Source organism: Bacillus sp. T2.9-1, assembly GCF_950097965.1.
GTDB classification, from domain to species: Bacteria; Bacillota; Bacilli; order Bacillales; family Cytobacillaceae; genus Niallia; species Niallia hominis.
The window spans coordinates 1-97,089 of sequence record NZ_CATNHG010000013.1; the positions used below are offsets into that span (position 1 = coordinate 1).

The following is a 97,089-nucleotide window of genomic DNA, read 5'->3' on the forward strand; positions in this document are numbered from 1 at the left end:
TCTAGGAAAGGGCTAGCCCTTTCCTAGACACCCAAATCAACACTTCGAACAAATCTATTTGAATACGAAGGTGATCATCTACCTTGAGAAGTTGAAAAGTCATTTACACAAAAATATTGACAGTACCATAAGGTACAACATAGATAATTTTTATTTAATCATGTAAAATAAAATACGCTAAGAAAATTGTATAATCTATATGGTTGCTTCATTATTTAGTATATAATTAATATTTATGAGTGATTTAGAGTACATATAGAGCTAGAGAAAAGAGGAATCAAAAAGCGATGCAATTAAAAAAACTTATTGAGAGTTTACAGCCATACACTCCTTATATTGGAGAAGATGTGGAAATAAAATCAATAGAGAATGATAATCGCAAAGTAACAGAAGGCAGTCTTTTTATTTGTATAAAAGGATATACAGTCGATGGACATGATTTTGCCCAGAATGCATATGAATCTGGCGCAGTCGCTGTCATTGCTGAAAGAAAACTGCCCTTGCCTATTCCAGTTATCGTAGTAAAAGATACCAAAAGGGCTAGTAGTGTGCTTGCAGATGTGTTTTATCAAAAGCCAACACAAAAGCTCAAGCTTATTGGGATAACAGGAACAAATGGAAAGACGACAACGAGCCATTTAATAGATGCTATTTTAAAAGAGGCGCATAAAAAAACAGGAATCATCGGTACCATGTATACAAAAATCGATGAGGAAATTCAAGAAACAAAAAATACTACTCCAGAAGCCGTGACACTTCAGAAGGTGTTCCATCAAATGGTGGAACAAAAAGTGGATACAGCTGTAATGGAAGTATCTTCACATGCCCTTGTAGAAGGCAGAGTATTTGGCTGTGATTATGATATTGCTGTATTTACAAATCTAAGTCAGGATCATTTAGATTATCATGGTACGATGGAGGAATATAAAAAAGCAAAAGGGCTGTTGTTTACAAGATTAGGAAATGCCTTTCAAGGGGAAAAGCCGAAGTTTGCTATCCTAAATAAAGATGATGCAGCAGCGAACGAGTATGAAACCATTACAGCTGCTTATATACTTACATATGGAATTGATAAAGATGCGGATATTATGGCGAAAAATATAAAAATAACAGCTGCTGGTACATCGTTTGATTTACATACTCCGCTTGGAACGCAATATGTCCAACTGAAAATGGTTGGCAAATTCAATGTGTATAATTCGTTAGCAAGCATTGGTGCAGCGATTGCAAGCAATATTCCATTAGAAGTAACAATTAAAGCGTTAGAAAAGGTAGAAGGAGTTGCAGGAAGATTTGAAACGGTGAATGCTGGGCAAGACTTTTCAGTGATTGTTGATTATTCCCATACACCTGATAGTTTACAAAATGCCCTGCAGACGGTGAAGGAATTTGCCGAGAATAAAGTTTATGTCATTGTAGGCTGTGGGGGAGACAGAGACAAAACAAAACGCCCTTTAATGGCAAAAATTGCTTGTCAGGAAGCGAGCTATGCTATTCTTACTTCTGATAATCCTAGGAGTGAAGATCCAATTGCCATATTAAAAGATATGGAAGCAGGAGTGGAGGAAGAACAAAATTATACGATAATTCCTGATCGAAAAGAGGCTATTACTTTAGCGGTAAATCAAGCACAGCATGGCGATGTTATCTTAATTGCAGGAAAGGGACATGAAACATATCAAATTATTGGTTCTGATGTGTTAGATTTTGATGACCGTTTAGTTGCAAAAGAAGCGATAGGAGAGAGAAAAAATGACACTGTCCTATAATGTAATCCTTCAGGCAATACCGAAAGCAAAAGGGTTTGTGAAGGAAGATTTACTTTTTCAAACCGTGACATTTATAGCAGACACGAAGCAGTCGAAAGGGCTATTTATTCCTTTTTATGAGGAGAATTCTGGTGATTTGAGCATTGCAATAGCGAATGGAGCAATAGGAGCGATTTGGGAAGAAGGGGTGGATCTCCCATCTTATACACCTAATCATTTCCCTATTTTTTATACAAAAGATTTAAAGGAAGGCATATTAAAAATGATTGAAATTTATGAGAAACAATTGCAAACACAAGAAAGTACAACAAAATTTATTTTTTTGAAAGAAAACAGTCTGCATTCCATGATGGAATCATATGATATACCGGTAATTAGAGAGCATGTATTAAAAACGAGCACGCAAATGAAAGGAGGGAACTAAAATGCAGGAGAAAGTAATCTTTTTTACGATTCTTTTAGGCTTTTTAATAACCGTATTGATTTCTCCCTTTTTTATTCCCTTCTTGCGAAGATTGAAATTCGGACAAAGCATTAGGGAAGAAGGACCGAAATCCCATCAGAAAAAAACGGGAACACCAACAATGGGTGGGTTAATGATTATCTTTTCTATTGTTGTAACAACTTTAGTAATGATTAATAAATTCTCAGAGCCAACAATTAAGACATATTTATTATTATTAGTTTTAGTTGGTTTTGGTTTATTAGGGTTTTTAGATGACTTTATAAAAGTAGTGATGAAGCGTAACTTAGGATTGACATCTCGACAAAAGCTGCTAGGTCAGATTATCATTTCCCTTATTTTTTACTTTGTATTACGTGAAAATGAATTCTCGACCGCTATTTCGATTCCATTTGTTGATAAACCATTGGAATTAGGCTGGTTTTATGCATTGTTTATTATTTTCTGGTTAGTTGGATTTTCAAATGCTGTTAATTTAACAGATGGCTTGGACGGTTTAGTTTCCGGTACATCTGCTGTTGCTTTTGGTGCATTTGCTGTTCTTGCTTGGAGCCAATCTCAGTTTGAAATTAGTATTTTTTCTGTAGCGATTGTTGGAGCAGTATTAGGATTCTTAGTTTTTAATGCCCATCCAGCTAAAGTATTTATGGGAGATACAGGTTCTCTTGCACTAGGTGGCGCGATTGCTGCCATTGCAATTTTGACAAAACTAGAGATTCTACTGATACTAATTGGTGGAGTATTTGTTATCGAAACGCTTTCCGTTATTCTTCAAGTTATTTCCTTTAAATCAACAGGAAGAAGAATTTTCCGAATGAGTCCACTGCATCATCATTATGAATTGGTTGGATGGTCAGAATGGAGAGTAGTTGTCACATTTTGGACGGTTGGATTATTATTTGCCGCTTTAGGAATTTATATTGAGGTGTGGTTATAATGAAACAGATTAACGATTATCATCATAAAAAAATACTTGTATTAGGTCTTGCCAAAAGTGGAGTAAGCGCAGCTCAATTACTACATAATTTAGGTGCCTTCGTAACAGTAAATGATAGTAAACCTTTAGATGAGAATCCGGAGGCGCAAGGATTATTGGAGCAAGGGATAACAGTAATATGCGGTAGCCACCCCATTGAATTATTAGAAGAAGGATTCCAGCTTATTGTAAAAAATCCAGGGATTCCTTATTTTAATCCAATGATTAAAGGGGCAATAGAACGCGATATTCCCGTTATTACAGAGGTAGAGCTTGCATACAGAGTTTCTGAAGCTCCGTTTTTTGCCATCACTGGATCAAATGGGAAAACGACAACAACGACATTATTATTTGATATGTTAGAAGCAGATAAGAAAAAGCCACTCATTGCCGGAAATATTGGTACAGTTGCTTCGAATGTGGCTCAAGTTGCAGAGGAAGATAATAAAATTGTTATCGAATTATCATCTTTTCAATTAATGGGTATTGAGAAATTCAAGCCACATATTGCAATCATTACGAATATTTATGAGGCGCATTTGGATTATCATGGAACAAAAGACGAATATGCAAAGGCAAAAGGGAATATCACGAAGAATCAGGATGCAAATGACTATTTAATTGCAAATGTGGAGCAAGAGGTAGTAATGAATATCGCGAAAAACAGTAATGCGACAATTATTCCTTTTTCTGCAAAACGGGAATTAGAGTTTGGTGCATATGTGAAAGATAATGTCATCTATTTTAATGAGGAAAAAATAATGAAACTTTCTGATATTACATACTTAAGTGCCTTAAATTTAGAAAATATCCTTTCGTCCGTTGCTGCGGCTAAGCTTTCTGGAGTGTCAAATGAAAGTATTTTTGAAGTACTAAGTACATTTAAAGGGGTTAAACATCGTCTGCAATTTATTAAAGAATTACATGGGCGAAAATTTTATAATGACTCGAAAGCAACCAATATTTTAGCAACACAAAATGCCCTTGCAGCCTTTAATGAGCCAGTTATTTTACTGGCAGGTGGCTTGGATCGAGGAAATGAATTTGATGAACTAATTCCATCGCTTAAAAATGTGAAGGCCATGATTACTTTTGGACAAACTGCTGAAAAAGTGGAGAAGGCAGGTAGACTTGCAGGAATAAAAACAATTAAACGCGTCGATAATGTGGACAAAGCAGTACCTGTTGCTTATGACTTATCAGAAAGTGGAGATGTAATTCTCCTTTCCCCAGCATGTGCAAGCTGGGATCAATACAAAACTTTTGAGGTCAGAGGAGACATTTTTATTAATGCGGTGCATATGCTTAAATAAGGGCTTGTCTGTAAGTAGGCGTTGAAAGAAAAAATTTGATTTGTATGAACAAACACATCAATGATCTAACAGGATAAAACGTTCTTACCTGAAGTAAGCTCTGTAAATGATAACAAGGGTAGTAGAGAAAAGGAGAAAGTTTATTTTATGCCATGCGGGAATGAAATGACTTTTGAACTTTTTGCTACTTCTCAACCGTTAATTTACAGAGCTTTCTTTTTTTGAATCGATTTCGAGAACACATGAAATTTGGATACCACGCGCTTTTCTTTTCTTCAAGCCCAAATCTTGCAATTCGAGGTGTTAATGGTGCCATCAAAAAAAACGACTCCAGATATAATTCTAATGATTCTCACATTTACGTTACTGGCAATAGGGTTAATCATGGTGTATAGTGCTAGCGCGGTAATGGCCGAACGAAATTTAGGTGATTCTTTCTTCTTTGCCAAAAGACAGATGCTTTTTGCGGGCGTCGGAATTGCAGCAATGCTATTTATAATGAATCTTGATTACTGGATATGGCGTTCTTGGGCTAAACAGATTATTATTGTTTGTTTTGTATTGCTTATAGTCGTTTTAATTCCTGGCGTTGGTTTAGTTCGGAATGGTTCACAAAGCTGGATTGGAGTCGGTGCATTTTCTATTCAGCCCTCTGAATTTATGAAAATAGCAATGATTATTTTCCTGGGGAAGTTTCTGTCAGAAAATCAAAAGCATATTACTTCATTTAAAAAAGGCTTGCTCCCTTCATTAGGGCTAGTATTCCTGGCGTTTGGAATGATAATGCTTCAGCCAGATTTAGGTACTGGTACGGTTATGGTTGGTACAAGTATTGTCATGATTTTTATTGCTGGTGCTAGAATTCGTCACTTTGTGATATTAGGTCTTATTGGTGTTGCAGGGTTTGTAGGATTGGTTGCGAGTGCTCCTTACCGGATTAAAAGGATTACTTCCTTCCTTGATCCTTGGTCTGATCCATTAGGAAGCGGGTTTCAAATCATTCAGTCCTTGTATGCAATTGGTCCAGGTGGATTATTTGGTTTAGGTCTTGGGGAGAGTCGGCAAAAGTTTTTCTACCTGCCGGAGCCACAAACAGACTTCATTTTTGCGATTCTATCAGAAGAATTAGGATTTATTGGTGGCTCGCTGATTTTATTATTATTCGCCCTCTTGCTTTGGAGAGGAATAAGAATCGCTCTAGGCGCACAAGATTTGTTTGGTAGTTTTGTAGCGGTTGGAATTATTTCTATGGTTGCGATTCAAGTTATGATTAACATCGGAGTTGTAACAGGACTAATGCCTGTAACAGGGATTACCCTTCCATTTCTAAGCTATGGAGGATCTTCTTTAACCCTCATGTTAATCGCGATTGGTATTCTTTTAAATGTCAGCAGATTTTCAAGGTATTAAACGTTATTTAAAATTTTGAAACCTAGTGTAGGGTGCTTATTCCCATCACTAGGTTCTTTTTATTGCCTTTTTAAAAAGGAAGAACTTGCAGGTAATTCCATTCTCTTCCCTTGGGGCACACATAAGCCATAAGGGATTAATATAAATACTTACCATAGCTAATAAATAGCTTGTTTACCTGAAAAACATCATTAAAAAAGCTGAGAATATCAAAAATTTATTTTTTTCGCACATATGATAAACTTTTTGCAATCATGACAAAAATGGTGCTGAAAAGGGGAATGTGTTACATTTCATTATCAATTTCAAGATATTCATAAAGGGTGTTTAAAATATAGTACAATAAGGTATCTATTAGTTGGGGGTTGACCGGAAAGTAAAAAAATTCTTAGAAAATAGCAGAAGATTATTTCTGTTTTTCATTAATTGAAGCTATAATGTAAAAAGAAAAGAAAAATAACATATTTTTCAAAGTAGAGAAGAGAAGTATTTTGAGGTGGAAAGAATGAAGATAGTTGTAAGTGGTGGAGGAACAGGGGGACATATATACCCTGCATTAGCATTGATTCGCGAAATAAAAAAAGAAGTGAAAGATGCTGAGTTTCTTTATGTTGGAACAGAGCAAGGACTAGAAAATAAATTAGTCAGAAGGGAAAATATTCCCTTTAAAACAATACATATTACAGGCTTTAAACGGAAACTGTCTCCAGAAAATTTAAAAACAGTTTGGAGATTTATTGCTGGTGTACAAAAAAGTAAGGCGATATTAAAAGAGTTTAAGGCAGATGTGGTAATAGGAACAGGCGGATATGTTTGTGGTCCGGTTGTTTATGCAGCTGCTAAGCTTGGGATACCAACCATCATTCATGAACAAAATAGTGTTCCAGGATTAACGAATAAATTTTTAAGCAAATATGTTGATAAAGTAGCTACTTGCTTTGAAGAAGCGGATTCTTATTTTCCAGAAGAAAAAGTTGTGATGACAGGGAATCCTAGAGCTTCAGAAGTGTTAAATCAGGATGGCATTAAAGGAAGATTATCGGTTGGCTTACAATTGAAAACCCCAGCTGTTCTTATTGTTGGTGGAAGCAGAGGTGCTAGACCGATAAACGATGCTGTTATTACAGCGTTACCCCAATTAGGGGATAAACCATATCAAGTACTTTATGTAACCGGAGAAGTGCATTATGAAGCGGTAAAAAAAGAAGTAGAGTTAGTAGGAAATCCTAAAAATGTAATTATCAAGCCATTTGTTCATAATATGCCAGAAGTATTAACAAGCATTGACCTGACTGTTGCGAGAGCAGGCGCAACAACGCTAAGCGAGCTAACCTCGCTCGGCATTCCAAGTATTCTTGTGCCGAGTCCCTATGTGACGAACAATCATCAGGAAAAAAATGCGACTGCACTAACAAGCAATGGAGCAGCAAAAATGCTTCTAGAAAAGGATATGAATGGACAAAAATTAGTGGAAGAAATGGATGCCATTATGCTGAATCCTAATGTGTTAAAAGGTATGAAGGAGGCATCCAAAAAACTAGGGATTCCTGATGCGGCAATGAGGTTATATAATGTAATGAAGGAAGTTATCGATAACAAGAAAAAGTAGGAAATTGCAAATCGGAAATTTGATTAGAAAGCAAATTTTCGGTTTGCGAATAAAAAGGTGGACAACCTTTGAATGGTTTTTTACTATTTCCTTATTTAAAAATACCGGGGTGATTTTTTGGAAAATGGGAAGGTTGTTTCTTTAGAAGATCGAATTCCAAAATTAAAAGAACAGAGACGAAAAAAGGCGAATCGTCGACTTATTTTCCTTCTCCTTCTATTCTTCCTTATCATCGTTTGCGTTATCTATTTCCAATCACCTTTAAGTCATGTAAAAAAAATCGAAATTACTGGGAATCATTTATATACTTATGAAGACTTAGAGAAAATGAGTGGAATTACAACCGAAACAAATATTTGGACAATCAAAAAAGATCAGTTAGCATCAAAACTGAAAGATGCTGGTGGAATGAAGTCTGCAAAAGTTTCCATCTCTATTCCAAATACTGTTCAAATTGACGTAAAAGAATATAGGAAGATTGCTTACTTTGAAGTGGAGAATGAATTTATTCCGCTTCTAGAAAATGGTGATATGCTACATGATAGAGCGATGACAAACAGTCCCTACGATGCTCCTATTATCAAAGATATAAAGAGCGAAAATGACACTGTCATAACGAAAATAGGGGAGGAATTAAGTAAACTTCCAGCAAGTGTGTATAATGCGATTTCTGAAATAAGGTATACTCCTAAAGATACCGATAAGTGGCATGTTACCGTTTATATGAATGACGGAAATCAAGTATTAGCTTCTTTAGCTTCTTTTTCGGATAAAATGGAGCATTATCCATCCATTATTGCACAGCTAAATACAGACAAAAAGGGAGTAATTGATTTAGAAGTAGGTTCTTATTTCAAAGCTTTCGATTCGGAAGGGGAAAAGAAGAGTGAAGACTAATAAAAGAAGAAGAAATGTTATCTTCTCCTTGGTTTTTCTCGTACTTGGATTTATGATTTCCTTTTCGTATCAAAATACAAAAAAGGACGAAAAGCAAGAAATTAGTGAGAGCCAATTTGAAAGAGATTTGGAATTGCGGAACGAATTAATAGAGCAGGAAGAAAAAAATAACGATCTTTATAAGGAATTAAAGGAATCCCAAAAGAAACTTGTTCAATTAGAGAAGAATCTTTCGAATGAAGCAGAAACATATTCTAACTTAGCAGAAGATGCCCAAAAGTATCGTATCTATTTAGGAAAAGTTGCTGTAAAAGGAGAAGGGGTGCAAATTACCTTAGAAGATGGAGAATATAATCCAAAGGAAGATAGTGTGAATAATTACTTGGTCCATGAACATCATGTGTTTAAAGTGATTAATGAGCTATATGTTTCAGGTGCACAAGCAATTAGTATCAACGGGCAAAGACTATCACATAATTCATATATTCTCTGTAATGGACCGGTAATTGAAGTGGATGGTTACCAACACCCTGCACCATTTGTTATTACGGCAATCGGTGATAGCGATGTATTAGAAGGTGCAATCAATATTAATGGTGGTGTAAAAGATTTGTTAGTAAATGATAATGTTAGATTTAGCCTGGAAAAAAAACGGTCGATTCAAATGGAACCTTTGAAAGTAAATTAACAGTAAGTATGATGAGTAGAAAGTATGATGCGCTTTGAATAAGAATTTTATAACAATGACTGGAATAACGCTTATTGTCGGATTTATGATTGCAGTACAATTTCAGACAATAAAAGAACCGGTAGTACGGGATACAAGAGATACATGGGAACTAAGAGAAGATTTAATAAATGAAAAAAAATTAGAATTGCAGCTTATTAATGAAATTCGATCGATAAACGCAAAATTAGATGAGTATGAAAATGAAACCTCTGAAAGTAAAGCAGAGGTATTGAAAGATACGCTAAAAGAATTAAAGCAGGAAGCTGGTTTAACAGAAGTAACAGGAAATGGAATCATCTTAAAAATTGCATCTGTTAATACAGAAATTCTATTAGGGGAAGAACCTGGAGAAGTGACATCTGAATTATTACAGCGATTGGTAAATGAGTTGAATTTATATGGGGCAGAGGAGATAGCGATCAATGATAATCGCTATGTGAATACAACTGTTATCCGTGAAATAAATAATGTGTTGAAAATGGATGGAAATCCCCTTAATCAGCTGCCGATTGAAATAAAGGTAATAGCGAAAGATGCTAGTACTGCAGAAAAATTGTTTAACTACATGAAGGTTTCTAAATCAGCAGATGAATTTTTTGTTTCCAATCTTTTATTAAATGTAGAAAAGCCAGAGAAGGCAATCACGATTCCAGCATACAGTAAGGCTGTTACTATCCATAATATGGAGCCTGCAAATACAAATGAAGGAGGCGATTCATAATGTGGCTTCCTATATTTGGGTTGATTGTTGGGCTTGTCTTTGGACTATTAACCGATATAAAAGTACCAGAAGAATATGCGAATTATTTATCGATTGCAGTTTTAGCAGCATTGGACACCTTATTCGGTGGGATTCGAGCACATCTGCAAAATATTTTTGATGAAAAGGTGTTTGTAACAGGCTTCTTTTTTAATATTGTCCTTGCAGCAAGTTTAGCTTTTCTAGGTGTTCATCTTGGTGTAGACTTATACTTAGCGGCGATTTTTGCATTTGGTGTGAGACTATTTCAAAACATTGCTGTAATTAGAAGTATTATTTTAAAGAAATCAAATACTAATTCTCCCGAAAAAATTGAAAAAAGTTGACAGAGAAAAAAGGGAATATATTAGTTTTGGCGAATAATTTAAATATTAATAGAAATGTCAAAGTGAATGATGAAATTCCTTTAATGAATAAGTAATTAGTCCTATTTATAGTAAAAAAGTCTAAAATCTTATTGACACTAAGTGAAAACTTAGTGAAAATATGGTGTTGCCTGGTATACAATAGAATAGTTAAAGATGAAATTTATCTTATATCTTATGTATATCAAAAAACGATGAAAATAGAAGACGTTACTTCTTAATAAAAATGTTAAAATTTTATTTTTCTACTGTATGACATAATTTGTTGTTCACTTTATTTAAAATGCAAAAGGAGGTGCCCGAGAATGAACAGCAATGAACTTTATGTAAGTCTAGACATCGGTACATCCAGCATAAAAGTTATCATTGGCGAGATGATTAACGAATCTTTAAATATTATTGGTGTAGGCATCGTTCCATCAGAAGGTTTAAAAAAAGGTTCAATTGTGGATATAGATGAAACCGTTCATTCTATTCGACAGGCAATAGAGCAAGCCGAAAGAATGGTTGGGATGGAAATAAAACAAGTAATTGTTGGCGTTTCGGGAAATCATGTAAATCTGCAAACTTCACGTGGGGTAGTTGCAGTTTCTAGTGAAAATCGCGAAATTACAATTGAGGATGTAATTAGGGTAAAGGATGCAGCACAAGTAGTCTCCATTCCCCCAGAAAAAGAAATTATTGATATTATTCCTAAGCAATTTATTGTTGATGGATTAGACGAAATTACCGATCCAAGAGGAATGATAGGTGTACGACTGGAAATGGAAGGTACCATAATAACAGGGAGTAAAACCATACTACATAACACCTTAAGATGTGTGGAAAGAGCCGGACTTGAAATTCAGGATATTTCCTTGCAGCCACTTGCTTCAGGCTCCTTCGCACTTTCAAAAGATGAAAAAAACTTAGGGGTTGCTTTAATAGATATTGGCGGTGGTTCCACCACAATTGCTGTATTTGAAAATGGTTTTCTTAAAGCAACTAGTGTAATTCCTATAGGAGGAGACCACATCACAAAAGATTTATCGATTGGTCTTCGTACTACGACAGAAGATGCAGAAAAAATCAAGATAAAGTATGGATATGCCTTTTATGATCATGCTTCTGAAGAGGAGGTATTTAGTGTTCCTATTATAGGAAGCGATCAGCATCAACAATTTAATCAATTAGAGATTTCTGATATCATAGAAGCTAGATTAGAAGAAATCTTTGAACTGGTTGGTCACGAACTAGTGAGACACAGTGTATACGATCTTCCAGGAGGATTCGTATTAACTGGTGGGGTTGCTAGTACAAAAGGAATTTTAGAATTGGCACAAGATGTTTTCCAAAGCCGTGTTAGAATTGCTATTCCTGATTATATTGGAGTAAGAGAGCCACAATATACTACTGCTGTTGGGTTAATTAAATTCTCCTATAAAAATAGTAAACTTCAAGGTGGAAATATCCATAATCCTGTCACCGTTCCTGCTGAAAATAGGGAAAAAGTTCAAAAACAAGCAACCCAAAAACCAGCATATGAGAAAAAACAAGTTGAGAAGGAACCTTCAAAGTTTAAGAAATTTATGGGTTATTTCTTCGATTAATGAATGGCTTTAATAGGATGGACATGTTTTAATAAAAAGAACTTCGAGAAGGCTGAGAGTCGTTTAGGGTCAGTCTAGGTATATTTTTAAATGGTATGTTACTCCATATCACCAAGACTTGAGATGCGGACAGTTCGATACTGCTGAATATCGACGAATTAGGAGGATTTGTCATGTTGGAATTTGATACAAATATAGATTCACTAGCTGTAATAAAGGTAATAGGAGTAGGTGGCGGTGGTAATAACGCTGTTAACCGAATGATTGAACATGGTGTTCAAGGGGTAGAGTTTATTGCTGTGAATACAGATGCACAAGCATTAAATTTATCGAAAGCAGAAATAAAAATGCAAATTGGCGGCAAGTTGACGAGAGGCCTTGGTGCAGGTGCCAATCCTGAAGTAGGAAAGAAGGCTGCTGAGGAAAGCAAAGAACAAATTGAAGAGGCTTTAAAGGGAGCAGATATGGTCTTTGTAACGGCTGGAATGGGTGGAGGAACTGGTACAGGTGCTGCACCAGTTATCGCTCAAATCGCTCATGACTTAGGTGCTTTAACAGTCGGAGTGGTAACAAGACCATTCACTTTTGAAGGAAGAAAAAGATCTACCCACGCTGCAAGTGGTATTACGTCACTAAAAGACGCAGTGGATACGTTAATTGTAATTCCAAATGACCGCTTACTTGAAATTGTAGATAAATCAACTCCAATGCTTGAAGCGTTTAGAGAAGCAGATAATGTATTGCGTCAAGGTGTACAAGGTATTTCTGACTTAATTGCAACACCAGGTCTAATTAACTTAGACTTCGCTGATGTAAAAACTATTATGGTAAACAAAGGTTCAGCTCTTATGGGTATAGGGGTTGCTTCTGGAGAAAATCGTGCAGCTGAAGCAGCGAAAAAAGCAATTTCTTCTCCACTTCTTGAGACTTCTATTGACGGAGCACAAGGGGTATTAATGAATATCACTGGCGGATCGAATTTAAGCTTGTATGAAGTACAAGAGGCAGCAGATATTGTTGCATCAGCTTCAGATCAAGATGTAAATATGATTTTTGGTTCTGTTATCAATGATAATTTAAAAGATGAAATAGTTGTTACTGTAATTGCTACAGGCTTCAACCAAGACTTATCTCAACCACAGCAAGGCAGACCTGGATTTGGAGGGTTAAAGCCAAATGCCAATAATGCAAGCCAAAACAGCAATCAAGCTAATACTAGAGAACCTAAAAGAGAAGAACCAAATGTTCAAAAAGAACAACCGAGAAGTACAAACGTACAACAAACAGAGGATACTTTAGATATCCCAACCTTCTTAAGAAATAGAAACCGCAGAAGATAATTACTTCTGTAGCAAAAACCTTTCTGTTATTTTTACAATAATGGAGAGGTTTTTTATTTTGCAGGCTAGATTTTTTAAGCTAGCTATAAAAATCCCCTTTTTAATTGCATTCATCCATTATCCCTTTTTCTCATTTTCCATTTAATATTGCTTAGAATTATTAAAAAAACTGATAATATTTCGCTAGAACTAAAAAATATTCAGTTAGGAGATATAGTGACAAAAACCGTTAGAAATAGAGGAAATTTCTGATTTTTTGATTACAGAAAGTGACAGAATTTCAAGAACAAGTACGTTATACTTTTTCGTAACAGATTAATAGAGAGAAGATTTACTTCTTTTGTGGCTTTGGCGATGATCCCTTTTTCATTTGCAAGAACTGTGAGGATCTTGATTGCTTTCTAGTTATAATGCAGATGAATAAGGATAAGGTCAGTCATTTACAAAGCTTCGATGAAGGAGAGGAGGAGTTACATGTTTGGCCATTTATCTAGATGTAATATGGCTATTAAATTTTCTATTTGACAGTTTATTACTATATTTAACTGGAATTCTTTTAAAGAAAAAAATCATTCATTGGAGAATTTTGCTTGGAGGATTCATTGGTTCCCTAATTATTTTGTTATCCATCACATCGCTTAGTCCCTATACAAGTCATCCTGTATCAAAGCTACTATTTTCGATCATCATGGTAGCAACTGCTTTTGGATATAAGCGATTTCGCACCTATCTTCAAGCGTTGATGATTTTTTACTTAGCTACCTTTTTAATTGGAGGAACATTGATAGGCGCCCATTATTTTATACAGTTTGATTTTCAACTGTCTTCTTCCGTCCTTCTTGCAAGTGTAAAAGGATTTGGTGATCCTATTAGTTGGCTATTTGTCCTTCTTGGCTTTCCTGTTGCCTGGTACTTTTCACGCAGAAATGTGGAAGGGATTGAAGTTACAAAGATTCAATATGAGCAAATAATTGATGTGATTTTTCAAATTGGTGGAAAAGAGTTTTCGGTAAAGGGATTGGTGGATAGCGGAAATCAAGTATATGATCCAATCTCTCGTCTTCCGGTTATGTTTGTTTCCTTGAAGAATATCGGAAATGATATGCCGGCAGAATTAATTCGTTTATCAGAGCAGCCAGAACAGGTTATTTATGGAAGTGAGCCAATTGCTCCAGAGTGGGAAAGTAAGATGCGCATTATTCCATATAAAGTAGTCGGCAAGGATCACCAACTAATTATAGCAGTGAAACCAGATGTTTTGCTGTTGAAAAAAGAGCAGGAAGTAACTATTGTTGAAAAAGGATTGATTTCGTTTACAAACCAAGTTCTCTCTGCTGAGGATGCATTTGATTGTATTGTTCATCCGAAAATGCTATTAGGGAAAAAATCAGTGGAGGAAAAGGTTAGTTAATATACTATACTCACGAAAAACATCGTTTAGAAGGAGGAAATGCACATGAAGAAATGGAAGCTTCGCTTATCTTATTATTGGTACAAATTTTTAATTAAAATTGGATTGAAAACAGACGAAGTATTTTATATTGGTGGAAGTGAAGCACTGCCTCCTCCGTTAACGAAAGAAGAAGAAGAAATGCTTTTGGAAAAACTTCCAAAAGGGGATCAAGCAGCTCGCTCGATGCTTATTGAGAGAAATTTGCGTCTTGTTGTTTATATTGCGAGGAAGTTCGAAAACACGGGTATTAATATTGAAGACCTAATTAGTATTGGCACCATTGGATTAATTAAGGCGGTTAATACATTTAATCCAGAGAAAAAAATTAAACTTGCCACATATGCCTCCAGATGTATTGAAAACGAAATATTGATGTATTTGCGGAGAAATAATAAAATTCGCTCAGAAGTTTCATTTGATGAGCCGTTGAATATTGATTGGGATGGAAATGAACTACTTCTATCAGATGTGATGGGAACAGAAGATGATATTATTACGAAGGATTTAGATGCAAGTGTGGATAAAAAGCTCTTGGTAAAAGCATTACATCAACTTTCTAAAAGAGAAAAACAAATCATGGAATTACGGTTTGGTTTAGGAACAGGAGAAGAAAAAACCCAAAAAGATGTAGCAGACATGCTAGGCATTTCTCAATCGTATATTTCCAGATTAGAAAAGAGAATTATTAAGAGACTTCAAAAAGAATTTAATAAAATGGTTTAAAATTTTTCCGTTTAGAAATCCTTGTCCCACATAATTTCAACTGAAATTAGCGTAAATTGGAAATTTAACAAAAATTCTTCTCATGCATATTTTTCCTTCTCGGGGAGATACTGTTTTTTGTACAGCAGCTCCTGTGAGGAGGGAAATAGATTGACTCGAAATAAAGTAGAAATTTGCGGTGTTGATACATCAAAGCTTCCAGTGTTAAAAAACGAAGAAATGAGATTGCTCTTCAAGCAAATGCATGAGGGAGATATATCCGCAAGAGAAAGTCTCGTAAATGGAAATCTCCGCCTCGTATTAAGTGTGATTCAACGATTTAATAATCGAGGAGAATTCGTGGATGACTTATTTCAAGTGGGTTGTATTGGTCTAATGAAATCTATCGATAATTTTGATTTAAGTCAAAACGTAAAGTTTTCCACCTATGCTGTCCCGATGATTATTGGTGAAATTCGCAGGTATCTCCGCGATAATAATCCAATTAGGGTTTCCAGATCTCTGAGAGACATTGCTTATAAGGCACTACAGGTCAGAGAAAGGTTGATGAATAAAACATCAAAAGAACCGACAGCTGAGGAAATTGCCAAAGAGTTAGACATTCCCCATGAGGATATTGTTTTTGCGTTAGATGCTATTCAAGATCCAGTGTCTCTTTTTGAACCAATATATAATGATGGTGGAGATCCAATTTATGTAATGGACCAATTAAGTGACGAAAAAAATAAGGACATACAATGGGTGGAAGAATTGGCATTAAAAGAAGGAATGCGCCGATTAAATGATCGAGAAAAAATGATTTTGCGAAAGCGATTTTTCCAAGGGAAAACACAAATGGAAGTTGCAGATGAAATCGGCATCTCACAAGCACAAGTCTCAAGATTGGAAAAGGCTGCTATTAAACAAATGAATAAAAATATTCAAAGCTAAAATAGGAATAGCGGGTTAGACTTCTTAAAGTATGATACTTTAATGATTGTCTAACCTTTTCTATTGGAAAAATGCTTTTTTTTAATAAAATACATAAATAATTATAGAAATGGATCATGCGAGTTTTGAGTGCTAGTTTAACTAATAGTGACTTTGCTATCCATTAGGTAACGAAATAAGACGCCACCAATTAGCATAGTTAATTTAGAAGATTCTCGGATTAGAAAAAATAACCCCCATTTTATAAAATGCAATCTTATTTCCAAAGAAAATCATGTTTTTCTGTGACCAATTATAGGTCCATATGGTAAACTAAAACAAAAAGATGGGGTTAGATAATGGAACCTTTTACTTTACAAAATAAACAGTTTTTCAATCTTGATTTATGGGAGCAGCAGTTCCCCAATTTATTAGCTGGTTTCACAACAAAAAATGATGGGAAAAGTAAAGGCGATTATGCTAGTTTAAATATGGCGTTTCATGTGAATGATCAGAAGGAAACGGTTATAGCTAACCGCAATGAGGTAGCGCGAAAGTTAATGTTTCCTTTGGAACGATGGGTTGGTGCAGAACAAACGCATAAAGTTCATATTGCCAAAGTGACAAGTAATCATTTAGGTATGGGTGCTAAAGATTATGAAAGTGCGTTAAAGGATACAGATGGTTTTTTTACTTTAGAAAAAAATATATTATTAACTCTATGTTTTGCAGATTGTGTTCCGTTATATTTTATTCATCCCATTACAAAGGCAATTGGGATTGCACATGCAGGCTGGCAAGGGACGGTTAAAGGCATTGCTAGGGAAATGATCAATGTATTTGCTTCACACGGTATACCTGTTGATGAGGTGCTTACTGTTATTGGTCCTTCCATTACAGATCGTCATTATATAGTGGATGACCGAGTCATCAATGAAATAGATATGGTGATACATTCTCAAGCGAAGCCATATACGACTGTTTCTCCGGGGCAATACAGACTGAATTTACAAGAAGCAAATAAGCAGATTTTACTAGAAGCAGGAGTGCTGGAAAGCAATATTCATCTAACTAATTATTGTACCTATGAAGATGACGCTTATTTTTTCTCTCATAGAAGGGATAAGGGGAAAACAGGAAGAATGATGAGTTATATTGGATGGAGAGAGGAAGAAGGAAACGAAAATGTTAGTGAAAGATAATCTTAATGTTATAAAGCAGGAAATTGCGCATGCATGTGAAAAAGTAAATCGGAATCCAGAAGAGATAACACTTATTGCTGTGACAAAGTATGTTACAATAGAGCGAGCACAAGAAGCGTTGGATGCTGGAATTGTTCATCTAGGTGAAAATCGTGAAGAAGGCTTACTGGCAAAATATGAAGTTCTTCAGGACAAGCCAATTTGGCATTTTATTGGATCATTGCAGACTAGAAAAGTAAAAGGTATTATAGATTATGTAGACTATATTCACTCTTTGGATCGACTATCTTTGGCAAAAGAAATACATAAAAGAGCGAATCGTACCATAAAGTGTTTTGTACAGGTTAATGTTTCGAAAGAAGAATCGAAGCATGGAATGGAACCGGAAGAAGTAATTGATTTTGTGAAACAATTATCCAACTATCCAAATGTTCAAGTAGTTGGATTAATGACAATGGCACCATTTACAGAAGATAAATTATTACTTCGTCAATGCTTTCAAAAATTAAAAAGCATTCAAGAAGATGTAAAAGGACTACAATTACCATATGCTCCATGCACAGAGCTTTCTATGGGTATGTCGAATGATTATTCCATTGCGATCGAAGAGGGAGCAACGATGATAAGAATTGGAACTGCTTTAGTAGGAAGCGAGAAATAGGAGGCAAGTGAAATGAGTATAAAATCGAAAATAAAAACGTTCTTTTTTTTAGAAGATGAAGATTACGAAGAAGAGCAAGCTAACTATCAAGAAGAGCCAAGCGAGCCTGCTAGAAATTATAAACAGCCTGTTCAGCAAAATTATCATAATCAGCAAAATCAGCATGTTCAACAGCCGAAAACTAATAACCAAAATGTAGTAAGCTTACAAAGTATTCAAAAATCATCAAAAGTATTTTTGGTGGAGCCACGGGTATATGCAGAAGCACAGGATATTGCCGATCAGTTGAAAAACCGTCGGGCTGTCGTTGTCAATCTACAGCGGATTGAAAAGGACCAAGGTAAACGAATAGTAGATTTCCTTAGTGGGACTGTTTATGCAATTGGTGGAGATATTCAAAAAATTGGTACAGATATATTTTTATGTACGCCAGATAATGTGGAAGTATCAGGAAATATATCGCAAATCCTGCAGGATGCAGAATACGAAAATACGAGGTGGTAACAACGAATGACACTTATTATTTTAGTTTTAGCTAGATTATTACAGTATTACTCCTATGCTTTAATTATTTACATTCTAATGTCTTGGATTCCAAGTGCACGCGAAACATCTATTGGTGTTTTTCTTGCAAAAGTCTGTGAGCCCTACTTAGAAGTTTTCCGAAGAGTTATTCCGCCAATTGGTATGCTAGATATTTCACCGATTGTTGCTATCTTTGTTTTAAACCTTGCTGGAATGGGAATTCAGCAATTAGGAATGTGGTTTATATAAGTATTTAAGAGGGCTAATATAGCCCTTTTTCTATGCAAAAAAGGAGCTAAAAACATGTCAATCTATCAACATTTTCGTCCTGAAGAAAGAGACTTTATCGATCAAGTAGAAAATTGGCGAAGCTATGTCGAGAATACCTATGCCCCGAAATTAACCGATTTTTTAGATCCAAGAGAACAAAAAGTCCTCGGTATGATTATTGGTGAGCATCATGAGGTAAAGTTTCAATTTTTTGGAGGACATGATCAGGCAGAAAGAAAACGGGCACTTCTATACCCTGAATATTACGAGGCAGACATAAAGGATTTTAACTTGACTTTATTAGAAGTGAATTATCCAAAGAAATTTGTCACTATTGAGCATCCCCATATTTTAGGTAGCTTAATGTCGCTTGGGTTAAATCGCAATAAATTCGGTGATATTTTGGTTGTAGATGAGGAAATTCAATTCATTGTTGCAGGAGAAGTCGAGGATTATGTAAGGCTTCAGCTTGAATCGATTGGGAAAGCGAAGATAAGTCTAACAGAAGTTTCATTAGATAAAATAATTTTCAAAGAAGAACATTGGACAGAAATGACGACGACTGTTTCCTCCCTTCGCCTCGACACACTAATTGCAGCAATCTATAATTTTTCAAGAGAAAAAGCAAAGACTTACATTGCACAAGGACTTGTAAAAGTGAATTTTACTTTAATAGAAAATGTTGCATTTACATGTGAAGAAGGAGATGTGTTTTCTGTTCGGGGAGAAGGACGAGCTTCCATTAAATCCATTGAAGGAAAAACGAAAAAAGATAAATGGAGGGTAGTGGTAGGTAAATTGAAATAGATAATAAGAAGGAAGATATGGTCCCATAATTTTTCCTGCAAACAAAAAACATAGTTTTTTTATTGTCTATATATGTTACAATATTTTTTAGTAGCATTATTTTTCACGTTTCTTCTTATTTTTTAAAAATAATGCAGGAAATCCGGTAATACTGTCGAAATTAGGATGATACATAAAGAAATCGAAGTTTGGGAGGTGGCTTTATGCCATTAACGCCGTTAGATATTCATAACAAGGAATTTGCCAAAGGCTTCCGTGGTTATGATGAAGATGAAGTAAATGAATTTCTTGACCAGGTAATTAAAGATTATGAAAATATTATCCGTGAGAAAAAAGAACTAGAAGAAAGATTAAATGAGTTAACGGACCGTATCGGCCACTATAATAACATTGAAGAAACGTTAAATAAATCCATTGTAGTAGCACAAGAAGCTGCCGAAGAAGTTAAGCGAAATGCACAAAAAGAGGCAAAATTAATTATTAAAGAAGCAGAAAAAAATGCTGATCGCATTGTCAATGAATCGCTATCGAAAGCTAGAAAGATTGCTCTTGAAATTGAAGAATTGAAAAAGCAATCAAAAGTATTCCGTACTCGATTCAAAATGCTAATTGAAGCACAATTAGATATGCTTAATAATGATGATTGGGATCATTTATTAGAATATGAATTAGATGCATCTGAATTAAATTCAACAAAATAATTCCCAAGTCTTGACGAATGATGGATTGATGAAATATAATTTTTCACAAATAGATATTCATGTAGCGTTGATAGGGATAGTAGATTTCCGTGAAACTTAAAGTAGCGAATCAGGGGCGGTGTAAGCCTGATATAAGTTGGAAGTTGAAAATCACCCTTGAGTCCTTTTCTGAAATAGAAGTAAGAAAAGGCGGTTCATTGCCGTTAAAAAATGTCTAAGTGGATAAGAGTTCTTTTTATCTATAAGGGTGGTACCGCGGGAACCTTTAAAAACCTTCTCGTCCCTTTCGTGGGGATGAGAAGGTTTTTTGCTGTGTATACTGATTCTAAAAAAGCAGAAATGTCTATAATAGAATACGGAATATATTGCTTGCATACATGATGAAAAAAAGATGAAAATGCTGGAGGAAGAAAATGGAATATAAAGATACGTTGCTGATGCCAAAAACAGCCTTTCCGATGAGAGGGAATTTACCAAATCGCGAGCCTGATATGCAAGCGAAATGGAAAGAAATGAATATTTACGAAAAAGTTCAAAATCGTACAAAAGGACGTCCAATGTTTGTTCTTCATGATGGCCCACCATATGCAAACGGTGATATACATATTGGACATGCGCTGAATAAAATTTTAAAAGACTTTATTGTTCGTTATAAATCCATGACAGGCTTTCAAGCACCATATGTGCCTGGTTGGGATACACATGGACTTCCAATTGAACAAGCTTTAACGAATAAAGGCGTTAAACGTAAAGAAATGACCGTTGCAGAATTCCGTAAGCTATGTGAAGAATATGCTTTAGAACAAATTGACAGTCAAAGAGAACAGTTTAAGCGCTTAGGTGTTCGTGGTGATTGGGAGAACCCATATATAACGCTAAAGCCTGCCTATGAAGCACAACAAATAAAAGTGTTTGGAGAAATGGCGAAAAAAGGCTATATCTATAAAGGCAAAAAACCAGTTTATTGGTCTCCAACAAGTGAATCAGCTCTTGCAGAAGCAGAAATTGAATATAAAGACAAAAAGTCTCCATCCATATATGTTGGATTCAAAGTGAAGGATGGCAAAGGAGTATTGGCAAGTGATGTACAAATTGTTATTTGGACAACTACACCTTGGACTATTCCTGCAAACTTAGGTATTTCTGTTCATCCTACTTTGACGTATGTAGTCGTCGAGGAAAAAGGAAGCAAGTATCTTGTTGCACAAGATTTATTAGAAAGCGTTAAAACAGAGATTGGTTGGGAAGAGGCGAATATTGTTCAAGAAGTAAAAGGTGCAGAGCTCGAGAACATTTTAGCAGCTCATCCAATTTATGGACGTGATTCTTTAGTAATGCTAGGGGAGCATGTAACAACAGATGCTGGTACTGGATGTGTTCATACAGCACCAGGACACGGGGAAGATGACTTCCTAGTTGGTCAAAAATATGGATTAGAAGTTCTTTGTCCTGTCGATGATAAAGGGGTTATGACAGAAGAGGCACCTGGATTTGAAGGGTTATTCTATGATAAAGCAAATAAGCCAATTACAGAAAAGCTTGAAGAAGTTGGCGCATTATTAAAGCTTCAATTTATCACACACTCTTATCCACATGACTGGAGAACGAAAAAACCAGTTATTTTCCGAGCGACAGCACAATGGTTTGCTTCTATTAAAGACTTTAGAAATGATCTATTAGATGCAATTAAAGAAACACAGTGGGTACCTGCATGGGGCGAAACTAGATTGTATAATATGGTTCGTGATCGCGGGGACTGGTGTATTTCTCGACAACGTGCTTGGGGTGTGCCAATTCCTGTATTCTATGCAGAAAATGGTGACAGTATTATTACTGATGAAACAATTGAGCATATCTCGAATTTATTTAGAGAAAATGGTTCCAATATTTGGTTTGAAAAGTCAGCTAAGGAATTATTGCCTGAAGGATTTACACATCCAGGCAGCCCAAATGGGGAATTTACGAAAGAAACAGATATTATGGATGTTTGGTTTGATTCTGGTTCTTCTCATCAAGCTGTATTGTTAGAAAGAGAGGATCTGCAACGTCCTGCTGATTTATATCTAGAAGGTTCTGACCAATATCGTGGTTGGTTTAACTCTTCCCTATCTACAAGTGTTGCAGTAACTGGAAAGGCGCCTTATAAGGCTGTTTTAAGCCATGGCTTCGTATTAGATGGTGAAGGACGCAAAATGAGTAAATCATTAGGGAATGTCATGATACCTGCAAAAGTAATGAACCAATTAGGTGCAGATATTTTACGCTTATGGGTAGCATCTGTAGACTTCCAAGCAGATGTACGTGTATCTGATGCTATTTTAAAACAAGTAACAGAAGGATATCGTAAAATCAGAAATACTTTCCGTTTCTTATTAGGAAACCTTGCTGATTTTAACCCAGAAACAGATGCTCTTTCTTATGAGGAATTACGTGAAGTGGATCAATTTATGATGATCAAGCTAAATAAGCTCATTAAAACGGTGACAGAATCCTATGATAAATATGAATTCTCTACTATTTATCATAATATTAATAATTTCTGTACATTGGATTTAAGTGCATTCTATCTTGATTTCTCAAAAGATGTCCTTTATATTGAAGCAACAAATAACAAAGAAAGAAGAGCTATTCAAACAGTTCTTTATGAAAGTTTAATCAGCTTAACAAAGTTAGTTGCGCCAATCTTACCACATACTGCTGACGAAGTTTGGGATCATATTTCTTCTGTAAAGGAAGAAAGTGTCCAGTTGACTGATTTCCCTGAATCTACCGTGTATGAAAATAGTGATGCAGTAGAAGAAAAGTGGAATAAATTCTTGGCTGTACGTGACGATGTGCTTAAAGCATTAGAAGAAGCACGTAACCAAAAAGTCATCGGTAAATCCCTTGCTGCGAAAGTAACACTGTATGTGAATGAAGAAGTAGATACACTACTAAATTCTATTCAAGAAAACTTACAGCAATTATTTATCGTATCGGGTTTTGAAATTGCTGGGAAATATGATAATGCACCAGAAGAGGCACTAAAGCTAGAAAATGCTGCAATAGTTGTATCAAAAGCAGACGGTGAAACATGTGAAAGATGCTGGACTGTTACAACAGACATTGGCACAGTCGAAGCTCATCCAACATTATGTGAAAGATGTGCACATGTAGTAGAAGAAAATTATTAAGAGATAAATTTTAAAAACCGATAAACTTTCAATAGTTTGTCGGTTTTTTTGTGTTTAAAAGATAATTTAAAACAAAGAAAAAATGCAAGGAAAAAAGTTTTGTAAAAGCCTTTTATTGGGAAAGGAAAAGAAGAATATATAATTACATAGTGAGAAAGTTATGTCTGTCTATTATCTTGATGCTGGTGGAGTTTTTTATACATAGGTAAGTAAGAGAAATACTTCCACCTCCGTTAATAGTTGTTATGGCTGTTAAATCTTTAATCGGTTTTTGTCTTCTTCAATGGAAATGCTAAAGATAATTAAAGAAACGGAGGTAATGGAATTGAATTCAACTATTGAAAAGCTTTATACAGAACTCCGTATAACACAAATCGAATTAGCAACGACATTAAGGGTTAAAAGAGACTCGAAAATTAATAAATATATTGAAGAGGAATTAAAAGATGTAGAAGAAACCATGCAAAAACTAGAAAATGGCAATTTCGGAATGTGCGAAATGTCAGGAGAGTTACTTCCTGTTGATTTGCTGGAAATGATTCCAACGATTCGAACGAAAGAGGATATAAATAGCATTCAAGCCTATTATAGAAAGTCCATTCATTAAGAGAATAGCTTTTATTCAAAAAGGGGTACTTTACGAAAACAGCCATTTAAAATAATGAACCAAGCTATCGTTTTCAACTGGTTTATGCTAAAATGCTAAAGGAGACTCGAGAATTGGAGGAAACTTTAGTGTTTTATTACATAATTGCAGCTATAATTATTATTCTTGATCAATGGACGAAATGGTTAGTTGTAAAAAATATGGAACTAGGAGAAAGTATCGAAGTAATAAAAGATTTTTTCTATCTGACATCCCATCGTAATAGTGGTGCAGCTTGGGGAATGCTTGAGAATCAAATGGTGTTCTTCTATATTATCACTGTTATCGTTGTAATTGGATTGATTTATTTAATTCAGACAGGTACGAAAGGGAAAATTCTTTATGGTGTTTCTCTTGGTCTTATTTTAGGGGGGGCAATCGGCAATTTTATTGACCGCGCGCGCCATCAATATGTAGTAGACTTTATCAATACGTATATCTTTAATTATGATTTCCCAATATTTAATATTGCAGACTCATCTTTAGTAATTGGCGTTATTTTATTAATCCTAGTTATGCTGAAGGAGGATAGAGACGCAAAGAAGGAGAAGAAACATGGAAAAAAAGGAACATATCATTCAAAGTGAGCAAGTAAATGAACGGATCGACAAAATCGTTTCAATGATTAACAGTGATTGGTCGAGAACACAGGTTCAAGCGTGGATAAAAGACGGTCATGTTACAGTTAATGGGCAAACGGTTAAAACAAAGTATAAAGGTGTTTTAAATGATTTAGTTACAATTGAAGTACCAGAAGCAATCGAACTAGATGTAGAAGCAGAGGAAATGGATTTAGATATTTATTATGAAGATAGTGATGTCATCGTAGTGAATAAACCAAAAGGAATGGTTGTACACCCAGCTCCTGGACATGTGACAGGTACATTAGTAAATGGCTTGATGGCTCATTGTAAAGATCTTTCCGGTATAAATGGCGTGATGAGACCAGGAATTGTTCATCGAATCGATAAAGATACATCTGGACTATTAATGGTTGCAAAAAATGATGCTGCACATGAGAGCCTTGTTAATCAATTAGTAGCAAAAACAGTAACGAGAAAATATAAAGCATTGGTACATGGTTCTATCCCCCATGATTATGGAACGGTTGAGGCCCCGATTGGCCGTGATACGAAAGATAGACAAAGTATGACGGTTATAGATAAGGGCAAGCATGCTGTTACTCATTTTCATGTGTTAGAAAGAATGGATGGATACACGTTTATCGAATGCCAATTAGAGACAGGACGCACCCATCAAATCCGCGTGCATATGAAGTATATTGGCTATCCACTTGTAGGAGATCCTAAATATGGCCCAAGAAAAACATTGGATATCGGCGGTCAGGCACTGCATGCAGGAATACTAGGATTTGAACATCCGCGCACAGGGGAATATTTAGAGTTTGAAGCACCACTTCCTAAAGACTATGAGAATCTTCTCGATACATTACGAAATAATCGTTGACACGCTTTTAATTTTATATTAAGATAACGTTAGTTGAATAAGTCCTTTAAATCAATCCCGTGAGGTTGAGAAGGAAACGGATCCTAGCTATTTTAAGCAATAGCTATATTGGTATACGTCTATCCTCTCATCCAAAAGGGTGAGAGGATATTTTTTTGAAAATAATGATTGAATCACAGCATGGATGGTGAGCGAGATGTCACAAAAGGCACTTGTACTAGACGATCAAGCAATAAGACGAGCATTAACGAGAATTGCGCATGAAATCATCGAGAAAAATAAAGGGATTGAGAATTGTATTCTTGTTGGAATAAGAACAAGAGGGATATACATCGCAAATCGCCTTGCAGAGAAAATTGCTCAAATTGAAGGAAAGCCAATTGAAGTTGGTGAATTGGATATCACTTTATACCGAGATGATTTATCAAAAAAGACGAAAAATGAGGAGCCATTAGTAAAAGGCTCAGATATCCCGAAAGATATACAAGGATTAAAGGTCATCCTTGTAGATGATGTCTTGTATACAGGAAGAACTGTTCGTGCCGGCATGGATGCTCTAATGGATATGGGAAGACCAGCATCCATACAGCTTGCGGTCCTAGTAGACAGAGGACATAGAGAACTGCCAATAAGAGCAGATTATGTCGGGAAAAACATTCCTACCTCCAGCTCAGAGAAAATTGTGGTAGAACTTACTGAAGTGGATGGATATGATGAAGTGAATATTTTTGAAAATTAAATAGAGCCCTTTTAATAGCAGTCCTGTGAGGCTGAGAAGGGGAGTTTTTTTATAAGGTTTCTTTAAGCCTGTCTAAAACCCCTTTTTTGTTGCGCAGAAAAGGGGTTTTATTGTTTTCACAATAGGGGAAACTAGTAAGCAATTATCCAAAGTCATATTTTTTTAAACAGAAAGAGGAGACAGCAATGAACGAATCAAAACCCTTATTAGGAATTAAAGATAAACCAAGTGCCCTTCAGTGGGTAACGTTAAGCTTACAGCATTTATTCGCTATGTTTGGTGCAACAGTGTTAGTACCATTCTTAATAGAAATGAGCCCTGCGGTTGCTTTAGTCTCAAGTGGTGTAGGTACACTCGCATTCTTAATCATTACGCAATTTAAGGTTCCGGCCTACTTAGGATCATCCTTCGCCTTTATCGCACCGGTAATTGCAGCAAAGACAATGCCTGGTGGAGGTATAGGGGCAGCCATGATTGGAACATTTATAGCCGGGATAGTATACGGCATCGTTTCCTTAATCATCAAAAAAGCTGGTTATCGTTGGATTATGAATATCCTACCGCCGATTGTTGTTGGACCAGTAATCATGGTTATCGGGCTAGCATTAGCTTCCACAGCAGTAGGGCAAGCAATGTATGTAAATAATGGCAGTGAGAATCAAGAATATAGTTTGCTTTATATCTCTGTTGCGCTAGTAACCTTACTAGCAACAATACTTTTCACCATCTTTGGCAAGGGAGTATTTAGCTTTATCCCAATCTTAGCAGGAATCGTTGTAGGTTACGTATATGCCTTGCTAGTAGGTGTTGTTAACTTCCAAGAAGTGCTAGATGCAAAATGGTTTGCAATGCCAGATTTTATCTTCCCGTTTGTAGATTATCCTGTAACAATTAATCTTGCGCTACTAACTATTTTTGTACCTGTCGCAATCGTTACATTAACAGAGCATATCGGTCATCAGCTAGTGTTAAGTAAAGTTGTTGGTAAAGATTATATTAAAGATCCTGGATTGCATAGAAGTATTTTGGGAGATGGAACAGCAACTATTCTTTCCGCTTTAATGGGAGGTCCTGCAAAAACAACATATGGCGAAAATATTGGAGTATTAGCAATCACAAGAGTATACAGCGTTTATGTATTAGCAGGAGCTGCAGTACTTGCAATAGGGTTTGGATTTATTGGCAAAATCGCAGCATTAATTCAATCCATCCCCACGCCGGTAATGGGGGGAGTTTCCATCCTTCTATTCGGAATTATCGCTTCCTCTGGATTAAGAATTATTGTAGAAGCAAAGATTGATTTTAATAAAAATCGCAATTTAGTGATTGCATCCGTTATCCTTGTAACAGGAATTGGAGGCTTCTCCATTCATATGGGAGAAAATTTTAAACTAGAAGGAATGGCTTTTGCCGCAATCCTAGGCATTATCTTAAATTTAGTATTGCCAGGTAGAGAAAAAGCAAAGGACGATTTATTCGAAGAACCAATCGCAGTAGACGAAACTAAATAATAACACCTTTTAAACAAGTACAGAGAGACTTATAAGGGTGTCAAAAATGATGCATAGATTGTATGTGCTAGGTTCACTTTGCCTAAATCTATGGAAAATCATGATTTTTGCCGCCCTAACGAGTTGTTAGGGTGGTTTTTTTTAGGGGATTAGAGAATTACTGAGCAGTCTAAAATACACGTAGACACCGCTCGCCCCACGGAAAGCGAAGTGTATTTTAGCCTGCGGGCTAAGTTAAAAGCAGCAAATAACGGGAGGTAGTATCATGGAAAACTTATTAACTACGACTGAGTTAACCGTTACAGAGATTAAAGAAATCTTAAGAGATGCACAAAGATTTGCTAATGGAGAAACTTGGAGACCGGCAAATCAAAGCTTTGTGGCAAACCTTTTTTTCGAAGCTAGCACAAGAACAAAATGCAGCTTTGAAGTAGCGGAGAGAAAGTTAGGACTTGAGGTAATCCCATTTGAAACGACAACCTCAAGTGTTGTTAAAGGAGAAACATTATATGATACTGTTCGAACGCTGGAATCAGTAGGAGTAAATGCTATTGTCATAAGACATGAAAAGGATCATTACTTTGATGAATTAGTAGGGAAGGTAAACATACCAGTCATTAATGCAGGAGATGGCTGTGGTCATCATCCTACACAATCTCTACTAGACCTTCTGACGATACAGCAGGAGTTCCAACGCTTCAATGGCTTAAAAGTAAGTATTATTGGTGATATCAGCCACAGCCGAGTAGCAAGATCAAATGCAGATGCCCTAACACGACTCGGGGCAGAGGTCGTTTTCTCTGGACCAAGAGAATGGTTTGATGAAACAGTCCTACAAGATGCAAATTATGAAGATATTGATACAGCGATTGAAACATCCGATGTTGTCATGCTGCTACGTGTCCAACATGAAAGACATGGAGATGAAAGAGCTGCTTTTGACAAAGAAAGCTACCACAGACTATATGGATTAACAGTAGAAAGAGAAAGAAAAATGAAGCCAGGAAGCATCATCATGCACCCTGCACCTGTAAACAGAGATGTAGAAATTGCTGATGAATTGGTTGAATGCGAACGCTCGAGAATTTTTAAGCAAATGGAAAATGGTGTGTTTATCCGCATGAGTGTGCTAAAAAGATCATTAGAAAATATCGGAGGGAGAAATGAACATGTCAATACTTATCAAAAATGGCCAGTTGCTTAATACTACAGGGGAATTAGAACAGAAGGACATCTTGATTGAAAATGGAGCAATTAAGACGATTGCAAAGGAAATAACTTCAAATGCAGATGAAGTGATTGATGCTGCTGGAAAAGTTGTGGCGCCAGGGTTTATTGACCTACATGTTCATTTAAGAGAGCCAGGCGGCGAAAAGAAAGAAACGATTGCAACAGGGACGATGGCAGCAGCACGAGGTGGATTTACAACGATTGCCAATATGCCAAACACTAGACCTGTTCCTGACACAGTTGAAAATTTACATATTTTAAATGAAAGAATTCGAAATACGGCAAATGTAAATGTCTTACCGTATGCATCCATTACAATTAGACAATTAGGGACTGAACTTACTGATTTTAAAGCACTAAAAGAATTAGGAGCATTTGCTTTTACAGATGATGGTGTAGGAATCCAAGAAGCAGGTCAAATGCTCGAGGCGATGAAGCAAGCGGCTGCATTAGATATGGCAATTGTCGCTCACTGTGAAGATAATACCCTTATCAATAAAGGCTGTGTGCACGAAGGAGAATTTTCAAAGGCGAACGGTTTAAATGGAATTCCAAGTGTTTGTGAATCAGTCCAAATAGCAAGAGACGTTCTTTTAGCAGAAGCGACAGGCTGTCATTATCATGTATGCCATATCAGTACAAAAGAATCAGTGCGTGTTGTAAGAGATGCAAAAAAAGCTGGAATTAGAGTTACAGCAGAGGTGTCGCCACATCACTTACTATTAGCAGATACAGATATTCCTTCTCTTGATACGAATTATAAAATGAATCCTCCTTTAAGAGGAACAGAGGATCGAAAAAGCTTACTTGAAGGATTGTTAGATGGAACAATTGATTTTATTGCAACAGACCATGCACCGCATACAGCAGAAGAAAAGGCGCAGTCGATGCAGCTTGCACCATTTGGAATTGTCGGTTTAGAAACAGCATTTCCTCTTCTTTATACGAACTTTGTAAAAACAGGGGTGATGACATTACAACAATTAATAGATTATCTAACAATAAAACCAGCTCAAAGCTTTAAATTGGATGCTGGAACTTTAGAAGCAGGAAAAACTGCAGATATCGTCATTCTTGATTTAGAAGATACAAATAAAATTGACCCAGAAACATTTTTATCAAAAGGAAGAAATACCCCGTTTGCTGGTTGGGAATGTCAGGGCTGGCCGGCTGCAACAATTGTTGGTGGGAAGATTGCTTGGAGAAAGGAAAGTGTACACGCATGAAAAAACAATTAATTCTAGAAGATGGCACGGTATTTATCGGAAAAGGCTTCGGTGCCGATACAGAAAAATTTGGTGAAGTAGTATTTAACACAGGAATGACAGGCTATCAGGAAATTCTATCCGATCCATCCTACTGTGGACAAATTGTCACACTTACGTATCCGTTAGTAGGAAATTATGGCATCAATCGAGATGATTTTGAATCGATAACGCCAGCCATTCATGGATTTATTGTAAAAGAAGTGTGTGATTTTCCTTCAAACTGGCGTAACGAGCTTTCATTAGACAAATATTTCAAACAAAAGAATATCCCAGGAATAGCGGGAATTGATACAAGAAAATTAACGCGCATTATCCGCCAATATGGAACTTTAAAGGGTGCGATTTGCAGCATCGAGGAAAATGCAGAGGAAGTAATTGCAAAATTAAAAGGGATTACGTTAAGTACAGATCAAGTAAAGCAAGTTTCTACAAGAAAACCTTATCCAAGTCCTGGCCGTGGAAGTCGCGTTGTGTTAGTAGACTATGGAATGAAGCATGGAATTTTACGAGAATTAAATAAACGAGATTGTGATGTAATCGTCGTTCCATATAATACAACGGCAGAAGATATTCTAAATTTAAGTCCAGATGGCGTGATGCTATCGAACGGACCTGGGGATCCAAAGGATGTGCCCGAGTCTATTGAAGCAATTAAAGGAATTATTGGGCAAGTGCCGCTGTTTGGAATCTGCTTAGGTCATCAATTGTTCGCACTTGCAAGTGGGGCAAACACAGAGAAAATGAAGTTTGGTCATAGAGGATCAAACCACCCAGTAAAGGATTTATTAACAGGGAAGGTTTCTCTGACTTCTCAAAACCATGGCTATACAGTAGAAGAAGAATCTATTAATCACACAAACTTAGAAGTTACACATATTGCTTTAAATGATGGAACAATCGAAGGCTTGCAGCATAAAGAATACCCAGCATTTACCGTGCAATACCATCCAGAAGCTTCACCAGGACCAGAGGATGCTAACTATTTATTCGATCGTTTTATGGAAATGATACAATCTCACAAACAGGAAGGTGCCGCATATGTCAAAGCTTAAAAGTATTAAAAGTATATTAGTAATCGGATCAGGACCAATCATCATTGGGCAGGCAGCAGAATTTGACTATGCAGGAGCGCAAGCATGTATCGCTTTAAAGGAAGAAGGCTATCGTGTTATTCTTGTAAATTCTAACCCTGCAACGATTATGACAGATACAGAAATGGCTGATAAAGTGTACATTGAACCATTAACACTTGAATTTGTCAGCAGAATTATTCGCAAAGAAAGACCAGATGCTATCTTGCCAACATTAGGAGGGCAAACTGGCTTAAATCTTGCAGTCGAGCTATCAGAGGCAGGCGTGTTAGAAGAATGCGGAGTAGAAGTACTTGGAACGAAGCTATCCGCGATTCAGCAAGCGGAAGATAGAGATCTTTTCCGTAACTTGATGAATGAATTAGGAGAACCTGTTCCAGATAGTGATATCATCCATAATATGGAGGAAGCAAGAGCATTTGTAGAGAGAATCGGATATCCAGTAATCGTTCGTCCTGCTTTCACACTAGGTGGAACAGGCGGCGGTATTTGCCATAATGATCAGGAGTTAGAAGAAATTGTAACAAGTGGTTTGAAAAATAGCCCAGTAACGCAATGTTTATTAGAGAAAAGTATCGCAGGCTTTAAAGAAATCGAATATGAAGTAATGCGTGATAGCAATGATAACGCGATTGTAGTATGTAACATGGAAAATATCGATCCAGTTGGGATTCATACAGGTGACAGTATCGTTGTCGCACCAAGTCAGACGTTAAGTGACCGTGAATATCAATTATTAAGAAATACATCTTTAAAAATTATCCGTGCACTAAAAATTGAAGGTGGTTGTAACGTACAGCTAGCATTAGACCCAGATAGCTTCCAATATTATATTATTGAAGTAAACCCAAGAGTGAGTCGCTCATCTGCCCTTGCAAGTAAAGCAACTGGCTATCCGATTGCAAAGCTAGCGGCAAAAATCGCAGTAGGTCTAACATTAGATGAGATGATGAATCCTGTTACAGGAAAAACTTATGCAAGCTTTGAACCAGCACTTGATTATGTAGTAAGTAAGATTCCACGCTTTCCTTTCGATAAGTTTGAATCAGCAAAACGTAACTTAGGAACACAAATGAAAGCAACGGGAGAAGTAATGGCAATTGGTCGTACTTTTGAAGAATCTTTACTAAAAGCGATTCGCTCCCTTGAAGCAAAAGTATATCATTTCTCCCTAAATGCAGCAGATGAAACAAGCGACGAATTACTCGAAAAGCGAATAAGAGTTGCCGGAGACGAAAGATTATTTTATATAGCAGAAGCACTTAATCGTGGTGTGAGTATTGAAACGATTCATGAGTGGAGCAAGATTGACCTATTCTTCCTTTTCAAACTGGAAGGCATCATAAAGTTCGAAAAAGAGTTAATCAATCATCCATTTGATGAGGAATATGTAAAAGAAGCGAAAGAAAAGGGATTTGCTGATATTCAGCTTGCAAAGCTTTGGAATACAACAGAGATTGAAGTATATAACTGGAGAAAAGAAAAAGGCATTGTGCCCGTTTATAAAATGGTTGATACTTGTGCGGCTGAGTTTGAATCTGAAACACCTTACTATTATGGAACATATGAAGAGGAAAATGAATCGATTGTAACAGAGAAGAAAAGCATTGTTGTGCTTGGATCTGGACCAATTCGCATTGGCCAAGGAATAGAGTTTGACTATGCAACCGTTCATTCTGTATGGGCGATTAAAGAAGCTGGATATGAAGCAATTATCGTTAATAACAATCCAGAGACGGTTTCAACAGACTTTAGTATTTCAGATAAACTTTACTTTGAACCACTTACGATTGAAGATGTAATGCATATCATCGATTTAGAGAAACCTGAAGGAGTAGTGGTTCAGTTTGGTGGGCAAACAGCCATTAACCTAGCTGGCCCACTAGCAGAGCGTGGGGTCAAAATTTTAGGAACATCTCTTGAAGACTTAGATCGCGCAGAGGACCGTGATAAGTTTGAACAAAGTCTGCAAGAATTAGGAATTCCACAGCCAGACGGAAAAACAGCATTAACAGTTGAAGAAGCAATTGTTGTAGCAAAATCAATTGGCTACCCAGTACTTGTAAGACCATCTTACGTACTTGGTGGAAGAGCAATGCAAATCGTTTATAAAGAAGAAGAGCTGATTCCATATATGGAAAACGCGGTTAAGGCAAGTCCAGGACAACCAATCTTAATTGACCGTTATTTAACAGGGAAAGAAATTGAAGTGGATGCAATCTGTGATGGAACTGATGTTGTCATTCCAGGAATTATGGAGCATATCGAACGTGCAGGAGTACACTCAGGCGATTCGATCGCTGTCTATCCACCACAAAGCTTGTCTGCTGAAATTAAGCAAACGTTAGTAGATTATACAACGAGACTTGCAAAAGGTTTAAAAATCGTAGGTTTACTAAATATCCAGTATGTTGTTTCCAAAGGTGAAGTATTCGTACTAGAGGTAAATCCACGCTCTAGTAGAACAGTACCTTTCTTGAGCAAAATTACGAATGTGCCAATGGCGAAAATCGCTACAAAAGTAATCTTGGGTACTTCCTTAAAAGAGCAGGGATATCAATCGGGCTTAGTAGCAGAGAAGTCTGGTGTGTATGTGAAGGTCCCAGTATTCTCTTTTGCAAAATTACGTAGAGTCGATATCACATTAGGCCCTGAGATGAAATCAACGGGAGAAGTAATGGGGAAAGACATTACTCTAGAAAAAGCACTGTATAAAGGTTTAATTGCTTCAGGAATGAAGATAAAAACATTTGGAACGGTTCTTTTGACAATTGGGGATAAAGATAAGGAAGAGGCTTTACAGCTTGCAAAAAGATTTACGAATATCGGCTATAGCTTGATGGCAACAAGTGGAACAGCAGAGTACCTTGAAAGCAATAACATTCCAGTAAAAGTAGTCGGTAAAATCGGTGGAGAAGGACATACATTAATAGATGTAATCCGCAATGGGGAAGCACAATTTGTCATTAATACTTTCTCCAAAGGAAGCCAGCCAGCAAGAGATGGATTCCGAATTAGACGTGAATCCGTTGAAAATGGCATTCCATGCTTAACTTCATTAGATACAGCAGAGGCTATCCTTCGAGTAGTAGAATCGATGACATTCTCTACAGATGCAATGGAGCCAAGCAAAACGCAACCGGAGGCAGTGTTAGTATGATCAAAAACGAAATCTGTACAGTAGTCGAACAGAAAGAAATAGCTGAAAATATTATGGAGCTCACCTTAACAGGTGAGCTTGTCTCTGAAATGAACGAGCCAGGTCAATTTGTTCATATAAAAGTAAGTGATAATGCTGCACCTTTATTAAGACGTCCCATTAGTATTTGCCGGATTGATCAGGAAAGTAAAACATTTACGATGATTTACCGCGCTGAAGGAGCGGGCACAAAGCTTCTTGCCCAAAAAACAGCTGGGGAAGCAGTTGATATTCTTGGTCCATTAGGAAATGGATTCCCAGTTGAAGAAAGCAAGCCAGGGCAAACAGCCTTATTAGTAGGCGGAGGAATTGGTGTGCCACCTTTATATGAATTAGCCAATCGACTAGTTGCAAAAGGGGTAAAGGTTGTTGCTGTATTAGGCTTTCAAACAGAATCCGTTGCATTTTATGAAGAAAAGTTTGCCTCACTTGGGGATACGTATATCGCTACAGTAGATGGTAGTCATGGTACACAAGGCTTTGTCACAGACGTTATTTTTCAAGAAAATCTGGAGTTTGACGTATTGTACTCCTGTGGACCAACGCCAATGCTTAAAAATCTAGAAAAAACATTTCCTACTAAAAAGGTGTTTATTTCTCTAGAAGAAAGAATGGGATGTGGGATTGGTGCATGCTTTGCATGTGTATGTCACACAGCAGATGATCCGACAGGATTCAGCTATAAAAAGGTATGTACAGATGGACCAGTATTTAGAACAGGGGAGGTTGTCCTATGAACCGACTTCAAGTAAAGCTTCCTGGATTTGAGCTTAAAAACCCAATCATGCCTGCTTCTGGCTGTTTTGGATTTGGACGGGAATACAGTAACTTATATGATTTAAGCAAGCTCGGTGCCATCATGATAAAAGCAACTACGGTAGAACCACGCTTTGGTAACCCAACACCAAGAGTAGCTGAGACTACTTCTGGGATGCTAAATGCCATTGGTCTTCAAAACCCCGGACTAAAAAAAGTGGTTGGCGAAGAATTACCTTGGCTTAGCCAATTCGATGTACCGATTATTGCAAATGTTGCTGGATCGGTGGAAGAGGACTATGTTGCTGTTGCAAAAGAGATATCAAAAGCATCGAATGTTAAGGCACTAGAATTAAACATTTCTTGTCCGAATGTAAAAACAGGAGGCATTGCTTTTGGAACAATTCCAGAAGTTGCTAAGGAATTAACGAAAAAGGTGAAGGAAGTGTCAGAAGTTCCTGTATATGTAAAGCTCTCACCAAATGTAACGAATATTGTCGAGATGGCAAAAGCGGTAGAAGCTGGAGGAGCAGATGGGATTACCATGATTAACACCCTTGTTGGCATGCGTCTTGATTTAAAAACAGGCAAGCCAATCCTAGCCAACAAAACGGGAGGATTATCTGGTCCTGCAGTAAAGCCTGTAGCAATCCGAATGATTTATGAAGTAAGTCAAGCAGTAAACCTACCGATTATCGGAATGGGGGGAGTATCCACTGCTGAAGATGTATTAGAGTTTTTCTATGCAGGCGCAAGTGCAGTAGCAGTTGGTACAGCAAACTTCGTAGATCCATTTATTTGCCCGAAAATAATAGATGAATTACCTGAGCTATTAGACAAATACGGATTTGAACATATTTCAGAAGTAACGGGAAGGAGCTGGGGAAAGCATGAACAATTCGCTTATCATCGCGCTTGATTTTGCAAGTAAGGACGAGGTAGATTCTTTTTTAAAAGGATTTAACGGAGAATCGTTGTTTTTAAAAGTAGGTATGGAACTATTTTATAAAGAAGGACCAAGCATCATTCAGGAATTAAAGGAACAAAATCACCAAATTTTCCTAGACTTAAAGCTACATGATATTCCAAATACAGTTGGAAGTGCGATGAAAAATATTGCTAGCTTAGGCGTTGATTTAGTGAATGTTCATGCAGCTGGTGGAATCGACATGATGGCTCGTGCAGTGGAGGGGCTCGAAGCAGGTACACCATCTGGCATGAAACGAGCGAAATGTATTGGTGTGACTCAGTTAACAAGTACTTCTGAAGCGAGCATGCAAAAAGAGCAATTAATTCAAGTTCCTTTACATGAATCGGTATTGCACTATGCAACGATAACAAAAGAGGCTGGACTGGATGGAGTCGTGTGCTCCACTTTAGAAGCTTTCGCAATTCGTGAAAGATTAGGGGATACCTTTTTAACTGTAACGCCTGGCATTCGTTTAAAAACAGATGAAGTACAGGATCAAGTTCGGGTAGCAACACCTAAGATTGCGAGAGAAAATGGGGTATCAGCAATTGTTGTTGGTCGCTCGATTACAAGAGCAGCAAATCCATATGAAAGCTATTCATTATTTAAATCCGAGTGGGAGGGCATCACGTTATGAAACATGAAATTGCCGAACAATTACTAGATATTAAAGCAGTTTTTTTACAGCCAAATGATCCGTTTACTTGGTCTTCAGGATTAAAGTCGCCAATCTATTGTGATAATCGCTTAACCTTGTCCTATCCGAAGGTGCGTAAAAATATCGCAACAGGATTAGCTAGTTTAATCAAAGATAAATTTCCAGAAACAGAAGTTGTGGCAGGGACAGCAACAGCAGGTATTCCTCATGCAGCTTGGGTAAGTGACCTTCTTGATTTGCCGATGGCCTATGTACGTTCCAAAGCAAAAGCCCACGGAAAAGGGAATCAGATTGAAGGCAAGGTAGATAAAGGGCAAAAAGTAGTAGTGGTGGAAGATCTTATCTCAACAGGGGGAAGTGTCATTACAGCAGTTAATAGTTTAAGAGAAGCAGGCTGCGATGTACTTGGGGTTGTTGCGATTTTTACATACGAATTGCCAAAGGGGAAAGAATTGCTTGCTGAGGCTGAAATTACAGCATACTCATTAACAGATTATACGAGCTTATTAGAAGTAGCACAGAAAAATGGCTATATTGAAGAAAGAGATTTAGCGAGCTTGAATGCTTGGAAGGAAAATCCAGAGAATTGGTAAGTGGATGATGTTTATAACGACATTTTAGTTAACTAAAGTATCGTTTTTTTGGGGGCTTGGATAAAAGTCTATAAATGAATCTAACTAGTTGGAAAAATGGTGTTCATAAGGTGGATGAAAACCAAAAAGAAGAGGAGGAGACACAAAACTGGTCTTCATCAAAGGCATGAGAGTCTCAAAAAGCCAACCCTTCAAGCTGAATTATCCTTATGCATAAACTAAAACCAGTGTAACCAATAAAACAAATCGCGAGAGGCAGCATTGCCTCTCGCGATTTGCTTTTTATTTCGCTTTCAACCGAATCACAGTTTCCTCATCTGGGGTTACATAAACTGTTTGCTGATTATCATAGATAACAAAACCGGGTTTTGCGCCACTTGGCTTTTTCACATGACGGACTAGGGTATAATCCACTGGAACAGAACTTGATTGGCGAGCTTTACTGAAATAAGCGGCTAATTTGGCAGCTTGTAGAATTGTTTCCTCCGAAGGCTCCTTGCTCCGGATAACGACATGGGATCCAGGGATATCCTTCGTATGCAGCCAAATCTCATCCCTGGCAGCTACACGATTGGTTAAATAATCATTTTGTTTATTGTTTTTGCCAACGATAATCTCTGTTTGATCATCAGATAAATAATAATCTAGTACTGGCTTTACATTTTGTTGTTTTTTCGTTTGTTTTTTTTGCCTTTCTCTTAAGTATCCTTCTTCTACTAGCTCTTCACGAATTTCATGAATATCCTTCGGTGAGGCAGCAAGAATTTGCTGGTATAATGTTTCAAAATACTCGTATTCTTGTTCTGCTAGTTGAATTTGTTCCTTAATAATGTCAATAGAGTTTTTCGCCTTTTGATATTTCGTAAAATATTTTTGCGCATTTTCAGAAGGAGATAGTCTTGGATTAAGGGGAATCTTAATCATTACCCCATCTTCTTCGTAGTAATTTAGAACTTCTACCTCTGACATGCCTTTTTTAACTGCATATAAATTTGCTGTTAAGAGTTCGCCAAGCAATTGATATTCCTCTGCGTTCTCTGCTTCCATTAATGAACGTTCTAGCTTTTTAATCTTTTTGCTATTTTTATCCCGTTCATTCACAATGAAACGTTCTAAATCATTGCTTTGTTGCTTTACTCGATCCCGTTCTGCTTTTCCGAAATAATATCGATCAAGCATTTTGCTTAAAGTAGGGAAAGCTTTAATTTCACCTTTCACATGCTCTATTGGCAGAAAGTAAAAATATTCTTTTTCGGGAGTATCCATAATAGAAGGAGCATAGCTGCCTTTTTTTATTGGATCCATTATAGCCAGAAAAGCCTTTGGCAGTGTATCGCGGTTCGCAAGACCAGCATGATAGAAAATTTCTTTGGCAACTAAAGGGGAGAATCCAGCGAACTGCTGTACAAGCTGCTTGTCCAACTTTCCGCTATTAAAATCAATTGCTCTTAAAACATCTTCCTCTGTAGCTGTATAAGGATCTTGTTTTTCTTGTTTTGGTGGAGCCTTATACTCATAGCCAGGTAGTATGGCTCTATGGCTATTAACAGCATAGGAAATATGTTTAATGCTATCTAAAATTGTATTTTTGTCGCGATCGATCAAAATAATATTGCTGTGTCGTCCCATTATTTCAATCATCAGTTTTTTATAGGAAGTATCGCCAATTTCATTTCTTCCTCTAATCTCAAAAACAATGATTCGTTCATTGTCTATCTGATAAATGTCTTCTATAAAGTAACCTTCTAAATGCTTGCGTAAAAGCATGCAAAACATTGGTGGCTCTTTCGGATTTTCATATGTTTCCTCGGTAATTTGAACTCGTGCATAGCTCGGATGTGCAGATAAAAGCAACTTTTGATTTTTTCCATTTGCACGAACAGATAAAATAATTTCATTTGTAAAAGGCTGCTGAACTTTATTAATTCTGCCTCCTAGTAACAGATCTTTTAATTCCAGGGACATTGCTCTTGTAAATAAACCATCAAATGACATAACTAACAACCTCATTTATAATAATTTCCCTCTTTACTCTATCTTTAATTACAAAGAAATACAAGGATTTGGTAGCCTTAATGAAGAAAAATTAGCATCTTGTGATAAGAAGAAATGGCCAAAAAATTATTTTTAATTTTAAAACGAAATAAAAATCTAACCCTGATAGCATTTTTTCGGCCAAGCCTGAATATGATTTCCATAGAGTGGTGTTGGGACAACTATGTATGTTAGTTAGAATTGCTAACCTTTGTTCAGAACTACTACGTAATTATTTCGCAAAAGTGCTATTCGCGAACGGTGAATGAAAAAGGGGGAAGTGAGATGGCCGGATGAACTATCATGAAATGAACGAAAAAGAAGTAGAACAAACATTGAATACTGATTTTTCGGCTGGATTAACGGATGAAGAGGCGGAAAAGCGACGAAAGAATTTTGGATTTAATGAATTAGAGGAAGGAGAAAAGCAATCACTATTGCTTATTTTCTTCAGTCAATTTAAGGATTTTATGGTACTTGTTCTTTTAGCTGCTACGCTTGTTTCAGGTTTATTGGGTGAATATATTGATGCGATTGCCATTATTGCAATCATCATTCTCAATAGTTTTCTTGGATTTTTTCAAGAAATTCGTGCAGAGAAATCCTTGTCTGCTTTAAAGGAGTTATCACAGCCCCATGTTCATGCCCTTCGCAACGGGGAATGGATAAATATTTTATCAAAGGAATTAGTTCCTGGAGATGTCATTAAATTTGCTAGCGGGGACCGAATCGGTGCAGATGTAAGAATAATAGAATCAAGAAGTTTAGAGGTCGAAGAATCAGCGTTAACAGGTGAATCTGTACCTGTTCCTAAAATCGTATCAGCCATTAAGAATAATAATTTAGCGCTCGGTGATATGGAGAATATGGGCTTTATGGGTACGATGGTTTCGCGTGGAAGTGGTGTTGGTGTCGTAATCGGTACGGGAATGAAGACGGCGATGGGACAAATCGCAGACTTGCTGCAAAATGCAGATTCTGTGACAACCCCACTGCAAAGAAGATTAGAGCAGTTAGGGAAGATTCTCATTGTAACGGCCTTGCTATTAACAGTATTAGTTGTAGTAATTGGTGTACTTCAAGGACATGATTTATACACAATGGTTCTAGCAGGTGTATCCTTAGCAGTTGCTGCAATACCAGAAGGGCTACCGGCGATTGTAACAATTGCTTTATCTCTTGGTGTTCAGAAAATGATCCGAAAAAATGCAATTGTCCGTAAATTGCCTGCAGTAGAAACGCTGGGATGTGCTTCTGTAATCTGTTCAGACAAAACCGGTACATTAACGCAAAATAAAATGACGGTTACAAGAACATGGATTGGTGGCAAAACGTATACAGTAGATGGAACAGGATACGAACCACAAGGAAAATACTATGCAGATGAAAAATTAGTCGATCCTGCTAAAGATAAGGCGTTACAACAGCTTTTAACATTTGGAATGCTTTGTAATCATGCAGAGATACTGCAAAAAGACGGAGAATATGTTTTAAACGGTGATCCGACAGAAGGCGCTATACTAGTTGCTGGTATGAAGGCAGGATTTTCGCGCTCTCAATTATTAAATCAATTTACGATAGTGAATGAATTTCCTTTTGATTCGACAAGAAAAATGATGAGTGTGATCGTAAAGGACCCATCTGGAAGACAGTTTGTCGTAACAAAAGGTGCACCAGATGTGTTGATTGGTCAAAGTAAATCGATTCTTTTTGAAAATCGTTCCACTGTATTAGGAAGTGAGCAGAAGAAAGTAGTGCAGGAAGCGATTAACGGATTAGCTTCCCAAGCGCTTCGTACGATTGCTATTGGATATAAGGAAATATCTCCAAATACGATTATTATGCACGAAAGAGAAGCGGAAAAGGATTTAATTTTTATCGGGCTCCAAGGCATTATTGACCCGCCAAGACCAGAAGTAAAACAAGCTGTTAAAGAATGTAAAGAAGCTGGAATTAAGACAGTTATGATTACCGGAGACCATGTTATTACGGCAAAAGCGATTGCTAAGCAGCTTGGCATTGCCAATAACCGTTCCAAGGTAATGGAAGGAAAAGAGCTAACAGATTTAAGTTTACAAGAATTAGAGGATATTGTAGAAGATGTTGCTGTATTCGCTCGCGTTTCACCAGAACATAAACTGAAGATTGTTCAAGCTTTCCAAAATAGAGGACATGTCGTAGCTATGACTGGTGATGGGGTGAATGATGCTCCAGCAATCAAGAAGGCGGACATCGGTATTGCAATGGGAGTTACAGGTACAGATGTAGCGAAGGAAGCATCCTCTTTAGTATTAATGGATGACAATTTTGCAAGCATTAAAGCAGCGATCGTAGAAGGTAGAAATATCTATGAAAATATTCGTAAATTTATCCGATATTTACTAGCTTCAAATGTTGGGGAAATACTGGTTATGCTGTTTGCGATGTTATTAGCTCTACCTTTACCACTTGTACCAATCCAAATTCTATGGGTGAATTTAGTAACAGATGGATTGCCAGCAATGGCCTTAGGCTTGGATAGACCAGAAGACAATGTCATGAAAAGAGGTCCGCGAAGTCCGAATGAAGGTGTATTTTCAAGAGGGCTCGGCTGGAAGGTAATTTCAAGAGGATTTTTAATTGGGATTTCCACGATTTTAGCGTTTATGTTTGCCTATGATAATAATCCCGAAAATCTAGAATACGCCCAAACAGTGGCATTTATCACATTAGTCCTTGCTCAGTTAATACATGTTTTTGACTGCCGCAGTGAAAAATCAATTCTTTCAAGAAACCCATTTGGCAATATGTATCTTGTATGGGCCGTTATTTCATCCCTTGTACTGGCACTAGTTGTCATTTACGTACCATTCCTACAAGAGATCTTCCATACCCTGCCAATAGCAATGAAAGATTGGCCAATGATCATCGGATTCGCCTCCGTACCAACTTTTTTACTTGCAGGATCATTTTTATTAAGTAAATCAAAATAAAATATGTTATAATCCAAAAGGTAGTAGAGACCACTCTATTACCTTTTATTTATTTAATGTAGTTTTTAATGCTGTTTTTTCTAAAATATTCGACGCTATGCAAGTATGATGAGAAATTATTAAAGAATAATAAAGCAGCCTGAATACACGGAGACACCACGGGGATTAGCGAGACAGGTGAGACCCCGGAAGAGAAGCTGAGGAGGCTCACCGCTCGCCCCACGGAAAGCGAAGTGTATTCAGGCTGCGGGTTAGTAGCGAAACTTTGCGGGAAAAGCATGAGCAACATTAATTCGCACATTTTAAGAAAACGGATGTGTTAGCATGATAAAAAGTATGACTGGATTTGGAAGAGCAACAAAACAATATCATCATTCAACACTTCACATTGAAATGAAATCGGTCAATCACAGGTTTAGCGATCAGATTATTCGGATGCCAAAGCAATTTCTATATTTGGAAGAACAAATAAAGAAAATTATTTCAAACTATATACATAGAGGTAGAGTAGAAGTATTTGTAAGCTTAGAAGATGAAGAGAAAAGGGGCCAAGAAATGATCGTCGATTGGCCATTGCTTGATCAATATTACCAATTACTTCATCAATTAAAAGACAAATATTCCATTGAAGAGCCTATCTCCCTACGAGATCTCTTAAATCAAGAAGAGTGTTTTCAGATAGTAGAACGGGAACTTGACATGGAAGAACTATCAGAAGTATTACTTACTACAGTTGAAGAAGCGGTTGTCCAGTTAAATAATATGCGAACAATAGAAGGATTAGAGTTATCCAAAGACTTAGAAAACAACCTGAAGCAAACAGAGACTTGGGTTGAACAATTACAGTCATTAGCTCCTGAAGTGATTTCACAATACCGGGAAAAGCTGAAAGCACGTCTAGAAAGCTATTTGCCGGAACCGATAGAGGAAGCAAGACTCATTACAGAAGTGGCAATTTTTGCAGATAAAGCAGATATTAATGAGGAATTAGTTAGATTACATAGTCATATTAGACAGTTTTATCAAATTATGGAAGAAGAAAGCCCGATTGGAAGAAAGCTTGATTTCTTGTTGCAGGAAATGAACAGAGAAATCAATACGATAGGTTCTAAAGCTAATTCATCAGCAATTGGAGCAATTGTTGTCGAGGTGAAAAGCTGTTTGGAAAAAATGAAAGAACAAATCCAAAACATTGAATAAATAGGGTTTAGAATAAATCTTCCTAGTTAAAACTAAAAATAATAGGATTGGAGTAGGCAAATGTCCATTAAGTTAATTAATATTGGTTTTGGAAACATAGTTTCTGCAAATAGAATTATCTCTATTGTCAGTCCAGAATCTGCCCCCATTAAACGCATTATCCAAGATGCTAGGGATAGAGGATCATTAATAGATGCTACATATGGCAGAAGAACGAGAGCGGTTATCGTAATGGATAGCGATCATGTTGTTCTTTCAGCAGTTCAGCCAGAAACGGTTGCACATCGATTAAATGATCGTGATGAGATTATAGACGAAGGGTAGGAGAAAGATTTGGTAGAAAAGGGACTTTTAATCGTTTTGTCTGGACCTTCTGGTGTAGGGAAAGGAACAGTGAGGAAGGAAATATTCTCACAACAAAATACATCTTTTGAATATTCTATTTCCATGACAACTAGAGCTCCGCGCGCTGGTGAAGTAGATGGTGTAGATTATTTCTTTAAATCGAGAGAAGAATTTGAGGGCTTAATCGAACAAGGGAAATTACTAGAATATGCAGAATTTGTAGGAAATTACTACGGTACACCAGTTGATTACGTACGAGAAACAACATTAAAAGGGAAAGACGTCTTTTTAGAAATTGAGGTAGAAGGTGCAAAGCAGGTTCGTGAGAAGTTTCCTGACGGCTTATTTATCTTTTTAAGCCCGCCAAGCCTATCAGAGTTGAAGAATCGTATTGTGACAAGAGGTACAGAGTCAGAAGAGATTATTAACAACCGTATGAATGTGGCAAGAGAAGAAATTGAAATGATGCACTTATATGATTATGTCGTAGAAAATGATACAGTAGAGAATGCTTGTGAAAAAATTAAAGCAATCATTGTTGCTGAACATTGTCGCAGAGAAAGAGTAGAACCAAAATACAAGAAAATGCTGGAGGCTAAATAATGTTATATCCATCCATTGATAAATTAATGACAAAAATCGATTCTAAATATTCATTAGTATCTGTTGCTGCAAAGAGAGCAAGAAAGCTACAAACAAATGCGAGACCACAATTAGCAAAATATGTTTCTCATAAAAATGTAGGAAAAGCATTAGAAGAGATTAATAAAGATCAGCTAACTTACCGTGTAAATACTCCAAGTGGTTCAAGCGAGGAATAATTAAATTTTTTTGAAAAATATAGTACAAACTAAAAGGCTTAGGTAAAAGGAGCAATTCCATTTACTAAGTCTTTTTTCATGGACATAATGGTTATTTAATTATATGCTTAACAATAATAGAAGTAATGAAAGACTACATAATGGTGTTCCCATAAATGTTTAAATTCTAACTAAGCAGGTTGGTTTCCGATTTAAGATTTGGCGAAGCGGCTCGGCGCTCGTCCCAGTGAATCGTGCTGTCCCCACGGAATACAAATAAAACAATATTATTTATCATAAACTCTTAGAACAGAAAGAAAGGAAGGAAGCGCATAATGTTGAATGGAAAGAAGATTCTTCTTTGTGTTACGGGAGGAATTGCAGTTTATAAGGCATGTGCTTTAACAAGTAAATTAACGCAAAAGGGCGCGGATGTGAAGGTTATCATGTCGGAAGCGGCCATGGAATTTGTGAATCCTTTAACCTTTAAAGCACTTTCTAAAAACGAAGTATATACGGACACATTTGATGAAAAAGATCCGAAAGTGATTGCCCACATTGATTTGGCAGATTGGGCTGATTTGATTTTAGTCGCACCGGCAACAGCGAATGTGATAGGAAAAATAGCAAACGGCATTGCTGATAATATGATTACAACCACCTTGCTTGCAGCGACAAGTGATGTTTGGATTGCTCCTGCCATGAATGTTCATATGTATGATCACCCCGCAGTTATTAAAAACATTAATACGCTTCATGACTATGGGTATCGATTTATTAACCCGGGTGAAGGTTATTTAGCATGCGGGTATGTGGGGAAGGGAAGATTGGAAGAACCAGAAATGATTATTCAGCATATGGAGGATTATTTCTCTGGGAAGAAAAACATCCTTAGTGGTACAACCGTTCTCGTAACTGCTGGACCGACGCGAGAAAAAATTGATCCTGTTCGTTTTATTTCCAATCATTCATCTGGAAAAATGGGATATAGTATTGCAAAAAAGGCAATTGCATATGGGGCAAATGTTATTTTAGTATCCGGACCAACAAATCTTGCCCCACCAAAGGGTGCACAGGTAATTTCTGTGGAAAGTGCTGAAGAGATGTATAATGCGGTGATAAGCTATAGCGAGAAGTCTGACATTATCATTAAAACTGCAGCAGTTAGTGATTATAAGCCAACGGTAGTATATGATCATAAAGTGAAAAAGCAAAGCGGTCCAGAAACAATCGAATTTACACGGACGAAGGATATTTTGTCAGAACTTGGGTCGCGAAAAAATCAACAAATTCTGATTGGCTTTGCAGCAGAAACGCAAAATATGGCTGCGTATGCAATGGATAAATTAAAGCGGAAAAATGCGGATATGATTGTTGCTAATAATGTAAATAGGCAGGATTCTGGCTTTGGAACAGATACAAATTTAGTAACAATGTATAAGAAAGATGGGACTTCCATCGAACTTCCCCTTCTTTCTAAAGATGAAGTAGCGGAAAAAATCTTGGAACAAGCGGTCTTGATGAAGGAAGCTGTTCAGAAATGACTGTAGCGAAAGTAATTGTCGATGTTCCGGCAAAACAAACGGACAGACCCTATGATTATCTCATTCCAGAAGAACTGGAGGAGGTTATTCAACCAGGCATGCGAGTTATTGTTCCATTCGGTCCTAGAAAGGTTCAAGGATTTGTGGAAAGCTTGGAGGAAACGTCTAGTTTTAAATCACTTAAAAAGATAATCGAGCCGATGGACTTAGTACCTGTTTTAAATAAAGAGCTTTTATCCCTTGCTGATTGGTTGTCTCATTCTACCCTTTGCTATAAAATTTCTGCTTTTCAAGCGATGCTACCGCCGGCTTTAAAGGCTAAATATGAGCGCAAGGTAAAAAGGGTAATGGGAAAAGAACAAGACATGGCAGAAGGGGTAGCTGCTCTTTTTCGCAATATGGAAGAAGTAGTGTGGGAGGAAGCTCTAAAGAATGTATCTCTTTCTGCTCTGCAAAAGGAAGTGAAAAAAGGAACAATAGAAGTTTCCTACGAGGTTCAATCAAGAGGTCAAAAGAAAAAGGTAAAGCATATTTATCCTTTGATAAAGAGAAAAGATTTAACCGATTACGAAGAATCGCTGAATAAAAACGCAAAAAAACAAAAAGAATTACTTGCGTTTTTTAGTGAGCATCCAGAACCAATTGAACAAAAACAGCTCTTAACGAAATTAAAGATTTCTACAGCTGCTATAAAAGGGCTAGTCGAAAAAGGTCTTCTCGGCGAAATAGATAAAGAAGTATATCGAGATCCTTATCAAGAGCGTGAGTTTGAAAGAACATATGCCTTGCCTTTAACAGATGATCAGGCGAAAGTTGTTGCACCGATCCATCAGGCGGTCAAAGAGGAGCGCCATGAAGTGTTTCTCTTATATGGTGTAACCGGTAGCGGGAAAACAGAAGTTTATTTGCAATCCATTGAAAAAGTATTGGCAAAGGGAGAGGAAGCGATTGTGCTTGTCCCTGAAATCGCCCTAACTCCCCAAATGGTTAACCGTTTTAAAGGGCGATTTGGTGAACTTGTTGCGGTTTTGCATAGTGGATTGTCAGTGGGAGAAAAGTATGATGAGTGGCGAAAAATTCAAAGAAACGAAGTGAAAGTTGTCGTAGGAGCTAGGTCCGCCATCTTTGCTCCATTTACGAATCTTGGCATTATCATTATTGATGAAGAGCATGAAATGACCTATAAGCAAGAGGAGAATCCACGTTACCATGCAAAGGACGTTGCCATCGAAAGAGGGAAAAAGCATGGTTGTTCGATTATTTTAGGTAGTGCAACTCCTTCTTTAGAAAGCTTTGCACGAGCCCAAAAAGGCGTATATACTTTACTATCCCTTCCTAATCGAATGAATAACCAATCCCTTCCTAATGTAGAAATTATTGATATGCGGGAAGAACTTCGAACCGGCAATCGCTCCATGTTTTCCGAAGCATTGCTAGATAAGCTGAAAGATCGCCTTGAAAAGAAAGAGCAAACAGTCTTATTTTTAAATAAGCGAGGGCATTCGTCCTTTGTCATGTGCCGTGACTGTGGGTATGTTGTTAAATGTCCGAATTGTGATATTAGCTTAACCTACCACCGTTTTCAAAATCAGATGAAGTGTCATTATTGTGGATATGAAACATATACGCCTACCACTTGTCCAGAATGTAGCAGTGAGCATATTCGGTATTTTGGAACAGGTACGCAGAAGGTAGAAGAAGAGCTGGCGAAAATCCTGCCAGAAGCTAGAGTTATTCGGATGGATGTGGACACAACAAGTCGAAAGGGTGCTCATGAAAAGCTGCTACAAAAATTCCAAGATGGAGAGGCAGATATTCTATTAGGCACACAAATGATTGCCAAAGGACTAGATTTCCCAAGAATTACGCTAGTTGGTGTACTATCAGCTGATACAATGCTTCATCTGCCAGATTTCCGCTCATCGGAGAAGACCTTTCAATTACTGACACAAGTAAGTGGAAGAGCAGGCAGACATAAATTACAGGGCGAAGTTATTTTTCAAACATATACCCCTGAGCATTATAGTATAGAGCTTGCGAGCGAACAGGATTATGACCGTTTTTATGAAACGGAGATGATGATTCGCAGACAGCATGCCTATCCGCCATACTATTTTCTTACGATGATTACGATTAGTCATGAAGAGCTGATGAAAGTAGTCGGTGTCTCGGAGAAAATCACGCAGATCGTCAGAAATAGATTATCACCGCAAACGGTTATTTTAGGACCAGTCGCTTCACCAATCGCAAGGATAAAGAATAAATATCGTTATCAATGCCTAATAAAATATAAACAAGAACCAAACTTAGAGGAAGTTCTAAAGTCAATTTTAGATCATTATCAGACTGAAATAAGCACAAATGGATTGCAGATCTCGATTGATGTTAATCCGTTTATTTTGATGTAGTGATGACTGTTACAAACGATGCTACTGTTGCTATTAACCTTCAACGTGAAAATGAAAATAAAAAGAAATGACAGAATGGAAACGGTCATTTCTTTTTATTTTGCTATATTAATTTTCCTTCTCCAAATAATATATCCCAATCTGTATATTTTGCTTATGGTTTCCAAAATGTTCCCCAAATAAAGTCATCCCACCAACTCTTTCTGAATCTTCTTTAACCGCAATTTTCAAAGTGAGAAAGGGGGAGTTCTCTAATTGTAAATCATTAATCGTGACACTAGAAAACGGCTCCCCATCAATACCTGTATCCATTTTATTTACCCTGATTGTTTTTAAAAGGCCGTACTGACTAAATTTATCATTCCACCATTTTGGCGTATAGCGACCTCTCACATCAGAAAAATTTCCAGGCACAGTGTAGGTGCCAATCTCCACGTTATTTAAGTAAAACGTTATATCACTTGGCCATACATTATTGGAAATCGGAAACTCAGATGCAAGCTCTAGACTGATTTCTACCATTTCTGGAATTTCATTTGGTCCTAGTAAATTTGGGATTTTGTACTCTACAAATCCTTTAGATAACCATAATAGCTGTGCATCTACTCTTTGGCTATCCATAAAAAATTTAGGATCATCCGCTTTCCCGATGATTTCTTTTTCTGTTGCAATTCCGCAAGTAGGCATAGCGGAAAAATCAGTATAATGACCAATTCTTAAATCTGTCTGGTGGAGTTGATATTCTTTAAATATTTTTCTTGGAAAATGAATTTCAATATTGTCTATCGCTAAATAGACTATTTTCTGCAGTCCTGATTTTCCCGGGGTTCTTTCCGATTTAACGATTCCTGCTTCTTCTAGCTTTTGAATATGACGGGTAACGATAGCGGCACTTATGCCTAATTGTTTTGCTAAATCAGATATATTCATATTGTTTTTAGCAAGGATTTCAATAATCTCAATTCTTGTTTCGCTAGCAAGTGCTTGGTAAATATGAAAATAATCCTTTGAAATTTGTATTTGCATGGGGACCTCCTTTAACTATTTAGTTAAACAATAGCTTGTTTATTTATTTTATCATTCGTAGTGTTTAACCGCAATAGAAAACACTTTAAATATTGACAAAATAGCATTGACAACGCTTTCTTGAGTTGTTAAATTAGTAATGTAAAAAGGTTTGAAAGATAAACTTTAACTTTTTAGTTAAAGAATTTAGTTGAGTAATGAGTTAAATAAAAAGGAGGAATTATTGTGGGGGCAAAGAGTAAGCTTTGGAAGTATCTTGGGGTAATTGGGCTTTCAATTGGTATTTTAGCAGGCTGTGGAGATTCGGAAGCTAGTAGCAGTTCCAAAAACGAAATTACGTTTTGGAATCCATTCACAGGGCCTGACGGGAAAAACATGCAGGCAATGGTAAATGAATATAATAAGACGAATCCTGAATACAAAATTAAAAACGTTTCATTAAAAGAAACGGACATGTATACGAAGATTCCGACAATTGTAAACTCCAAAAAGAATATTCCAGATTTAACAATCGTCCATGCAGAACGAATTAAACAGTTTAAAGATAATGGCATGTTAACTGCTTATAATGATTTGCTCGCCGATTTTCCAGAAATTAAGGCAGACAATTATGTTGCGGAGGCTTGGAAGATTGGAGAACTAGATTCAGAGCGTTATAGTATTCCATTAGATATTCATACTTTCGGACTTTATTACAATAAAGATTTAGTGGATAAGTATTTACCGACAGCATTGGATGATAATATTGTAACATTTGATGAGATTAAACAAGTTGGTGAGCAAGCGCAAAAGGATAAAATCAGAGCACTAGGGGTAACATGGCTGAAGCCTAATTTCTTGTCACTATATGCACAAAATGGCGGTGAGCTAACAGAAGACGGCATTCAACCAACTTTAGTTAACCAAGCAGCGAAAGATACTTTTAATTTGTGGAGAGATTATGTGAAGGCTGGCTATACGACAAAGGATGGAGAAGATCCTACGCAAATGTTCTTAACTGGAAAAGTTGTTTTTCTACCAGAAGGAATTTGGATGCAAAACCAAATTAAAGAGTCAAAGATAAATTGGGGATTAACAAACGCTCCGCAATTATCAGATGACTTATCTAAAGCAGTGAACTGGTCTTCCTCACACCAATTTGTCATGTTTAAAGATGATTCTCGTAGCGAAGAAAAAGCAAAAGGTGTCGTTGAGTTTCTAGATTGGGTTCGTGATAATTCAATGGAATGGGCAAAATCCGGTCAAAACCCAGCAACGCTTTCTCTATTAGAAAATGAAGAATATAAAGCAATGCCACAATCATTCTTTTTAGCAACACCAGAACAACAAGCAACATTAAAAATATTTGACTACAAATACAATGGTTATGTTTCTGAATTGCTTGATTCGAAAGCGGGCGATGTTGTATTCTCCAAAACAGAAACGGACAAAGCATTAGAGGATATGGAAAAAGAAATATCTGCAAAGGTAGAAAAAGATAATTCGAATAATTGATTTTCGAATAAAAATGAAAGTGTTTACTTTTTGAGTTGGGATTTTAGGGGTTTTTAGATAATTGAAAACATGCAGGAAAAGGAAGGATAGCCAATCTTAAGCAGACTGAATACACGAAAGGCGCAACCGGGTTAAACGAGCGAGATACGTGGAAACATGACTAGTTATGCTCGCGATGACTAAAACCTTGCCAGCAAAAAGCGAAGTGTATTCAGCTGCAGCTAATATCAACAAAACGGCCCAATCTATTTAGAATAGTCAACAGCCTACATACAGAAATCAAAGTTGCTAGTAAGAAAATAAGTGCATTTAGACTATAAGTTTTAATTGTATAGGATCTACGAATCTTACTTTAATAAAAGCAAGAGGAAAGGAAGTAGGGTGTATGGAAACTGTTTCCACTACGAAATATGTGAATCAAATGAAAATGAAAAATACTAGGAATACCTCCTTTGCCCCATGGCTATTTTTAGCACCTCATTTGATTATTTTTGGAGTGTTTTTTCTGATTCCAATCTTTTTTGGAATTTATATCTCTTTTACAGAATGGGATTTGATTAGTTCCCCAACCTTTGTTGGATTGGATAATTATAAAGAACTATTACTTCAATCTGATTCCGTCTTTTATGAACAACTTCATAGTGGTTTGAAAAACACCTTTTTATTTGTTCTATTTACCGTCCCATTTTGTATTCTTGTACCTCTCTTTCTTGCAGCGGCATTGAATACAAAACCGACTCTGTGGAAAGTTTTTCAGTCTTTATTCTATCTACCATCATTATTCGCAATTTCTGCTGTCATTATCATTTGGGGACTTATGTTTAACGTAACGTATGGTCCAATTAATAATATATTTAATCTTGAAACAGTTTGGACTGGTACACAGCCGTTTGCATGGATTGCACTAGTAGTAGTAACGGTTTGGTGGACGATTGGTGGGAATATGATCATTTACCAAGCGGCACTGAATGGCATTCCGAAAGATTACTATGAAGCAGCAGACATTGATGGCGCTTCTTCTTTCCAGAAATTTATTAACATCACCCTTCCAAGTATGAAAGGGCAAATTCTTTATACGGTTGTTATCACAACCATTGCCCAATTTAATGTCTATGGTCAGCCATTAATGTTAACTGGTGGTGGCCCAACAGACTCAACGAGAGTGTTATTAATGGATATTCAGCAAAATGCCTTTGGTTCAGGTCAATCGATTGCTGGAATCTCGTCTGCAATGGCTGTTATTCTTGGACTTTGCATAATGGTTGTTGCATCATTGCAATTCTTTTTCTTAAGAGAGAGAAAGAATTAATTAGAGGAGGAAGAGTATGAGTAGTAAAAGAACCAATCCACTACCGAAAATAATTGCTTTTGCCTTTTTGCTTGTCATGGCTGTGATTTGGATTATTCCTTTATTATGGGGAGTTGTAACCTCCTTTAAATCAGAAATAGAACTACAAACAGTGGGCTTTAAATTTTTACCGATTGAATGGGTACTTACAAATTACACAACATTATTAGTTGATAATACAAGTACACCATTGGTACGTTGGTTTACAAATTCAGTTGTTATTTCTGTATCACATACCATCTTAGTTTTAATTGTTGTTACATTATCTGCGTTCGCATTTAGCAGATTGGATTTTAGGGGTAAAAACGGTTTGTTTGCTTTTTTAATGGCAACGATGATGTTTCCAGGAGTAGTAAATCTTATTCCTCTTTATAAAATTATCGATGTCCTTGGATGGGTGAATTCACCGATTGCGATGATTGTTCCTGGAGCTGCTGGAGTATTTAATATCTTCCTAGTTAGACAGTTTATGAATAATATTCCCCTCGAATTTGATGAGGCTGCCCGTATGGATGGTGCAAATGATTTTCAAATTTTAGGAAAAGTAATATTGCCATTGGTAAAACCAGTACTTTTGGTTGTTGCCTTATTCTCCTTTACGGGATCATGGAACGACTTCTTATGGCCGTCCATTGTATTTAATGATATAGAAAAGATGCCAATTACACCAGGTCTACAATTATTGCAAGGAATGTATCAAGCACAACCGACTTTATTAATGGCAGGTGCATTGTTTGCGATTATTCCAACCTTTATTTTATATCTATTCGCACAAAAGTATTTCTTGGAATCTATGTCGTTATCTGCAGGGGTGAAAGGATAATGAATAGAAAGTTAGAAAGAAATTTAGTGAGAATTGTGGGTGTTTGGCAAATTGTTGATGGTCTCTTTACGATCTTGCTATATGGGACATTAAAAAAGGTAGAAGGTGCAAAGCTTGTAGAGGATTCTAAGTTCGCTTATATGAAAGCAATGGAATCGTATGTAGGAAGTATCTATATATTTATAGGGATGTTTGGTGCCTTGTTAATCGGTCTCGGGTTAATTAATTTAGTTTGTGCAAAAAAATATATGATAGATGATCAAGTCCATGTAAAGGTCGCAGTTTGGCTATTCGTATGTGGGGCACTATCTTATACGATCATGGATATTATAAGTCTAGTTTTATGTATGTCGGCGGGTATCTTAGTTTTAGCAAAAAATAAATCTATACGAAAAATAAATAGGACAAGAAATGAACAAGTTGGAGGTATAAATTAATGAATGAATGGCATCCAAATCCTCAATTCCACAGAGCGGAATGGGTTTCACTAGACGGAGAATGGAAATTTGCTTTTGATGATAAAAAAGTAGGGGAGAAGGAGAAGTGGTATGCATCTTTTCCAAAGAGCACAACCATAAATGTGCCGTTCACCTATGAAACGAAAGCAAGTGGGATTAATCAGCAAGAACATCACGAAACGGTTTGGTATGAAAGAACGATTACAATCGATGATATACAAAAGCATCCGATTGTCCATTTTGAAGGAGTAGATTATGAGGCGTTTATCTATGTAAATGGTCATCTCGTAACAATTCATCAAGGAGGTTACCATGGTTTTTCTGTAGATATAGCTAACTATGTGACAACTGGCGAGAATAAACTGACTGTTAAAGTCAAAGATTCAAAGGATTGTGCACAACCGAGAGGAAAACAACGCTGGCATGATGAAAATTTTGGCTGCTGGTATGTTCAAACAACGGGAATATGGAAACCGGTTTGGTTGGAGTATGTAAATGAAGCTCACTTAAACCATGCTAAAATTACACCATTATTTGATGAGCAAAAAGTAGCGATAGAAGTAGAAACAAAAGACATCCCGCTTACAGCAGAAGGATATAAAGTAGTAGCAACAATCCAATTTAATGGCAAAGTAATCAATGAATTAACGGCAAATATAGTTGATAATGTAGCAATACTTAAAGGAAGTGTTTTAGAAAGACTGGATCCATGGACAATGAAGGTGTGGAGTCCAGAAAATCCTAATCTATATGATTTGACTCTTAAATTGTACCATCAAGATGTATTACTGGATGAAGTCCAATCCTATTTTGGAATGCGTAAGATATCTATTGAAGGAAATAGAATCCTTCTGAATAATAGAGAGCTATATCAACGCTTAATTTTAGACCAAGGCTATTGGGAAGAATCGGATTTAACTCCACCAAGTGTTTCGGCTTTAGAAGAAGATATCGATAAAGTATTAGAATTGGGTTATAACGGAGTACGGAAGCACCAAAAAGTAGAGGACAGCAGATTTTTATATTTAGCGGATAAAAAAGGTCTTCTTGTCTGGTTAGAGGTTGGTTCAACGTATGGGTTTAGTGACAAAGCTGTTCGGAATTTCACCAATGAATGGTTAGAAATTGTAAAGCAAAATTACAACCATCCAAGTGTAATCACATGGGTTCCATTTAATGAATCATGGGGTATTGGTAATATCCATCATGACAGACAGCAACAAGCTTTTACAGAAAGTATCTATCATTTAACAAAAGCATATGATAGCAATCGTCCTGTAATCACAAATGACGGTTGGGAACATACTGTTTCCGATATTATCACATTGCATGACTATGAAGAATTTGGAGCGCTTCTTGCAAGTAGATATGAAGATAAAGAAAAATTAATGTCGAATTCCATCCAGTTTAATAAAGGTTTCTATGCCTTTGCAAAGAATTACCCATATAAAGGTCAGCCAATCCTTATTTCTGAATTTGGCGGAATTGCTTTTCAAACAGAGGAAGGCTGGGGATATGGGAATCAAGTGAAGGATGAAGAAGCGTTTTTTAAACGTTTTGAAGACATCCATCATGCAGTTCAGGATTTAGAATATGTATGTGGTTATTGTTATACACAACTAACAGATGTCCAACAAGAAGTAAATGGCTTGCTTACAATCGATAGAAAACCAAAAGTTTCTGTTGAGAGAGTAAGACAAGTAAATACTCGAAGATTATAATCATAGGAGTGTATAAGATGACGAGACAAGAGTACCCGCGCCCTCAGTTTGTGCGTGATGAGTGGATTAACTTAAATGGAACATGGCAATTTCAGTTTGATGATGACAATATTGGAGAAAAAAAGCAGTATTTTAATAAAGAAACATTTGAAAAAGAAATACAAGTTCCGTTTGTTTACCAATCTCTATTAAGTGGGATTGGAGAAAGAGCTGTCCATGAATATGTGTGGTATAAAAAAGAAGTAGTTATTTCTAATGATTCTGCCAAAAAAACAATCTTGCATTTTGGGGCGGTAGACTATTATTGCAAGGTCTATGTGAACGGACAATTCGTTGGAGAGCATGAAGGCGGGCATACTTCGTTTTCATTTGATATTTCCAATTATTTAGCAGAAGAAAATCAAACTATTACTGTTAAGGTCTATGATCCTTTAAAAGATGAAACGATTCCGCGGGGCAAACAATTCTGGGAAGAGGAGCCCCGGGCGATTTGGTATACGAATTCGACAGGAATTTGGCAAACGGTTTGGGTGGAACAAGTAAATAAAGAACATATCGAAAAAGTTCGATTTACATCTGATCTTGATAGTGGAGTCGTATGGATGGATTTTGCTTTAAATGAAGAAATAGATATTTCGAAAGCTACTTATTATATAAACTACAAAATGATGTTTAAGAACACTTTGATTGCAGAAGATCGAATGAAAATGAATAATATTGCTGAAAAACGGGCAGTAGACATTATTCAAAATAAAATCTTCCGTACGAATTTTCATGATGATGGCTACACTTGGTCACCAGAGCATCCAAATTTATTTGATGTTTCTCTTGAACTTTGTGATGAAAGTGGAACAGTTTTAGATCGGGTGGATTCCTATTTCGGCTATCGTAAAGTTCATACGGAAAAGGGCATGGTCTATTTAAATAATAAACCATATTATCAAAAACTGGTTCTTGATCAAGGGTATTGGCCAGAGGGACTTTTAACAGCGCCGAAAGCAGAAGACTTTAAAAAAGATATCGAGTTCGCTAAAGAAATGGGGTTTAATGGCTGTAGAAAGCATCAAAAAACAGAAGATCCTCTCTTCTTGCATTATGCAGATACATTAGGTTTTCTAGTATGGGGAGAATGCGCATCAGCACCTATCTATACAAAAACAGCTGCAACAAGATTAATGAAGGAATGGATGGAAATTGTGGAGAGAGATTATAATCATCCGTCTATTATCACTTGGGTGCCACTTAATGAAAGCTGGGGTATTCCAGATATTCATTCTGATAAAACACAGCAGCATTTTTCAACAACTATGTATCATATGCTCCATGCCATTGATGGCACACGCCTTGTAATCTCCAATGATGGCTGGGAAGCAACCGTTACAGACATTTGTGCGATTCATAATTACGGCCATGGAAATGCAGAGGAGAAGGAGAAATATCAATATTTCAAGGAGTCTATTTCAACCGTTGAAAATTTACTTACCCATGCTCATAGTAAATGGGATGTGTATGCAGCAAATCACGCTCATAAAGGAGAACCAATCCTGTTAACAGAATTCGGAGGTATTGCTTTTAAAATGGGTGATCAAAGCGGCTGGGGCTATACTTCCGTAGAGAACGCAGAGGATTATATAACAGAATACCGCAAGATTATGGAAGCAATTTTCCAATCAAAAGGACTATGGGGCTATTGCTATACACAACTTACAGATGTCGAACAAGAAATTAACGGTATTCTAACATATGAGCGCGTTCCAAAATGCGACTTAGCGAAAATTAAAGAGCTTAATAATCTGTTTTTCCCAGAAAGATTGGCGATAAAGGGGTAAATGTTTTACTAGCAATTATAATGGACGTAGCGGGGAACCGCTCCTTTCTTTTTGCATGGTAATATGTTAAAATGTTCAAGGCTCATGACAGCGAAAATGATGGATGGTTAAAGTTATCCTGAGTTTTTCTGACATGGGTTTTTATTTTGTTAGCCCAAAATAGGAAGGAACTTATTAATTTCCAAAAGGAATACATAGCTATTTAGTAGCAGGGTTTGATAAAATACAAAAAGGAATGAGTTTTTGCATAGGCTGTTTGTACGAACTTTATTTAGATAAAAGGAACAATAAATTTGAAAATAGTCTTCGGTTAAAAATTATTTAAACTGAAATTGCGCTCTAAACGTTTGGAGGAAATAATGTGGCAGTAAAACAAATTGTAATGTTTCCAGATCCGGTGTTAGAAACACCATGTGAGGAAGTTACAGTATTTGATAAGAAATTAGCAAAGCTACTAAACGATATGTATGATACAATGATTGAATTTGATGGTGTCGGCCTTGCTGCACCGCAAATCGGGATAGCAAAACGCATAGCCGTAGTAGATATTGATGATGAAATGGGTACACTGGAATTAATTAATCCTATTTTATTAGAAGTAGACGGCTCTCAAGTCGGACCAGAAGGCTGCTTAAGCTTTCCTGGATTATTCGGGGATGTTGATCGTCCGTTTTCAATTAAAGTAGAGGCTCAAAATAGAAAAGGAAAAAAATATATAATAGAAGCAGAAGAATATTTAGCACGGGCGATTTTGCATGAAATGGATCACTTAGATGGAGTATTATTTACTTCTAAAGTAATTCGCTATCTAGAGGAAGATGAGCTAGAAGGAGTGGAAGCAAATGACTAAAGTAGTATTTATGGGAACTCCAGACTTCTCTGTTCCTGTATTACAAAGATTATTAGAAGAAAAGTATGATGTGATTGCTGTTGTTACCCAGCCTGATCGTCCTGTTGGCAGAAAAAAAGTGCTAACACCGCCACCAGTAAAGGTAGAAGCGCTAAAGCATAATATCCCTGTATATCAACCAGAAAAAATTCGTCAATCAGAAGAGTTAAAGACAATTATTTCCCTAAATCCAGATATAATCGTGACTGCTGCGTTTGGACAAATTTTGCCAAAAGAGCTATTAGATGCACCGAAATACGGTTGTGTAAATGTTCATGCATCATTGCTTCCTGAATTAAGAGGCGGAGCCCCAATTCATTATAGTATTTTACAAGGAAAAGAGAAAACGGGTATTACGATTATGTATATGGCAGAGAAATTAGATGCTGGTGACATTATCTCCGTTGCAGAAGTGAAAATTGAAGAAGAAGATACAGTAGGAACACTTCATGATAAATTAAGTGTTGTTGGAAGTGATTTATTAGCTGAAACTTTGCCTAAACTGTTAGCAGGAGAAATTATTCCTATTCCTCAAAAAGACGAGGAGGCAACGTTTGCACCGAATTTGAAACGTTCAGATGAGAAAATCGATTGGTCGACTTCTGGAGAAGAAGTTTATAATAAAATTCGTGGATTAAATCCATGGCCAGTAGCCTTTACCCTATATCAAGGGAAAGTGATGAAAGTATGGGCAGGAAAGAAAGTAGCGAAAACGGAAGAAGCGGCTCCTGGAACAATTGTAGAAATCACAGATCAAGGTCCAGTTATAGCAACGGGCAATGACACCTATATTCAATTAACAGAAGTGCAACCAGCAGGGAAGAAGAAAATGGATATTGGTCAATTTTTACGCGGCGCTGGCAGCAAGATGCAAGTAAATGAAGTATTAGGAGTAACAAATGAAGAAAACTAGAAAAAATGTTCGGGAAGCAGCGTTGGATATTTTGGAGAGTATTCAAAAAAATCAAGCGTACAGTAATCTATTATTAAATACAACGATTAAAAAAAATGAGATTCCCTCAAAGGATATTGGTTTGCTAACGGAAATCGTATATGGGACACTTCAACGAAAAATGACGCTTGAATTTTATCTTCATCCTTTTATTAATAAAGGAAAGAAAATGGAAGCTTGGGTGCATATTCTCCTGCAGATGACACTGTATCAAATAATATATTTGGATCGCATTCCAGATCATGCTGCAATCAATGAAGCGGTAGAAATTGCGAAAAAAAGGGGTCATAAAGGAATTAGCGGCCTAGTAAATGCTGTTTTACGGAATATCCTTAGACAGGGCTTGCCAGCTTTTAGCGGAATTCAAGATGAAATAGAGCGACTTGCTATTGAAACAAGTCATCCCCGCTGGCTTGTAAAAAGATGGGTGGAGCAGCTAGGGCTAGAAGAAGCGAAGAAGATGTGTGAAATTAATTTAACAGCACCAATGCAAACAGCTAGGGTAAATACTACAAAAATCTCTGTCTCAGAATGCATATCCCTTTTAACAGAAGAAGGATTCCAAGTTGAAGCTAGTGGGGTAATTCCAGAAGGGATTAAGGTATTAAAAGGAAATGTAGCCCATTCAACTGCTTTTGAAAAAGGAATGTTAACAATTCAAGATGAAAGCTCTATGATTGTTGCTTATGCACTAGATGTAGACAAGCCGTATTCTGTATTGGATGCTTGCGCCGCTCCTGGTGGTAAATCGACACATATTGCGGAGAAGATGAATAAGGAAGGAAAAGTTCTTTCCATTGATCTTCATGAGCATAAAGTAAAGCTTATTAAGCAAAATGCAGAACGTTTGGATTTATCAACGATTGAAACAAAGGCAATGGATTCAAGAAAGCTAGATAGCAGCCTTGAGAAAGAAAGCTTTGACCGTATTCTTCTTGATGCACCATGTTCAGGTTTTGGCGTAATGAGAAGAAAACCGGATATGAAGTATACAAAAACAGAAGCAGATGTTGATCGTTTGCAAAAAATTCAATTGGATTTATTAGCTTCTGTCTCTTCCCTCTTAAAAAAAGGTGGATTATTAGTATATAGTACATGTACGATTGATAAAGCAGAGAATGAAGAAGTGGTAGAAAAATTTTTGGCGGACAATTCCCATTTTGAAAGAGATTTAACTTTAGGGGAACGATTACCGGCCGACATTAAACAATATACAGATGGAAACGAATTACAGATTTTACCGCAGTATTTTGGCTCCGATGGCTTTTATATTGCAGCATTAAGAAAGAAGGTGCAATGATGGAACAAGTAAAAACATCATCAAGAAGAAGACAAAAGGCAGAACCAACTATTCCCTCGATTTACTCAATGGAATTACAAGCATTAAAGGATTGGCTAACAGAACATAATGAAAAGGCATTTCGTGCTGACCAAATTTTTGAATGGCTATATAAAAAGAGAGTAACCTCTTTTGAAGATATGTCTAACTTATCAAAAAATCTACGGCTAATGCTGCAAGAAAATTTTACGATTACAACATTAAACACGCTTATTCAGCAAACATCTAATGATGGAACAATTAAGTTTTTATTTGAATTACATGATGGGTATTCCATCGAAACCGTTTTAATGCGCCATGAATATGGCAATTCTGTATGTGTAACAACACAAGTAGGCTGCAGAATCGGATGTACATTCTGTGCTTCTACATTAGGTGGATTAAAAAGAAATTTAGAAGCAGGAGAAATCGTTGCTCAAGTCGTAAAAGTACAACAGGCATTAGATGAATTAGGTGAGCGTGTAAGTTCAGTTGTTATTATGGGAATTGGCGAACCATTTGATAACTTTGCTAGTATGTTAAGTTTCTTAAAAATTATTAATCATGAACAAGCGTTAAATATTGGGGCAAGACATATCACTGTTTCAACTAGTGGTATTATCCCGAAAATTTATGAATTTGCAGACCAAAATATGCAAATAAACTTTGCTGTTTCTCTACATGCTCCAAATACAGAGCTAAGAAGCAGACTAATGCCGATCAACCGCGCTTATAAACTACCTGATTTAATTGAAGCAATTCGTTATTATGTGGATAAAACAGGAAGACGAGTAAGCTTTGAGTATGGTCTGTTTGGCAATGTAAATGATCAAGTGGAGCATGCAGAAGAGCTAGCTGAGCTTGTAAAAGGAATAAAGTGCCATGTTAACTTAATTCCTGTAAACTATGTACCAGAAAGAGATTATGTAAGAACACCGAAAGATCAAATCTTTTTATTTGAAAAAACGTTAAAGAAACATGGTGTAAATGTAACAATTCGCCGTGAGCAAGGTTCAGATATCGATGCTGCATGTGGACAGCTTCGTGCGAAGGAGAGAAAAGAAGAGACGAGGTGATCACCTTTGAGTCAAATTTTTATGACTGATAAGGGGAAAGTTAGACAACATAATGAGGATAGTGGAGCAATTATTAGAAATAAAAGCGGTCAACGCCTTGCCATCGTAGCAGATGGCATGGGCGGACACCGTGCAGGTGATGTTGCAAGCTCTCTGACTGTTGAAAAATTGACAGAGCTTTGGGCAATGGTAGAAGAAATTCAAACTGCAGATGAAGCAGAAAACTGGTTGAAATCCAATATATTAAAGGTCAATCAATATGTTTTCGACTATGCTTCGACCCATCCAGAATGTGAAGGCATGGGGACAACCATTATTGGTGTCATCAGTACAGAGAATTTTTCGACGATTGCACATGTGGGAGACAGCAGATGCTATCTATATAATGAAGATGGCTTTAAGCAAATAACAGAAGATCATTCCTTAGTAAATGAATTAGTTCGTATGGGCCAAATTTCCAAAGAGGATGCTGAACATCATCCGCGAAAAAATGTCGTATTACGAGCACTAGGAACAGATGCCCAGTTAGATATTGATGTGATGACGATTATATTTGAAGAAGGGGACATTATTTTTATTTGTTCCGATGGATTATCAAATAAAGTAACAGATCAACAAATGAAAGAAGTCCTTGAAAAAGAGTATTCGCTTGAAGAAAAAGCTTCTACTTTAATTGAAACAGCTAATATAAATGGTGGGGAAGATAATATCACTGTCATTATATTAGAGCATCAGGATGATCATCAAGCAGGTGACAAGCAATGATGATTGGGAAAAGAATAAGTGGTCGCTATAAGGTATTAGATATGATTGGCGGAGGTGGAATGGCAAACGTCTATCTTGCGCATGATATGATTCTTGATCGAGATGTAGCAGTCAAAATGCTAAGACTTGATTATGTCAATGATGAAGAATTCATTAAACGATTTCACCGGGAAGCACAATCAGCAACAAGCTTAGCTCATCCAAATATCGTTAGTATTTATGATGTTGGGGAAGAAGGAGACATCTATTATATTGTAATGGAGTATGTGGAAGGCGATACATTAAAACAATATATACATAAAAATTCACCGCTTTCTGTAAAGACAGTTATCGCAATTATGCAACAAATTACATCGGCAATCGCACATGCCCATCAGAACCATATTATTCATCGGGATATTAAACCTCATAATATTTTAATAGATAAAGATGAGAATGTAAAAGTAACCGATTTTGGAATTGCCATGGCATTAAGTGCAACAAGTATTACCCAAACAAATTCTGTGCTAGGTTCTGTTCATTATTTATCACCAGAGCAGGCGCGTGGCGGGATGGCGAATAAAAAGTCTGATATCTATTCCCTTGGGATTGTGATGTTTGAATTATTAACAGGAAGACTTCCTTTTTCAGGAGAATCTGCGGTTTCGATTGCCTTAAAGCATTTGCAGTCTGAAACACCTAGTGTTAGAAGATGGAATGAAGGAATTCCACAAAGTGTAGAAAATATCGTGCTAAAAGCTACCGCAAAGGATCCTTTTTATCGATATAATAGTACAGAAGAAATGTCTGATGATTTGCGCACTGCCCTTGATCTGGAAAGAATGGATGAACCTAAGTTTGCGATTCCAATTGATGATGAAGCAACAAAAGCAATCCCTGTCATTACCAATGATGGTTTGTATAAAAATTTTGATGAAACGATTGTTCATAAATATGATAAAGAAGAACCTGGGAAGCAGCAAGTAGAAGAAAAGCCTAAGAAGCCAGAAAAGAAAGGGAAAAAAGCCAAGAAAAAAGACAAGAAAAAAGGTAAGAAAATAGCTGCAATTATTGTTTCGACATTTATTGTATTAGTATTACTAATGGGTTTAGTGATATTTGTCTTGCCAGACTTGCTTGAACCAGAAGATATTGAAGTTCCAGATGTAACTAATCTAGAAGTAGATGAAGCAAAGACAGAGCTCGAACAAAAAGGGTTTGTCGTGTCTGACACCATCACCTTAAATAGTGAGGATATCGAAAAAGGACATGTCATTAAAACAAGTCCAAGTGCTGGTAGTGCCCGGAGAGAAGGGACAGAAATTACCGTTTACGAAAGCTTAGGAAAAGAGACAGTGGTCTTAAGTGATTATGTCGGTAGAAATTATGAAGATGTTGTTAAACTATTAGAAGGGTTTAAAGATGTCGATAGTGTAGAAGAATTTGATGAGAACGAACCATCAGGAACAATCTTAGCTCAAAGTATTGAACCAAATGAGGAAGTAGTTCCAGGGGAGACATCCATCGAGTTTACTATCAGTAAAGGTGCAGAGCTAATTAGCATAAAAGATTTAACAGATTATACGAAAAAAGAAGTAAATGATTACGTTGACGATGTTGGATTAAAGGTAACGTTTACTGAAGAATATAGTGATTCAGTAGAAAAAGGATTGGTCATTTCACAATCACCAGAGCCTAGAACGAACTTGAAAAAAGGGGCGGAAATTTCCGTTGTCTTGTCTAAAGGAAAGAAAGAAGTACAGCCGAAAGAAGTAATGAAAGAAATTTCGATCCCTTATGAACCAACTGAAATGACACCTGATGGAAAGCCAGTTGAACAAACAGTAAGAATTTATATAGGTGATTTTAATAATAGCATGACAGAACCTGCTGAAACGTTTACGATCACTGAAAATACGAAAAAAACAATCTATCTTCAGATTCCAGAAGGGCAAAAAGGGTACTATCGTGTGCAAATTGATAGTGTTGTTATCCTTGATGAAGAAGTTCCCTACCCAGACTAATGGATAAGTTGAGCTTGGTTTGAAATGTTGGTAAAAGGGAATGCTTCTTTTTAGACATATATAAAAATGGTTTAAGAGGCTAAAAGTAGTAAGGAGCGTTATATGTATGCCTAAAGGCAAAATCATTAAAGCATTAAGTGGATTTTATTATGTATTAAGTGAAGGGCAAATAATACAATGCCGAGGAAGAGGCGTTTTCCGAAAAAATAAGGTGACCCCTTTAGTAGGGGACGAAGTAGTTTTTCAGGCGGAGAACGAGACAGATGGTTATATATTAGAAGTGAAAGATAGAAAAAATGAACTGGTAAGACCGCCAATTGCAAATGTAGATCAGGCGATTCTTGTATTCTCAAGCGTAGAGCCTGAGTTTAGCACAGTATTATTAGATCGTTTTCTTGTGCTAATCGAATACAACAGAATTGATCCGCTAATCTGTGTAACGAAAATGGATTTAGCAAGCAGCGATGAAGTAGCAAAAATGAAGGAATTTGCAGCACAATACGAAGCTGTTGGATATCCTGTCATTTTAACCTCTTCTGAAACCGAAGCAGGGATAGAACAGCTATTGCCCTATTTAAAAGATAAAATATCCGTGTTTGCCGGACAATCAGGTGTAGGAAAGTCTTCCTTATTAAATGTAATTAGACCAGATTTAGACTTAAAGACAAATGAAATCTCTTCAAGTTTAGGTAGAGGAAAGCATACAACAAGACATGTAGAGCTTATTTCCATTGGTGATGGACTTATCGCAGATACACCAGGCTTTAGCTCACTTGAATTTCTTGAAATAGAAGCAGAAGACTTAAATTATTGTTTTCCTGAAATAGAAAAAGTAAGCGAAGACTGTAAATTTAGAGGCTGCCTCCATCTTTCAGAACCTAAATGCGCTGTCAAAGAAGCTGTGGAAAACAACGAAATTCCAGCATATCGTTATGAGCATTATAAAGATTTCCTTCAAGAAATTAAAGATAGAAAACCTAGATACTAGGGTAACTGGACTTTCTATGTCCATGATAAAGCAGATTCTTTCTATAGCTATTTGTAGGAATTGTTTGATTGGCAGTTTGGCCATACAAGCAAAGTAAACAAAGGGTTATATAAAAGAGTCTGCATTTTTGTATAGAAATAGATAGAAAGAAAAATAAAGGAGGAGAACAATGATTGTCCATATTATGGCCGGTGGTCCTAAGCAGTATATTCCTGATTTAGAAAAATTCCCGAAAGATGTTTGTTGGATTGGAGTCGATAGAGGCGTTATGTATTTGATGGAAAAATCTATCCCCATATATGCCGCTTTCGGTGATTTTGATTCTATTTCACAAGAAGAGTTACACAAGATGGAAGAAAAAACAGGGATTATTAAACGCTTCAAACCAGAAAAAGATGAAACAGATATGGAGCTTGCACTTCTATGGGCGATTAAAGAAGGAGCAACTGTTATTAGACTATTCGGTTCAACGGGTGGGAGACTTGATCATACAATAGCTAATCTCCAGCTATTACTTAGAGGTGCTATCGACAATCAAAATATAAAAGTGGAGATAATCGATAAACAAAATAGTGTAGCGGTTGTCCAAGCGGGCGCCTATACTATTGACAGAATGAGTGAGTATAAGTATATTTCATTTTTCCCTTATAGCACAAAGATTGTAGGTCTAACTTTAGAAGGTTTTAAATACCCTTTAGTAAGGAGAAACCTTCCTGCTAGCAGCACATTATGTATAAGTAATGAACTAATTCGAGAAACTGGTACTTTTTCCTTTGATGAAGGCATATTAATGGTAATAAGAAGTTGTGATTAAAATTTGACTAATCATGGTACCAATTTGTTTTATCTGAATAGGATATGTAAGTGCTAGGGATGTTTATTGATTAAGGAGGGACAGTATTCATGAGATTTTATACCATTAAATTGCCGAAATTTTTAGGGGGACTTGTCCGAGCAATGTTAGGAACCTTTAAGAAGGACTAACAAAAAATTCTGCGGATTTTTTTTGTAAAGACAACCTTTCGTGAATAGGGCGGAGAATATCGAAAACTTACTGTACTTATATGGTTTAGCTTTTAGAGTTGGTTAGAGTTAGAAAGACAAAATAAAAAAGGACATGTGACATGTCCTTTTTTATTGCGATCTGATTAAACGCGTTCTACTTTACCAGATCTTAATGCTCTAGCAGATACCCAAACACGTTTAGGCTTACCGTCTACTAAAATACGAACCTTTTGAAGGTTAGCTCCCCAAGTACGTTTGTTAGCGTTCATAGCATGGGAACGAGCATTACCTGTAGTTGTTTTTCTTCCAGTGATAACACATTTACGTGGCATGTATATTTCCCTCCTTATTACAGAAACTCATTAAAATGAGTTTGAAAAGTCATAGATAGCAATTTACTTATAGTCTGCTAAATAATCCTCGTTACAGATACCTTAATAATTTATCATACAACTTAAATGAATGCAATAGTTGGATTAAAAGCTTTCAAGAAAATTTCCTTGACATCAAAACTAAGTTGTTTATTCCAAGTCTTTATGGGAATAGTAAAATTAGTAACTTTTTTCTGAATTTATGCCAATGCTTTAATAGAAGTATTGTTTTGTTATATAATATTAATAAGCTTTTTAACTATAGCTTTCAAAAAAGTAGTGGTTATAGTAAAATGTCAGTAGTCAAGGAGCAATTCCAAAGGGGGAAAACTCATGTCCATTGAACTAAAAACGAATTTCGGACAGATTGATATATCTACAGAAGTGATCGCTACAATCGCAGGTGGGGCAGCAATAGACTGCTATGGTATTGTTGGAATGGCGTCAAAGAGTCAAATTAAAGACGGTCTAACAGATATTTTGCGAAAAGAAAACTTTACACGTGGTGTAATCGTTCGAAAAGTGGAAGAAGAAGTACATATTGATATGTATATCATTGTAAGTTACGGAACGAAAATCTCCGAGGTTGCGCACAATGTTCAATCAAAAGTAAAATACACACTCAATAAGACAGTTGGACTTGCCGTTGACTCGGTTAATATTTACGTTCAGGGAGTTCGTGTGACGAACCCGTAGTAGAGGAGGAAACACAGTGTCAATTACAGTTTTAGAAGGAAAGCGTTTTGCCGAAATGGTAATCCAAGGTGCAAACCATTTATCCTCTAATGCTAAATATGTAGATGCGTTAAATGTTTTTCCAGTGCCAGATGGAGATACAGGGACGAATATGAATTTATCGATGACTTCTGGTGCGAAGGAAGTTCAAAAGAATATTCAAACACATATCGGTAAAGTTGGAACCTCATTATCAAGAGGTTTATTAATGGGAGCTAGAGGAAATTCAGGGGTTATTCTTTCTCAATTATTTCGTGGATTTTCCAAACATATTGAGCAAAAGGAATCGATAACTGGTCAAGAATTTGCAGATGCTTTACAATTTGGTGTGGAAACAGCATATAAGGCAGTAATGAAGCCTGTAGAAGGAACAATTCTAACAGTTGCGAAAGATGCCGCGAAGAAAGCGGTTCAATCTGCAGAAACGAATGATGATATTATTGCTATCGTCGAAGATACAGTGAAAGAAGCAAAAGCATCTTTAAATAGAACACCTGACCTATTACCTGTTTTAAAAGAAGTAGGTGTAGTAGACAGTGGTGGGCAAGGATTAGTATTTGTCTATGAAGGCTTCTTAGCTGAGTTAAAAGGTGAAAAACTTCCTGATGCTGTACAAAATGTTGTTTCAATGAACGAATTGGTAAATGCAGAGCATCATAAAAATGTTCACAGCTATATCAATACAGAGGATATTGAATTTGGCTATTGTACGGAATTTATGGTTCGTTTAGAACAGGAAAAACTAGGAAACAAACCTTTTTCAGAAGAAGATTTTAGACAAGCATTAAGCAAATATGGAGATTCTTTATTAGTTATCGCAGATGATGAGATTGTTAAAATTCACATACATTCTAATCAGCCTGGTGAAGTATTAACATTTGGTCAAAAATACGGTAACTTAGTAAAAATGAAAATTGAAAACATGCGCGAACAGCATAGTAGTTTAGTGGATGGGTCTGAAGGAGTAGAAGAACCAACAGCACCTTCTGCAGAAGAACAAAAAGAGTATGGAATTGTAACAGTTTCAATGGGAAGCGGAATCGCAGATCTTTTCAGAAGCATTGGCGCTCACTATGTAATTGAGGGCGGCCAAACGATGAATCCAAGTACGGAAGATATTGTCAATGCTGTAAACCATATAAATGCGAAAAAGGTCTTTATTTTACCAAATAATAAAAATATTATTATGGCAGCAGAACAAGCAGCGGAAGTATTGGAACAGGATGTTGTTGTCATTTCTTCTAAAACGGTTCCTCAAGGAATGTCAGCATTGTTAGCTTTCAATCCTTCTACTGATTTAGAATCAAATGAAAAAAATATGAAAGCTGCACTTGAGCATGTTAAAACAGGCCAGATTACGTATGCAGTCAGAGATACTAGTATTGATGGCCTTGAAATTGAAACAGGCGACTTTATGGGACTTGCAGAAGGTAAAATTGTTGTAAAAAGCAAGGATAAAACAGAATCTGCAATGGAGCTCTTAAAGTCCATGATTGATGACGAATCAGAAATTGTAACGGTAATTAAGGGAGAAGAAGCGACGCAAGAAGAGGTTGAAACGCTTGTATCCTTTATCGAAGAAAATTATGAAGATGTGGAAGTAGAAGTTCATGACGGAAAACAGCCACTATATTCCTTCATCTTTTCAATCGAATAATCATTAGCTAAAAAAGGGTGTGCCTTAGGAGAGGTATGCCCTTTTTTGTTTATTTTTGGAGGTAGAATGGTCGGGATGGATTGGTAATTTTGTTTGAAGAAGAGCGCTTGAGAAGGTATCTGTTACTTTGAAGGGGAGTAGTTGAACGAAAAGGTAACAGAGAATCGGTCTCAGAGCTCAAGCAGTGCAGAAAAAGCACCTTAAGATAACAGAGAGGCGGTCAACTAAGCCCGAGCAAGGAAGAAAAAGCCTCTTAAAGTAACAGAGAAATTCCTCCCTATAATCCCCAAAGCAAACAAATCCCAGCTATATTAACTTTTCATATCAATCAATATATATAAAGCCTTTACCGTCCCATTCATCAAAATAAAGAGAACGATAAGAATTAGAACCATATATTAATATAGTATGATATTATATAGTGTAATGAATTGAAACAGCATATTACTGAAAATGATTTTAGGGCATTTAAGGGGAGATAAAATCCATGAAATATAAAAGTGTTTTTGATATTATTGGTCCGGTCATGATTGGTCCGTCCAGTTCTCATACAGCTGGCGCAGCAAGGATTGGAAGAGTGGCGCGAAATCTTTTTGAAAGAGAACCGAAATGGGTAAATATTCATTTATACGGTTCATTTGCTGAAACGTATAAAGGGCATGGTACAGATGTAGCTATCATTGGCGGAATTCTTGATTTTGATACATTTGATGAACGCATTAAAGAATCATTAGAAATTGCAGAACAGCATGGAATACAGGTAGCATTTCATATAGAAGAAGCCATCCCAGAGCATCCGAATACAGCTAAAATTCATCTAGGAGACGAACATGGAGAAATGGAGCTAGTTGGCATTTCGATTGGCGGTGGAAAAATTGAAATTACGGAGCTTAATGGTTTTCAGTTAAAGCTTTCTGGGCATCATCCTGCGATATTGGTTGTCCATAATGATCGCTTCGGAGCAATTGCAAAGGTTGCAAATGTATTGGCTAAATATGAAATAAATATTGGACATATGGAAGTTAGCCGTAAAGAAAAAGGGAAATTGGCTTTGATGACAATTGAAGTCGACCAAAATATAGAAGAATCGATATTAAGAGAACTTGAACAATTGGATTCGATTGAAAAAGTCACAACGATTGTGGAATAAAGAGGGAGGGGTAAATATGTTTCGTAACGTAGCAGAATTGGTAGAGATAGCAACAACTAGAAATTTACCGATTTCCGAAATGATGATAGAACAAGAAATGAAAGTAACTGGAAAAACAAGAGAAGAAATTGTATCCCAGATGGAAACAAATCTTCAGGTTATGGAGCAAGCGGTCGAAAGAGGATTAAATGGAGTGGTTTCTCATTCAGGATTAACTGGTGGAGATGCTGTGTTGCTCCAAAACTATATTAAAAAAGGCCAATTTCTGTCTGGAGAAATTATTTTAGACGCAGTAAGTAAAGCTGTTGCAACAAATGAAGTAAATGCTGCCATGGGAATGATTTGTGCAACTCCAACAGCTGGTTCTGCAGGTGTTGTGCCTGGGACATTATTTGCCGTGCAAAATAAGCTGAATCCAACAAGAGAGCAGATGATTTCATTTCTTTTTACTTCTGGAGCTTTTGGATTTGTAGTAGCAAATAACGCATCCATTTCTGGTGCAGCAGGCGGATGTCAGGCAGAAGTTGGTTCTGCTGCTGGAATGGCTGCTGCCGCAATTGTAGAAATGGCGGGGGGAACCCCAGAACAATCAGCACATGCGATGGCTATTACGTTAAAGAATATGCTTGGTTTAGTTTGTGATCCAGTGGCTGGTTTAGTGGAAGTTCCTTGTGTAAAGCGAAATGCAATGGGTGCCGCGAATGCGATGATTGCAGCGGATATGGCGCTTGCAGGTATTAAAAGCCGCATTCCTTGTGATGAAGTAATTGATAGTATGTACCGAATTGGTCAGGCAATGCCGACAGCACTGAAAGAAACAGCACGGGGAGGGTTGGCAGCAACACCAACTGGTCGCAGACTGGAAGCTGAAATCTTTGGTAGCACAGCTGCCGCTAACAAGTGAATGAGTCTTTACAGCAATCCGTTGAACAGATAAAGGGCGTCGGACCTGGAACAAAAAAACAATTAGAAGAAATGAATATTCATACAATTAATGATTTGCTAGAATATTTTCCTTATCGCTATGAGGATTATCGTCTGAAAAACCTCGAAGAAATCAAGCATGAAGAAAAAGTGACGGTGGAAGGGAAGGTTCATAGTGAACCGTCCCTTATTTTTTATGGAAGAAAGAAATCGAGATTAACGATAAAACTATTGGTAGAACATTATTTAATTACGGTCGTATTCTTTAATCAACCCTATTTGAAAAGCAAATTAGCTGTCCAAGAATTGATTACCGTAACAGGAAAATGGGATCAGCATCGCCAAACAATAACGGCAAATCATTTGCAAATTGGCAGTAACCAAAAAGGGCATTTATTTGAACCAGTTTATGCGGTTAAGGGGAATATGACCGTCAAAAATTTACGGAAATATATTTCGTCTGCCCTAAGTCAATATGCCCATCTAATCGAAGAAAACTTTCCCACTTCGATGCTAACAAAATATCGGCTTCTTCCAAGGAAGGAAGCATTGCAAATTATCCATTTTCCTGAAAAACGGGAAGACCTAACCCAAGCAAGAAGAAGGTTTGTATATGAGGAATTTCTCTTATTCCAATTAAAAATGAGTGCATTAAGAAAATACGAAAGAGAGCATTCAGGCGGAAAAAGTCAGCGTTATTCTCTTGAGAAACTAACAACGTTTATAGAAGCTCTTCCTTTTCCGTTAACAAATGCTCAAAAAAGAGTCGTAAACGAAATTTTAACAGATATGAAAGCAGAGGTGCGAATGAACCGCCTCTTGCAAGGAGATGTAGGATCGGGAAAAACAATTGTTGCTGCCATCGTTTTATATGCATCTATTCTTTCTGGTCATCAGGGTGCATTAATGGCGCCGACGGAAATTCTTGCAGAGCAGCATGCAGATTCTCTTCATCAAATCTTTTCTGCTTTCGGGGTAACATGCGGATTGTTAACAAGCTCTGTTAAAGGAAAAAAGAGAAAAGAGTTGCTTTCCCAATTAAAAGAGGGAAAGATCGATATTTTAATAGGTACACATGCACTAATTCAAGATGATGTTGAATTTCAATCATTAGGGCTAGTTATCACAGATGAGCAGCACCGTTTTGGCGTGGAGCAAAGAAGAATACTCCGAGAAAAGGGCGAAAATCCAGACGTTTTGTTTATGACAGCAACCCCCATTCCAAGAACTCTTGCCATTACTGTATTTGGAGAAATGGATGTCAGTATTATTGATGAAATGCCTGCAGGGCGCAAAAATATTGAAACATATTGGGTAAAGCATGATATGTTAACAAGAATTTTGCAGTTTATGGAGAAAGAGCTTCAGCAAGGAAGACAAGCCTATGTAATTTGTCCATTAATCGAGGAATCGGAGAAACTAGATGTCCAGAATGCCATAGATGTTCATGCGATGCTATCCACATTTTTCCACGGAAGATATAAGGTTGGATTGATGCACGGAAAGCTCCATGCAGATGAAAAGGATCAAATGATGAAACAGTTTAGTCAAAATGATATTCAAGTTCTTGTAAGTACAACGGTTGTTGAGGTTGGTGTTAACGTTCCAAATGCGACGTTTATGCTCGTGTATGATGCAGAACGGTTCGGATTATCGCAATTGCATCAGCTTAGAGGGAGAGTTGGAAGAGGAGATGCACAGTCCTATTGTGTCCTAATTGCAGATCCGAAAACAGATGTTGGAAAAGAACGAATGAAAATCATGACCGAAACAGGCGACGGTTTCGTGTTAAGTGAGAAGGACTTAGAATTAAGAGGACCAGGCGATTTCTTTGGGAAAAAACAAAGCGGACTGCCAGAATTTAAAATGGGAGATATGGTGCACGATTATCGCATCCTAGAAACAGCTAGAAATGACGCAACCATCTTAATTGAATCTGTTGCATTTTGGCAAAATGACAACTATAAAGCACTAAGAGATACTTTGAAAGAAACAGGTGTCTTAAACGGCGAAAAACTAGATTAGCAGAACAATATTTCCCAGTAAATAACTAGCAATTTGATGGGATAGTCTTACAAATTCTAATTCAAACTCTCAGTAGACTTAAGTGGAAATCAACGGGCATACTTCGGGATTATGAGAGAGTGGCATTTCCAAAATCTCCACTAGCAATTTGGCACCAAAACTTCGGCTTGCATTCCAACTTCATAAATTATATACTACTATTAGTACCTAGTCTTAATAGTGCGGTGGTGTTAATAAATGAAGAGAAACAAGCGAGAACGGCAACAGCTGTTAGTGGAGACAATTAAAGAAACACCTTTTATTACAGACGAGGAATTAGCGGAAAAATTCTCTGTTAGTGTACAGACGATAAGATTAGATCGGTTAGAATTATCCATTCCAGAGCTTAGAGAGCGAATTAAAAATGTGGCAAAAAAATCACTGGAAGATGAAGTGAAAGCATTGCCGATTGAAGAAGTAATTGGCGAAATAATCGATATGGAATTAGATCATTCAGCTATATCTATCTTTGAGGTACAACAAGAACATGTCTTTACAAGGAATGGAATAGCAAGGGGACATCATCTCTTTGCACAAGCTAATTCTCTTGCTGTTGCTGTAATAAACGATGAACTTGCACTTACAGCTAAAGCCAATATTCATTTTACAAGATCAGTAAATTTAGGTGAACGAATTATTGCAAAAGCAAAAGTAAGTCATATAGATAGTATAACGGGAAGAACAACGGTAGAAGTTAATAGTTACGTGAACACGGAGCTAGTTTTTAAAGGTGAATTTGATATGTACCGTGCTAAAAAATAAAGGAGCAATCGTTATGATGAAAATTGCAATCGATGCAATGGGCGGAGACAATGCCCCAAAAGAAATAGTAATTGGTGCTCAAAAAGCAATTGAAGCTTTTTCAGATTTAGAAATACTTCTTGTTGGAGATGAAAAGCAAATTCAATCTTTTCTTACCAATAAAGAAAGAATCCATATTTTACATACAGAAGAGCAAATTTTAGCAACAGACGAACCAGTAAGAGCAGTACGCAGAAAAAAAACAGCGAGTATGGTTCTTGGTGCAACAGAAGTAAAGGAAAATAGAGCAGACGCATTTATCTCTGCAGGTAATACAGGTGCGCTAATGGCAACTGGATTATTTGTAGTCGGTAGAATGGAAGGCATAGATCGACCAGCACTTGCTCCAACTTTACCGACTATTGGTGGGGAAGGATTTCTGTTATTAGATGTTGGTGCAAATGTAGACGCCAAACCAGAAAACTTAGTTCAGTATGCAATGATGGGAAGCATCTATTCAGAAAAGGTTAGAGGAATTTCAAAACCAAGAGTTGGCTTATTGAATATTGGTACAGAAGAAAAAAAGGGCAATGAATTAACAAAGAAAACCTTTGACCTTCTCCAAAATACTAATATCCATTTCATCGGAAATATGGAAGCACGTGATTTGCTTGATGGAGTATGTGATGTTGCTGTTACAGACGGATTTACAGGAAATATGATTTTAAAAACAGTAGAAGGTACAGCGATGTCGATGTTTAAAATGATTAAGACAGAGTTAATGAGCAGTTTTACTTCAAAAATGGCTGCAGCTGTATTAAAGCCGAATTTAAAACAAATAAAAAACAAATTGGATTATTCGGAGTATGGGGGAGCTGCTTTATTTGGCTTAAATGCTCCAGTAATCAAAGCACATGGTTCATCTGACAGCCAAGCAATCTTCAGTGCAATCAGACAAACAAGAGAGTTTGTGCAATCTGGTGTAGTAGATCAAATCAAGGATGCGATGGAGCATGAAGCGTAAATTATATAGAAGCAACGTAAACACAGGTCTCGAATAGGAAGAAGAAGGAGAGTAGAAATAAATGGCTAAAATTGCTTTTGTTTTTCCAGGACAAGGCTCCCAAGGAGTGGGAATGGGAAAAGATTTATTTGAACAATTTGAACCGGCAGCAAATTTATTTAAAGTAGCTAATCAAAAATTAAACGTTGATTTATCGCAATTAATTTTTGAAGGACCAAAAGAAGAGCTTACGCTAACGCATAATACACAGCCAGCATTGCTTACAACGAGTATGGCAATATATGAGCATTTCAAACAGTTTCATATAGAAGCTGATTATGTAGCAGGACATAGCTTAGGTGAATATTCTGCGTTAGTGGCAGCAGGGGTGCTGTCTTTTGAAGATGCGGTATATGCAGTTCGTAAGCGCGGCGAATATATGCAAGAAGCAGTTCCAGCAGGTGAAGGTGCGATGGCAGCAGTGCTTGGCTTAGACAGAGAGCAATTGACTGTTGTGACAAGAAAAGTTTCTGATGCTGGTGATTCTGTACAGCTAGCAAACCTTAACTGTCCTGGTCAAATTGTAATCTCAGGTTCCACAAAAGGGGTTGAATTAGCCGGAGAAAAAGCAAAGGAAGCAGGAGCAAAGCGTGCAATTCCACTAGAAGTAAGTGGTCCTTTCCATTCAGCCTTAATGAAGCCAGCGGCGGAAAAATTTGCTGCGGTATTGGATGAATTAACATTAAAAGATGCGGAAATTCCTGTTATCGCCAATGTAACGGCAGAGCCAATTCATGATCAGGAAGAAATAAAAACAAAGCTTGTAGAACAATTGTATTCTTCTGTATTATGGGAGGATTCTGTTCGTAAAATGCTTGATTTAGGAGTAGATACTTTTATTGAAATCGGTCCTGGTAAAGTCCTTTCAGGTTTAATTAAAAAGATTGATCGCAAAGCGAAAGTATATGCTGTTAATGATATCGAAACAAGTAAGAAGGTTGCTGAAGAACTAAAGGGGGATATGTAAGTGAAATTAGCTGGTAAAGTTGCTGTTGTCACTGGAGCATCTCGAGGAATTGGGAGATCCATTGCGATTGAGTTAGCGAAGCAAGGTGCAGACATTGTTGTTAACTATGCAGGAAGTGTCGATCGTGCCAATGAAGTCGTTAAGGAAATTGAAGCTCTAGGCAGAAAAGCAATTAGTATTCAATGTGATGTATCCGATGGTGATTCTGTGAATGCGATGATGAAAGAGGCTTTAGAAGCGTTTGGCAGCATTGATATTTTAGTCAATAATGCGGGGATTACAAGGGATAATTTATTAATGCGTATGAAAGATTCTGAATGGGATGATGTTATTAATACAAATCTTAAAGGTGTTTTCCTTTGTACAAAAGCCGTAACAAGACCAATGATGAAGCAAAGAAAAGGAAGAATTATTAACATTACTTCCATTGTTGGGGTAACAGGGAATCCTGGACAAGCCAATTATGTTGCAGCTAAAGCAGGTGTTATTGGATTTACAAAAACGACTGCCAAAGAGCTTGCACAACGAAATATTACCGTTAATGCAGTTGCACCTGGATTTATAACGACAGATATGACGGATAAGCTAACAGAAGAAGTGAAAAATAGCATGCTTACCCAAATTCCACTCGGTCAATTTGGTCGACCTGAAGATATTGCGAATGCAGTTGTGTTTTTAGCCTCTGAAGACAGCAGCTATATCACTGGCCAAACATTGCATATTGATGGTGGCATGTATATGTAATTTTTCCTTTACTATGGGAAAAACTAGTCGTAAATAATAGGAGAACGCTAGCAGATAAAAGGAACAGCGAAAGTTAAAAAAGTTCTCATTTATTATTTCGTTAAAATACTCTATAATGCATTTGAGGGGAGGTGAAATAAATGGCAGATGTATTAGAGCGTGTAACAAAAATCGTTGTAGATCGTCTTGGCGTAGAAGAATCTGAGGTAACTCTAGAAGCTTCTTTCAAAGATGATTTAGGCGCTGATTCTCTTGATGTAGTTGAACTTGTTATGGAATTAGAAGATGAGTTCGATATGGAAATTTCTGACGACGATGCTGAAAAGATTTCTACAGTTGGTGATGCTGTGAATTACATAAGTAATCGCTAGTCAATGTTTAAAAGCTCCGCTAACCACGGGGCTTTTAATTTTGTATAGTAGATTATCAGCAAAAAACAACTACTGTAGGGTTTTTTACCCCTAAGAATAGATGACAATCTCCGTTTGTTTGATGTATACTAATAACTAAATGCCTATAATATAAAGGTATGTTCAAGTTAAATGGAACAGACTAGTTTTTAGCTGTTCAAACGTATTTTAATAAGCGGATAAAATGGATAAAATAGTTTTTCTTATGTGAAGGGGGTTATTTCCCTAGTGGTAGCCTGATTTCTGTCATAGAAAAGGCTTGGAGAGAAAAAACTTTCCAAGTTTCTTTGCGTTTTTTATCTTTTTTACTTAAACTTGAAATGAATTGTAAACTTAGTGCTAAGGTGGAGGCAAAATGCGAGGCAATCGAAAAGACAAAAGAACCGTTCGACCAAATGAAAAAAAAATGAAGGAACTACAAGATAAAATAGGGATTCATTTTACAGATGAAAAACTATTGAAGCAGGCTTTTACCCATTCATCATATGTGAATGAGCATCGAAGAAAACCACATGAAGACAATGAAAGATTAGAATTTCTTGGTGATGCCGTGTTAGAATTGACGGTTTCTAAATTTCTCTTTAAGAAATTCCCAATGATGAGTGAAGGGGAACTAACCAAATTGCGTGCAGCAATTGTTTGTGAACCATCGCTAGTTTCATTTGCTAATGAACTTTCCTTTGGCAACTATGTGCTATTAGGTAAGGGCGAGGAAATGACTGGGGGAAGAACGAGACCAGCGTTACTTGCAGATGTATTTGAAGCGTTTGTTGGTGCTCTTTACTTAGATCAAGGATTAGATTCAGTGGTAGTATTTTTAGAGGAAGTAATTTTTCCGAAAATTAATAACGGTGCTTTTTCTCATGTGATGGATTTTAAAAGTCAACTGCAAGAATATGTTCAAAGAGATGCTGTTGGTACAATCGAGTATAAAATACTTCTTGAAAAGGGACCAGCTCATAATAGGGAGTTTATTTCCCAAGTGTTTTTAAATAATCGTGAGCTTGGTACTGGTATGGGACGCTCGAAGAAAGAAGCGGAGCAGCAGGCAGCGCAAAAATCATTATTGATGTTAAAGGCGGAAAGTGAAAAATAAAGTGTTTGATATTACGCATAGACGATTAATGCAACTAGAGAAACAAGAAGGAATCGGGGTGAGGGTATGTTCTTAAAACGGTTGGATATTATCGGATTTAAGTCATTTGCAGATCGAATTTCAGTCGATTTTGTGCCTGGTGTAACGGCAGTGGTTGGCCCCAACGGAAGTGGGAAAAGTAATATTACCGATGCAATTCGCTGGGTTCTTGGCGAGCAGTCAGCTAAATCCTTGCGTGGAAGTAAGATGGAGGATGTTATTTTTTCAGGGAGTGACTCACGAAAAGCAGTTAACTTTGCGGAAGTAACATTAACGTTAGAGAATGAGGATCATTTTCTTCCATTGGATTATCATGAAGTAAGTGTAACAAGACGTGTTTATCGTTCAGGAGAAAGTGACTTTTTAATTAATAAACAATCATGTCGCTTAAAAGATATTGTTGATTTATTTATGGATTCTGGACTGGGAAGAGAGGCTTTTTCTATCATTAGTCAAGGGAAAGTCGAGGAAATTTTAAATAGTAAGGCAGAGGATCGCAGGTCTATATTTGAAGAAGCCGCAGGTGTATTAAAATACAAAACACGTAAGAAAAAAGCAGAAGGGAAGCTTGTTGAAACACAAGATAACCTTAATCGTGTAAATGATATATTACACGAATTAGAGAGTCAGGTGGAGCCATTAAAAATTCAAAGCTCCATGGCAAAAGAATATTTGCATCATCGAGAAAATCTTGAATCAATTGAGGTAGCCTTAATGGTTCATGATATTGAAGAGGCACATGAGCGATTTGAAGCAATCTCCAAGCAGCTAGAGGCCTATAAACAAGAAGAGTTAAAGTTATCCTCTTTGCTCCAAAGTAAAGAAGCAAAAATGGAGGAAGGGAAAAACGAGGTAGCAGCTCTTGATGAATCGATTGATGATCTACAGCAAGTACTTCTTTTAGTCAGTGAGGAACTAGAGAAGCTTGAAGGTAGAAAAGAAGTATTAAAAGAAAGAAAAAAGAATGCTACACAAAATCGCGATCAGCTTGAAAAAAGTAAAGTGGAGTTACAGGAAAGAGTAGCAGCACTCGTTTCGCAAAAAGAAACTCAACAAAAGCTTGTTTATGAATTACAAGCAGAATCAAAGGAAATTGAAGACACATTAAAGGTTAACGAGAAAAATCTGGCCCTTTTTAACGAGAATTTAGAAGAGAAAATTGAAATGTTAAAAAGTGACTATATAGACATAGTAAGCAATCAAGCAGCATCTAAAAATGAACTAAATTCGGTTAACCAGCAATTAGAGAATCAGGAAAAGAGAACATCTCAGCTTGATGAGGAAAATGTTAATTATACAAATGAGCGTGTCCGTATTCAGGAAAAAAAGACAAGTATTTCAGCAAAGCTTAAGGAGCTTTCTGACGAACTAGAGAGATGGTCGACAGCTTGGAAAGAAAAACAAAGTCATTTTGCGGGAATAGAGGCAAAAGTTCAACAAGTGGAAAAGTCTCTTTATCAATCCTACCAGTTTGCCCAGCAGGCAAAATCGAGAAAAGAAATGTTGGAGGAATTGGAAGACGATTATTCTGGATTTTTCCAAGGAGTTAAGGAAGTTCTTAAAGCAAGAGGCAAGTCTTTGCACGGCATTAGAGGAGCAGTTGCAGAATTAATGCAAGTGCCAAAGGAATATAGTGTGAGCTTGGAAATTGCTTTAGGTGGTTCGATGCAGCATATTGTTGTGGAAACAGAACAAAATGGTCGCGAGGCAATTGCGTATTTGAAGAAAAACGGTTATGGACGAGCTACTTTTTTACCAATGAATGTTATTAAAGGAAAATCCCTTTCCGATTCGCAACTAAGGCTAATTCAAGGTCATCCTGCGTTTATTGGCATTGCGGCAGATTTGATTAACTATGATAGTCAATATCGCGAAATTATGCGCAGTTTACTTGGAAATGTCGTTATAACCAAGGACTTAAAGGGTGCCAATGAAATGGCGAAAATCCTTCAGTATCGTTCCCGCTTTGTTACATTAGACGGAGAAATTGTTAATCCTGGTGGTTCCATGACAGGGGGAGCAATCAAGCAAAAGCAAGCATCTATCATCACCAGAAAAGGTGAATTGGAAGAGCTGAAGAAAAAGATTTTTGAAATGGACAAAACATCTCTTAAGCTTGAGGAACAGCTGAAAAAGGGAAAAGCGGCATTGCAAACAGAAGAATCAACCATGGAAGAAGCTCGATTAAAAGTCGAGGATCTTCGTTTCCAAATTCAAACATGGAAAGATGATTTAAAAGAAGTTGAATTTGAAGAAAGAGCCATGAATGATAAATTGTCGCTATATGATCGGAATAAGGCAGATTCTAATCAAGAGCAAGAGCTTCTTCTAAAAAGAAGAACGGATTTACAAAAAGAGCTTGAAGAACAGAATAAAAAACTTACTGAATTAGATAAAGAGATTGCCTTATTAACAGAGCAAAAGAATAAACAATCTGTTTCCAAAGAATCGGTAGTAAATGCAATTAGCGACCTAAGGATCCAGTCTGCGGCAAAAAAAGAAAAGCTTAGACATGAGAAAGAGAAGCTTGCGACCATTTTGCAAGAACATCAAGCAACGGAAGAAAAATGGAAGCTTGTCAGTGAAGATCTTCGCTTGCTTTCTTCTGAAATGAGCAATTCGCATTCTGGAGAAGCGACGCTAGAAGAAGCAGCAGAGCAAAAGCTGCATGAAAAGAAAGAAACTATCCAGCTAATCTCTTTGCGTAGAGAGGAAAGATTGCAAAAGCAAATGCGATTAGAAGAGCTGGAGCTTGAAACGAAGGAGCAGCGCAGACTTCACAGAGGTATCGTCCAGGCTTTAAAAGATGAAGAAGTAAAATTGAACCGTGTAGATGTAGAACTAGATACACGATTAACTAATTTACGTGAGGAATACTTATTAACGTATGAAGGAGCAAAGTTAGATTATCCTTTAACGTTAGAAGTAGAGGAAGCGCGTAAAAAGGTGAAGCTTATTAAATTAGCGATGGAAGAGCTCGGCACTGTCAATCTTGGTGCTATTGAGGAATATGAACGAATTTCGGAAAGATATGAGTTTCTTCTGGAGCAGAAAACAGATTTAGAAGAAGCGAAAGATACTCTTTATCAAGTAATTGATGAAATGGATGAAGAAATGAAAAATCGCTTTGAACAAACATTTGAAGGCATAAAAGAGCATTTTGAAACTGTCTTTCAAAGCTTATTTGGTGGAGGAAGTGCAGATTTAGTTTTAACAAATCCAGAAGATCTCTTAAACACAGGAGTAGAGATAGTTGCCCAGCCACCAGGGAAAAAGCTACAGAACTTAAGTCTGTTATCTGGTGGAGAAAGAGCGCTAACTGCTATTGCTTTATTATTCTCGATTCTGAAAGTGAGACCTGTTCCTTTTTGTATCTTGGATGAGGTCGAAGCAGCATTGGATGAAGCAAATGTATTTCGATTTAGTTCGTATTTAAAACGATATAGCCATGAAACCCAATTTATTGTCATTACCCATCGCAAAGGAACAATGGAAGAAGCCGATGTTCTTTATGGGGTAACGATGCAAGAATCTGGCGTATCAAAGCTAGTTTCGGTACGCTTAAGTGAAACGAATGAGTTAGTAGCTAATGCATAATCCTTTTGCAGACACTAATACTTCTAGTTAATAATTTTTAGTTTCCAAGGCCAATTCCTCCTACAGAATAGCTTAGTAATTGGCCTTGTGAAATTTAATCCTAAATCGTTAATAGAAAGAAAACTTACATAACCACGGGGCATATCAATAAACTTTATGAAAAAAAACCTAAATGAAAGAAGGGATAATAATTGAGTTTTTTTAAAAAGTTAAAAGAAAAAATGTCTCAGCAGACGAGTACAGTAACCGAGAAGTTTAAAGAAGGATTATCGAAAACAAGAAATAATTTTTCCGAAAAAGTCAATGATCTCGTTTCTCGTTATCGTAAAGTAGACGAAGATTTCTTTGAAGAGCTGGAAGAAATATTAATTGGCGCAGATGTTGGCTTTGAAACAGTTTTGGAGCTAATTGATGAATTGAAAAATGAAGTCAAGCGAAAAAACATCCAAGATCCAAAAGAAGTCCAGGATGTTATTTCAGAAAAGCTCGTTGCTATTTATCAGAACGGAGAAGAAGAATCTTCTACAATTAATATGCAAGCAGACGGCTTAACGGTGATTCTTTTTGTAGGTGTCAATGGAGTAGGAAAAACAACGACAATCGGTAAGCTTGCCCATAAGTTCAAAGAAGAAGGCAAAAAGGTTTTACTTGCTGCAGGAGATACTTTCCGCGCTGGAGCTATTGAACAATTAGAGGTGTGGGGAGATCGTGTCGGAGTGGACGTCATTAAGCATACTGAAGGCTCTGATCCAGCAGCAGTTATGTTCGATGCAGTACAGGCTGCAAAATCTCGTCAAGCAGATATTCTTCTTTGTGATACAGCTGGAAGATTGCAAAACAAAGTGAATCTAATGAAAGAGCTAGAGAAAGTAAAACGAGTTATTGAGAGAGAGGTTCCAGGTGCTCCCCATGAAGTTCTACTCGTGCTAGATGCGACAACTGGACAAAATGCATTAGTACAGGCGAAAACGTTTAAAGAAACAACAAATGTAAGTGGGATTGTCTTAACTAAATTGGATGGCACAGCTAAAGGTGGTATCGTGCTTGCAATTCGCAACGAGTTGCATATTCCCGTAAAATTTGTTGGTTTAGGAGAAAAAATGGATGATCTCCAAAGCTTTGATCCAGAAAGATATGTATATGGCTTGTTTTCAACATTAGTAGAAGAAAGTGAAGAGTAAAAAGTGAATTTACATAGATGTCGCAAAGGAAACTTTGCGGCATTTATTTATTGGGTGTTTTTTTGATTGTTAAATATTTGCAAAGGCGTAATAAAAATTAGGATAAGTAGAATAATAAAAAGTAGCATATTACTTTATTTTTCGGAGGGAAAACGTATGATTATTCAATGCGTTGTTTTACTTGTTCTTATTGGAGGAATTGCCTTAATGATAAAAGGACATCTTGTAGAACATCATGCCTATGTTCAACTTGGAGACTCCTTACCAGCTAAAAAAATGGAGGAAGCAGACTGGGGAAATCTGCTTACTTTAGAAGAAGAAAATCTATTTCTAAATAGTTTATCAGGCATGCGCATGAAAATAATCGGCGCGCTTTTAATTGCGATTCCAGCAAGTATTCTAATTTTATTTCATATTCATTAGTTTTTGGTTTGGCTGTAAAAAGAGCAAGATTGGCTGATATAATGGCTAGATGACATATAAATTAGATTTTTGTTTGATTATAAGGATGCTTTTGCTATCAATTCGTCCGAAAAGTAACCAAATCAATAACGGATATATACTAAAACTCCTGTTAACTTTCACAAACAGGAGTTTTTGGTTATTCGAAAATACTAATAAATAGTTTCTGGCATATAAAACCTTTCGACCATTTCCTTCGTCTAATAACGAAAGAAGAAAAATTTTACAAAAAATATGTATAAAAAGTATAGTATATTGTAAAATTACATTATGAAATTTTTTCTAATTTGGTGTAGGGTGAAAACTATTACCAATCGTCTATTAAATAGAATGAAAAAATAAAAAATGGGGGAAACACAGTTTGCGAAAAGTCAAAAAAGTTTTAATCATCTGCTTTATTTTATTTTTGGCCACCACTTTTATTGTGAAAGAAGCAAATGCAGCAAGTACATCCGGCATAAAAATTACAACAGAAGCTGGCTTGGATGGCAAAGTAATGGATGGCAAAGGATTTATGCTAAAGGTCACGATTGAGAATAAAGAGAAGGATTTCAAAGGTGACTTACTTATTCCTTATTCTCCTAGTTATGATATCGGTGGACAAACATTAGTACCTGTCGACATACCAGCAAACAGCAAGAAAACGTATACCGTAACAATACCAGGGATTTCTTCGGATTCTAACTATACTAGTAATAAAATGAAATTATATCGAGATAGCTGGCAAAAAGGCGAGGAAGTAAGTTTTACTGGTGTTAAAGAACTAAGGCTTACCTTAATTTCAGATCAGACTTTAGGCATTCTTACCGATCAGTATGACAAATTTAAAAATTTGCGAAAGCTTTCAAGCAGTTCCATTTTTACGACAGAGCTACTTAAAGAAGATATACCAGATCAAGCATTAGGCCTTGAAACGCTAAGCTATTTAATGGTCGATCAATTCTCATTAACAGAATTATCAGAAGAACAGCAACTGGCGATTAAGAAATGGATAGAAAAAGGAGGAATCTTAATTACCGGTGCAACGACAAATGGAAAGCAAGCATATGGCAATTTAGAATCACTAATGCCATTGGCTTTTGGAAATGAGGAAGAGATTCCATTGTCTGGAATTGATACAAAAACGAAAGAACAGGAAAAGATAACTGCTTTTCGGTCTTCTCTAACAGACAGTTCTGACGCCATAACGATACATAATGAGCATCCACTGGTTGCGAAAAAAAATCTTGGGGAAGGGAAAATTATTCAAACCTCTTTTTCACTTAGTGATTCTACCTTACTGAATTGGCAAGACTTTAATAGTTGGATGGAAAATCTATTGCAAACAGAGAATACACGGATAACGGCAAATTACCAATATAGTGGGAATCCTTTAAGTAATCTGTACTATCAATTTGTCGAATCAAATGAGTATTTTAAAAGCTCTACGATTACAACTGGTCTTTTATTAATAATACTGGCAGGTTATTTATTAGTTATTGTGCCAATATTGTATTTTATACTAAGAAAATACGATAAAAGAGAGCATGCTTGGTGGATTATTCCGTGTTTTTCGATTCTTTTATCATTAGGAATGTTTATTACTGGGGCAAAAGATAAAATAAAAAATCCGCAGTTGAATGAAATGGGTATCTACCAATATAGCAATAATTATTTATCTGGCTACCAAGCAACAACCCTTTTATCGAATAAATCCGGTGATTTTGCTTTAACCTTTGATCAAGATACATATACTCCTTTTCCTTATTTAGGATATGGAGAGCTGCAAGTTAAGGCTATTAAAAATGAAAAAGTGAAAAGTAGTGAAATCATTTTTCCAGAAGTAGAATATTGGTCTAGCCGTACCATGTATGGAAAAACCTCTATGCCAATGGAAGGTGGATTTAGCCATGATTTTGCTGTAACAGAAAAAGATATTTCAGGAACGATAACGAATCTGTATCCATTTGATTTTTCAAAAGTCTTTATCTGGTCAGGTAATGAAAAAATCGAGCTAGGTTCTATTAAATCTGGTGAAACAAAAAATGTTCAAGTCACACATAGCAATAAATACTTTTCTAGACCAAGTGGAAATGGCTATGGTTATTATATTTACGATTATAATGGCCATGATTTAAAGGAGTTTAGAGAATTAGTGGCGGAAAGCATGGTATTAAGTACGGATTACTACTTTAATAACATATCTACTGGAGATTCGATGTTAGTTGCGATTACGAATGAAGATATCGTGAATGTTGGGATTGCTAGCGAAAAGGAAACGAAAAATAGCACTAATTTAATCATGGAGCCGATTATTTTAACCAATCATTTTCCAGGAGCATTTACGATAAATGAAGGAAATATGGAACAAAAATTAACCGTTATCGAAGGAGCCATTTATAGTGAGAACTACCAAAATAATGATATTTCATTAGAGGATGGCGAGTATTTATATACACTTCAAATTCCTAAATCGTATGATATAAAATCGCTATCGTTTGATTCATTAACTGTTCAGCCAAATGGTAATCCAGGTGTCACATACAATATTTATAATAAAGAAACAGATTCTTATGAAAAAATAACTAGCCTTTTTAAAGTAGATGAAGATAAAGTTTCTGCTTATCTAGATGAAAATAAAATAATCAATATGAAGGTAGTAAAAGCAACGAATGGAGATCCATATATTCAGCTGCCGTCTGTTAAGATTAAAGGAGAGATAAAAGAATGATAGAAATTAAAGGTCTTTCCAAGAAGTATGGAAAGTTTACAGCACTTGAACCGCTAGAACTTCAGATTGAAGAAGGATGTGTGTTTGGGTTTGTTGGTCAAAATGGGGCAGGTAAATCGACGACATTTTCCATTCTTGCTACTTTATTAGCACCTACCTCTGGCACGGCAACTATTAATGGAGCGGATATCATTAAGCAGCCGAAAGAGGTAAGAAAACAATTAGGGTATATGCCTGATTTCTTTGGTGTTTATGATCAGCTAAAAGCAGAAGAATATTTAGATTTCTATGGCGCTAGCTATGGGATTCCGGCAGCAAAAAGAGAAAAATTAATCCCACAATTATTAGAGTTAGTAAATCTTTCTCATAAGCGAAAGGATTATGTGGATCTTTTGTCGAGAGGAATGAAACAAAGACTTTGTCTTGCTAGAAGCTTAATTCATGATCCGGCTGTTCTAATTCTAGATGAACCTGCTTCTGGCTTGGACCCTCGAGCCAGAATTGAAATGCGGGAGATTTTAAAAGAACTAAAAAATATGGGGAAAACCATTCTTATTTCTTCACATATCTTGCCAGAGCTAGCAGAAATGTGTGATGTTATTGGAATTTTGGATCAAGGGAAACTAGTCGCACAAGGGACGGTATCAGCAATTCAGCAGCAATTGCAAAGTGAAAAAATGATTAGTGTAAAAACACTGGATATGCCAAAAACGATTGCATTTTTAGAAGAAAACCCACGAATTACAAAATTGGAAGTCTTGGAGAATGCTAAAACGATTCAATTCCAGTTTAAAGGCGGAGATGAGGAACAGTTGAGCCTTTTAAAAACAGCAGTTAATATGGAGATTCCGATCATTAGCTTCGCCGAAATGGAAAGTAATTTAGAGGATGTATTTATGGAAATTACAAAGGAGGTTGAATTCTCTTGAAAACCTACTTCATGAATCCTGTATTAAATAAAGAATTAAAGTTACGCTTTCGTTCAGGGAAAACATTTCTTGGAATCCTGTTTTATCTCCTTGCCCTCTCCTTGCTGATGGTTGCTTTTATGTTTGTACTAAGAACAACGAGCCCAGTTGGTTTTTTCAAACCGCAGGAAAGTCGTATGATGTTCATGTTTTTGGCGTTCTTTCAATTAGGTTTAGTGTTATTTATTACTCCAGGGCTTACTGGTGGAGTAATTAGTAGTGAGCGAGAAAGGCAAACATTAAGCATTTTGTTAACGACAACGCAAAGCAGTTTTACGATTATTATTGGAAAATTACTTTCTTCTGTTGCATATTTGGTTTTATTAATCCTTGCGAGTCTACCAATATATAGCTTTGTATTTCTATATGGTGGTATCTCCCCGACACAGCTAGTGCAAGTGTTTTTCTTTAGCTTATTTACAATCTTAGTTATTGGTAGCTTTGGTGTTTTATTTTCGACGCTGATTCGCAAAACGATTGTCAGCATGGTTACAACCTACAGTGTTACCCTATTTATTGTCGGTGGAACGGTCGTTATATCGCTCATTCTATTTCAAATGGCAGATATCTATTCTAGTTCTGTACCCAAAAAAGTACCTTCCGTCTATTTTAGCGCGATGTTTAATCCTGGTATTGTGCTAGCAGATATATTTGAACCAACCGTTTCTGATCAAATAAAGGAATGGACCGGGATAAAATTTCCTATATGGGCGGCACATGTCATTAGTTATTGTGTAGTTATTGCCCTTTCATTGACAATTAGCGTCCGTAAATTGCGAGCGAATATGACAAAAGGGAAGTAGATAATCGTATGGAAAACCACCAACAATATAAGGAATTAGTGAAACCAGTAAGAACGTCTCTAGCAAAAGAAATGATCGCAAAAGAGTTCTGTTTTTTACTTGCGGTTTTAGGAGGAGTATTTCTCCTTCTTTCTGTTATTGCCTATTTTTTTGTGCTTCCGTTTTTATCATCCATTCTTTTTCTAACAGCTTGTATCGGTGTCATTCTTTTTCTATTTCGATTATGGAGAAAATGGCCAACTGAGAAACAGGCTGTAAAACTATATAATCAGTTCGTTTCAGATGATTATGCAACGACTGCCTATGCCTATTTACAGAGTAATGGCGCTGTAGAACAGTTAGTTGTAAAACAGGCGATATCGGAAATGGAACAGAAGCAATTAGTTGTATTAAAACGGAAGAAAAGCTATCTCTCCCCGAAATTTGTTTTTTCAGGAGTTGCTTCTCTTGTTATTTGTGTCCTGTTGCAGCTTTTCCCATCCATTAACATGGAAGCAGCGAAGGAAAAAGAGAATGAGATAAAAACAATGGCTAAAGCGGAAAGAGAATTAGAAAAAGCAATAAAAAGAGAAACAAATCAACAAGTAAAAAAAGAACTTAAACAGGTTCAAAAGGAATTAGAGAAGAAGGATACGGTCGAAAAAACCTTTGCGGAATTGGAAAAACAAGCGAAAGAGCTACAGCTAAAAAAAAGAAAGCTTCAAGAGAAAAGCAATGAGCGACAAAAAGCGGAAGCAAAGCTGAATGAAGCTGGCTTTAAGTCTCTTTCTGAAGCCATTTCAGAGAAGGATCAAGAATTAGTCAAGAAGGAATTACAAAAAGCAAACGAGCAATATGATCAGTTAACAGAAAAACAAAGAGATGCCCTAAATCAATTGACTGGTGGAAATAAGCAGTTAACAGAAGAACAGTTACAGCAGCTATTAGACCAGATGGATGATTTATTAAATAATGAGAAGCTTCTTGAGCAATTGGAATCTGTACAGACTGAACTAGCTCAATTAGAAAATCTACTTAAAAATGAAAGTCTTGCAAATGGAATAACGGTACCTAATTCTAGCACAGTTGCTGATGGATCAAGTAATAATGGTGCGAATTCACCAGAAAATGCAAATGCTAATGGCCAACAAGGGCAGAAGGACAATGACGGCTCCACTAATGGAAATGATGGTAGCGACGGCTCAGGGAATGGGGATGGTTCAGGAACAGGGTCGGGCTCAGGATCAGGAAATGGATCAGGCTCCGGGAATGGTAGTGGATCTGGAGGAGGAAATGGCTCTGGAGCAGGATTTGGGGGCGGAAGCAGAGAGTTATTAACTGTCCCAGAAAAAGTAGATGGCAAAGATAATATTGAAGTGGATTCAGGTGAATTAGGGAATGGAAAGAAAGGTCAGGTGACAGAAGGGGAAGGTCCAGTTCTGAAAGGGAGTGTTCGTCCATATGAACAGGTATTTTCAGAATATGAAGATTCTTATAGGGAAAGTACATCAAGATATACATTACCACATGACTTGGAAAATATTGTGAAGAATTATTTTACCGATATAAAACCAAATGAAAAGTAGGGGAAAAGATGGAAAAAGAACCAGTAGAACAAGATTTTATCCAAGCAGAGTCTTTACTTAAAAAGGTGAAAGAAGAGATTGGCAAGTTTATTGTCGGACAAGAAAAAATCACTGATGAGGTACTTTGGAGTATGCTAGCAGGCGGACATGTACTTTTAGAAGGACTTCCTGGTCTTGGAAAAACGATGATGATTCGAACAATTTCGGAAGTAATGAACCTTACCTTTGCACGTATTCAGTTTACGCCAGATTTAATGCCTGCAGATATTACTGGTACGATGGTGCTACAGCCTGATGAGAAAGGCAAACAGCAATTTGATTTTCATGAGGGACCTTTATTCAAGCATATTGTCCTTGCTGACGAAATCAACCGAGCAACACCGAAAACGCAAAGTGCTTTATTAGAAGCAATGGGAGAAAAAACGGTCACCATTATGGGAGAAACGAAAAGATTAGAAGCGCCATTTTTTGTATTAGCAACTCAAAATCCTCTCGATATGGAAGGAACATATCCATTACCTGAGGCCCAATTGGATCGGTTTTTATGTAAATTACATGTAACTTATCCTTCAAAAGAGGAATTAAAAGCAATTATTAAGCGGACTACAGGAACAGACTCAACCACTTTGAATCAAGTTGCCACTGTAGAGAATATTATTCATTTGCAAAGTCTTGTTAAACAAATTCTTGTGGCTGATGATATTTTAGACATTGCAGTAAATATTGTTTCTGCTACTCATCCAGGCTCAGAGGATGTGACAGAAATAGGAAACAAGTATATTCAGGCAGGCAGTGGACCAAGGGGGCTACAGTCTTTAGTAACGATGGCAAAAGCTAGAGCGTTAGCGTCTGGAAGATTGCATATTTCTATTGCCGATTTGCGATATGTGGCAGTGCCTGTTCTTAGACATCGAATTTTGCTTAATTTTGAAGGGGAGATTGCGGGGGTTACTCCAGATCAGATCATCGAAGATATTTTGGAAAAAACATTACGTATTGAAGCAGGGAAGGGTCGATGAAGAACTATCATTCCTTATTAGCAAGAATGAATCGAAAAAGCCTGCAAGTTTCGATGAAGGGTACAGGAATGCAAAATGGCAGAAGAAAATCTCATATCCATGGCACTTCCCTGGATTTTGCTGATTATAGAATCTATCATCCTGGTGATGATATCCGCCAAATTGATTGGAATGTCTATGGTCGCACGAATAAGCCATATATTAAAAGATTTCAAGATGAAAAAGAGATTTCTGTTAGTATACTCCTTGATGCTACTTCTTCGATGAAACAAGTCCCTTCTAAATGGGAGTTAGCAAGAGAACTAGCAGCAAGCTTAGCTTATATTACACTGTCTCATGAGGATCGATTGAGTTTTGCTGCTGTTTCAACAAAGCTTTCCTTTCATCGCAAAGGATCGGTTCATAATAAAAGAACCTTTTACGAAATTGTCGATATGAAGGAGCAGACAATAAATGAAAGCTTCACACAATCATTAATTAGCTCTTTATCAGAGCCGTCACAAATGATTGTTTTGATAACTGATGGTTTAGAAGCATTGTCGCTTTTTGAGGAAAGTTTTAAACGGCTAAAATTTCGAAATCAACCTATATGGCTGATTCAATTACTAAGTGAGACGGAAATAAATCCGCATCTTTCTGGCGATATACAATTAGTTGATAGTGAAAATGGAAAAATGGTAGATGTAAGTCTTAATAATTCGATTAAAATGCTTTATAAAAAAAGACTAACACAGCATAATCAGGAGCTAGAAATTCTTTGTGCCACACATGGAATCCGTTATTGTCAAATCAGCGATAAATTAGATATACAAACAATCATTTTACGTGAACTAGCATTTACTGGATTGGTTCAATAATTCTTATTCATTTCGAGCCAAAAGGAGAGAAAAAATGCATTTAGCAAATCCATACTACTTTTTGCTGCTATTTTTAATTGGATTATTTATCCTATTATATTTTTTTCGGAAGAAATATACTAAACAAATCATCCCTTCCAATTTACTTTGGGAGGAAGTTCTTAAGGAAATGAAGGCATCCTCATGGTTACATAAATGGCAAAATAACGTCTTATTCTGGCTGCAGCTTATTTGCTTGCTTTTGCTGATGTTAGCACTTGTAGGGCCATATTTTGCTAAAGAGGCGATTAAAGGGGAACAAATCATTTTTATGTTTGATACATCGGCTTCGATGGCCGCAAAGGAAAATGCCTCTAATAGATTAGAAGAAAGCAAAGCTGCTGCGTTAGAAATGATGGAACGTATTCAGCAAAACCAATCTGTCACGGTTCTCGAGGTAAATGATCATCCTAAAATACTTCTACATGATGAGTCAGACCGATATAAAGTAAGTGCAGCGATTAAAGACATAGAGCTTTCCTATACCCATGAAGACTGGCAAAGTGCCACAGAACTAACCGCAAGCCTAGCAAAAGAGGGAAAAACGGCTATTCATATTTTTTCTGACGGAGTAGAGAAGGAAAGGATACAGAGTATTAATTCCTTCTACGTAGAAGTACATAATCAAGAACAGGAAAAGCCAGATAATATTTCGATTTTATCTTTTGGTGTATCAAAAAATGGTGATGGAGTAGCAGGGATTGCTATGGTGGAAAATCAATCAGATTCCCTTAAGACAATACCTTTTCAAGTTGAAAGCGAAAAAACAGTGCTTTATCAGCAAGAGATTGAGCTACAGCCAAAAGAAAGAAAAATAATCGCAATAAACGATTTACCCAAGAAATCTTATTACAATGCCAAACTTACTGCTACAGATGATTATGTAATCGATAATAGGCAAACCGCTGTATTTAATAGACAGATTACAACTATGTATACAGATAAGGAAATGAATCCTTTTTTGGTAAAGGGGTTTGAGGCGATTGGTCTTCGTGTCATCCAAATGGAGGATAAAACAGAATTTTTAACGAAACAGGACAGTATTTTCCTATTATCTGGTTCTACGCTACCTGAAAATATTGGGGCTCCGTTTGTATTCTTTTTTACGGATGGAAAAAAAGAAGAATTACAAACAGAGATAGAACAAAGTGAAGATGAATTATTATTACATGTAGATATGAAGGATGTTTTTATCGCAAGTGCTATAAAGCAAACGATGGAAAGTATGAAACCGATTGTTAAAAGTGGAGAGCTGCCGTTGATTCAAAAAGGGGAAGTAAATAATCAGCCAGCCATATTCATTCAATTTGATTTAAAAGATAGTGATTGGCCATTACACCCAAGTTTTCCGATTCTTTTATACAATATGTATCAATGGCTTTCCTCACAATCCAATTATGTTGGAGATTTTCAGCCTTTAGAATCAAGAACCATTTCATTAACAAATCAAGAATCCGATTGGGATATATATAATGAAAATGACCAATTAGTAGACTCCTTTTCGATGGAAGATGGCTTCCAGGCACCGAAGCTACCAGGTGTTTATCAGCTTACAAATGATTCTGAGCTCCTTTATTTTTCTGTGAATTTAGATGACCGAGAGAAGACCATTGAATCGCAAAAGTCGTTTATATTAAACGAGACCCAACTAAAGGAAAATCAGGTTACAAAAACGGAAAGTGATTGGCTATGGTATGTTTTATGTTTACTTGTTCTTATCATTTTATGTCTGGAATGGGAGGTTTATCGCCGTGCAAATAGAGTTTAAATACCCATTCATTCTATTACTATTCCTTCCTGTTGCTTTTCTTCTTTACCGATATTGGAAGCAGATGAAGCTGATGACAAATAGAAAGGAAAGTCAGGTTATACTCTTTTTAAGAACATGTATTTTTTCCCTATTAATCATTGCGCTTGCTATTCCTCAAATAGTTTTGCCGCAAAAAGAAACACAAGTTGTATTTCTAATGGATCGAAGTGCAAGTGTACAAGATTCAGGAGACCAGCAACTCGAATGGCTGGAAAAAAGCGTGCAAAATAAGAACGAAAAAGATGAATATAGTGTTCTTTCCTTTGGAGAGAAAGCAACCATTGAACAAATGATGGGAAAAGAAGGTCTCCGTTTTCCAAAATGGAATGAGGAGACAGGAAAAGATCATACGAATATTGAAGGGGCCATTAATCTTGCCAGTAGTGTTTTTCCGAATAATAGTGGTGGAAGAATTATTCTATTTACGGACGGAAACGAGACGATGGGGAATCTCACCGAAGCTGCGAAGTTATTAAAAAATCGCTCTATCGAATTAGATACTGTTTTGCTCCAATCGCATTCTTATGAAGATACTGCCGTTAGTGAAATAGAAGTGCCTTCCACTTTATATGAAGGGGAACAAGCGTCGGTTTCTGTAACGATTGAGAGTAATATTGCAAAGAGTGGATTGCTTCATTTTTATGAGAATAATAATAAAATTGTTTCCAAGTCAATTGAAATAAAAGAAGGAACAAATGTTATCCCAATCCAGTTTCCAGTGGAACAGGCTGGATTAGTAACCTATAAAGCGGAACTAGAATTGACGAATGATGCTTACGCTGAAAATAACAAGCTGCAGGTCGTGAATATGGTTAAAACGATTCCGCAAATTCTCTTGGTTCAAAATGATTCAAATAAAGCGCTCGTACAAATCATGGAAGGAGCAGGGTATAAAGTAGAGGTACGTTCATCGATTCAGCTGCCAACCGTACTTTCTGGCTATTTGAATTATCAGTCGATTATTTTTAATAATATTGCTGCAACAGATATTACGGAAAATCAAATGAGTCTTATCGAAAAAAGTGTCAAAGACTTTGGTGTCGGTTTTCTCATGACAGGTGGGGAAGATAGCTTCGGGCTAGGGGGATATTTTCAAACACCTATAGAGAAACTTCTCCCAGTAGATATGGACATCAAAGGAAAAAAAGAAATGCCTTCAATGGCGTTAATGATTGTTTTAGATCGATCTGGAAGTATGGATGGGCAAAAGTTTTCGTTAGCGAAAGAAGCGGCAGCAAGATCGGTTGAATTGCTTCAAGAGACAGATACGTTAGGGTTTATTGCTTTTGATGATAAACCATGGGTGATAGTGGAGCCTAAGCCTTTGAAAAATAAAGAAGAAGTAGTAAATAAAATTCGTTCTGTTCCAGTTGGTGGAGGAACTGAAATATATGGGTCATTAGTGGAAGCTTATGATCAAATCAGTGATTTAGATGTAAAAAGAAAACATATCATTTTACTCACCGATGGACAATCTGCGACGAATAATGATTACGAAGAGCTAATTAATGAAGGCAGTAAGAAAAATGTTACGATGTCAACGGTAGCTTTAGGCGCAGATGCGGACCGAAATTTGTTGGAGGAATTAGCAAAGCTTGGGGCAGGGCGTTTTTATGATGTACAGGATTCAACGGTTATTCCTTCCATTTTATCAAGAGAAACTGTTATGGCGACAAGAACCTATATTGAAGACAATCCATTTTATCCTAATATTAAATCTGGCTATGGATGGGATACGTTGTTTAGTCAAGGAATTCCCCAGATGAAAGCCTATATCGCAACAACACCCAAAGCAGAAAGCACCGTTCCGATTGAAAGCACAAAGGAAGATCCGATATTAGCAGAATGGCAATACGGTTTAGGTAAGACGATAGCTTTCACTTCTGACGTAAATGGTGCATGGAACGGGGATTGGGCTCGCTGGAACCAATGGAGCAGCTTTTTTACAAAAGTGGTCGCGAATACTTTGCCACAGTACGATTCAGAAGCGTATTCTTTATCTGTCGAAAAAGAGCAGGATCGAACCTATTTATCCGTTTCAGCAGATAAATTATCAATGCTCCCGATTGAAACAACCATTATTTCAGAAAGAGGAGAAGTAGTTGAAGGAAATACAAAAATGATTGCCCCTGGAAAATATGAGGTGGATGTTGACAATGATCCTGGTCTTTATTTTATTCATGTCAAACAGACGGATGAGGATGGAAATGTCACTGTTTACCAATCAGGCTTTACCATCCCTTATTCTGATGAATATTTAATTACCGGAGCCAATGAAGAAAAGGTAAACGAGCTTCTGGCAATAACTGACGGCTCTCAGCTAGAAAAAGAATCACAAGCATTTCGACCGCTAAAGAATCCAGTTAAACAAAAGCAGGAGATTACAGAAGTTTTGCTGTTCATTAGTTTCCTGCTTCTATTGATAGAAATTGCCATTAGAAGATTAGGATTACCAGTTAAATTCCTTGCTGTGTTTGAAAAAAAAGAAGGTGTTAAACGGCAAAAGACCTTTAAGCAAAAGATCAGCTCAGCACCTAGAGAGACACCAGTATCTATAGGGAAAGAGGCACAGCTGGATTCTAATAGAGAAACAAATAAAAAACAAGCAAAACCACCGAAAAAGACGAAGAAGCTAAATACAAAGGAAGAGAACGAAAACCATTTGGATCAATTATTAGAGATGAAGCGGAAGAAAAAACGATGAGATAGGTTGGTATGATACGAACTGCGGGTAAACTTTAAAAGTTATCTGCAGTTTTTTATGGAAGCAGCGGTTTAGGTTATAAACTGGTTTATAAGTAACAGAGGAGCGTTCTTTGAGCCCGAAAGTAAGGAAAAGAAGAGGAGAAGGTAACATAGAAACCTTATAAAAGCCCATTTGTATTTATTAAAAACAAACTAGGGAAGAGACAACATTAAATTGTCACATTTTTAAAAGTATCTCAGTCAGCCCCCCTACTAGTTTGTACAACGATAACCAGGCGCTTCCGCTTTTCAATTAGTCCAGCTCCGGGTGCCCAGGGGCTGATGGGCTTCACGATGCTACCCTACGATAAGTCAACATCAGTTCACTGCCGTTCACTGTGTTTCCTATATCTCAGGAATCATCGCTCCACCCCACACGCCCCTAAACGGGCCCCCTCCGCTTTTCAATTAGTCTAGCTCCAGCGCCTTTCGTTTAGCAAACTTCCAGGTGCCTTCCCTACGATAAGTCAACATCGGTTCACTGCCGTTCACTGTGTTTCCTATATCTCAGGAATCATCGCTCCACCCCACACGCCCCTAAACGGGCCCCCTCCGCTTTTCAATTAGTCCAGCTCCGGGTGCCCAGGGGCTGATGGGCTTC

At 36.8% G+C, this 97,089-nt stretch carries 82 protein-coding genes and 1 other annotated feature; of the genes, 79 read left to right on the top strand and 3 right to left on the bottom strand.

The annotated features are described in order from the left end of the window. Positions 1 to 287 precede the first annotated feature (287 nt). From QQZ16_RS01755 to pyrE, 35 genes are all read left to right on the top strand, one after another. Positions 288 to 1,769 (top strand): UDP-N-acetylmuramoyl-L-alanyl-D-glutamate--2,6-diaminopimelate ligase, encoded by a 1,482-nt coding sequence (locus QQZ16_RS01755; RefSeq protein WP_284561005.1) that lies wholly within the window; start codon positions 288 to 290, stop codon positions 1,767 to 1,769. Beyond that, entirely contained in the window at positions 1,753 to 2,193 is a 441-nt protein-coding gene (locus QQZ16_RS01760) for a hypothetical protein (protein ID WP_048719127.1), read from the top strand. Before QQZ16_RS01755 ends, QQZ16_RS01760 begins: the two co-directional genes overlap by 17 nt. 1 nt (position 2,194) lies before the next feature. Continuing rightward, positions 2,195 to 3,169: a phospho-N-acetylmuramoyl-pentapeptide-transferase gene (mraY, locus tag QQZ16_RS01765; RefSeq protein ID WP_031534297.1), complete on the top strand. Its 975-nt coding sequence runs from the start codon at positions 2,195 to 2,197 to the stop codon at positions 3,167 to 3,169. Next, complete coding sequence (gene murD, locus QQZ16_RS01770; protein WP_235251121.1) at positions 3,169 to 4,521, top strand: UDP-N-acetylmuramoyl-L-alanine--D-glutamate ligase; 1,353 nt, start codon at positions 3,169 to 3,171, stop codon at positions 4,519 to 4,521. The genes mraY and murD overlap by 1 nt, the downstream gene beginning before the upstream one ends. A 309-nt stretch (positions 4,522 to 4,830) precedes the next feature. Then, positions 4,831 to 5,931, top strand: coding sequence for a stage V sporulation protein E (spoVE, locus tag QQZ16_RS01775; protein ID WP_031534299.1), 1,101 nt, complete (start codon positions 4,831 to 4,833; stop codon positions 5,929 to 5,931). A 505-nt stretch (positions 5,932 to 6,436) separates the two neighbouring features. Beyond that, positions 6,437 to 7,540, top strand: a complete 1,104-nt coding sequence (gene murG / locus QQZ16_RS01780; RefSeq protein WP_284561006.1) for an undecaprenyldiphospho-muramoylpentapeptide beta-N-acetylglucosaminyltransferase — start codon at positions 6,437 to 6,439, stop codon at positions 7,538 to 7,540. A 117-nt stretch (positions 7,541 to 7,657) separates the two neighbouring features. Next, positions 7,658 to 8,437: a cell division protein FtsQ/DivIB gene (locus QQZ16_RS01785; RefSeq protein WP_284561007.1), complete on the top strand. Its 780-nt coding sequence runs from the start codon at positions 7,658 to 7,660 to the stop codon at positions 8,435 to 8,437. Beyond that, positions 8,427 to 9,125 carry a DUF881 domain-containing protein gene (locus tag QQZ16_RS01790; RefSeq protein ID WP_284561008.1) on the top strand — a complete coding sequence of 233 codons (699 nt, stop codon included), beginning with the start codon at positions 8,427 to 8,429 and terminating at the stop codon, positions 9,123 to 9,125. Before QQZ16_RS01785 ends, QQZ16_RS01790 begins: the two co-directional genes overlap by 11 nt. A 55-nt stretch (positions 9,126 to 9,180) precedes the next feature. Beyond that, entirely contained in the window at positions 9,181 to 9,888 is a 708-nt protein-coding gene (locus tag QQZ16_RS01795; protein WP_031534308.1) for a DUF881 domain-containing protein, read from the top strand. Next, positions 9,888 to 10,253 carry a small basic family protein gene (locus QQZ16_RS01800; RefSeq protein ID WP_031534310.1) on the top strand — a complete coding sequence of 122 codons (366 nt, stop codon included), beginning with the start codon at positions 9,888 to 9,890 and terminating at the stop codon, positions 10,251 to 10,253. Before QQZ16_RS01795 ends, QQZ16_RS01800 begins: the two co-directional genes overlap by 1 nt. A 344-nt stretch (positions 10,254 to 10,597) precedes the next feature. Next, positions 10,598 to 11,881, top strand: coding sequence for a cell division protein FtsA (gene ftsA, locus QQZ16_RS01805; RefSeq protein ID WP_235251091.1), 1,284 nt, complete (start codon positions 10,598 to 10,600; stop codon positions 11,879 to 11,881). Between the two features lie 173 nt (positions 11,882 to 12,054). Then, entirely contained in the window at positions 12,055 to 13,221 is a 1,167-nt protein-coding gene (gene ftsZ, locus QQZ16_RS01810) for a cell division protein FtsZ (protein ID WP_031534313.1), read from the top strand. 478 nt (positions 13,222 to 13,699) lie between these two features. Next, positions 13,700 to 14,632 carry a sigma-E processing peptidase SpoIIGA gene (gene spoIIGA, locus QQZ16_RS01815; RefSeq protein WP_031534315.1) on the top strand — a complete coding sequence of 311 codons (933 nt, stop codon included), beginning with the start codon at positions 13,700 to 13,702 and terminating at the stop codon, positions 14,630 to 14,632. Positions 14,633 to 14,677: 45 nt separating this feature from the next. Continuing rightward, positions 14,678 to 15,397 carry an RNA polymerase sporulation sigma factor SigE gene (sigE, locus tag QQZ16_RS01820; protein WP_016201019.1) on the top strand — a complete coding sequence of 240 codons (720 nt, stop codon included), beginning with the start codon at positions 14,678 to 14,680 and terminating at the stop codon, positions 15,395 to 15,397. 150 nt (positions 15,398 to 15,547) lie between these two features. Continuing rightward, entirely contained in the window at positions 15,548 to 16,327 is a 780-nt protein-coding gene (gene sigG / locus QQZ16_RS01825) for an RNA polymerase sporulation sigma factor SigG (RefSeq protein ID WP_031534317.1), read from the top strand. Between the two features lie 338 nt (positions 16,328 to 16,665). After that, entirely contained in the window at positions 16,666 to 17,508 is an 843-nt protein-coding gene (pgeF, locus tag QQZ16_RS01830) for a peptidoglycan editing factor PgeF (protein ID WP_284561009.1), read from the top strand. After that, a complete protein-coding gene (locus QQZ16_RS01835) occupies positions 17,492 to 18,169 on the top strand; it encodes a YggS family pyridoxal phosphate-dependent enzyme (RefSeq protein WP_284561010.1) in 678 nt (225 codons plus the stop codon). The genes pgeF and QQZ16_RS01835 overlap by 17 nt, the downstream gene beginning before the upstream one ends. Before the next feature lie 12 nt (positions 18,170 to 18,181). Then, a complete protein-coding gene (locus QQZ16_RS01840; protein ID WP_284561011.1) occupies positions 18,182 to 18,673 on the top strand; it encodes a cell division protein SepF in 492 nt (163 codons plus the stop codon). A gap of 6 nt (positions 18,674 to 18,679) precedes the next feature. Continuing rightward, positions 18,680 to 18,943 (top strand): YggT family protein, encoded by a 264-nt coding sequence (locus QQZ16_RS01845; protein WP_284561012.1) that lies wholly within the window; start codon positions 18,680 to 18,682, stop codon positions 18,941 to 18,943. 54 nt (positions 18,944 to 18,997) lie between these two features. After that, positions 18,998 to 19,771 (top strand): YlmH family RNA-binding protein, encoded by a 774-nt coding sequence (locus QQZ16_RS01850; RefSeq protein WP_284561013.1) that lies wholly within the window; start codon positions 18,998 to 19,000, stop codon positions 19,769 to 19,771. A gap of 203 nt (positions 19,772 to 19,974) precedes the next feature. Beyond that, the gene (locus tag QQZ16_RS01855; RefSeq protein WP_016201026.1) at positions 19,975 to 20,472 is read left to right on the top strand and encodes a DivIVA domain-containing protein; all 498 of its coding nucleotides are present in this window, start codon (positions 19,975 to 19,977) and stop codon (positions 20,470 to 20,472) included. A 58-nt stretch (positions 20,473 to 20,530) separates the two neighbouring features. Further along, positions 20,531 to 20,760, top strand: a binding site (T-box leader). Positions 20,761 to 20,885: 125 nt separating this feature from the next. After that, positions 20,886 to 23,645: an isoleucine--tRNA ligase gene (ileS, locus tag QQZ16_RS01860; protein WP_284561014.1), complete on the top strand. Its 2,760-nt coding sequence runs from the start codon at positions 20,886 to 20,888 to the stop codon at positions 23,643 to 23,645. Between the two features lie 325 nt (positions 23,646 to 23,970). Next, positions 23,971 to 24,252 carry a hypothetical protein gene (locus QQZ16_RS01865; RefSeq protein ID WP_446715443.1) on the top strand — a complete coding sequence of 94 codons (282 nt, stop codon included), beginning with the start codon at positions 23,971 to 23,973 and terminating at the stop codon, positions 24,250 to 24,252. A 92-nt stretch (positions 24,253 to 24,344) separates the two neighbouring features. After that, on the top strand, positions 24,345 to 24,878 hold the full coding sequence (lspA, locus tag QQZ16_RS01870) for a signal peptidase II (RefSeq protein ID WP_081836525.1): 534 nt from the start codon (positions 24,345 to 24,347) through the stop codon (positions 24,876 to 24,878). Further along, on the top strand, positions 24,847 to 25,758 hold the full coding sequence (locus QQZ16_RS01875; RefSeq protein ID WP_284561016.1) for an RluA family pseudouridine synthase: 912 nt from the start codon (positions 24,847 to 24,849) through the stop codon (positions 25,756 to 25,758). Before lspA ends, QQZ16_RS01875 begins: the two co-directional genes overlap by 32 nt. Before the next feature lie 196 nt (positions 25,759 to 25,954). After that, positions 25,955 to 26,497: a bifunctional pyr operon transcriptional regulator/uracil phosphoribosyltransferase PyrR gene (gene pyrR, locus QQZ16_RS01880; protein ID WP_031534336.1), complete on the top strand. Its 543-nt coding sequence runs from the start codon at positions 25,955 to 25,957 to the stop codon at positions 26,495 to 26,497. Positions 26,498 to 26,682: 185 nt separating this feature from the next. Beyond that, positions 26,683 to 28,008 carry a solute carrier family 23 protein gene (locus tag QQZ16_RS01885; protein WP_284561017.1) on the top strand — a complete coding sequence of 442 codons (1,326 nt, stop codon included), beginning with the start codon at positions 26,683 to 26,685 and terminating at the stop codon, positions 28,006 to 28,008. 265 nt (positions 28,009 to 28,273) lie between these two features. Next, on the top strand, positions 28,274 to 29,212 hold the full coding sequence (locus tag QQZ16_RS01890) for an aspartate carbamoyltransferase catalytic subunit (RefSeq protein ID WP_031534340.1): 939 nt from the start codon (positions 28,274 to 28,276) through the stop codon (positions 29,210 to 29,212). Then, positions 29,178 to 30,464, top strand: coding sequence for a dihydroorotase (locus tag QQZ16_RS01895; protein WP_284561018.1), 1,287 nt, complete (start codon positions 29,178 to 29,180; stop codon positions 30,462 to 30,464). Before QQZ16_RS01890 ends, QQZ16_RS01895 begins: the two co-directional genes overlap by 35 nt. Then, the gene (locus QQZ16_RS01900) at positions 30,461 to 31,558 is read left to right on the top strand and encodes a carbamoyl phosphate synthase small subunit (RefSeq protein ID WP_284561019.1); all 1,098 of its coding nucleotides are present in this window, start codon (positions 30,461 to 30,463) and stop codon (positions 31,556 to 31,558) included. The genes QQZ16_RS01895 and QQZ16_RS01900 overlap by 4 nt, the downstream gene beginning before the upstream one ends. After that, a complete protein-coding gene (gene carB / locus QQZ16_RS01905; protein WP_284561020.1) occupies positions 31,545 to 34,757 on the top strand; it encodes a carbamoyl-phosphate synthase large subunit in 3,213 nt (1,070 codons plus the stop codon). The genes QQZ16_RS01900 and carB overlap by 14 nt, the downstream gene beginning before the upstream one ends. Then, positions 34,754 to 35,533, top strand: a complete 780-nt coding sequence (locus QQZ16_RS01910) for a dihydroorotate dehydrogenase electron transfer subunit (RefSeq protein ID WP_284561021.1) — start codon at positions 34,754 to 34,756, stop codon at positions 35,531 to 35,533. The genes carB and QQZ16_RS01910 overlap by 4 nt, the downstream gene beginning before the upstream one ends. Next, entirely contained in the window at positions 35,530 to 36,471 is a 942-nt protein-coding gene (locus QQZ16_RS01915; protein ID WP_284561022.1) for a dihydroorotate dehydrogenase, read from the top strand. Before QQZ16_RS01910 ends, QQZ16_RS01915 begins: the two co-directional genes overlap by 4 nt. Beyond that, the gene (gene pyrF / locus QQZ16_RS01920) at positions 36,443 to 37,159 is read left to right on the top strand and encodes an orotidine-5'-phosphate decarboxylase (RefSeq protein ID WP_284561023.1); all 717 of its coding nucleotides are present in this window, start codon (positions 36,443 to 36,445) and stop codon (positions 37,157 to 37,159) included. The genes QQZ16_RS01915 and pyrF overlap by 29 nt, the downstream gene beginning before the upstream one ends. Beyond that, positions 37,156 to 37,773 carry an orotate phosphoribosyltransferase gene (pyrE, locus tag QQZ16_RS01925; RefSeq protein WP_284561024.1) on the top strand — a complete coding sequence of 206 codons (618 nt, stop codon included), beginning with the start codon at positions 37,156 to 37,158 and terminating at the stop codon, positions 37,771 to 37,773. The genes pyrF and pyrE overlap by 4 nt, the downstream gene beginning before the upstream one ends. A gap of 282 nt (positions 37,774 to 38,055) precedes the next feature. Here pyrE and QQZ16_RS01930 read toward each other — a convergent pair whose 3' ends face one another. Next, positions 38,056 to 39,768, bottom strand: a complete 1,713-nt coding sequence (locus QQZ16_RS01930) for an Rqc2 family fibronectin-binding protein (RefSeq protein ID WP_284561025.1) — start codon at positions 39,766 to 39,768, stop codon at positions 38,056 to 38,058. A 332-nt stretch (positions 39,769 to 40,100) separates the two neighbouring features. Here QQZ16_RS01930 and QQZ16_RS01935 point away from each other — a divergent pair, with 332 nt between their 5' ends. From QQZ16_RS01935 to priA, 7 genes are all read left to right on the top strand, one after another. Beyond that, positions 40,101 to 42,779, top strand: coding sequence for a calcium-translocating P-type ATPase, SERCA-type (locus tag QQZ16_RS01935; protein ID WP_284561026.1), 2,679 nt, complete (start codon positions 40,101 to 40,103; stop codon positions 42,777 to 42,779). A 324-nt stretch (positions 42,780 to 43,103) separates the two neighbouring features. After that, complete coding sequence (locus QQZ16_RS01940) at positions 43,104 to 43,979, top strand: YicC/YloC family endoribonuclease (protein ID WP_284561027.1); 876 nt, start codon at positions 43,104 to 43,106, stop codon at positions 43,977 to 43,979. 60 nt (positions 43,980 to 44,039) lie between these two features. Then, positions 44,040 to 44,303, top strand: coding sequence for an extracellular matrix/biofilm regulator RemA (gene remA, locus QQZ16_RS01945; RefSeq protein ID WP_031534358.1), 264 nt, complete (start codon positions 44,040 to 44,042; stop codon positions 44,301 to 44,303). A 9-nt stretch (positions 44,304 to 44,312) separates the two neighbouring features. After that, positions 44,313 to 44,927 carry a guanylate kinase gene (gmk, locus tag QQZ16_RS01950; RefSeq protein WP_031534359.1) on the top strand — a complete coding sequence of 205 codons (615 nt, stop codon included), beginning with the start codon at positions 44,313 to 44,315 and terminating at the stop codon, positions 44,925 to 44,927. Next, on the top strand, positions 44,927 to 45,145 hold the full coding sequence (gene rpoZ, locus QQZ16_RS01955; protein ID WP_031534362.1) for a DNA-directed RNA polymerase subunit omega: 219 nt from the start codon (positions 44,927 to 44,929) through the stop codon (positions 45,143 to 45,145). Before gmk ends, rpoZ begins: the two co-directional genes overlap by 1 nt. A 314-nt stretch (positions 45,146 to 45,459) precedes the next feature. Continuing rightward, positions 45,460 to 46,668: a bifunctional phosphopantothenoylcysteine decarboxylase/phosphopantothenate--cysteine ligase CoaBC gene (gene coaBC / locus QQZ16_RS01960; RefSeq protein WP_235251026.1), complete on the top strand. Its 1,209-nt coding sequence runs from the start codon at positions 45,460 to 45,462 to the stop codon at positions 46,666 to 46,668. Further along, positions 46,665 to 49,076, top strand: coding sequence for a primosomal protein N' (priA, locus tag QQZ16_RS01965; protein WP_284561028.1), 2,412 nt, complete (start codon positions 46,665 to 46,667; stop codon positions 49,074 to 49,076). Before coaBC ends, priA begins: the two co-directional genes overlap by 4 nt. A gap of 108 nt (positions 49,077 to 49,184) precedes the next feature. On the opposite strand, the gene QQZ16_RS01970 is transcribed toward priA, so the two are convergent. Then, positions 49,185 to 50,102, bottom strand: a complete 918-nt coding sequence (locus QQZ16_RS01970; RefSeq protein WP_284561029.1) for an ArsR/SmtB family transcription factor — start codon at positions 50,100 to 50,102, stop codon at positions 49,185 to 49,187. Positions 50,103 to 50,327: 225 nt separating this feature from the next. Here QQZ16_RS01970 and QQZ16_RS01975 point away from each other — a divergent pair, with 225 nt between their 5' ends. The 15 genes from QQZ16_RS01975 (at position 50,328) to spoVM (ending at position 66,750) form a co-directional block, all read left to right on the top strand. Then, positions 50,328 to 51,596 carry an extracellular solute-binding protein gene (locus QQZ16_RS01975; protein ID WP_031534370.1) on the top strand — a complete coding sequence of 423 codons (1,269 nt, stop codon included), beginning with the start codon at positions 50,328 to 50,330 and terminating at the stop codon, positions 51,594 to 51,596. Positions 51,597 to 51,981: 385 nt separating this feature from the next. Beyond that, positions 51,982 to 52,905 (top strand): carbohydrate ABC transporter permease, encoded by a 924-nt coding sequence (locus tag QQZ16_RS01980; protein ID WP_342395190.1) that lies wholly within the window; start codon positions 51,982 to 51,984, stop codon positions 52,903 to 52,905. Positions 52,906 to 52,921: 16 nt separating this feature from the next. Continuing rightward, on the top strand, positions 52,922 to 53,767 hold the full coding sequence (locus QQZ16_RS01985) for a carbohydrate ABC transporter permease (protein WP_235247712.1): 846 nt from the start codon (positions 52,922 to 52,924) through the stop codon (positions 53,765 to 53,767). Then, positions 53,767 to 54,204: a hypothetical protein gene (locus tag QQZ16_RS01990; RefSeq protein ID WP_031534377.1), complete on the top strand. Its 438-nt coding sequence runs from the start codon at positions 53,767 to 53,769 to the stop codon at positions 54,202 to 54,204. Before QQZ16_RS01985 ends, QQZ16_RS01990 begins: the two co-directional genes overlap by 1 nt. Continuing rightward, the gene (locus QQZ16_RS01995) at positions 54,204 to 55,946 is read left to right on the top strand and encodes a glycoside hydrolase family 2 protein (RefSeq protein ID WP_031534378.1); all 1,743 of its coding nucleotides are present in this window, start codon (positions 54,204 to 54,206) and stop codon (positions 55,944 to 55,946) included. Before QQZ16_RS01990 ends, QQZ16_RS01995 begins: the two co-directional genes overlap by 1 nt. A gap of 17 nt (positions 55,947 to 55,963) precedes the next feature. Beyond that, a complete protein-coding gene (locus tag QQZ16_RS02000) occupies positions 55,964 to 57,775 on the top strand; it encodes a glycoside hydrolase family 2 protein (RefSeq protein WP_284561030.1) in 1,812 nt (603 codons plus the stop codon). A gap of 361 nt (positions 57,776 to 58,136) precedes the next feature. Further along, the gene (gene def / locus QQZ16_RS02005; protein ID WP_284561031.1) at positions 58,137 to 58,625 is read left to right on the top strand and encodes a peptide deformylase; all 489 of its coding nucleotides are present in this window, start codon (positions 58,137 to 58,139) and stop codon (positions 58,623 to 58,625) included. Beyond that, positions 58,618 to 59,577 carry a methionyl-tRNA formyltransferase gene (gene fmt, locus QQZ16_RS02010; RefSeq protein ID WP_284561032.1) on the top strand — a complete coding sequence of 320 codons (960 nt, stop codon included), beginning with the start codon at positions 58,618 to 58,620 and terminating at the stop codon, positions 59,575 to 59,577. The genes def and fmt overlap by 8 nt, the downstream gene beginning before the upstream one ends. Further along, positions 59,564 to 60,916, top strand: a complete 1,353-nt coding sequence (gene rsmB / locus QQZ16_RS02015) for a 16S rRNA (cytosine(967)-C(5))-methyltransferase RsmB (protein ID WP_031534386.1) — start codon at positions 59,564 to 59,566, stop codon at positions 60,914 to 60,916. Before fmt ends, rsmB begins: the two co-directional genes overlap by 14 nt. Beyond that, complete coding sequence (gene rlmN, locus QQZ16_RS02020; RefSeq protein WP_031534388.1) at positions 60,913 to 62,010, top strand: 23S rRNA (adenine(2503)-C(2))-methyltransferase RlmN; 1,098 nt, start codon at positions 60,913 to 60,915, stop codon at positions 62,008 to 62,010. Before rsmB ends, rlmN begins: the two co-directional genes overlap by 4 nt. A gap of 6 nt (positions 62,011 to 62,016) precedes the next feature. After that, on the top strand, positions 62,017 to 62,775 hold the full coding sequence (locus tag QQZ16_RS02025; RefSeq protein ID WP_109766205.1) for a Stp1/IreP family PP2C-type Ser/Thr phosphatase: 759 nt from the start codon (positions 62,017 to 62,019) through the stop codon (positions 62,773 to 62,775). Further along, positions 62,772 to 64,778, top strand: coding sequence for a Stk1 family PASTA domain-containing Ser/Thr kinase (gene pknB / locus QQZ16_RS02030; RefSeq protein ID WP_235247705.1), 2,007 nt, complete (start codon positions 62,772 to 62,774; stop codon positions 64,776 to 64,778). Before QQZ16_RS02025 ends, pknB begins: the two co-directional genes overlap by 4 nt. A gap of 106 nt (positions 64,779 to 64,884) precedes the next feature. Then, entirely contained in the window at positions 64,885 to 65,766 is an 882-nt protein-coding gene (gene rsgA / locus QQZ16_RS02035; RefSeq protein ID WP_031534394.1) for a ribosome small subunit-dependent GTPase A, read from the top strand. Positions 65,767 to 65,935: 169 nt separating this feature from the next. Further along, the gene (locus QQZ16_RS02040) at positions 65,936 to 66,580 is read left to right on the top strand and encodes a thiamine diphosphokinase (RefSeq protein WP_031534396.1); all 645 of its coding nucleotides are present in this window, start codon (positions 65,936 to 65,938) and stop codon (positions 66,578 to 66,580) included. Positions 66,581 to 66,669: 89 nt separating this feature from the next. Continuing rightward, positions 66,670 to 66,750, top strand: coding sequence for a stage V sporulation protein SpoVM (gene spoVM, locus QQZ16_RS02045; protein WP_016201070.1), 81 nt, complete (start codon positions 66,670 to 66,672; stop codon positions 66,748 to 66,750). Between the two features lie 164 nt (positions 66,751 to 66,914). Here spoVM and rpmB read toward each other — a convergent pair whose 3' ends face one another. Further along, entirely contained in the window at positions 66,915 to 67,103 is a 189-nt protein-coding gene (rpmB, locus tag QQZ16_RS02050; protein ID WP_016201071.1) for a 50S ribosomal protein L28, read from the bottom strand. 372 nt (positions 67,104 to 67,475) lie between these two features. Here rpmB and QQZ16_RS02055 point away from each other — a divergent pair, with 372 nt between their 5' ends. From QQZ16_RS02055 to QQZ16_RS02160, 22 genes are all read left to right on the top strand, one after another. After that, the gene (locus QQZ16_RS02055; protein ID WP_031534397.1) at positions 67,476 to 67,838 is read left to right on the top strand and encodes an Asp23/Gls24 family envelope stress response protein; all 363 of its coding nucleotides are present in this window, start codon (positions 67,476 to 67,478) and stop codon (positions 67,836 to 67,838) included. Positions 67,839 to 67,854: 16 nt separating this feature from the next. Beyond that, positions 67,855 to 69,534, top strand: a complete 1,680-nt coding sequence (locus QQZ16_RS02060; protein ID WP_284561033.1) for a DAK2 domain-containing protein — start codon at positions 67,855 to 67,857, stop codon at positions 69,532 to 69,534. A gap of 487 nt (positions 69,535 to 70,021) precedes the next feature. Beyond that, positions 70,022 to 70,684, top strand: a complete 663-nt coding sequence (gene sdaAB / locus QQZ16_RS02065) for an L-serine ammonia-lyase, iron-sulfur-dependent subunit beta (protein ID WP_031534400.1) — start codon at positions 70,022 to 70,024, stop codon at positions 70,682 to 70,684. A 16-nt stretch (positions 70,685 to 70,700) separates the two neighbouring features. Beyond that, the gene (gene sdaAA / locus QQZ16_RS02070; protein WP_031534402.1) at positions 70,701 to 71,588 is read left to right on the top strand and encodes an L-serine ammonia-lyase, iron-sulfur-dependent, subunit alpha; all 888 of its coding nucleotides are present in this window, start codon (positions 70,701 to 70,703) and stop codon (positions 71,586 to 71,588) included. Then, positions 71,585 to 73,633 (top strand): ATP-dependent DNA helicase RecG, encoded by a 2,049-nt coding sequence (recG, locus tag QQZ16_RS02075; protein WP_284561034.1) that lies wholly within the window; start codon positions 71,585 to 71,587, stop codon positions 73,631 to 73,633. Before sdaAA ends, recG begins: the two co-directional genes overlap by 4 nt. Before the next feature lie 237 nt (positions 73,634 to 73,870). Next, positions 73,871 to 74,434: a transcription factor FapR gene (gene fapR / locus QQZ16_RS02080; protein WP_031534407.1), complete on the top strand. Its 564-nt coding sequence runs from the start codon at positions 73,871 to 73,873 to the stop codon at positions 74,432 to 74,434. Between the two features lie 16 nt (positions 74,435 to 74,450). Next, a complete protein-coding gene (gene plsX / locus QQZ16_RS02085; RefSeq protein ID WP_031534409.1) occupies positions 74,451 to 75,437 on the top strand; it encodes a phosphate acyltransferase PlsX in 987 nt (328 codons plus the stop codon). A gap of 61 nt (positions 75,438 to 75,498) precedes the next feature. Further along, complete coding sequence (gene fabD / locus QQZ16_RS02090) at positions 75,499 to 76,443, top strand: ACP S-malonyltransferase (RefSeq protein WP_031534411.1); 945 nt, start codon at positions 75,499 to 75,501, stop codon at positions 76,441 to 76,443. Then, positions 76,444 to 77,187, top strand: a complete 744-nt coding sequence (fabG, locus tag QQZ16_RS02095; RefSeq protein ID WP_031534413.1) for a 3-oxoacyl-[acyl-carrier-protein] reductase — start codon at positions 76,444 to 76,446, stop codon at positions 77,185 to 77,187. It begins immediately after the preceding gene. Between the two features lie 140 nt (positions 77,188 to 77,327). Continuing rightward, positions 77,328 to 77,558, top strand: coding sequence for an acyl carrier protein (locus tag QQZ16_RS02100; protein ID WP_016201082.1), 231 nt, complete (start codon positions 77,328 to 77,330; stop codon positions 77,556 to 77,558). 394 nt (positions 77,559 to 77,952) lie between these two features. Continuing rightward, entirely contained in the window at positions 77,953 to 78,693 is a 741-nt protein-coding gene (rnc, locus tag QQZ16_RS02105) for a ribonuclease III (protein ID WP_031534414.1), read from the top strand. A gap of 66 nt (positions 78,694 to 78,759) precedes the next feature. Next, positions 78,760 to 82,329, top strand: a complete 3,570-nt coding sequence (gene smc / locus QQZ16_RS02110; RefSeq protein WP_284561035.1) for a chromosome segregation protein SMC — start codon at positions 78,760 to 78,762, stop codon at positions 82,327 to 82,329. A gap of 191 nt (positions 82,330 to 82,520) precedes the next feature. Next, positions 82,521 to 83,510 carry a signal recognition particle-docking protein FtsY gene (gene ftsY / locus QQZ16_RS02115; RefSeq protein WP_031534418.1) on the top strand — a complete coding sequence of 330 codons (990 nt, stop codon included), beginning with the start codon at positions 82,521 to 82,523 and terminating at the stop codon, positions 83,508 to 83,510. A gap of 156 nt (positions 83,511 to 83,666) precedes the next feature. Further along, positions 83,667 to 83,933, top strand: a complete 267-nt coding sequence (locus QQZ16_RS02120) for a hypothetical protein (protein ID WP_031534420.1) — start codon at positions 83,667 to 83,669, stop codon at positions 83,931 to 83,933. A gap of 400 nt (positions 83,934 to 84,333) precedes the next feature. Next, positions 84,334 to 86,682 carry a hypothetical protein gene (locus QQZ16_RS02125; RefSeq protein ID WP_284561036.1) on the top strand — a complete coding sequence of 783 codons (2,349 nt, stop codon included), beginning with the start codon at positions 84,334 to 84,336 and terminating at the stop codon, positions 86,680 to 86,682. Continuing rightward, positions 86,679 to 87,611, top strand: a complete 933-nt coding sequence (locus QQZ16_RS02130; RefSeq protein ID WP_031534423.1) for an ABC transporter ATP-binding protein — start codon at positions 86,679 to 86,681, stop codon at positions 87,609 to 87,611. The genes QQZ16_RS02125 and QQZ16_RS02130 overlap by 4 nt, the downstream gene beginning before the upstream one ends. Beyond that, a complete protein-coding gene (locus tag QQZ16_RS02135; protein ID WP_031534424.1) occupies positions 87,608 to 88,453 on the top strand; it encodes an ABC transporter permease in 846 nt (281 codons plus the stop codon). The genes QQZ16_RS02130 and QQZ16_RS02135 overlap by 4 nt, the downstream gene beginning before the upstream one ends. A gap of 8 nt (positions 88,454 to 88,461) precedes the next feature. Beyond that, the gene (locus QQZ16_RS02140; RefSeq protein WP_048719120.1) at positions 88,462 to 90,018 is read left to right on the top strand and encodes an AAA family ATPase; all 1,557 of its coding nucleotides are present in this window, start codon (positions 88,462 to 88,464) and stop codon (positions 90,016 to 90,018) included. 8 nt (positions 90,019 to 90,026) lie between these two features. Then, entirely contained in the window at positions 90,027 to 91,037 is a 1,011-nt protein-coding gene (locus QQZ16_RS02145; RefSeq protein WP_284561037.1) for an AAA family ATPase, read from the top strand. Beyond that, a complete protein-coding gene (locus QQZ16_RS02150; protein ID WP_284561038.1) occupies positions 91,034 to 91,894 on the top strand; it encodes a DUF58 domain-containing protein in 861 nt (286 codons plus the stop codon). The genes QQZ16_RS02145 and QQZ16_RS02150 overlap by 4 nt, the downstream gene beginning before the upstream one ends. A gap of 34 nt (positions 91,895 to 91,928) precedes the next feature. Beyond that, positions 91,929 to 93,701, top strand: coding sequence for a BatA domain-containing protein (locus tag QQZ16_RS02155; protein ID WP_284561039.1), 1,773 nt, complete (start codon positions 91,929 to 91,931; stop codon positions 93,699 to 93,701). Beyond that, positions 93,685 to 96,447, top strand: coding sequence for a VWA domain-containing protein (locus QQZ16_RS02160; RefSeq protein ID WP_284561040.1), 2,763 nt, complete (start codon positions 93,685 to 93,687; stop codon positions 96,445 to 96,447). Before QQZ16_RS02155 ends, QQZ16_RS02160 begins: the two co-directional genes overlap by 17 nt. Positions 96,448 to 97,089 lie beyond the last annotated feature (642 nt).

Coding starts and splice junctions, on each gene's coding strand:
- QQZ16_RS02040 (WP_031534396.1), top strand. CDS start 65,936: ATGATTGTCCATATTATGGCCGGTGGTCCTAAGCAGTATATTCCTGAT.
- sdaAB (WP_031534400.1), top strand. CDS start 70,022: ATGAAATATAAAAGTGTTTTTGATATTATTGGTCCGGTCATGATTGGT.
- QQZ16_RS01850 (WP_284561013.1), top strand. CDS start 18,998: ATGTCAATCTATCAACATTTTCGTCCTGAAGAAAGAGACTTTATCGAT.
- priA (WP_284561028.1), top strand. CDS start 46,665: ATGACTGTAGCGAAAGTAATTGTCGATGTTCCGGCAAAACAAACGGAC.
- rnc (WP_031534414.1), top strand. CDS start 77,953: ATGCGAGGCAATCGAAAAGACAAAAGAACCGTTCGACCAAATGAAAAA.
- QQZ16_RS01760 (WP_048719127.1), top strand. CDS start 1,753: ATGACACTGTCCTATAATGTAATCCTTCAGGCAATACCGAAAGCAAAA.
- murG (WP_284561006.1), top strand. CDS start 6,437: ATGAAGATAGTTGTAAGTGGTGGAGGAACAGGGGGACATATATACCCT.
- fapR (WP_031534407.1), top strand. CDS start 73,871: ATGAAGAGAAACAAGCGAGAACGGCAACAGCTGTTAGTGGAGACAATT.
- QQZ16_RS01940 (WP_284561027.1), top strand. CDS start 43,104: ATGATAAAAAGTATGACTGGATTTGGAAGAGCAACAAAACAATATCAT.
- QQZ16_RS01930 (WP_284561025.1), bottom strand. CDS start 39,768: ATGTCATTTGATGGTTTATTTACAAGAGCAATGTCCCTGGAATTAAAA.
- lspA (WP_081836525.1), top strand. CDS start 24,345: ATGCTAAAGGAGACTCGAGAATTGGAGGAAACTTTAGTGTTTTATTAC.
- QQZ16_RS01980 (WP_342395190.1), top strand. CDS start 51,982: ATGGAAACTGTTTCCACTACGAAATATGTGAATCAAATGAAAATGAAA.
- sigE (WP_016201019.1), top strand. CDS start 14,678: ATGAAGAAATGGAAGCTTCGCTTATCTTATTATTGGTACAAATTTTTA.
- QQZ16_RS02120 (WP_031534420.1), top strand. CDS start 83,667: ATGATTATTCAATGCGTTGTTTTACTTGTTCTTATTGGAGGAATTGCC.
- QQZ16_RS01845 (WP_284561012.1), top strand. CDS start 18,680: ATGACACTTATTATTTTAGTTTTAGCTAGATTATTACAGTATTACTCC.
- pyrR (WP_031534336.1), top strand. CDS start 25,955: ATGTCACAAAAGGCACTTGTACTAGACGATCAAGCAATAAGACGAGCA.
- rsgA (WP_031534394.1), top strand. CDS start 64,885: ATGCCTAAAGGCAAAATCATTAAAGCATTAAGTGGATTTTATTATGTA.
- QQZ16_RS02000 (WP_284561030.1), top strand. CDS start 55,964: ATGACGAGACAAGAGTACCCGCGCCCTCAGTTTGTGCGTGATGAGTGG.
- QQZ16_RS01855 (WP_016201026.1), top strand. CDS start 19,975: ATGCCATTAACGCCGTTAGATATTCATAACAAGGAATTTGCCAAAGGC.
- pyrE (WP_284561024.1), top strand. CDS start 37,156: ATGAAACATGAAATTGCCGAACAATTACTAGATATTAAAGCAGTTTTT.
- QQZ16_RS01995 (WP_031534378.1), top strand. CDS start 54,204: ATGAATGAATGGCATCCAAATCCTCAATTCCACAGAGCGGAATGGGTT.
- QQZ16_RS01900 (WP_284561019.1), top strand. CDS start 30,461: ATGAAAAAACAATTAATTCTAGAAGATGGCACGGTATTTATCGGAAAA.
- QQZ16_RS02130 (WP_031534423.1), top strand. CDS start 86,679: ATGATAGAAATTAAAGGTCTTTCCAAGAAGTATGGAAAGTTTACAGCA.
- ileS (WP_284561014.1), top strand. CDS start 20,886: ATGGAATATAAAGATACGTTGCTGATGCCAAAAACAGCCTTTCCGATG.
- QQZ16_RS01795 (WP_031534308.1), top strand. CDS start 9,181: ATGACTGGAATAACGCTTATTGTCGGATTTATGATTGCAGTACAATTT.
- QQZ16_RS01890 (WP_031534340.1), top strand. CDS start 28,274: ATGGAAAACTTATTAACTACGACTGAGTTAACCGTTACAGAGATTAAA.
- QQZ16_RS01990 (WP_031534377.1), top strand. CDS start 53,767: ATGAATAGAAAGTTAGAAAGAAATTTAGTGAGAATTGTGGGTGTTTGG.
- QQZ16_RS02100 (WP_016201082.1), top strand. CDS start 77,328: ATGGCAGATGTATTAGAGCGTGTAACAAAAATCGTTGTAGATCGTCTT.
- fmt (WP_284561032.1), top strand. CDS start 58,618: ATGACTAAAGTAGTATTTATGGGAACTCCAGACTTCTCTGTTCCTGTA.
- ftsA (WP_235251091.1), top strand. CDS start 10,598: ATGAACAGCAATGAACTTTATGTAAGTCTAGACATCGGTACATCCAGC.
- pknB (WP_235247705.1), top strand. CDS start 62,772: ATGATGATTGGGAAAAGAATAAGTGGTCGCTATAAGGTATTAGATATG.
- QQZ16_RS02145 (WP_284561037.1), top strand. CDS start 90,027: ATGGAAAAAGAACCAGTAGAACAAGATTTTATCCAAGCAGAGTCTTTA.
- QQZ16_RS02055 (WP_031534397.1), top strand. CDS start 67,476: ATGTCCATTGAACTAAAAACGAATTTCGGACAGATTGATATATCTACA.
- rsmB (WP_031534386.1), top strand. CDS start 59,564: ATGAAGAAAACTAGAAAAAATGTTCGGGAAGCAGCGTTGGATATTTTG.
- rpmB (WP_016201071.1), bottom strand. CDS start 67,103: ATGCCACGTAAATGTGTTATCACTGGAAGAAAAACAACTACAGGTAAT.
- rlmN (WP_031534388.1), top strand. CDS start 60,913: ATGATGGAACAAGTAAAAACATCATCAAGAAGAAGACAAAAGGCAGAA.
- pyrF (WP_284561023.1), top strand. CDS start 36,443: ATGAACAATTCGCTTATCATCGCGCTTGATTTTGCAAGTAAGGACGAG.
- QQZ16_RS01970 (WP_284561029.1), bottom strand. CDS start 50,102: ATGCAAATACAAATTTCAAAGGATTATTTTCATATTTACCAAGCACTT.
- QQZ16_RS01895 (WP_284561018.1), top strand. CDS start 29,178: ATGTCAATACTTATCAAAAATGGCCAGTTGCTTAATACTACAGGGGAA.
- QQZ16_RS02140 (WP_048719120.1), top strand. CDS start 88,462: ATGGAAAACCACCAACAATATAAGGAATTAGTGAAACCAGTAAGAACG.
- remA (WP_031534358.1), top strand. CDS start 44,040: ATGTCCATTAAGTTAATTAATATTGGTTTTGGAAACATAGTTTCTGCA.
- coaBC (WP_235251026.1), top strand. CDS start 45,460: ATGTTGAATGGAAAGAAGATTCTTCTTTGTGTTACGGGAGGAATTGCA.
- QQZ16_RS01915 (WP_284561022.1), top strand. CDS start 35,530: ATGAACCGACTTCAAGTAAAGCTTCCTGGATTTGAGCTTAAAAACCCA.
- QQZ16_RS02150 (WP_284561038.1), top strand. CDS start 91,034: ATGAAGAACTATCATTCCTTATTAGCAAGAATGAATCGAAAAAGCCTG.
- carB (WP_284561020.1), top strand. CDS start 31,545: ATGTCAAAGCTTAAAAGTATTAAAAGTATATTAGTAATCGGATCAGGA.
- QQZ16_RS01935 (WP_284561026.1), top strand. CDS start 40,101: ATGAACTATCATGAAATGAACGAAAAAGAAGTAGAACAAACATTGAAT.
- QQZ16_RS01840 (WP_284561011.1), top strand. CDS start 18,182: ATGAGTATAAAATCGAAAATAAAAACGTTCTTTTTTTTAGAAGATGAA.
- rpoZ (WP_031534362.1), top strand. CDS start 44,927: ATGTTATATCCATCCATTGATAAATTAATGACAAAAATCGATTCTAAA.
- sdaAA (WP_031534402.1), top strand. CDS start 70,701: ATGTTTCGTAACGTAGCAGAATTGGTAGAGATAGCAACAACTAGAAAT.
- spoVM (WP_016201070.1), top strand. CDS start 66,670: ATGAGATTTTATACCATTAAATTGCCGAAATTTTTAGGGGGACTTGTC.
- QQZ16_RS01755 (WP_284561005.1), top strand. CDS start 288: ATGCAATTAAAAAAACTTATTGAGAGTTTACAGCCATACACTCCTTAT.
- QQZ16_RS01835 (WP_284561010.1), top strand. CDS start 17,492: ATGTTAGTGAAAGATAATCTTAATGTTATAAAGCAGGAAATTGCGCAT.
- mraY (WP_031534297.1), top strand. CDS start 2,195: ATGCAGGAGAAAGTAATCTTTTTTACGATTCTTTTAGGCTTTTTAATA.
- QQZ16_RS01985 (WP_235247712.1), top strand. CDS start 52,922: ATGAGTAGTAAAAGAACCAATCCACTACCGAAAATAATTGCTTTTGCC.
- QQZ16_RS01910 (WP_284561021.1), top strand. CDS start 34,754: ATGATCAAAAACGAAATCTGTACAGTAGTCGAACAGAAAGAAATAGCT.
- plsX (WP_031534409.1), top strand. CDS start 74,451: ATGAAAATTGCAATCGATGCAATGGGCGGAGACAATGCCCCAAAAGAA.
- QQZ16_RS01800 (WP_031534310.1), top strand. CDS start 9,888: ATGTGGCTTCCTATATTTGGGTTGATTGTTGGGCTTGTCTTTGGACTA.
- smc (WP_284561035.1), top strand. CDS start 78,760: ATGTTCTTAAAACGGTTGGATATTATCGGATTTAAGTCATTTGCAGAT.
- ftsZ (WP_031534313.1), top strand. CDS start 12,055: ATGTTGGAATTTGATACAAATATAGATTCACTAGCTGTAATAAAGGTA.
- pgeF (WP_284561009.1), top strand. CDS start 16,666: ATGGAACCTTTTACTTTACAAAATAAACAGTTTTTCAATCTTGATTTA.
- QQZ16_RS02155 (WP_284561039.1), top strand. CDS start 91,929: ATGCATTTAGCAAATCCATACTACTTTTTGCTGCTATTTTTAATTGGA.
- murD (WP_235251121.1), top strand. CDS start 3,169: ATGAAACAGATTAACGATTATCATCATAAAAAAATACTTGTATTAGGT.
- fabD (WP_031534411.1), top strand. CDS start 75,499: ATGGCTAAAATTGCTTTTGTTTTTCCAGGACAAGGCTCCCAAGGAGTG.
- QQZ16_RS01875 (WP_284561016.1), top strand. CDS start 24,847: ATGGAAAAAAAGGAACATATCATTCAAAGTGAGCAAGTAAATGAACGG.
- QQZ16_RS01885 (WP_284561017.1), top strand. CDS start 26,683: ATGAACGAATCAAAACCCTTATTAGGAATTAAAGATAAACCAAGTGCC.